Source organism: Acinetobacter sp. ESBL14 (genome assembly GCF_036668815.1).
GTDB lineage: Bacteria > Pseudomonadota > Gammaproteobacteria > Pseudomonadales > Moraxellaceae > Acinetobacter > Acinetobacter gyllenbergii.
In genome coordinates this window covers 461372-576714 of the sequence record NZ_JAZEVS010000002.1, presented here as the reverse complement: position 1 = coordinate 576714, position 115343 = coordinate 461372, and the positions used below count along the sequence as shown (strand labels likewise).

The 115343-nt window shown below is 41.7% G+C and carries 114 protein-coding genes, 4 tRNA genes and 2 pseudogenes (1 of these 120 cut by a window edge); 53 read left to right on the top strand and 67 right to left on the bottom strand.

Annotated features, from left to right (window positions below):
• Window positions 1-242: 242 nt before the first annotated feature.
• The 3 genes from V6E90_RS10925 to pta all read left to right on the top strand — a co-directional run bounded on the left by V6E90_RS10925 (window position 243) and on the right by pta (window position 5145).
• Entirely contained in the window at window positions 243-1508 is a 1266-nt protein-coding gene (locus V6E90_RS10925) for a glutamate-5-semialdehyde dehydrogenase (protein WP_023271328.1), read from the top strand.
• A gap of 296 nt (window positions 1509-1804) precedes the next feature.
• On the top strand, window positions 1805-2980 hold the full coding sequence (locus tag V6E90_RS10920; protein WP_332605315.1) for an acetate/propionate family kinase: 1176 nt from the start codon (window positions 1805-1807) through the stop codon (window positions 2978-2980).
• Window positions 2981-3009: 29 nt separating this feature from the next.
• Window positions 3010-5145: a phosphate acetyltransferase gene (gene pta, locus V6E90_RS10915; protein ID WP_065343326.1), complete on the top strand. Its 2136-nt coding sequence runs from the start codon at window positions 3010-3012 to the stop codon at window positions 5143-5145.
• Window positions 5146-5195: 50 nt separating this feature from the next.
• Here pta and V6E90_RS10910 read toward each other — a convergent pair whose 3' ends face one another.
• On the bottom strand, window positions 5196-5807 hold the full coding sequence (locus V6E90_RS10910) for a class I SAM-dependent methyltransferase (RefSeq protein WP_332605314.1): 612 nt from the start codon (window positions 5805-5807) through the stop codon (window positions 5196-5198).
• Between the two features lie 50 nt (window positions 5808-5857).
• Window positions 5858-6772, bottom strand: coding sequence for a DMT family transporter (locus tag V6E90_RS10905; RefSeq protein ID WP_033134117.1), 915 nt, complete (start codon window positions 6770-6772; stop codon window positions 5858-5860).
• Window positions 6773-6955: 183 nt separating this feature from the next.
• Between V6E90_RS10905 and V6E90_RS10900 the strand changes: the two genes are divergently transcribed.
• The 6 genes from V6E90_RS10900 (at window position 6956) to V6E90_RS10875 (ending at window position 12153) form a co-directional block, all read left to right on the top strand.
• Window positions 6956-7816 carry an AraC family transcriptional regulator gene (locus V6E90_RS10900; protein ID WP_065343323.1) on the top strand — a complete coding sequence of 287 codons (861 nt, stop codon included), beginning with the start codon at window positions 6956-6958 and terminating at the stop codon, window positions 7814-7816.
• Between the two features lie 148 nt (window positions 7817-7964).
• The gene (locus V6E90_RS10895; protein WP_016541508.1) at window positions 7965-9491 is read left to right on the top strand and encodes a fumarate hydratase; all 1527 of its coding nucleotides are present in this window, start codon (window positions 7965-7967) and stop codon (window positions 9489-9491) included.
• 81 nt (window positions 9492-9572) lie between these two features.
• Window positions 9573-10130, top strand: coding sequence for a hypothetical protein (locus tag V6E90_RS10890; RefSeq protein ID WP_332605312.1), 558 nt, complete (start codon window positions 9573-9575; stop codon window positions 10128-10130).
• Window positions 10130-10648, top strand: a complete 519-nt coding sequence (locus tag V6E90_RS10885) for a hypothetical protein (protein ID WP_332605311.1) — start codon at window positions 10130-10132, stop codon at window positions 10646-10648. Before V6E90_RS10890 ends, V6E90_RS10885 begins: the two co-directional genes overlap by 1 nt.
• A gap of 312 nt (window positions 10649-10960) precedes the next feature.
• Complete coding sequence (locus V6E90_RS10880; RefSeq protein ID WP_332605310.1) at window positions 10961-11431, top strand: DUF2059 domain-containing protein; 471 nt, start codon at window positions 10961-10963, stop codon at window positions 11429-11431.
• Window positions 11432-11610: 179 nt separating this feature from the next.
• Entirely contained in the window at window positions 11611-12153 is a 543-nt protein-coding gene (locus V6E90_RS10875; RefSeq protein WP_016541512.1) for a DUF2059 domain-containing protein, read from the top strand.
• Window positions 12154-12171: 18 nt separating this feature from the next.
• Here V6E90_RS10875 and V6E90_RS10870 read toward each other — a convergent pair whose 3' ends face one another.
• The 4 genes from V6E90_RS10870 to tig form a co-directional block, all read right to left on the bottom strand.
• On the bottom strand, window positions 12172-12885 hold the full coding sequence (locus V6E90_RS10870; protein ID WP_016541513.1) for a DUF2846 domain-containing protein: 714 nt from the start codon (window positions 12883-12885) through the stop codon (window positions 12172-12174).
• Between the two features lie 153 nt (window positions 12886-13038).
• Complete coding sequence (gene clpX, locus V6E90_RS10865; RefSeq protein WP_016541515.1) at window positions 13039-14349, bottom strand: ATP-dependent Clp protease ATP-binding subunit ClpX; 1311 nt, start codon at window positions 14347-14349, stop codon at window positions 13039-13041.
• A 41-nt stretch (window positions 14350-14390) separates the two neighbouring features.
• A complete protein-coding gene (gene clpP, locus V6E90_RS10860) occupies window positions 14391-14996 on the bottom strand; it encodes an ATP-dependent Clp endopeptidase proteolytic subunit ClpP (protein WP_004877521.1) in 606 nt (201 codons plus the stop codon).
• 271 nt (window positions 14997-15267) lie between these two features.
• Complete coding sequence (tig, locus tag V6E90_RS10855; protein ID WP_004657817.1) at window positions 15268-16599, bottom strand: trigger factor; 1332 nt, start codon at window positions 16597-16599, stop codon at window positions 15268-15270.
• A 248-nt stretch (window positions 16600-16847) separates the two neighbouring features.
• On the opposite strand from tig, the gene V6E90_RS10850 reads away from it, so the two are divergent.
• The 10 genes from V6E90_RS10850 to V6E90_RS10805 all read left to right on the top strand — a co-directional run bounded on the left by V6E90_RS10850 (window position 16848) and on the right by V6E90_RS10805 (window position 31621).
• On the top strand, window positions 16848-19052 hold the full coding sequence (locus V6E90_RS10850) for a TonB-dependent receptor domain-containing protein (protein WP_332605309.1): 2205 nt from the start codon (window positions 16848-16850) through the stop codon (window positions 19050-19052).
• A gap of 447 nt (window positions 19053-19499) precedes the next feature.
• Window positions 19500-21764, top strand: coding sequence for a catecholate siderophore receptor Fiu (locus V6E90_RS10845; RefSeq protein ID WP_332605308.1), 2265 nt, complete (start codon window positions 19500-19502; stop codon window positions 21762-21764).
• A gap of 97 nt (window positions 21765-21861) precedes the next feature.
• Window positions 21862-22545: a Fe2+-dependent dioxygenase gene (locus V6E90_RS10840; protein WP_332605306.1), complete on the top strand. Its 684-nt coding sequence runs from the start codon at window positions 21862-21864 to the stop codon at window positions 22543-22545.
• Window positions 22545-23636: an alpha-hydroxy acid oxidase gene (locus V6E90_RS10835; protein ID WP_332605305.1), complete on the top strand. Its 1092-nt coding sequence runs from the start codon at window positions 22545-22547 to the stop codon at window positions 23634-23636. Before V6E90_RS10840 ends, V6E90_RS10835 begins: the two co-directional genes overlap by 1 nt.
• Window positions 23637-23963: 327 nt before the next feature.
• Entirely contained in the window at window positions 23964-26213 is a 2250-nt protein-coding gene (locus V6E90_RS10830; protein ID WP_332605304.1) for a TonB-dependent receptor, read from the top strand.
• Between the two features lie 104 nt (window positions 26214-26317).
• Window positions 26318-27001, top strand: coding sequence for a Fe2+-dependent dioxygenase (locus V6E90_RS10825; protein ID WP_332605303.1), 684 nt, complete (start codon window positions 26318-26320; stop codon window positions 26999-27001).
• Between the two features lie 458 nt (window positions 27002-27459).
• A complete protein-coding gene (gene leuA, locus V6E90_RS10820; protein WP_332605302.1) occupies window positions 27460-29157 on the top strand; it encodes a 2-isopropylmalate synthase in 1698 nt (565 codons plus the stop codon).
• Between the two features lie 126 nt (window positions 29158-29283).
• The gene (gene metX, locus V6E90_RS10815; RefSeq protein ID WP_065343313.1) at window positions 29284-30444 is read left to right on the top strand and encodes a homoserine O-succinyltransferase MetX; all 1161 of its coding nucleotides are present in this window, start codon (window positions 29284-29286) and stop codon (window positions 30442-30444) included.
• On the top strand, window positions 30444-31037 hold the full coding sequence (metW, locus tag V6E90_RS10810; RefSeq protein ID WP_016651551.1) for a methionine biosynthesis protein MetW: 594 nt from the start codon (window positions 30444-30446) through the stop codon (window positions 31035-31037). Before metX ends, metW begins: the two co-directional genes overlap by 1 nt.
• Window positions 31034-31621, top strand: a complete 588-nt coding sequence (locus V6E90_RS10805; RefSeq protein WP_004657807.1) for a tetratricopeptide repeat protein — start codon at window positions 31034-31036, stop codon at window positions 31619-31621. The genes metW and V6E90_RS10805 overlap by 4 nt, the downstream gene beginning before the upstream one ends.
• A gap of 639 nt (window positions 31622-32260) precedes the next feature.
• Here the strand turns inward: V6E90_RS10805 and V6E90_RS10800 are convergent.
• The 4 genes and pseudogenes from V6E90_RS10800 to V6E90_RS10785 form a co-directional block, all read right to left on the bottom strand.
• A complete protein-coding gene (locus V6E90_RS10800; RefSeq protein ID WP_332605301.1) occupies window positions 32261-32470 on the bottom strand; it encodes a hypothetical protein in 210 nt (69 codons plus the stop codon).
• Between the two features lie 241 nt (window positions 32471-32711).
• Window positions 32712-33140, bottom strand: coding sequence for a hypothetical protein (locus tag V6E90_RS10795; RefSeq protein WP_065343311.1), 429 nt, complete (start codon window positions 33138-33140; stop codon window positions 32712-32714).
• Window positions 33141-34293: 1153 nt separating this feature from the next.
• Window positions 34294-34567: pseudogene (locus tag V6E90_RS10790) on the bottom strand (PAAR domain-containing protein); the annotation flags it as partial.
• A gap of 3 nt (window positions 34568-34570) precedes the next feature.
• Entirely contained in the window at window positions 34571-35014 is a 444-nt protein-coding gene (locus V6E90_RS10785; RefSeq protein ID WP_065343310.1) for a PAAR domain-containing protein, read from the bottom strand.
• A gap of 134 nt (window positions 35015-35148) precedes the next feature.
• Here V6E90_RS10785 and rdgB point away from each other — a divergent pair, with 134 nt between their 5' ends.
• The gene (gene rdgB, locus V6E90_RS10780) at window positions 35149-35772 is read left to right on the top strand and encodes an RdgB/HAM1 family non-canonical purine NTP pyrophosphatase (RefSeq protein WP_278493576.1); all 624 of its coding nucleotides are present in this window, start codon (window positions 35149-35151) and stop codon (window positions 35770-35772) included.
• A gap of 17 nt (window positions 35773-35789) precedes the next feature.
• Here the strand turns inward: rdgB and V6E90_RS10775 are convergent, their stop codons facing one another.
• Window positions 35790-36677 carry an AEC family transporter gene (locus V6E90_RS10775; RefSeq protein WP_332605300.1) on the bottom strand — a complete coding sequence of 296 codons (888 nt, stop codon included), beginning with the start codon at window positions 36675-36677 and terminating at the stop codon, window positions 35790-35792.
• A gap of 152 nt (window positions 36678-36829) precedes the next feature.
• Between V6E90_RS10775 and tatA the strand changes: the two genes are divergently transcribed.
• The 4 genes from tatA (at window position 36830) to V6E90_RS10755 (ending at window position 40428) form a co-directional block, all read left to right on the top strand.
• Window positions 36830-37045 carry a Sec-independent protein translocase subunit TatA gene (gene tatA / locus V6E90_RS10770; RefSeq protein WP_004678519.1) on the top strand — a complete coding sequence of 72 codons (216 nt, stop codon included), beginning with the start codon at window positions 36830-36832 and terminating at the stop codon, window positions 37043-37045.
• 12 nt (window positions 37046-37057) lie between these two features.
• Window positions 37058-37498 carry a Sec-independent protein translocase protein TatB gene (gene tatB, locus V6E90_RS10765; protein ID WP_065343307.1) on the top strand — a complete coding sequence of 147 codons (441 nt, stop codon included), beginning with the start codon at window positions 37058-37060 and terminating at the stop codon, window positions 37496-37498.
• A complete protein-coding gene (gene tatC / locus V6E90_RS10760; RefSeq protein ID WP_023271292.1) occupies window positions 37495-38259 on the top strand; it encodes a twin-arginine translocase subunit TatC in 765 nt (254 codons plus the stop codon). The genes tatB and tatC overlap by 4 nt, the downstream gene beginning before the upstream one ends.
• Window positions 38260-38442: 183 nt before the next feature.
• Complete coding sequence (locus V6E90_RS10755; protein ID WP_332605298.1) at window positions 38443-40428, top strand: PhoX family protein; 1986 nt, start codon at window positions 38443-38445, stop codon at window positions 40426-40428.
• A 231-nt stretch (window positions 40429-40659) separates the two neighbouring features.
• On the opposite strand, the gene V6E90_RS10750 is transcribed toward V6E90_RS10755, so the two are convergent.
• The 4 genes from V6E90_RS10750 to V6E90_RS10735 all read right to left on the bottom strand — a co-directional run bounded on the left by V6E90_RS10750 (window position 40660) and on the right by V6E90_RS10735 (window position 45582).
• Window positions 40660-41310 (bottom strand): hypothetical protein, encoded by a 651-nt coding sequence (locus V6E90_RS10750; protein ID WP_332605297.1) that lies wholly within the window; start codon window positions 41308-41310, stop codon window positions 40660-40662.
• Window positions 41311-41508: 198 nt separating this feature from the next.
• Window positions 41509-43044, bottom strand: coding sequence for an alkaline phosphatase (locus V6E90_RS10745; RefSeq protein WP_332605296.1), 1536 nt, complete (start codon window positions 43042-43044; stop codon window positions 41509-41511).
• A 20-nt stretch (window positions 43045-43064) separates the two neighbouring features.
• On the bottom strand, window positions 43065-44657 hold the full coding sequence (locus tag V6E90_RS10740) for an alkaline phosphatase (RefSeq protein WP_065343303.1): 1593 nt from the start codon (window positions 44655-44657) through the stop codon (window positions 43065-43067).
• Window positions 44658-44799: 142 nt separating this feature from the next.
• Window positions 44800-45582, bottom strand: coding sequence for an NRDE family protein (locus V6E90_RS10735; protein WP_332605327.1), 783 nt, complete (start codon window positions 45580-45582; stop codon window positions 44800-44802).
• Window positions 45583-45692: 110 nt separating this feature from the next.
• On the opposite strand from V6E90_RS10735, the gene lgt reads away from it, so the two are divergent.
• Window positions 45693-46505 (top strand): prolipoprotein diacylglyceryl transferase, encoded by an 813-nt coding sequence (gene lgt, locus V6E90_RS10730; protein ID WP_016541531.1) that lies wholly within the window; start codon window positions 45693-45695, stop codon window positions 46503-46505.
• A 105-nt stretch (window positions 46506-46610) separates the two neighbouring features.
• Window positions 46611-46985, top strand: coding sequence for a hypothetical protein (locus tag V6E90_RS10725; protein WP_016541532.1), 375 nt, complete (start codon window positions 46611-46613; stop codon window positions 46983-46985).
• Here the strand turns inward: V6E90_RS10725 and wrbA are convergent.
• The gene (gene wrbA, locus V6E90_RS10720; RefSeq protein WP_332605295.1) at window positions 46982-47581 is read right to left on the bottom strand and encodes an NAD(P)H:quinone oxidoreductase; all 600 of its coding nucleotides are present in this window, start codon (window positions 47579-47581) and stop codon (window positions 46982-46984) included. The genes V6E90_RS10725 and wrbA overlap by 4 nt on opposite strands.
• A 113-nt stretch (window positions 47582-47694) precedes the next feature.
• Here wrbA and V6E90_RS10715 point away from each other — a divergent pair, with 113 nt between their 5' ends.
• Complete coding sequence (locus V6E90_RS10715) at window positions 47695-48945, top strand: YihY family inner membrane protein (protein ID WP_016541534.1); 1251 nt, start codon at window positions 47695-47697, stop codon at window positions 48943-48945.
• 28 nt (window positions 48946-48973) lie between these two features.
• Here V6E90_RS10715 and V6E90_RS10710 read toward each other — a convergent pair whose 3' ends face one another.
• On the bottom strand, window positions 48974-49879 hold the full coding sequence (locus V6E90_RS10710; protein ID WP_332605294.1) for a DMT family transporter: 906 nt from the start codon (window positions 49877-49879) through the stop codon (window positions 48974-48976).
• A gap of 107 nt (window positions 49880-49986) precedes the next feature.
• On the opposite strand from V6E90_RS10710, the gene V6E90_RS10705 reads away from it, so the two are divergent.
• On the top strand, window positions 49987-50787 hold the full coding sequence (locus V6E90_RS10705; RefSeq protein ID WP_016541536.1) for an AraC family transcriptional regulator: 801 nt from the start codon (window positions 49987-49989) through the stop codon (window positions 50785-50787).
• A 107-nt stretch (window positions 50788-50894) separates the two neighbouring features.
• On the opposite strand, the gene V6E90_RS10700 is transcribed toward V6E90_RS10705, so the two are convergent.
• Window positions 50895-51536 carry a fumarylacetoacetate hydrolase family protein gene (locus V6E90_RS10700; RefSeq protein ID WP_016541537.1) on the bottom strand — a complete coding sequence of 214 codons (642 nt, stop codon included), beginning with the start codon at window positions 51534-51536 and terminating at the stop codon, window positions 50895-50897.
• Window positions 51537-51569: 33 nt separating this feature from the next.
• A complete protein-coding gene (locus V6E90_RS10695; RefSeq protein ID WP_023271287.1) occupies window positions 51570-52067 on the bottom strand; it encodes a YcxB family protein in 498 nt (165 codons plus the stop codon).
• A gap of 168 nt (window positions 52068-52235) precedes the next feature.
• Between V6E90_RS10695 and V6E90_RS10690 the strand changes: the two genes are divergently transcribed.
• Both V6E90_RS10690 and V6E90_RS10685 read left to right on the top strand, forming a co-directional pair.
• A complete protein-coding gene (locus V6E90_RS10690; protein ID WP_316249698.1) occupies window positions 52236-53018 on the top strand; it encodes a hypothetical protein in 783 nt (260 codons plus the stop codon).
• Window positions 53019-53174: 156 nt separating this feature from the next.
• Window positions 53175-54473, top strand: a complete 1299-nt coding sequence (locus tag V6E90_RS10685; RefSeq protein ID WP_332605293.1) for an SRPBCC family protein — start codon at window positions 53175-53177, stop codon at window positions 54471-54473.
• Window positions 54474-54515: 42 nt separating this feature from the next.
• Here the strand turns inward: V6E90_RS10685 and V6E90_RS10680 are convergent.
• Window positions 54516-54592, bottom strand: a tRNA-Arg gene (locus tag V6E90_RS10680).
• A gap of 692 nt (window positions 54593-55284) precedes the next feature.
• On the opposite strand from V6E90_RS10680, the gene V6E90_RS10675 reads away from it, so the two are divergent.
• From V6E90_RS10675 to V6E90_RS10645, 7 genes are all read left to right on the top strand, one after another.
• A complete protein-coding gene (locus V6E90_RS10675) occupies window positions 55285-57825 on the top strand; it encodes a hypothetical protein (RefSeq protein ID WP_332605292.1) in 2541 nt (846 codons plus the stop codon).
• A gap of 364 nt (window positions 57826-58189) precedes the next feature.
• The gene (locus V6E90_RS10670; protein WP_278493561.1) at window positions 58190-59299 is read left to right on the top strand and encodes a porin; all 1110 of its coding nucleotides are present in this window, start codon (window positions 58190-58192) and stop codon (window positions 59297-59299) included.
• A 398-nt stretch (window positions 59300-59697) separates the two neighbouring features.
• Window positions 59698-60693: a tripartite tricarboxylate transporter substrate binding protein gene (locus V6E90_RS10665; RefSeq protein ID WP_332605291.1), complete on the top strand. Its 996-nt coding sequence runs from the start codon at window positions 59698-59700 to the stop codon at window positions 60691-60693.
• Between the two features lie 95 nt (window positions 60694-60788).
• Window positions 60789-61232 (top strand): tripartite tricarboxylate transporter TctB family protein, encoded by a 444-nt coding sequence (locus V6E90_RS10660; protein WP_332605290.1) that lies wholly within the window; start codon window positions 60789-60791, stop codon window positions 61230-61232.
• Window positions 61233-61246: 14 nt separating this feature from the next.
• Entirely contained in the window at window positions 61247-62746 is a 1500-nt protein-coding gene (locus V6E90_RS10655; RefSeq protein WP_278493554.1) for a tripartite tricarboxylate transporter permease, read from the top strand.
• An 82-nt stretch (window positions 62747-62828) separates the two neighbouring features.
• Entirely contained in the window at window positions 62829-63863 is a 1035-nt protein-coding gene (locus V6E90_RS10650; protein WP_332605326.1) for an AbrB family transcriptional regulator, read from the top strand.
• A gap of 35 nt (window positions 63864-63898) precedes the next feature.
• Window positions 63899-64564: a hypothetical protein gene (locus V6E90_RS10645; protein WP_332605289.1), complete on the top strand. Its 666-nt coding sequence runs from the start codon at window positions 63899-63901 to the stop codon at window positions 64562-64564.
• A 47-nt stretch (window positions 64565-64611) separates the two neighbouring features.
• Here V6E90_RS10645 and V6E90_RS10640 read toward each other — a convergent pair.
• The 3 genes from V6E90_RS10640 to V6E90_RS10630 all read right to left on the bottom strand — a co-directional run bounded on the left by V6E90_RS10640 (window position 64612) and on the right by V6E90_RS10630 (window position 64911).
• A tRNA-Arg gene (locus V6E90_RS10640) sits at window positions 64612-64688 on the bottom strand.
• Window positions 64689-64733: 45 nt separating this feature from the next.
• Window positions 64734-64810, bottom strand: a tRNA-Arg gene (locus V6E90_RS10635).
• 11 nt (window positions 64811-64821) lie between these two features.
• A tRNA-Ser gene (locus V6E90_RS10630) sits at window positions 64822-64911 on the bottom strand.
• Between the two features lie 260 nt (window positions 64912-65171).
• Between V6E90_RS10630 and rnr the strand changes: the two genes are divergently transcribed.
• The 5 genes from rnr (at window position 65172) to V6E90_RS10605 (ending at window position 71352) form a co-directional block, all read left to right on the top strand.
• A complete protein-coding gene (rnr, locus tag V6E90_RS10625) occupies window positions 65172-67607 on the top strand; it encodes a ribonuclease R (RefSeq protein ID WP_065343291.1) in 2436 nt (811 codons plus the stop codon).
• A 45-nt stretch (window positions 67608-67652) separates the two neighbouring features.
• Window positions 67653-68510 (top strand): VanW family protein, encoded by an 858-nt coding sequence (locus V6E90_RS10620; protein WP_065343290.1) that lies wholly within the window; start codon window positions 67653-67655, stop codon window positions 68508-68510.
• 91 nt (window positions 68511-68601) lie between these two features.
• The gene (locus V6E90_RS10615; protein ID WP_332605288.1) at window positions 68602-70641 is read left to right on the top strand and encodes a M3 family metallopeptidase; all 2040 of its coding nucleotides are present in this window, start codon (window positions 68602-68604) and stop codon (window positions 70639-70641) included.
• A gap of 38 nt (window positions 70642-70679) precedes the next feature.
• On the top strand, window positions 70680-70886 hold the full coding sequence (locus V6E90_RS10610) for a YheV family putative metal-binding protein (protein WP_016542854.1): 207 nt from the start codon (window positions 70680-70682) through the stop codon (window positions 70884-70886).
• 10 nt (window positions 70887-70896) lie between these two features.
• Window positions 70897-71352 carry a hypothetical protein gene (locus tag V6E90_RS10605; protein WP_332605287.1) on the top strand — a complete coding sequence of 152 codons (456 nt, stop codon included), beginning with the start codon at window positions 70897-70899 and terminating at the stop codon, window positions 71350-71352.
• Window positions 71353-71398: 46 nt separating this feature from the next.
• Here V6E90_RS10605 and V6E90_RS10600 read toward each other — a convergent pair whose 3' ends face one another.
• Window positions 71399-72313 carry a DMT family transporter gene (locus tag V6E90_RS10600; RefSeq protein ID WP_332605286.1) on the bottom strand — a complete coding sequence of 305 codons (915 nt, stop codon included), beginning with the start codon at window positions 72311-72313 and terminating at the stop codon, window positions 71399-71401.
• Between the two features lie 117 nt (window positions 72314-72430).
• On the opposite strand from V6E90_RS10600, the gene V6E90_RS10595 reads away from it, so the two are divergent.
• The 3 genes from V6E90_RS10595 to V6E90_RS10585 all read left to right on the top strand — a co-directional run bounded on the left by V6E90_RS10595 (window position 72431) and on the right by V6E90_RS10585 (window position 75003).
• Window positions 72431-73210: an AraC family transcriptional regulator gene (locus V6E90_RS10595; protein WP_016542851.1), complete on the top strand. Its 780-nt coding sequence runs from the start codon at window positions 72431-72433 to the stop codon at window positions 73208-73210.
• A gap of 91 nt (window positions 73211-73301) precedes the next feature.
• Complete coding sequence (locus V6E90_RS10590) at window positions 73302-74189, top strand: DMT family transporter (RefSeq protein WP_332605285.1); 888 nt, start codon at window positions 73302-73304, stop codon at window positions 74187-74189.
• Window positions 74190-74247: 58 nt separating this feature from the next.
• Window positions 74248-75003 (top strand): YegJ family protein, encoded by a 756-nt coding sequence (locus tag V6E90_RS10585; RefSeq protein ID WP_016660142.1) that lies wholly within the window; start codon window positions 74248-74250, stop codon window positions 75001-75003.
• 80 nt (window positions 75004-75083) lie between these two features.
• On the opposite strand, the gene V6E90_RS10580 is transcribed toward V6E90_RS10585, so the two are convergent.
• The 7 genes from V6E90_RS10580 to V6E90_RS10550 all read right to left on the bottom strand — a co-directional run bounded on the left by V6E90_RS10580 (window position 75084) and on the right by V6E90_RS10550 (window position 83321).
• Window positions 75084-77288 carry a TRAP transporter large permease subunit gene (locus tag V6E90_RS10580; protein ID WP_016542848.1) on the bottom strand — a complete coding sequence of 735 codons (2205 nt, stop codon included), beginning with the start codon at window positions 77286-77288 and terminating at the stop codon, window positions 75084-75086.
• 490 nt (window positions 77289-77778) lie between these two features.
• Entirely contained in the window at window positions 77779-79989 is a 2211-nt protein-coding gene (locus V6E90_RS10575; protein ID WP_332605284.1) for a TRAP transporter large permease subunit, read from the bottom strand.
• Between the two features lie 148 nt (window positions 79990-80137).
• Entirely contained in the window at window positions 80138-80716 is a 579-nt protein-coding gene (rrtA, locus tag V6E90_RS10570) for a rhombosortase (RefSeq protein ID WP_016542846.1), read from the bottom strand.
• Window positions 80717-80792: 76 nt separating this feature from the next.
• A complete protein-coding gene (locus V6E90_RS10565) occupies window positions 80793-81908 on the bottom strand; it encodes a hypothetical protein (RefSeq protein ID WP_332605283.1) in 1116 nt (371 codons plus the stop codon).
• 359 nt (window positions 81909-82267) lie between these two features.
• Complete coding sequence (locus tag V6E90_RS10560; protein ID WP_016660141.1) at window positions 82268-82474, bottom strand: hypothetical protein; 207 nt, start codon at window positions 82472-82474, stop codon at window positions 82268-82270.
• A gap of 207 nt (window positions 82475-82681) precedes the next feature.
• Window positions 82682-83071 (bottom strand): hypothetical protein, encoded by a 390-nt coding sequence (locus V6E90_RS10555; protein WP_332605282.1) that lies wholly within the window; start codon window positions 83069-83071, stop codon window positions 82682-82684.
• Window positions 83064-83321, bottom strand: a complete 258-nt coding sequence (locus V6E90_RS10550) for an FAD assembly factor SdhE (protein WP_278494143.1) — start codon at window positions 83319-83321, stop codon at window positions 83064-83066. Before V6E90_RS10550 ends, V6E90_RS10555 begins: the two co-directional genes overlap by 8 nt.
• A 187-nt stretch (window positions 83322-83508) precedes the next feature.
• Here V6E90_RS10550 and V6E90_RS10545 point away from each other — a divergent pair, with 187 nt between their 5' ends.
• Window positions 83509-84681: an acyl-CoA dehydrogenase family protein gene (locus V6E90_RS10545; protein ID WP_332605281.1), complete on the top strand. Its 1173-nt coding sequence runs from the start codon at window positions 83509-83511 to the stop codon at window positions 84679-84681.
• A gap of 52 nt (window positions 84682-84733) precedes the next feature.
• Here the strand turns inward: V6E90_RS10545 and V6E90_RS10540 are convergent, their stop codons facing one another.
• The 32 genes and pseudogenes from V6E90_RS10540 to V6E90_RS10385 form a co-directional block, all read right to left on the bottom strand.
• Complete coding sequence (locus V6E90_RS10540) at window positions 84734-85228, bottom strand: DUF2059 domain-containing protein (RefSeq protein WP_332605280.1); 495 nt, start codon at window positions 85226-85228, stop codon at window positions 84734-84736.
• A 124-nt stretch (window positions 85229-85352) separates the two neighbouring features.
• Window positions 85353-86843 (bottom strand): flavin-containing monooxygenase, encoded by a 1491-nt coding sequence (locus V6E90_RS10535; RefSeq protein ID WP_016542841.1) that lies wholly within the window; start codon window positions 86841-86843, stop codon window positions 85353-85355.
• A 254-nt stretch (window positions 86844-87097) separates the two neighbouring features.
• Entirely contained in the window at window positions 87098-87595 is a 498-nt protein-coding gene (locus V6E90_RS10530) for a GNAT family N-acetyltransferase (protein WP_016542840.1), read from the bottom strand.
• Window positions 87596-87788: 193 nt separating this feature from the next.
• Entirely contained in the window at window positions 87789-88154 is a 366-nt protein-coding gene (gene rplQ, locus V6E90_RS10525) for a 50S ribosomal protein L17 (protein ID WP_004641032.1), read from the bottom strand.
• Between the two features lie 18 nt (window positions 88155-88172).
• On the bottom strand, window positions 88173-89180 hold the full coding sequence (locus tag V6E90_RS10520) for a DNA-directed RNA polymerase subunit alpha (RefSeq protein WP_004657700.1): 1008 nt from the start codon (window positions 89178-89180) through the stop codon (window positions 88173-88175).
• Window positions 89181-89198: 18 nt separating this feature from the next.
• A complete protein-coding gene (rpsD, locus tag V6E90_RS10515; RefSeq protein ID WP_004657698.1) occupies window positions 89199-89825 on the bottom strand; it encodes a 30S ribosomal protein S4 in 627 nt (208 codons plus the stop codon).
• A 12-nt stretch (window positions 89826-89837) separates the two neighbouring features.
• Complete coding sequence (gene rpsK, locus V6E90_RS10510) at window positions 89838-90224, bottom strand: 30S ribosomal protein S11 (protein ID WP_004281491.1); 387 nt, start codon at window positions 90222-90224, stop codon at window positions 89838-89840.
• A gap of 19 nt (window positions 90225-90243) precedes the next feature.
• Window positions 90244-90600, bottom strand: a complete 357-nt coding sequence (gene rpsM / locus V6E90_RS10505) for a 30S ribosomal protein S13 (RefSeq protein WP_004657696.1) — start codon at window positions 90598-90600, stop codon at window positions 90244-90246.
• A gap of 107 nt (window positions 90601-90707) precedes the next feature.
• A complete protein-coding gene (gene rpmJ, locus V6E90_RS10500; RefSeq protein ID WP_000867907.1) occupies window positions 90708-90824 on the bottom strand; it encodes a 50S ribosomal protein L36 in 117 nt (38 codons plus the stop codon).
• 21 nt (window positions 90825-90845) lie between these two features.
• Window positions 90846-92165 (bottom strand): preprotein translocase subunit SecY, encoded by a 1320-nt coding sequence (secY, locus tag V6E90_RS10495; protein ID WP_171061115.1) that lies wholly within the window; start codon window positions 92163-92165, stop codon window positions 90846-90848.
• Between the two features lie 45 nt (window positions 92166-92210).
• Window positions 92211-92651 (bottom strand): 50S ribosomal protein L15, encoded by a 441-nt coding sequence (gene rplO, locus V6E90_RS10490; protein ID WP_016542839.1) that lies wholly within the window; start codon window positions 92649-92651, stop codon window positions 92211-92213.
• A gap of 3 nt (window positions 92652-92654) precedes the next feature.
• Window positions 92655-92831: a 50S ribosomal protein L30 gene (gene rpmD, locus V6E90_RS10485; RefSeq protein WP_003653652.1), complete on the bottom strand. Its 177-nt coding sequence runs from the start codon at window positions 92829-92831 to the stop codon at window positions 92655-92657.
• Window positions 92832-92837: 6 nt separating this feature from the next.
• Window positions 92838-93335: a 30S ribosomal protein S5 gene (gene rpsE, locus V6E90_RS10480; protein WP_004657688.1), complete on the bottom strand. Its 498-nt coding sequence runs from the start codon at window positions 93333-93335 to the stop codon at window positions 92838-92840.
• Between the two features lie 2 nt (window positions 93336-93337).
• On the bottom strand, window positions 93338-93688 hold the full coding sequence (rplR, locus tag V6E90_RS10475) for a 50S ribosomal protein L18 (protein WP_004641044.1): 351 nt from the start codon (window positions 93686-93688) through the stop codon (window positions 93338-93340).
• Between the two features lie 14 nt (window positions 93689-93702).
• On the bottom strand, window positions 93703-94236 hold the full coding sequence (gene rplF, locus V6E90_RS10470) for a 50S ribosomal protein L6 (RefSeq protein ID WP_016542838.1): 534 nt from the start codon (window positions 94234-94236) through the stop codon (window positions 93703-93705).
• A gap of 13 nt (window positions 94237-94249) precedes the next feature.
• A complete protein-coding gene (gene rpsH, locus V6E90_RS10465; protein ID WP_004775883.1) occupies window positions 94250-94645 on the bottom strand; it encodes a 30S ribosomal protein S8 in 396 nt (131 codons plus the stop codon).
• A gap of 11 nt (window positions 94646-94656) precedes the next feature.
• Window positions 94657-94962: a 30S ribosomal protein S14 gene (gene rpsN, locus V6E90_RS10460; RefSeq protein ID WP_004641050.1), complete on the bottom strand. Its 306-nt coding sequence runs from the start codon at window positions 94960-94962 to the stop codon at window positions 94657-94659.
• Between the two features lie 9 nt (window positions 94963-94971).
• Window positions 94972-95508: a 50S ribosomal protein L5 gene (gene rplE, locus V6E90_RS10455; protein ID WP_004641052.1), complete on the bottom strand. Its 537-nt coding sequence runs from the start codon at window positions 95506-95508 to the stop codon at window positions 94972-94974.
• Window positions 95509-95523: 15 nt separating this feature from the next.
• Entirely contained in the window at window positions 95524-95841 is a 318-nt protein-coding gene (gene rplX, locus V6E90_RS10450) for a 50S ribosomal protein L24 (RefSeq protein ID WP_004804115.1), read from the bottom strand.
• 9 nt (window positions 95842-95850) lie between these two features.
• Window positions 95851-96219 carry a 50S ribosomal protein L14 gene (rplN, locus tag V6E90_RS10445; RefSeq protein WP_004657680.1) on the bottom strand — a complete coding sequence of 123 codons (369 nt, stop codon included), beginning with the start codon at window positions 96217-96219 and terminating at the stop codon, window positions 95851-95853.
• A 92-nt stretch (window positions 96220-96311) separates the two neighbouring features.
• Window positions 96312-96569, bottom strand: coding sequence for a 30S ribosomal protein S17 (gene rpsQ / locus V6E90_RS10440; protein ID WP_004657679.1), 258 nt, complete (start codon window positions 96567-96569; stop codon window positions 96312-96314).
• Entirely contained in the window at window positions 96566-96763 is a 198-nt protein-coding gene (gene rpmC / locus V6E90_RS10435) for a 50S ribosomal protein L29 (RefSeq protein WP_000849927.1), read from the bottom strand. The genes rpsQ and rpmC overlap by 4 nt, the downstream gene beginning before the upstream one ends.
• Window positions 96763-97176 (bottom strand): 50S ribosomal protein L16, encoded by a 414-nt coding sequence (rplP, locus tag V6E90_RS10430; RefSeq protein WP_004657678.1) that lies wholly within the window; start codon window positions 97174-97176, stop codon window positions 96763-96765. Before rplP ends, rpmC begins: the two co-directional genes overlap by 1 nt.
• Window positions 97116-97932, bottom strand: a pseudogene (rpsC, locus tag V6E90_RS10425) (30S ribosomal protein S3). Before rpsC ends, rplP begins: the two are co-directional and overlap by 61 nt.
• Before the next feature lies 1 nt (window position 97933).
• The gene (rplV, locus tag V6E90_RS10420) at window positions 97934-98263 is read right to left on the bottom strand and encodes a 50S ribosomal protein L22 (RefSeq protein WP_004657676.1); all 330 of its coding nucleotides are present in this window, start codon (window positions 98261-98263) and stop codon (window positions 97934-97936) included.
• 11 nt (window positions 98264-98274) lie between these two features.
• The gene (rpsS, locus tag V6E90_RS10415; RefSeq protein WP_004641066.1) at window positions 98275-98550 is read right to left on the bottom strand and encodes a 30S ribosomal protein S19; all 276 of its coding nucleotides are present in this window, start codon (window positions 98548-98550) and stop codon (window positions 98275-98277) included.
• 13 nt (window positions 98551-98563) lie between these two features.
• Window positions 98564-99388 (bottom strand): 50S ribosomal protein L2, encoded by an 825-nt coding sequence (rplB, locus tag V6E90_RS10410; RefSeq protein WP_004657675.1) that lies wholly within the window; start codon window positions 99386-99388, stop codon window positions 98564-98566.
• 11 nt (window positions 99389-99399) lie between these two features.
• Window positions 99400-99720, bottom strand: a complete 321-nt coding sequence (gene rplW / locus V6E90_RS10405; protein ID WP_004641070.1) for a 50S ribosomal protein L23 — start codon at window positions 99718-99720, stop codon at window positions 99400-99402.
• Window positions 99717-100319, bottom strand: a complete 603-nt coding sequence (gene rplD / locus V6E90_RS10400; RefSeq protein WP_004804113.1) for a 50S ribosomal protein L4 — start codon at window positions 100317-100319, stop codon at window positions 99717-99719. Before rplD ends, rplW begins: the two co-directional genes overlap by 4 nt.
• An 11-nt stretch (window positions 100320-100330) precedes the next feature.
• On the bottom strand, window positions 100331-100969 hold the full coding sequence (gene rplC, locus V6E90_RS10395) for a 50S ribosomal protein L3 (protein ID WP_004657674.1): 639 nt from the start codon (window positions 100967-100969) through the stop codon (window positions 100331-100333).
• A gap of 63 nt (window positions 100970-101032) precedes the next feature.
• The gene (gene rpsJ, locus V6E90_RS10390; RefSeq protein WP_000070912.1) at window positions 101033-101344 is read right to left on the bottom strand and encodes a 30S ribosomal protein S10; all 312 of its coding nucleotides are present in this window, start codon (window positions 101342-101344) and stop codon (window positions 101033-101035) included.
• 228 nt (window positions 101345-101572) lie between these two features.
• Window positions 101573-102301, bottom strand: coding sequence for a type 1 glutamine amidotransferase (locus V6E90_RS10385; protein WP_016542834.1), 729 nt, complete (start codon window positions 102299-102301; stop codon window positions 101573-101575).
• 167 nt (window positions 102302-102468) lie between these two features.
• Here V6E90_RS10385 and V6E90_RS10380 point away from each other — a divergent pair, with 167 nt between their 5' ends.
• From V6E90_RS10380 to V6E90_RS10355, 6 genes are all read left to right on the top strand, one after another.
• A complete protein-coding gene (locus tag V6E90_RS10380) occupies window positions 102469-103662 on the top strand; it encodes a PLP-dependent transferase (protein ID WP_332605278.1) in 1194 nt (397 codons plus the stop codon).
• A gap of 19 nt (window positions 103663-103681) precedes the next feature.
• Window positions 103682-105229: a helicase HerA-like domain-containing protein gene (locus tag V6E90_RS10375; protein WP_023271268.1), complete on the top strand. Its 1548-nt coding sequence runs from the start codon at window positions 103682-103684 to the stop codon at window positions 105227-105229.
• A 144-nt stretch (window positions 105230-105373) separates the two neighbouring features.
• Window positions 105374-106585, top strand: coding sequence for an NO-inducible flavohemoprotein (gene hmpA, locus V6E90_RS10370; RefSeq protein WP_023271267.1), 1212 nt, complete (start codon window positions 105374-105376; stop codon window positions 106583-106585).
• A gap of 79 nt (window positions 106586-106664) precedes the next feature.
• Entirely contained in the window at window positions 106665-107117 is a 453-nt protein-coding gene (locus tag V6E90_RS10365; RefSeq protein WP_016542830.1) for an RrF2 family transcriptional regulator, read from the top strand.
• Between the two features lie 84 nt (window positions 107118-107201).
• Entirely contained in the window at window positions 107202-107978 is a 777-nt protein-coding gene (gene yihA / locus V6E90_RS10360) for a ribosome biogenesis GTP-binding protein YihA/YsxC (protein WP_016542829.1), read from the top strand.
• Window positions 107979-108107: 129 nt separating this feature from the next.
• Entirely contained in the window at window positions 108108-109052 is a 945-nt protein-coding gene (locus tag V6E90_RS10355; RefSeq protein WP_332605277.1) for a metal-dependent hydrolase, read from the top strand.
• Between the two features lie 53 nt (window positions 109053-109105).
• Here V6E90_RS10355 and V6E90_RS10350 read toward each other — a convergent pair whose 3' ends face one another.
• Entirely contained in the window at window positions 109106-110347 is a 1242-nt protein-coding gene (locus V6E90_RS10350) for a dicarboxylate/amino acid:cation symporter (RefSeq protein WP_332605276.1), read from the bottom strand.
• Between the two features lie 127 nt (window positions 110348-110474).
• Window positions 110475-111347 (bottom strand): acyl-CoA thioesterase, encoded by an 873-nt coding sequence (locus V6E90_RS10345; RefSeq protein ID WP_332605275.1) that lies wholly within the window; start codon window positions 111345-111347, stop codon window positions 110475-110477.
• A gap of 277 nt (window positions 111348-111624) precedes the next feature.
• Between V6E90_RS10345 and plsB the strand changes: the two genes are divergently transcribed.
• Window positions 111625-114171 (top strand): glycerol-3-phosphate 1-O-acyltransferase PlsB, encoded by a 2547-nt coding sequence (gene plsB / locus V6E90_RS10340; RefSeq protein ID WP_065343278.1) that lies wholly within the window; start codon window positions 111625-111627, stop codon window positions 114169-114171.
• 40 nt (window positions 114172-114211) lie between these two features.
• On the opposite strand, the gene V6E90_RS10335 is transcribed toward plsB, so the two are convergent.
• Both V6E90_RS10335 and V6E90_RS10330 read right to left on the bottom strand, forming a co-directional pair.
• Window positions 114212-115189, bottom strand: coding sequence for a putative solute-binding protein (locus V6E90_RS10335; protein ID WP_332605274.1), 978 nt, complete (start codon window positions 115187-115189; stop codon window positions 114212-114214).
• A gap of 125 nt (window positions 115190-115314) precedes the next feature.
• A protein-coding gene (locus V6E90_RS10330) for an NAD-dependent epimerase/dehydratase family protein (RefSeq protein WP_332605273.1) crosses the window boundary here: on the bottom strand, window positions 115315-115343 show its final stretch. The gene runs 790 nt beyond the window's last position; 29 of the gene's 819 nt are visible here — the last part of the coding sequence; the start codon falls outside the window, past its right edge — the gene reads right to left on this strand; its stop codon occupies window positions 115315-115317.

Here is a 115343-nt window from a genome sequence, read left to right as displayed (position 1 = left end):
TCATTCTATACATATGCACGTTTTATACGCAATCATTTCCTTAACCACTTATCTTGTTTAGAACATTAATCTTTTGCAAAATATGTAATCTCAGCTTTAGATTCAATATCTTCGTCATACTAAAATAAAAACTTTTGTGCCAATTAACGCTTCATAATTTTTTGAATTGTCAGTTCAGCCTATTCATTGTTCAGCCGTTGACTGTTACTATCTTTATAAATACATGCAAATCTCAAACTGCTATGCAAGATTCTATTCAAAATTATATGCAACAGGTCGGTGCTCAAGCACGTCAAGCCTCTCGTATATTAACGAGCGCGTCGACGCATTTGAAAAACCATGCCCTCTCTGCAATCTATACGGCTTTGGAAAATAATCAAGCCCAAATTTTAGCAGCCAATCAAATTGATATGGACAATGGTCGTCAACGTCAATTGGACAATGCTTTGCTCGATCGTTTAGAGCTTACCCCCGCACGTTTTAAAGGCATGTTACAAGGCTTAAAAGATGTGATCGCCTTGATTGATCCCATCGGAGAAATTACTGATTTAGCCTATCGCCCTTCAGGCATTCAGCTTGGAAAAATGCGTGTACCTTTGGGTGTAATCGGAATGATCTATGAATCAAGACCGAATGTGACACTTGAAGCAGCTTCATTGGCTTTAAAATCTGGCAATGCCATTATTTTACGTGGTGGCTCAGAAGCACTTGAATCGAATAAGGCGATTGCAACGGCGATTCAACATGGCTTACAAATCTCGGGTCTACCCGAACATGCCGTACAAGTGATCGATACCCCTGACCGTGCCGCAGTCGGTCATCTGATCACCATGACTGAATTTGTCGATGTAATTGTGCCACGCGGTGGTAAAAGTCTAATTGAACGCATCAGTAATGAAGCACGTATTCCTGTGATTAAGCACTTAGATGGCAACTGCCATGTTTTTGTTGAAGCACAAGCAGACCTGCAAAAAGCCTTACCAATTGCCCTCAATGCCAAAACGCATCGTTATGGCGTATGCAATGCCATGGAAACCTTATTGGTCGATGAAGCGATTGCGGAAGAGTTCTTACCGCGTATTGCTGAACTCTATGCTGAAAAGCAAGTTGAGCTGCGTGGTTGTGCTGAAACACAGCGTATTTTAGGCGTATCTGTAAAAACAGCGACAGAGGAAGATTGGTATACCGAATATCTCGGTCCCATTCTTGCAGTCAAAGTGGTCACAGGGATGGATGAGGCGATTGAGCATATCAATAAATATGGTTCACACCATACCGATGCGATTATTACCGAAAACTTTAGTCTAGCCCGTGAGTTCTTAGCGCGTGTGGATTCAAGCTCAGTTATGATTAATGCTTCAACCCGCTTCGCTGATGGCTTTGAATATGGTTTAGGTGCAGAAATTGGCATTTCAACCGATAAAATTCATGCCCGTGGTCCAGTTGGCCTTGAAGGTTTAACCTCGCAAAAATGGATTGTATTTGGCGACGGTCAAATCCGCCAATAATCAAACCGAGCATATGAACACAGAAACACGATAAAGGCCATTCATTTGATCTTTATCGTGTTTTTTATATATTTACATACAAAAATAATGATAAAACCAACAGATCAATCAAAAGAATCAAGCATTTCCAATCTATACTGAATAGGTTGAATTATAAACGGGTTGTATAGGCTAAAGTCTATCTTCGCCAAGACGACATCCCATGTTAAAACATTGCGCTTGATTCCACTGCCTCATGCGTTGCAGCAAAATCAAGATGTTCATCATAAAATTTAAAATCTGTTAGGTGTTCAAACGTGGCTATATCTGTATTAGTAATTAACTGTGGTTCATCATCAATCAAATACGCACTCATTTCTGAACGTCGTGAAGATCGTATTTACGGTTTGGCAGAAAACCTGGGCGCAGCAGATGCCCGCATTAAAGGCGTCACCCTTGGGGGCGAACCATTAGAACTCTCGATTCCTTATGCAGATCATGCCAAAGCCCTTGAAACCTTGCTGGCACGTTTAGCCAATTACAATCCACAAGCGATTGGACACCGCGTCGTACACGGCGGCGACATCACCAAAGCAGAATTGCTTACACCTGAACTGGTTGAGCGTATTGAAGCAGCAACACCTCTTGCACCACTGCACAATCCTGCACATTTGATTGGGATTGAGGCCACCATGCGCCTGTTCCCTCAATTGCCTCAAGTGGCTGTCTTTGATACTGCCTTCCACCAAACCATGCCTGAACGTGCTTATCGCTATGCTCTACCCCAATATCTGTATACCGAGCATCAAGTACGTCGCTATGGTTTCCACGGCACCAGCCATGCTTATGTGACTGAACGCGCCAGTGAACTGGCAGGCCATAAAAATGAGGGCGGCTGGTTGAGTGCCCATTTAGGTAATGGGAGTTCGACTTGTGCCGTCTGGAATGGTCATAGCGTCGATACCTCAATGGGGATGACGCCACTTGAAGGCGTGGTGATGGGCACACGTAGCGGCGATGTCGATCCAAGTTTACATTTGTTCCTTGCCAGTAATTTGGGTTGGGATATCCAGAAAATTGACAGCATGCTGAATAAAGAAAGTGGCTTATTGGGATTATCAGGTTTATCCAACGATATGCGTACCTTGGTTGAAGCCTCTGAAAATGGTCATGAAGGTGCAACCCTAGCCATTGAAGTGTTCTGCTATCGCTTAGCCAAATCTTTATCGGCTTTGAGTTGCGGTCTACCACGTTTAGATGGTTTAGTCTTTACAGGTGGTATTGGCGAAAACTCGGCTTATGTCCGTGAAAAAACTTTAGGCTATTTAGCTCACTTTGGCTTGCAGTTTAGCAAAGAGAAAAATAATGCTTTAGCTCGTGGCACAGAAGGTCGTATCGACAATGGTGCAGGTCCACAAATTTGGGTGATTCCAACTGATGAAGAAGGTCGTATTGCCAAAGAAACACGCCAAGTACTTGAACATACGATTTAATCAAAATATTAGACAATTTTAAGGTCACTATGAATACGATTTTACTCATCCCCACAGGTGAAGGTGTCGGCTTAACTTCAGCCTGCTTAGGTATGATCTACGCTTTAGATTGCAAAGGGATCAATGCGGGTTTTTTAAAACCCTATTCTCAAATAGCAGACACCACGGTTGACCGTACCACGACACTCTATCGCCATTTATTTCAGCATAAATCTGCTGAGCCAATCACCTATGAGCGACTAACACAACTGATTGCCTTGGGTGAAACCGATGAATTACTTGAGGAGGCGGTTGCACTACACCGTCAAATTTCAGCTGATCATGATGTGATTATCGTTGAAGGTTTAGTACCGAATGGACAAGATCATTTTGTCAGTGAAATCAATGCTGCACTTGCACAAGCACTGGATGCACAAGTGGTTTTGGTCAGCACCGCAGATTTAGCTGATCCACGTAAAACAGCAGAAAGAGTCGATGCGCATTTACGTCAATTCGGTGGTGCAGCTTCGGCACGCACCACAGGCGTGTTGTTTATGCGAACCAAAGGCTTGCCTGAGGGTACGGCTGAAATTCCGGTCACACTTGATCCGAGTCTGCGCCTTGATCAACACATCAATGCATTTGCACTGGAATTACAACGCTATAACCGTTTCATGGGAACAGATGAACTCCCGATTATCGGACTTGTTCCATTCAGCAATACCCTCAGCGTGCCACGTAGTTTAGATATCGCTCCAATCATCAATGGCACATGGTTGCATCAAGGTGAAGCGAAACAACGGCGTATTTTGCATACCAGTTTAATTGCCTCGAATATCGAGTCTGAACTGCATAAATTCGTTGCCGGTGAATTGATTATTAGCGCCTCACAACGCACCGATGCAATCTTGGCAGCCAGTCTTGCCAGCAGCAATGGTACACCACTCGCGGGTTTAGTATTGACTGAGCAAGCTGCACCTGCAAGCAATGTCGTGGAATTTTGCCAAAGTGCGATTAAGCAAGGGCTCCCGATCTTACACACGCCTTTAGATACCTTAGAAACAGCACAACTGCTGCATCGCTTTGGTAATGAAATTCCCATTGATGATACTGAGCGTGCCGAGCAAGTCACGCGTTTCGTATCCAGTCATTTAGATAGCAATTGGCTCGATCAACATACCCAAAACAACCTACATCCACGCTTATCGCCTTCAGCGTTCCGTTACGAGTTGGTACAAAAATCCATTTCCGCGAAAAAACGTATCGTCCTGCCAGAGGGTGATGAGCCACGTACCGTACAAGCGGCTGTGATTTGTCAAACCCGCGGCATTGCACAGTGTATTTTATTGGCAAAGCCTGAATCGGTTGCCGAAGTGGCGAAAGCACGCGGTATTCAGTTGCCTGAAGATTTGCAGATCATTGATCCAGATAGCATCCGTGATCAATATATCGAACCGATGGTGGAACTGCGTAAAGGTAAACTCGATGCCTTACAAGCCAAAGCACAGTTGCAAGATACCGTAGTACTCGGCACCATGATGTTGGCACTCGATCAAGTCGATGGTTTGGTATCTGGGGCAATTCATACCACTGCCAATACCGTGCGTCCAGCATTCCAGCTGATTAAGACCGCTCCGAATTACTCACTGGTCTCATCCATTTTCTTTATGTTGTTGCCTGATGAAGTCTATGTCTATGGTGACTGTGCCATCAATCCAGATCCAAATGCAGAACAACTTGCGGAGATTGCGATTCAATCGGCAGATTCAGCTAAGGCCTTTGGTCTAGATCCACGCATTGCCATGATCAGCTATTCTACTGGCACATCTGGCACAGGCGCTGATGTTGAGAAAGTGGCTGAGGCAACTAAAATTGCACAGCAACGCCGTCCTGACCTCTTGATTGATGGTCCATTGCAATACGACGCCGCTTCGGTTGAAAGTGTTGGCCGCCAAAAAGCGCCTGATTCTCAAGTGGCAGGACGTGCCAATGTATTTATTTTCCCTGATCTGAACACAGGTAACACCACCTATAAAGCAGTACAACGTGCTGCCAATGTGGTGAGTGTCGGCCCGATGCTACAAGGTTTAAATAAACCTGTGAATGACTTGTCTCGTGGTGCTTTGGTCGATGATATTGTGTTTACCATTGCCCTGACTGCGATTCAGGCGAAGCAACAAGATTAATCCACTATTCGATTGAAATTGAAAAAGCCCTTTAGATTGAAAGGGCTTTTTCATGAGTGGTATTGAGCCAACCAGATGGTATGTCCCGTACATTCAACATCTTCAGCAATCATTTTAATCAGTTTAAACCCATTGTGTTGCAGCAAAGTCTGATATTCCTCCGCTGAGAGGCTGGCATGATACAGTGGCTCTCCACCGAGTTCACCAATTGCCTCGCCCTGTGCAGGCCCACTGCTAAACATTAAAGCAGTACCTGATTGTGCATATTCGGCAAAACGTTTAAACATGTTGCGTTGATCATCTTGGGTGAAGTGGAAGAAACTATCCCACGCAACAATCCCTTGAAACTTTTGTTCAGTAAAGTACTCCCGAAAATCTTGCTGCACCCAGACCTGTTCAGGGAAAGACTGCCGTGCCATTTCAATCATGTATTCCGAAGCATCAACACCTGTTACCTGATGTCCTTGAGCAATAAAATAGGCAGCAATAGGTTGAGCTGAACCACAGCCCAAATCCAAAATATGCGCCGAGTTTGGCAGCAGACTGAGAAAACGATCGAGCCAGACTTTCTCAGCAAGAGTGGTTCCCCGTCGTTCAATCCATTCACGAGCATGCGTCTGATAGAGTTCAATAATATGCTGTGCTAGATGTTCCTGTACCATGTCATTGCCTATTATGAGTCATTCTTTTTTTAAAGCGATTGAGCAAAATCTTAACAAGATTCTGGCTTATTTAATGTCTGAATTTTCTTGGTTTGCGGTCCTTTTACAAAGAAAATTGCATTCCCGCATAGAATTAAAATGACTCCGATCACCGCATTCATGTGCCAGTGATAATCCTCCCATACCGTCGAAATCACCAATGCGACCAAAGGAAATAATAAGGTGCTATAGGCCGCTTTACCTGCACCAATCCGTCCGACCAAATAGAAATAGGCGGTAAAACCTATCACCGAACCAAAGATCGCGAGATACAGTAAAGCACTGATTGCACTGAATTGCATGCTTGGAAAAAACTCATCCTGTCTAAACCATGAGATCAAGGCCATCAGCAGTGAGCCATACAACATCCCGTAGGCATTGGTGGTAAATATATCCAAGCCATGTTTTTGATGGCGTGTACTGATCATATTGCCCAAAGAGAAACCATAAGTCCCTAAAATACATAGGCCAATACCGATCAATGTATTGCTGTTTAAAGTGGTGCCCACCACGTCATGCCAGAACAAAGCAATAATCCCGAGCACCCCCAATAATGCCGCAGGATAAAAGCGCGTTGATACTTGCTGGGCAAAGAAGAGCTTAGCGTTGATGGTATTGAAAATCACCGCCATGGAGAAGATTACCGCTTCCAAACCACTACTGATATATTGCACCGCATAATAAAAACAGACAAAGTTAAAGCCAAAAATACAGCAGGCCTGTAACATACAAAATAGATGATCTTTGCCTGCTAGTTTCTGCAACTTTCGGCTCAAAGCGACGAAAACAAATAACACCATTGCGGAAATAAAAAAACGCCAGAACACCGCAACACTGGCTGATATCCCACTTTGTTGTTGCAGACTAATCGCAATCCATGTGGTGCCCCAGATCACCACAACCAAAGCATATAACAGCGCATTCATATCATTAGAACCAAACTCAATTACCTCAACAACTATTTTGCTGCTTTTGCGGTCATGATTACTTGCACCATCTTGCGATGATTGTCATGGATTTGCGTTTTTCTAGAAATTTTTTGACCAGATGACAAAACTGGCTGAAAGTTCTACACTAAACTGGATCATATTTGGCACTGCGTATAGAAGATGAAATATCAGATTCTAGATCAATTACAGCAATATAAAGCGCAATTACTCGACTCTGTAGAACTGGGTTCGGGCATGCAGTTGGCCATGTGGCACAATAACCAAGACCGAGTCAGCGTCTGTAGCAACCACCATACCTTGAGCATGTATATTCAGGGCGGCTATGAAAGCTATCAAAAAACCCAACAGGGCTGGCACAATGGCGGCGGCCCTGACCGTATGTGCCTGATGCCACAAGATTTCGAGTCGACTTGGGATCTCCGTGATCCACTCACCTTCGTACATCTGTATTACACCGAACAACACTTACAACGTGTGGCCGAACAAGTCTGGGATCGCGAACCCAGCCAAATCATTTTAAATCCACAAATTTTTGTGGCTGACCCACAAATTTCCATGATCTATCGGCACTTTTTACTCAATGGTGCATGGCAAGAACGTGAAAACCATTTGCAAATGAGTACGGCGACGACGCTATTACTCAATCATTTAATTAAAAATTATAGTCATGCGCAATGGCAAGCCCCCGAAGTCAAAGGTGGGCTCTCTCCCTATATTCTTAAACAGCTATTAGAATGGATTGATCAACATCTCCATTTGAGTCTGACCTTATCTGATCTGGCTCAGCAAGCGCAACTCAGCGAATATCATTTTGCGCATATGTTTAAACAATCGATGCAGATGCCACCGCATCAATATGTGATGCAACGCCGTCTTGAACGTGCTCATCAAGCACTTGAACAGACCACAACGAATCTGACAGAGATCGCAGTACAATATGGATTTAGCTCAAGCAGCCATTTTAGCCATCGCTTTAAGAAACAGTTTGGCTATAGCCCATCTCAACTGAGAAAAAACTAAAATCCACAGCGCATCTTTTGTTGCTGCGATTTAGATCAAAGCTTCGCTTTAGACCTTTAGCCAAATCTAAGCTAAAACTCCCACATTCATTCCTTTTTGTCATATAATTTAGCCCGCCAGCTAATCGCCCGCTCAAGAGAAATTTGATATGACAACGATCATCAAACAAGATGACTTGATTACATCAATCAAGGATGCCCTGCAGTTTATTTCTTACTATCACCCACAAGACTTCATCCAAGCGATGAGCCGTGCTTACGATCGTGAAGAAAACAAAGCTGCAAAAGATGCTATTGCCCAAATCCTGATCAACTCACGTATGTGTGCTGAAGGTCACCGACCAATCTGTCAGGATACAGGGATCGTTAACGTTTTCCTTGAAGTCGGCTTAGATGTTAAATTTGATTTAAGCATGAGCTTAGATGATGCAGTCAACGAAGGTGTACGCCAAGGTTATCTAGAGAACTCAAACGTCCTTCGTGCATCGGTTTTAGCAGATCCAGCTTTTGGTCGTAAAAATACCAAAGATAACACCCCTGCCGTGATTCACTACAAACTCGTTCCTGGTAATAAAGTTGATATTACCGTTGCAGCAAAGGGTGGTGGTTCAGAAAATAAATCTAAACTTGCGATGTTAAACCCATCTGATTCAATCGTGGATTGGGTACTTAAAACTGTTCCAACTATGGGTGCAGGTTGGTGTCCACCAGGTATGCTCGGTATTGGTATCGGTGGTACTGCTGAAAAAGCCATGATGCTTGCAAAAGAAGCACTTATGGAAGAAATCAACATGGACGAATTACTTCGTCGTGGCCCACAAAGCAAAATGGAAGAACTCCGTATCGAGATCTTCGAGAAAGTGAATGCATTGGGTATTGGTGCACAGGGTCTTGGTGGTTTAACCACAGTCCTTGATATTAAAATCAAGGATTATCCATGTCACGCAGCAGGTAAGCCAGTCGGTATGATTCCGAACTGTGCCGCGACTCGTCACGCCCACTTCCAATTAGATGGTACTGGCGTTGCACATATTCAAGCACCAAAACTTGAAGACTACCCTGCCGTAACATGGGATTCTTCTCAATCGAAGCGTGTCAACCTAGATACCATTACTCAAGAAGAAATGAATGCTTGGAAGCCAGGCGATACCTTATTATTGAACGGTACTATTTATACAGGTCGTGATGCTGCACATAAGCGCATGGTTGACATGTTAAACAATGGCGAAGAACTTCCAGTCGACTTAAAAGGTAAATTCATTTATTACGTGGGTCCAGTCGATCCAGTGGGCGATGAAGTTGTTGGTCCTGCTGGCCCAACCACTGCAACCCGTATGGATAAGTTCACTCGTCAAGTGTTAGAAGCAACTGGCTTATTCGGTATGATTGGTAAAGCAGACCGTGGTCCTGCTGCAATTGAAGCGATCAAAGACAATCAAGCAACTTACTTGATGGCTGTGGGTGGTGCTGCTTACCTTGTATCTAAAGCAGTCCGTGAAGCGGAAGTCGTAGCCTTTGCTGATTTAGGTATGGAAGCTATCTACAAATTCGTGGTTGAAGACATGCCTGTTTCTGTTGCGGTTGATGTGAATGGAACATCAATCCATGCAACAGCACCAAAAATCTGGCAAGCGAAAATCGGTAAGATTCCAGTGGTTGACGCTGCTGTATCATAAAGATCAAAAAAAGGAGCATCAGATCGATGCTCCTTTTAAATTTAATCATGACATATTTAAATAATACTTAAATGGGCGCTCATGCATTCTCAATATACGTGGATTTTCTTGCTTGGATTTTTGTTTTTCGGTTTAACTAACACTTGGGCCAAACCTGCCCAGCCAGAAACTATACGCAAATACCTTGAAGTCACACATTCAAAAGAAACATTTGAACAGTTATACCAAATTCGAAAAGCGTATTATCTCAATCTTGCCACTCAGCGCGTCCTCTACCATATTCAGGCACCTATACTGGATCCAAGTTTACTTACGCCAGAACAATATCAAGTTGCTGAAAAAATAGCAGAACTCTATCTTAAAAATGATCCTCTCTTTCGCTCACCAGAACAGCCTGATCAGGTTACATTTAAACAACTTCAGCAGTATGTTTCCAATGAAAGTCTGCTCTACTTTATTGAGCATTATCAAACAAAAACAGGACAAGCATTGGTCGAGAAGAACATTCTAAAAGAATTATATTTTGCAAATCATCTCTCTCAGCTTTTAACAGATTATTTAGATGAACAACAATTCATGCTTCAAATTTTTCGAAATATTCTGACCTATAAAAATCCACAAGCGATAAGAGAATTATAATGTTGTTCAATATAAACCCTAAGTTTTTAATTCTTAATATTTTATTATTGAGTATTAGCGCTTCAAGCTTTGCATTGCCTGCAACTCAGGCAACAGCAACTGATGTTTTAAAAGCAAGTCAATTTGATCAAACCATTCAGCACTATCAAACGAAACGTTTAGCGCAACGCTATAGCCAGAGTCTTCTGCAAAACATTCCCGCTAGCGATTTAGTTGAGGATAAAATCTATTATCAAAATAAAATAGAACAACAATTACTCACTCTCATGCACAGTCAAGATTTTAAGAAGTACTATATACAACGACTCATCCAACCTTACTTACAATTTTATCAGGAAGAAGAACTGGTTCATTTACTCAACATTTACGAGCATCCATTAGCACTAGACTTTTTCAAACAAAATCTAAAATCCATTCAAGATCAGCAAGACCAAAGCTATAGCAATGCACAGATCAAAAAAGATCAACAGTTGGAACAACAAATCATCGAACTATTAGAGCCTTTGACACCGAAATAAGACCATAGCATCTCATTCAATCCAAAAATTCAGCTCTCCCCTGAAGGCAAGATCATCTATGAAAAGCATATTGGTGACCTATTCTTTTGTAGATCTATAAAACGCGAATCACGGAGCCTTTATTCTTTTCCATTCCAACATGCTAGAATCCAATATCAAGTATTTTTTACTCAGAACACTCTTATTCTTAGATTAAAGATCACTCAATATCTTATGAAAAAATTCAATCAAACACTCAGTTGCATCCTCTTATCTGTCTGCAGTTTTTCTATTTTTGCTCAACCTGCCACCAGCACTTCCGTAGAAAGAGCAATGGAACTCAGTGATATAAAAGCAACATTGGCTCAATCTCAAAAAGAAATGCGCCCCGTTTACGACAAGCAAGCGGAAGAGATGCTCAAAAAAATCTTCAACACATTAACATTGAATGCTGAAGAAAAAAAAGCCGCGCATCAAATTGCGGATGTCACTGAATCGTTTAGCAATAAACTCATCTCTGATCCAAAGTTTCTGCAAATGCTGAAAAATACCTATATGCAAACTTTTACAGAAGAAGAAGTTTTAGCAAATATTCAATTCCTTGAAACGCCTATCGGACAATCAATCAATAAGAAAAATAGCTTGCTGATGAGTAAAATTATGCAGAATAGTATGGAGATGTCGAGTCAAATGATGCAGGACCCAAAAATCCAAAAAGAAGTTAATCAGAAAATCGAAAAAATTCTTATGCCTCTGTTTGAACGGAAAGAAAAAGTAAATAAAGATAATATACACGCTGACTAAAGTGACGGCTTCATTTATGCTCAATTAAATATCCCGCTTATTAAGCTTCTCGTCAACAATTTCACGGCATCATAATATTCATACAATTCACCTAGCCGAATCATCGTATTCGGCTATTTTTTTGCCTATAGCTTCTGCTAAATTATAAAAAATGATGAGAAGAATAAGGTGATAGACAGATGAATAAATCAATGTTTAGCTTGGTCATTGGACTGTGCCTTCTCGGTAGTATGCAAAGTACTTTTGCTGCCCCAGCTCATAGTAAATCAGTCAAGGAACTGATTAAACTCAGTGACCTTGAACATGTGTTAAATACGTCACTTGATGAAATGCAACCGACACTTGACCTCGAAGCTGAAAATATTCTATTGCGGGTACTCGGAAAAGAAAAATTAACCACCACTCAAGAGCACCTCGCCGTTTTAGAACTGAGTCAACTACTCAAAGAAACCAGCTCCAAGGTATTTGCTCGTCCTGAAACGCTACAGGCAATTGAGAAAATTTATGCCGACGCGCTTAGTGAAGAAGAGGTGCAGGCTTATTTAAAGTTTTTAAAAACACCTGAAGGCCAATCCATCAACCAAAAGACCATGCAGATCAGCACCAATGTTTTTCAGTATATGAATAATCTCAGTCAAAAAACCTTAAATGACCCCGAGCAAAGTTCGAAACTGCAACAGCAGTTCCTCACTATTATTCAACCGTTGATGCAGGAAGAATAAGCCAATAGCTCTTCTCTTCTACCAAGTTAAAGGATTCCAGAGTTTAAATGGCTTAACCAAATGTACTTCTGATTTTTCATCATACTTGGCTGGTTTTAACTCTTGTGGTTTGGAACGAACTTTGCCTGAGGCATCCTGAGCCACAAAGTTATAGCTCGATGATTTTAATCGGGTAAAGGCAATTTCTTGATGTGCCACCTTATCCGGTGTAATCATAAATGGGCCCGTGTGCTCACTACGTGAAATCTTATTTTCTTCATCATATTTAATGAAGTAGGTTTGTGCAGCATCGACCGTAAAATCTAAATATTTAGGCTTCTGGAAATGCAATCCTGCCAAAGGCCGACTCACACTCAGGCGATAGGTGCCCGCAGGAAGCTCCAGCCAATAATAGTGATTATGCAATAAACTCGGAATACGGTGCCCATTGATAAATAAATTGGCTGCTGCAATCTCTTGACGATTCCAACGCGTATCTGGACGATATAAATAGACCACCGCAGCTTGTTCATTTTGCGGTTTAATTGGTGCGTAATATTGGCCTAACTTTTGATTGACCCAGCCACCTACACTAAAGCCACCAACATGATATTGATCCAATAAACCTGGTTCTTTTGCTGTATCAACTGGGGGGAGTGTTGCAGTCAGTGCGGTTGGATTTTCAACTGTCTTATGACTTTGACAGCCAGCCAACACCCCTGCACAACATAATGACAATATTAAATAACGCATGACATCCCTCAAGGCGTTTTCTTGGATTTATTTTTAACCGCGCAAAACTATGCACATTTTTTCAATTTTTTAAGATTAACACCTCAACGCCTAATTGCAAATAAAAAAAGCATGAAAAGCCAAGCCTTTCATGCTTTTTTAGATGAATGAGAATTAAGCTGATTTAGAATCAATCACCTTCAAATCCTTCTTTTCAGTCAGCTCTGGCGTACCGACTTGTGGCAAACGCTCTGCTTTAAATGTTGGTTTAGCCGTGCCATTAATGACAGCCTCATCCACAATCACGGTTCCCACATCAGTACGACTTGGTAAGTCATACATGGTTTCCAGTAACACATTTTCTAGAATAGAACGCAGACCACGCGCACCAGTATTACGCTCAAGCGCTTTCTTCGCCACGGCACGTAATGCAGACTCATCAAAGACCAGATCTACATTTTCCATGGTGAACAGGTACTGATACTGGCGTGTTAATGCATTTTTAGGTTCTGTCAGAATCTGCATCAACGCTTCTTCATCCAGCTCTTCTAAAGTTGCAATCACAGGCAAACGACCGATAAATTCAGGAATCAAACCGAATTTAACCAAGTCGGTTGCTTCAACCTGACGGAACAATTCAGAGACTTTTTTACTGTCATCTTTATTCTTCACATCTGCAGTGAAACCAATCCCGCCTTTCTCTTGGCGTTGCTGTACGATTTTTTCCAAACCAGAGAATGCACCACCACAAATGAACAGGATATTGGCTGTATCAATTTGGATGAATTCTTGCTGTGGATGCTTACGACCACCTTGAGGTGGAATAGACGCAACCGTACCTTCAATCATTTTCAATAATGCTTGTTGTACGCCTTCGCCTGACACATCACGGGTAATCGATGGATTTTCAGATTTACGAGTAATCTTATCAATCTCATCAATGTAGATAATGCCTTTTTGTGCTTTCTCTACATCGTAATCCGCTTTTTGCAATAATTTTTGCACGATGTTTTCAACATCTTCACCCACATAACCCGCTTCGGTTAAGGTAGTTGCATCTGCCATCGCAAAAGGCACATCGAGCAAACGAGCCAGTGTTTGCGCCAATAATGTTTTACCTGAACCTGTAGGTCCGATCAGCAAAATATTACTTTTCGCAATTTCAATCTCTTGATGCCCATGAGTCGACTGACCCACTTTCAAACGTTTATAATGGTTATATACTGCAACCGATAAGGTTTTCTTCGCAACATCTTGCCCAATCACATATTGGTCTAAGGCAGCACGTATTTCATGTGGTTTCGGCAAGGCTTTGGTTGCCCAATCCCCTGCTTCAACTTGTTGACTGGTTTGAACCAAGTCCAAGCAGACATCTACACACTCATTACAAATATATGCGTCCTCACCTGCAATCAGCTTTCCAACTTCAGATTGCGTTTTACCACAAAATGAACAATGTTTTTGTCCTTGAGGATGTTCGGACATATTTACTCCACAACTTAAATCTTAAACTTAGGTCCTAAAAATTACGGACGTTTGCTTAGTACCTGGTCAACTAAACCATATTCTTTGGCTGCTTGTGCAGTCATGAAATTGTCACGATCTGTGTCGCGCGCAACCGTTTCATAATCTTGACCACTGTGCTCAGCCATCAAACGATTTAAACGTTCTTTGATAAACAAAATTTCACGTGCGTGAATTTCGATATCAGACGCCTGACCACGAAAACCACCTAGTGGTTGGTGAATCATCACACGTGCATTTTCAAGGCAATAACGCTTGCCTTTTGCACCTGCATTCAATAGAAACGCGCCCATTGATGCCGCTTGCCCCATACAGTAGGTCACAACATCGGGTTTAATAAACTGCATGGTGTCATAAATCGCCATACCCGCAGTCACTGAACCACCCGGTGAATTAATATAGAGATGAATATCTTTTTCTGGATTTTCTGCTTCTAAGAATAACATCTGCGCAACGATTAAGTTCGCCATGTTATCTTCAACTTCACCCGTTAAGAAAATAACACGCTCACGTAATAGACGTGAATAAATATCAAATGAACGCTCACCACGAGATGATTGCTCAACGACAACAGGAACTAAAGCATTTTCAATTGTTGGAACATACATACGTTTACTTATTCCTAAATTATTGTGACTCGATCTATGCCAACAATATGAGGGATAATCAATGAAATTGCAAAAGTTTCAATCTGAAATATTCGATTTTTTAGACTAAAATCTGGCAATTTCGAATTAAATTAACACTTTCATAACAGAGGCTTTGCAGCACTTTCCACGATGTTTTGGCTGATCACAAAATGCATCAATAAAAGTGGAGCAAAGCCTAAAAGAAAAAGGCGCATTAAGCGCCTTTTTCTTTCATCAACTTTTTAAAAGATTAGCCACGACGAGCTTGTTGTTCTTTTAATAAGTCTTCATAGCTGATCGCTACATCACTTACTTTAGCCGCAGCTAAGATGTGATCAACCACTTGGTCTTCTAACACAACTGCTTCAATTTGAGCACGTTGCTGCTTATCATTTTTGAAGTATTCAACCACTTCTGTTGGATCTTCATAAGAAGAAGCCATGTCATCGATGTAAGCATCAACACGTGCTTGGTCAACTTCAAGTTTAGCATCAGCCAATACTTTGCTTACCAATACGCCAAGCTTCACTGATTTTTCAGCTTGTTCTTTGAACAATTCATCTGGAAGCATGCTGCTGTCAAATGCGCCTGCACCTTGAGCACCAAACTGTTGAGTGAACTGTTGGATCATTTGTTGACGTTGACGGTCAATTTCTTGAGCAACCATTGAAGCTGGAACTTCGATTTCGTTTGCAGCAACAAGTGCATCAAATGCAGCTTGTTTAACTTGGTTACGAAGACCGTTACGAACTTCACGTTCCATATTTTTACGAACGTCAGCTTTTAACTTGTCTAAGCCTTCTTCTTCAGTCAAACCAAAGATTTTTAAGAATTCAGCATCGATTTCTGGAAGTTTTGCTTTTTCAACTTGCTTCACAGTGATTTTGAATTGAGCCGCTTTACCCGCTAAGTTTTCAGCTTGGTAATCTTCAGGGAAAGTCACATCAATCACTTTCTCTTCGCCAGCTTTCATACCAACGATACCATCTTCAAAACCTGGGATCATACGACCTGAACCAAGTACAAGTTTAAAGTCTTCAGCAGCGCCGCCTTCAAACTTCTCACCATCAACAGTCCCTTCGAAGTCGAAAGTCACTTGCATGTCTTTCTTCGCCATACCTTTGGTCACTGCCCAAGTTTGACGTTGTTTTTGCAAGTTCTCGATCATGACATCAACGTCTTTGTCGTTGATTTCTGATGATTTACGCTCAACTTCCAAGTCAGCAAAAGCTTTCACTTCAACTTCTGGATAAACTTCTACAGTTGCTTCAAAAACTAAAGCATCATCTTTGTTTTCAACTTTCTCAATGTTCGGCATACCGACCGCATTGATTTTTTCTTGTTGAATTGCTTCAAATACGCTGTCGCGAATGATGTCATTCACAACTTCTTGATAAATGCCCGCACCATATTCACGGCGAACAACATTCAAAGGCACTTTACCTGGACGGAAGCCGTTGATCTTCACAGTTTTGGCAGTGCGTTGTAAGCGAGCTTCAAACTGCTCGTTAACACGGCTCGTCGGTACAGAAACATTTAAACGACGGGCAACGCCCGAAACCGCTTCAGTCGTTACTTGCATGGCTTCCTCGATATTAGTTAGTAATAACAATTTTTAAAGTGCCACATTATATGACAACTTTCTGGATATACAAAATCGGATGCTAAAAAAGCAAATTTATTTCTCATTTTAGCCAAAAACACAGTTTTCTTAAATGAATCTTAAAACAAACGTTATTTTTTGTTGTTAGTGATAAGTATTATCACTATACTTTGCATTCTTTTTGAACAGTTGTTCTATTTTTCTCGTCCAGCTTTGGAACTCTAGTTATGAGTAAATTTAATTTGCACCCTCTTTCATTCGCATTACTCGGGGCGATGACCACATCTGTTTTTGCAGAAACAACGACAGCATCTGAAAATACCAATACCCATCAACTTGCAACGATTGTTGTATCAGCCGCGGGTTTTGAACAAGATATTAAAAATGCACCCGCTTCGATTAGCGTGGTCACAAAAGAAGATATTGAAAAGAAAAATGCAACCAGCATTGCTGATCTACTCGCAGATGTTCCAGGCATTGATATCCGTGACGGTATTGGAAAAACATCGGGTTTAAATATAAAAATGCGTGGTTTAGGCAGTGAATACAGCCTAATTTTGATTGATGGCCGTCGCCAAACCACCTCTTCAGATGTCACCCCAAATGGTTTTGGTGAATCTGCAAATGGTTTCTTACCTCCACTCGCGTCAATCGAAAGAATTGAAGTGATTCGTGGACCAATGGCAACGCGCTATGGTTCAGAAGCGATGGGGGGTGTAATTAACATTATTACCAAGAAAATTAGTAATGAATGGAATGGCAATGTCACCGTCAGTGGCAATGTCATGGAACATGGCGGTGAAGCGGATTCATGGAAAACCAGTGTCGTGGTCAATGGTCCGATTATTCAAGACAAGCTAGGCGTGCAGCTACGTGGTTCTTACTTAGATCGTCAAAAATCTGAACGAATTCCCGGTACCTCTGGTCGTGATCCACGCCCAAGCGAAGCAGATATCTACGATGTCGGTGGAAAACTATCCTTTAAATTAAATGAGCAAAATAATTTTTGGGTTGATGGTTTCCACTCCAGCCAAACCTATAAAAATGATGATAATCGTTTAGGTACAGAAGACTGGACTACAATACCGCGAGGTGCTTCAAGACTTGCTGCTACAGGCTATAAAGATAAATTAGAATTTAAACGTGACCAAATAGCCATTGGTCATGACGGTGATTATAATTTTGGTCAGTGGTCATCTTATATTAGTAAAACGAAAACAGAGACTATCGGACGTACTGTTCCATTTAGAACCTTTCCAAATAATGCCTCAGAAGGTGCTGATCGTAAACTAGAGAATACCGATTTCGTCGCTGACTCACATGTTGTGATGCCAATTGCAAATCATAAACTCACTGTTGGTGCTGAATATAAAGAAGCTAAAATTGCAGATGATATTGCAGGCATTGGCGCGACATTCAAGAAAGACTCTTTCTCTATCTATGCAGAAGATGAATGGCGTATTCTCGACAACCTCGGTTTTACCCTTGGAGGTCGTTATGAAGATCACTCGGGTTTTGGTGGTCAATTTAGTCCACGCGCCTACTTAGTTTGGAATGCAAATGACGAACTTACATTTAAAGGTGGCGTGAGCACAGGTTATAAAGCCCCTTCAGCAAAAGATCTTCACAATGGCATTATCAGTATTAGTGGGCAAGGTACATCTTTTAACATTGGCTCACCGAACCTAAAACCTGAAGAGTCAACCAACTATGAACTTGGCTTCAATTATAACAATGGTAATCTCGATCTGACCACCACAGCATTCTTTAATAAAATTAAGAATCTGATTACTGACGGGCCTGAATTACTAAACTGTTTTTATGGAGAAACCCCAAACCGTCCTGGTTGTGTAAGTTATGGATCACATATCACCCAACAAGATACTTTTGCACAAAAAATTAATGCAGACGAAGCCGAAACCAAAGGTGTTGAACTCAGCTTAAAATACAGCATTATTCCTGAATGGGATATCAAAGCGGCATATACCTATATGGAAACCGAAATTACCAAAGGTAAGAATAAAGGTTCATATCTAAGTAATGTCCCTAAAAATGCATTTAATATGACCTCAACTTGGCATATCAATGATGCCTTTGATCTATGGTTACAACATGAGTATAAATCTGAGCGTAAACGCTACGACAGCGTACAAACTACAGGTGATGCCGCTATTATTTACAATGCAACCAACAACAAGTTAAAGGGTTATAACTTATTCAACCTAGGCGCAAGCTATAGTGTGAATGATCAATTACGCTTTAATGGAGCAGTGAATAATTTGCTCGACAAAGACTTCACCAGCAATGGTTCATATACTGATTCAAACGGAAATCCAGCCTCTTATTATGACTATATGATGATTGGCTCAGGAATGTCGGGCACTTATCTTGCAGGTCGTAACTTCTGGTTATCAGTGTCGTATGACTTCTAATTGAATATTGATTAAGCTTCAAAAAAAACCTGCATATGCAGGTTTTTTTATACGCTCCCAAAATAACAATGAACTCAAAAGTTCCTTTAAAAACTTTTCCAAGAACATAATTTTGATATACCTTCTCTATACAGCACAATTTTTTATAAAAACTTATGTAAAATCAAATATATCAATATTTTAAATATAACCATCACTACATTATCATTTCGTCCAATTATTAATCAAAAATACCAATCTCATTAAATATCAATATATTTCAATAAATTAAATATATACAGCTCTTTATACAACATTAAAAGCTATTGATAACGATAATAATTATCAATAGACTTCACACAAATTGTTACATAGCTTAACAATTCATTCGCTTTTACTTCTTTTTTGTAAAAGTTTTATAAGGTTGAAAGTTCTGTCATTCACACTTCAATTTCAGGGGTTCTCTCAATGGCAAAAATCAAAAGTCGTAAACATCTTCGTGCTACACCTTTAGTTGCACTTGCAGCAAGTCTTCCTTTAGCAGCGCATGCCGCACCTAAAGAAGAAAGTGTGGCAAAACTTCCAACAATTGAAGTGAATGCAGAAAATACCTATAAAGTAGATGCAGTAAGCTCTCCAAAATATACGCAACCCCTACTCGATACACCTCAAACTGTACAAGTCATCAAAAAGGAACTGTTACAGGAACAAGGCGCTGCATCATTAATGGAGGCACTACGCAATACCCCAGGTATCACCCTACAAATGGGTGAGAATGGTAATACCAGCGCAGGCGACACTTTCCAGATGCGTGGTTTTTCAACGCAAACATCAACCTATGTCGATGGTATCCGCGATTTGGGTGCGGTTAGCCGTGATGTATTTAACTTAGAACAAATTGAAGTTGTAAAAGGCCCTTCTGGCTCTGAAGCAGGTCGTGGTGCAGCATCAGGTTATATCAACTTAGTCACCAAGTTACCGAAAGCTGAAAGCAGCCGAGAAGTTTCTGCACGTTACAATACCGCTGAAAATGCACGCTTAACTGCAGACATCAATCAAGCCATTAACGAAAGCACGGCTGTTCGTTTAAATGTCATGGGGCAAGACGGCGGCGTTGAAGGTCGTGACGTTGTTGAGAACAATGGTTGGGCAATTGCTCCCTCGATTGCTTTCGGTTTGAACACAGACACTCGCTTCTATCTCTATTCTCAGCATGTTCGCCAAAATAATATTCCTGATGGTGGTATTCCTACAGTCGGAATGAAAGGCTTCTACAATGCTGATGCCGATTTAAATAAGGCAAAAGAAGTTGATCGTTCGAATTACTATGGCAGTGTCAATGACTATGAAGATATTGACGCTGATATGGTGACTGCAAAAGTTGAAAGTGATTTTGGCGATAAAATTAAATTAACCAATACCTCTCGTTACGGTAAGTCACAAATGAATCGTGCATTAACAGGTATTAATGCCTTAAATAAGAATGGATCAAACAATCCAGATGCATGGACGATTTCTCGCTCACATCAAGGGGTTGATCAGGAAAATAAAATTCTTGCCAATACCTCATCACTCAACCTAAATTTTAAAACTGGTGTTATAGAGCATGATTTGGTTGCTGGCTTAGAATTCTTACAAGAACAGCAAATTTCACGCACCTTATCAACTCAGGCACCAGGACAAATTCCTGCTCCATCAACAAAACCGGCAAACCTATACAATCCAAATCATTATGATGTTATGCCTAAACTTGTTTATACAGGTGCATATACGGATGGTGAAACCAATACAGCCGCAGCTTATTTATTTGACACGATTAAATTATTAAACAACCGCTTGCAATTTAATGGTGGCGTCCGTGTAGATTACTATCATACAGACTATGAAGCACTAACAGTTGCAACCAACTCATCGACTGGCGTTGTAACAAAAACACCAACAGATTTAAAAGCACATGACACTCTAGTGAGCTGGAAATTGGGCAGCTTATTTAAACCAACAGAAAACAGTAGCGTTTATGCCTCTTATGCTAAATCGCTTACACCTCCTGGCAGTGCTAATTTTGGTTTATCTGCAGCTACTTCAGGTAGTCAAGCTGCCAATAATTCACGTTCAAAACCACAAGAAACTCACCACTATGAAGTAGGTGCAAAATGGGATGTGTTAAAAAATAAATTAGCATTAACTGGTGCAGTCTATCGCACAGAAAACGAAAACCAGTTTACGCAAGACCCAATTACCAAAGAATCAATTCAAGAAGGTAAAACACAAGTTAATGGTGTTGAGCTAGGAGTCGTGGGTCAAATTACCGATGCATGGAACATTTCTGCAGGCGTTGCCCACATGAAAGTAAAGCAAAAGGAGCAAATTAGCTTCAATGATGCTGGAGAAAAAACCGTAACCGACTCTGTGCGCTGGTCACCTGAATGGACTGCTTCATTATGGACCACTTATGACATTGCTGGCTTTAAAGTAGGTCTTGGTGCACGTTATGTAGATGAACAAAAACGTGTCATTACCGACAGCACTGCGCCAGCCAATATGCCAAAAGTCCCCTCTTATGTGGTCTTTGATGCCATGGCAGGTTATAGCTTTAACAAGAATGCATCGCTTAATCTCAATGTCTACAACTTAGCAGATAAGGACTACATCAGCGCATTGAACAATGGTGGTAGCCGTTTTGTGCTCGGTCAACCTCGTTCAGCAGCGTTAACGTTCAACTATAAGTTCTAAATAATTCAATCAAATTTGCAGATTGAATAGATGAACTCAGCCTGTCAGAAAAGCTATACTTTTTCGACAGGCTGTACTTTTTTGAAAGGTTTTAAATATGATGTTGCACATCCCTGAACTGCTCAGTAAACAACAAGTGTTCGAACTACGCCAAAAAATGCAACCAACCTCAGCATGGGTTAATGGCGCTCAAAGCGCAGGGCCGCAAGCGCAGCAAACTAAAAATAATTTACAAATTGACGTACAAAGTGATGTGTATCAACCCCTAAGTCAGTCTGTTCTAAATGCTTTACAACACAATTTACTGTTACGTTCAGCGGCCCTGCCCCAGCACATTTTATCTCCGATGTTTAATTGCTATCAAAATCAGGGCAATTATGGCAACCACGTCGATAGTGCTGTTCAGGCGTCTTCACAAACAGGACAAATGATTCGCACCGATGTTTCCATTACGGTTTTTTTATCTGACCCCGATGAATACCAAGGGGGTGAACTGATTGTTGAAGATACCTATGGCAGCCACGAAGTGAAACTGGATGCCGGTGATGCGATTTTATATCCTTCCACAAGTCTGCATCGCGTTGAACCGGTTACTCAAGGCAGTCGAATTGCCGCTTTCACTTGGATTCAAAGCATGGTCAAAGATGACTGGCAACGTACCATGCTGTTTAATCTTGATATGACCATTCTAAAACTAAGACAACAGCTTGGCGACACCGAGGAAGTGGTTGCTTTGACCAGTCACTATCACAACTTATTAAGACAATGGGGAGTCTTCTGATGTCAGCTCTTCCCCCATTGACCACAATCCCAGCGCATTTACAAACCGTAGCGGATTATGAACAACAAGCTTCGCAACATTTGGCAGAAGCAACTTGGCATTATTTACAAGGCGGTGCCATGCACGAACTGAGCGTGCAAGAGAATCAGCTTCAATTTCAAGATGTTCATCTTGTTCCACGTCATTTAAATGATTTTTCACAGGGCAATACTCAGCTCAACTTATTTGGCATGGATTACCCTCATCCAATTTTTCTTGCCCCCATTGGGCATCAGGCACTTTTCCACCCTCAAGCTGAACACGCCACAGCACTCGCAGCCGAATTGATGCAGAGTAATTTTGTCCTGAGTACGCTAACTAATACCAATATGAGGGATCTGAATAAAGAAAATCCTTACAAATGGTTTCAACTGTATTGGCAAGGTGATCGAGAACAATCTTTAGCATTAATTCAGCTTGCAGAACAACACAATTACAAAGCAATCGTTCTTACAATCGACGCACCCCATACAGGCATCCGTGATCGAGAGCGTAAAACCTTCTTTCAACTTCCCAATGAGATGCCACATCCACATGCACTGACCAATGTAGAAATTGGTAATTTGGCTGCTGACGGACATCCTATTTTTCAAGGTCTGATGAAAAAGGCACCCAAATGGGAAGATATTGAGTGGTTGATTAAAAATACCAAACTGCCCGTAATCCTCAAAGGTGTATTGCACCCTGCCGATGCCAAGAAAGCGGTCAAATACGGTATTTCAGGTTTAATTATCTCTAATCATGGAGGTCGAGTACTCGATACCACGATTTCGCCATTAATTGCGCTGCAAAAAATCAGAGCCGTTGTTCCTGCCAATTATCCTCTACTTTTAGATGGTGGAATTCGTCGTGGTACAGATGTGTTTAAAGCAATCGCGCTTGGGGCATCCGCGGTACTGATTGGCCGTCCTTATATCTATGGCTTAGCGACTGCTGGGGCATTGGGTGTGGCGCATGTGCTTAAAATCATCAAGGAAGAATTCGAAATCACTATGGCGTTGATGGGAACACCCTGTTTAAACGACATCAATCAAGACTATATTTATCAATGATCAAATTTTTAATTATTTTGACTTTAACAAATTGATATTCAGAAACTTTCAACATTTCGAAGACAAATCATATAAATAAAACTTCAGTAAAATGATAAAAACCATAACATCAAAATTTATAGTTAATATTTAAAACACAATCGTTTTTATAGATTAAGTAAAAAAATCAACAAATTAACAACAATATTAAACAATAAGGGTCAGAAATTTATTAAACTTTCCATTGTAATAATTAGAAACAATTGAAAAAACCAATTCTAAACAAATGAATATAGAAATAAGAATGATTATTCTTTGCATAAATTTTTACACTCTTAGGCGTGCCCCATGTCTTTTATTAAATCACGGAAGAAGCTCGTTTCTTCTGCAATTGCATCATCACTTTCAGTCATTGCAGTACCAGCGATTGCTCAGGATCAGGCAGTTCAACTTCCAACCATTCATGCGCATGCTGCTCAAGAAGAGTCTTTAAAAGTAGATCAATCTGCAAATGCAAAATTTGTTGCCCCACTTAAAGACACACCAAAGTCAGTTTCTATTCTGTCGCAAAAACTACTTAAAGAAACTAACTCAAATACATTGCTTGAAGCACTTCGTTATGAGCCAGGTATTACTCTAGGCGCTGGTGAAGGTGGTACGCCTTATACGGATATGCCGATTATTCGTGGTTACAACAGCCAAAACTCTATTTATGTAGATGGGGTGCGCAATGCCACTTCTCAAAGCCGTGATATGTTTGCGGTTGAACAAGTTGAAGTGATTAAAGGCTCTTCATCTGCACTAGGTGGTGGCGGTAGCATAGGTGGTAGTATCAATTTAGTGACTAAAGTTGCACATGAAGGTGACGTTTACCAAGGTAGTATTCAAGGTGGTACCGATAACTATCGTCATATTCAGCTTGATGCCAACAAAGATTTTGGTAACGGAACAGCAGGCCGTGTTGTGGTAATGGGTCATGAAAATGAAAAACCAGGTCAACACAATGGTGCCGAATATGCTCGCGTTGGTATTGCACCGAGTATTAGCTTAGGCTTAGGTAGCCCAAACCGCGCAACACTTAGCTATTATTTCTTAAAAAGTAATGATGAGCCAGATGCAGGAATTCCGTTTAACAACTCAAATGTTCCAGCCAATGCGCCAGCTGGCACTGAAAAAGGTGATGGTCGACCTGTTCATGTGAAGCAAGGTACTTACTATGGCTGGAAAGCACGTGATTTTGATAAACGCGAAAATCATATCGGTACATTAAAATTAGAACATGACTTTAATGAGAATTTAACGCTGACTAACGTCGCGACCTACACTAAATCGAAAGCTGATTATGTCAACTCTATGCCTGATGACTCTAAAGGCAACATCTACAATGGTGAAGTATGGCGTCGCTCAAATGGCCACACTAGAGATACGGATGCCTTTGGTGATCAACTTTCTTTAAAAGGGAAATTTAATACCGGAATAATCAAGCACAGCTTTAATGTAGGAGCAGAATATGCTCACCAAGAAACCGATAAAGCATCGTATCTATTAACGGACTCAGTAAATGGCGTAAACGTTAATAATGGTTCGGCAATTGATGGAGCGTGTTCTTTAGGTGTTGGCGCTTCTTCAAACTACTGGTGTACGGATTTAAATAACCCGAATCCAAATGACCCATGGTTAGGCAAGATTGATATTAATCCAACTTCAATTAATACCGTAACCAGTAAAACAACTTCTATCTATGCGTTAGATAGTATTGAATTGCATCCTCAATGGTTACTCGACCTTGGTGTTCGTTGGGATAAATTTGATACAGAACAAGTTACAAAAGCAACAGGCGTAAAAATTAAAAGCGATACAGATTATTTCTCTTATCAAGCTGGTGTCGTTTATAAACCAACAGAACAAGGTAGCATTTATGCAAGCTACGCAACCTCTGCAAGTCCTGTAGGTATTAGCCAAGGTGATGGTGAAAATGATCTTGGCGCTGCTTATCTAGACTTGAAACCAGAAAAAGCCCGTACGATTGAATTAGGGACGAAGTGGGATCTATTTAACCAACGTGCTAACGTGACTGCCGCAATTTTCCGTACTGAAAAAACTGATTCTCGTGTAACAGATTCAGATGGTACAACTCGTAATATTGGTAACAGTAAAGTTGATGGTTTTGAGCTTGGCTTAAATGGCAAAATTACTGAAAAATGGGATATTGCTGCAGGTTATAGCTACTTAGACAGTGAACTTACCAAGGGTAACCAAAATTCAGCAGGTCTATTAGCTGAAGGCAAGTCACTACCATTTGTTGCGAAAAATAGTGCGACTTTATGGTCGACGTACAAAGTCATCCCTAAACTTACTTTAGGTGCTGGCGTTCAATACCAAGATAAAGTATTCGCAAATACGACTGCACCAAAATTCTTACCGACCTATACCATCTATAATGCAATGGCAAAATATGACGTAGATAAGAATGTAAATGTACAGCTGAACGTGAATAACATTGGTGATAAACGTTACTTTACAGGTGCACATGCCGCTCATTATGCCAATGAAGGTAATGGTCGTAATGCTGTCTTAGCCATTAACTTTAAATACTAAGTCAAAACCATAATAACTTTATGGTATTCAGCTTAGTTCATATAAAATAGCCTCGTCATGAGGCTATTTTTACAACTGCAATAAATATTCAAAAGGTGTTCACCGTGATCCATCATATCCCAAATGTATTAAGCAAAGAACAAGTTGCAGAGTTTCGCCAATTGATAGCAGATGCAAATTGGGTGGGTGGAAAAATCACTGCGGGGACCCTCTCCGCTTCAGTCAAGAAGAATCAGCAGCTCTCAGAACAAGATCCGCTGACTCATGCGCTCAGTGATATTGTGATTAAAGCGATTTGGCAAAATTCACTTTTTCAAGCCGCGGCATTACCACATAAAATCATCCCACCACTGTTTAACCGTTATGATGAATCTGAAAGCTTTGGCTTCCATGTCGATAACTCGATTCGCCTGATTCGTGGCACATCTGAGCAAATCCGCACCGATTTATCATGCACCTTATTTTTAAGCGAACCAGAAGAATATGAAGGTGGTGAACTGGTCATTGAAGACACTTATGGCTACCATGAGATTAAACTTCCTGCTGGCGATGTCGTACTTTACCCATCAACCAGTTTGCATGAAGTCAGCAGCATTAGTACTGGAAGCCGTTTCGCGTCATTCTTTTGGGTACAAAGCCTGATTCGAGATGACAGTAAACGCCATTTGCTATTCACTTTAGATGAAAGTATCCGTGCATTACGTACAGCTCATGGCGATGCTTATCCTGAAGTGATGAAACTCACCAATATTTACCATAACCTGATTCGCATGTGGTCTGAGCTCTAAATCGCACACTTTTCACATTAAAGAGATAAAATTAATTTTTTTATCTCCAATTAATGAAATTGTGGTAATTTTTTCTTACCAAATATAAAATAGCTCAAAAATTAGGGAAATATTTTCCATTCATTCAAATTAAAATGTTTTATAGACCTTTGCAGTCGCCTGTATTTTCGCCTAGACTGAGTATCGTTAGATGATTAATATAACTGCAAAATTAAATACCCCATATGAATGGTAGATGATGAAAACAAATCGCGGCTTTACCCACCCGTCTCATACAAAACATCTCGCTGCTCTTCTCCTGATGCTGCGCCTCGCGCGCGTATAAATTTTTTCGCCTACATTTTTAGGCGCTCGATCCCCGAATTCGCTTTAAATTAATTCTTATAGACACCATATATATCTGTAGCACGTTGCTTTTAATTTGACTCAGCAACCATGCTACGACAAGGAGTTATCTCATGATGTTGGCTGACCCAAGCAAAAAATACCGCCGTATGTACCAGCGAGTGGATTTACCAGATCGCCAATGGCCGAACAATGAAATCAATCAAGCGCCGATTTGGATGAGTACCGACCTTCGTGACGGTAACCAAGCGATTTTTGAACCGATGGATATGGATCAAAAATTAAAAATGTTCCACATGTTGGTGAAAATCGGCTTCAAACATATTGAAATTGGTTTCCCTTCTGCCTCTCAAATTGACTTCGATTTTACCCGTAAGTTGATCGAAGAGGATTTGATTCCTGAAGATGTTTATATCGAGGTTTTGGTTCAAGCACGCGATCACTTGATTGAACGTACTTTTGAAGCATTAATCGGTGCAGAACGTGCCATTGTGCATATCTATAATTCAAACTCACCGACTTTCCGCCAGAAAGTCTTGAATGTGGATGCCAATGGCTCAAAACAACTTGCCATGAATGCGGCAAGCAAAGTCAAAGAATATGCAGCGCAATACCCTGCAACAGACTGGATTTTCCAGTACAGCCCAGAATGTTTCTCTGCAACTGAATTAGCAGTGGCCAAAGAGGTCTGTGATGCGGTCACTGAAATCTGGGAAGCGTCACCGACCAATAAAGTCATCTTGAACTTGCCTGCAACTGTGGAAGTATCTACGCCGAATGTCTATGCCGATCAAATCGAATGGATGCACCGTAACTTGGCGCGTCGTGATGGCGTGATTATCTCTGTGCATTGTCACAATGACCGTGGTTGTGGTATCGCTGCCTCTGAATTGGCGATTATGGCGGGTGCTGACCGTGTTGAAGGTTGTGTATTTGGTAATGGTGAACGTACGGGTAATGTGGATGTTGCCGCGATTGCATTGAACATGTATACCCAAGGCGTTGCACCAAACTTAGACTTCTCAAATATCAATGAAATCATTGCAACAGTTGAAGAGTGTACAGGTTTACCGGTGCATCCTCGTCATCCATATGCAGGTGATTTAGTCTTTACTGCATTCTCTGGTTCACACCAAGATGCGATTAAAAAAGGCTTCGAATTCCAGAAAAACGAAGAGGTCTGGGATATGCCATATTTACCAATCGATCCGAAAGACTTAGGCCGTGACTACGATGCAGTAATTCGTGTCAACAGCCAATCAGGTAAAGGTGGTATCGCCTACTTATTGGAATCAAACTACAACGTTGCCTTGCCACGTCGTGTTCAAATCGAATTCAGTCAGATCGTACAACAACATACCGATGAAAATGGTACAGAAATCAGTGCACATGAAATCTGGAGCTTATTTGAAAATACCTATGTGCATGTGAAGAATAGCCATTATCAAACCAAGCATTATCAATTGTCAGATATCAATGGTACACAAATCATTGAATTAGATATTGAAATTGACGGTGAAATTCAACGTCTCCGTGGTGAAGGAAATGGCCCAATTTCAGCCATGTTGAATGCCTTACAGTTACCAATTGATGTGGTGAACTATGAAGAGCGCAGTATCAGTTCAGGTGCCAATGCCAAAGCACTTGCTTTGATTGAGCTTCAAGTGAAGGGCACAGGTAAGAGCGCATTTGGTGCCGGTGTACATGACAACATCGTGACCTCATCCATTGAAGCCATTATTGCATGTACCAATCGTTTAATTGAACAAGGGGTATTAACCACCGATCAAGTGGCTGCTGCAGCCGTTTAGATAGGTGAAATATCACATAATCGTCAGTAAAGCTGAGTTGTAATATCAGAAAAAATGACTTTTGAAAGGATACCTGAATTGGTATCCTTTTATTATTAATGATTTATTATAGGGCGAATCATTCCAGTGTCTTTTCCATCGGATTCAGTGGGCGTAGTCACACCACAAAAGTTTCAGTTTGAACAACCCTTAGAACTTGAATGTGGCCGAGTATTGCCGCGTTTTGATTTAATGGTTGAAACCTATGGAACACTCAATGCAGATCAATCCAATGCTATTCTGATTTGCCATGCGCTGTCAGGACATCACCATGCGGCAGGCTATCATCATGAAGATGATAAGAAAGCTGGCTGGTGGGACAGCTGTATTGGCCCAGGAAAAGCCATTGATACCAATCACTTCTTTGTTGTTTCCTTAAATAATATCGGTGGATGCAGTGGTTCAACTGGCCCTACTTCACCGAATCCTGAAAATGAAAATCGTCCCTATGGTCCAGACTTTCCACTCGTTACCGTTCGTGACTGGGTGAAAACCCAAGCCATGTTGTCTGATCGTTTAGGCGTTAAAGTTTGGTATTCTGTCATTGGTGGCTCTCTAGGTGGCATGCAAGCCTTACAATGGTCTTTGGATTATCCAGACCGATTACAAAAATGCGCCATCATCGCCAGTGCACCAAAATTATCAGCCCAAAATATTGCCTTTAACGAAGTCGCGCGCCAATCAATTCTTTCTGATCCTGATTTCCATCATGGTCGTTATCTGGAAAATGACAGTTATCCAAAACGCGGCTTGATTTTGGCGCGTATGGTCGGTCATATCACCTACTTGTCTGAAGAAGCGATGAAACAGAAATTTGGTCGCGATTTAAAATCGGGCAAATTTATGTATGGTTTTGATGTGGAATTCCAAGTGGAAAGCTATTTACGTTACCAAGGCGAACAATTTAGCCGCAATTTCGATGCAAATACTTACTTGATTATGACCAAGGCCTTGGATTATTTTGACCCTTCGCGTGAATATGAACATTCTTTGACGAAGGCCATGAGTCAACCGAAGTGCCAATTTTTGGTGATTTCATTTACCACAGACTGGCGTTTTAGCCCAAGTCGTTCTCAGGAACTGGTGGATGCTTTGATTGATAATCATAAGCCTGTCAGCTACTTAGATATTGATGCTGAACAAGGCCATGACTCGTTCTTATTCCCTATTCCACTGTATGTAAAAACGCTACGCGCATTTTTAGGTGGAGAACAACAGTTGCAATCGACATCGCAGGAGCAGCACTAATGCGTATAGATCAACGACTCGCCGAAAAATGGATTAACCCTAACTCTAGCGTGTTAGACTTAGGTTGTGGTGATGGTGAATTGCTGGCTCATATGAGCAAACAGCACAATATTCGTGCCTATGGGCTAGAAATTGATCAAGAAAAGATTGCAATTGCCATCAGTCGGGGGTTAAATATTATCCAACAGGACTTAAACCTAGGTTTAAGCCGTTTTGCCGACCAGTCTTTTGACTCTGTGGTCATGGCACAAGCTTTGCAAGCTGTAGATGCACCCGATGTATTACTTCGTGATATGGTGCGTGTCGGCAAACAGGCCATTATTACTTTTCCAAACTTTGCGCATTGGAAGACACGTTCTTTTCTTGCCTTGAAAGGGAAAATGCCTGTTTCGGAAGCTTTACCGTATATGTGGTATAACACCCCGAATATTCATTTATGTACTTTCCGTGACTTTGAAGCCTTATGTGCTGAGAATCGGATTAAAATTATTAATCGACTTGCCGTTAATGGTGACCAACAAGGTAGTATGCTCAGTAAGCATATGCCGAACCTATTTGGTGAAGTCGCAATTTATCGAGTGAGCGCTCTATGAAAAAGACATTAATCAGCACATTTTTATTTGGTCTGATCAGTATACAAGCGCACGCTGACTATGTTGCTCAACCACAATCGGTTGCAACGCAGGCAGCGCGATATTCAGTGATGGGTATCAATGAATTGCAAAGCGCAGCAAAATCTGGTCAAGCTGGGGCACAGTTTTACTTAGCAACCCGTTACCAGTTTGGTAAAGAAGTGGCTAAAGATGAAAAGCAAGCTTTCACTTTATTCAAGGCAGCAGCAGATCAAGGTTTATCTGCGGCGCAATTGAATGTTGGCCGCATGTATGCAGATGGCATCGGTGTAAAGAAAGACGAAGCTTTAGCGCGTAAATATTTCGAGAAAGCAGCAAGCAATGGTGACAACCGTGCTAGCTTCAATCTTGCCATGATGGAAGAGCAGAAGAAAAACTTTGTTGGCGCTTATCAGTGGTATGAGCTTTCAACCCGCGATGGTATGTTGGATACTAAAGTGATCAGTCTTTCTGAAGGTAAGAAAACCGCATTGGCTGCAAACTTGACTCAAGATCAGATTCGTACTGCACGTGACCGTGCTGATAAATGGATTCAAGCGCAATAATCTTGTTTAGATCTATGGAGTGATTTTAAAAACCGACTTGTGAAAGTCGGTTTTTTATTTGCTTAGATCTAATTTCCAGTTTCCTGTTAAACGCTTCGATCAAAGTCCTTTTACTTTTCTGGTTCCAAATAGATGATACCGACATCTATCTTTTCCAAAATTCTCGCCCCAGGATTCTCTTTAATAGCGTCAAGAGGTTTCCCGTTTGAATAATCATATGTTTTTGTTAGATACCCTTTAAAATTAATATAAATTTGTGGGGCGCTAGCGGACATTTTTTTAAATTCGGCCTAAAAAAATAATAAGACTCAGCCTTAGGGGTAATCTTAAATCGACCATGCTCATCTGTCTTAATACTTGTATCATCGTTAAGGCTATACCCGATATATCCTCCTCTACTAGAAATAGGATTTTTTGTTTTAATATCAAAAACTTGCTCATATACCTCTGGTTTTAAATAATAGTTTTCGGTGTACAAGCAATTAGCCCTGTAATGCAAAATACAAAAAAAATTATCTTCATAGTCGTATACACAAAAATTAATTGTTTAGATGTGAAGATAAAATTCCAAATAGCATTCATCATAGATACCCACACCAACTATACCCATATTAAAATCAACAACTCAACTAATTTAATTTATAATTTATCAGATTTATAAAACTCCATACACTTTTGGAAAAAAGTATTACTTTTTCCTGAGCTAGACTCAATATAAATTGGTAAATTTTCTTTATAAAAATATTTTGTATTTGATTTAACAAAGTCTGAAAGAGCAAGTTGTTGTTCAGGTGTCCCCACATTAAATGAAGAATAGCCCCTTAAATTTTCTTTTTGATAGGCTTTCATTTTCTAATAATTATCATCCAGACAAACTTTCAAAGCAAAATCATTTGGTTTTAATTGAACTGAGTTCGCTTCTACTTTAAAAAAGAACTCAAAAATACAACCAACAGAAAACTTATCACTTTCATTTACATTAACTCCCAAAATTATATTTTTTGTCGTTTGAACTACCTTTACCTTACAAAATCGCCTTTTGTATAATATACATAAAAATCATAATTCGATATAACAATAAAATTAAAGTCTATTTCTCAGGATCCAAATATACTTTACCTACTTCAACTTTATTATAAGAATCAAAACCTATTTTTTCTTTTGGAACTTGCCTCCAAAAGAATTTTGAATAATCCAGTATTTCCCCTTCATAACCGTCTATATATATATATATCTGCAAAGGAACATCCTTGTAAGAGCTTATATCCGGCTTAAAAATATAATATTCTTTTTTAAGTGGGTATATTACAAACTTACCTGATGATTTTAATGATTGTTTTGGAGTTTTTCCAGTAGGTAATGAAAAGCTTATATAACCTTTTTTGTTACCTAAAGGCTCTTTAGAATTAATATCATAGATATACCCCGTAACTTCCGGAGTCAGATAAATTGTTTTCTTTGAACAAGAAACGCTTGAAAAAATCACTATTAATAAAATAACAATTATACTTTTTCTCATTTTCTAGCAATTCCTGATATGAATAAAAGCCCTATAACATCATTTTCATTTGCTATCATTCGAGTATCCCAATAAGGTGTCCGACTAAGAGATGTCTCAGCATATTTCATTAGGTCAATTTCTCCAGATTGAGGATAAGTAGTTCCAGATTTTGGATTTTGGTTATAACCTGACGAACCATGATGTGTAATAGATTCTTTGAACCCAGCATAAGTTTCTACTATCGCGTGCCCAATCTCATGGGCAATTGTTTCTTTAAACTTTTTATCTGAATATTCATGCTTATAAAAATACCAATCATTCTCTAGTTTTAAATATCCTGTTGCGTATGCTGTTTTTCTTGACAAAGCCCAATTAGAACTTCTAAACATAAAGTCATTAGGATTAACATTTGTAATATATGTTAACTTCATCTCAGGCATAGCCTTAGAATCAGATAAAGAAGGTTTCAGGAAAACCTCATATTTTTTACTGTTAATAGAAATAAATTTCCCTGTAGGATGACTACTATTACGGCTCCAATAATACTTAATACCATCCAAAGATAGTTGTTGCAATTGTAAAAAAGACCGCGTTCTTAAAGAGTATGGTTTAATTTTATTCAACTTAGTTGTAATTTCTGGTACTGACCGCTCATTAAACAGTCCACTTGCTCCACCATCAGTTAAATTTACCCTTAAGTTAATTAAAATGTGATTACTTTTCTTATTAATAACTACATCCATCCAGTCTTTACTAATATATTTAAATTGAAATATTTTCTCATCAGAACATTGACAAGAACCACAAGAGTAACCTTTCAGCTTAAATTTAACTCCTAAAGATTTTAAAAAGAACTTACTATCATATAAATTATTTAAGAAACCATCCCAGTCAATATTTACCTTTTGGCCAGCCGTGAATATTTTTTCTATTTTTTTTACTTCTACAAATGTTCCCTCATGTTCAACCTCTAAACTAATAGCATCATAAGTCCCCTTTTTAATATTTACAAAAAAAGTAAAATCTTTAAATTTAGAAACACCCAATGGAATAAAGGGAGAGCTTCTCATATCAGTAAGCTCAATCTCAAAATTTTTTATATTGTCAACAAAACTATCCGTAGTATTTTGCTTATTATTCACAAAAGATGATGTTGCTGTACTTATAGTACTTCCAGAGCCACTGCTCCCAACAACATGTGTTTGTTGAGGCATGATGGTTGCACCACACGTTAGCTTATCACCGACATAAGCGACAGGTTTACCATCAAAAATGACATGATCATGGCTTTTTATCACTGTAGACCAGCATCTACATTTAGGACAAAGATGCCCATCTCCCGCCCTTACAAATAAATTTCCCTGCTGAGAACTCATCATTTGAGTTGCTGGAATCATGCCACCATGATCTGTAAATGCATTATGAATCGCAAAACCCTTTGCCATAATTTAGTCCTTTATAGATTTATCAGAACTTAGAAAGTTATCAATTTTTGGTTGATCTTTAAAAATACGAATCGCAACGGATGTATTTGGACTATCAATAATCTCATCACCATTTTCTAAATGACTCCCTACCAAAGCAACTGGCACGCCATCAAGCACACATGCTTGCCCTGCACCTGCAATAATTTTGGACGTTGTGCCATCTATATAAATGACATCATCACCCACACGGGCAATCGACATCCCTGCAATTTTGTAATAATGATAAGAAGCTCTAACCAAGCCACCATTTTTTGTTTTAGCTCCATTTACAGCAAGATAGTAAAGCGTCTGAGGCTTATTCTCCCAATACAATTGTTCAGCTTTTAACGTCTGTTCAATATCCTCCTGAGACATATGCTGCAATTGCTCTATAGCCAATTCATGTAAAAAGGTTGGACTCATCATTTCCCCTCTATTCTTGTTCTTTCAAGCCTAAGCATAACAAATTCTCTCGAATAGACATACCTGTATGTATCAAGTATCTATTTTCATAAAATTTGCCTAAAATCCTCTTTAATTTTTATTGATCTGAAACTGATATGTCTACCCAATCATGGCTCAACCAAGGCAGCCTTGTCCTTGCAAGTAATAACAAAGGCAAAGTAGTCGAATTTGAACATCTCTTTCAACAACTGAATCTACCTGTCGAGATTATTCCTCAAGGCAAACTCGATATTGAAGATGCAATTGAAGACGGTCTCAGCTTTGTTGAAAATGCCATTATCAAAGCCCGCCATGCCTCTAAACTTTCAGGTAAACCTGCGCTAGCAGATGACTCTGGACTATGTGTCCCGATCTTAGGTGGTGCGCCTGGCATCTACTCGGCACGCTATGCGGGTGAACACGGTCATGATGCTGCCAATAACCAAAAATTGTTGGCTGATCTTGCACCTTTGCGTAAAGAGGGTGAAGCGATTGAAGGGATGTTTGTTTGTGTCTTGGCATTGGTCACCCATGCAGAAGACCCACTTCCACAAATTTTCCAAGGTATCTGGAAAGGTGAGATTTTAGCGGCAGCACGTGGTGAAAACGGTTTTGGTTATGATCCGCTGTTTTGGCTGCCAGAACTCAATGTTTCGAGTGCTGAACTGAGCAAAGCTGATAAAAATAAGATCAGCCATCGCGGTCAAGCCATGCAACTGTTTAAAGCCAGTTTGGTTTAAAACCCTAAAGTGCCCTCCTAGATGAGGGCACTTTTTATATGCAGCAATAGACCATAGATCACAATTACCAGACAGCTCACGATGGTTCCCGCAGCAATATAGCGAGCTGAAATGCCCGTACCTTGGTAATGGGTTTCCAAAGCAACAATATTAGCGGCGGGTGGTAAACAAAATAGGAAAAACAAAACTGGGAGCAATGATTCAATCTGCGGAATCGCAATAAAATAATAAGTTGATGTACAGATCACCACACCACACAAGAGCTTGAACATTAAGGTACGAGTACTCAGCCACAAATCAGCCCTATGCACCCGAGTATGTCTCAGCCACATACCTAAAATACACATGCCCGCAAAGCTCATTCCAAATTTAGCAATATCATACAGTCCCTCTAGAACAAAATTCCCTTGTAAACGATGAATACCGAATAGCCATAGAATCAGTGCTGCAAACAAGGCCAAGACCGGTGGCGACTTGAGAACTTTTTGCAATGTCGTTAAATAATTCATTGGTGCTTCAGAAACAGCAGACACTGCCCAGATATTGCCAAACAGCGACCCCCCAATATACAGCGCGATCATGGCACCACTGACCTGCTCACCAAATAAGGCGATGGCAAATGGAAAACCCAGCCAGCCAATATTGCTATAACTTACACAGAGCGCTTGTAAGCGATCCTTTGAGAAGTGGAAAAAACCATAAAATAGAAGAATCGATGTAATAAAACTAAATCCCATCAGTGCAAAGCTACCAGCCTGATAAAACACCATGTTGTAGATGATCACCACAGGAATAAATAACCGCGCTAATAAGGAAGCTAAGATTTTCTTCGCCTGTTCCGCGACTTTGAATTGAGCAAGCAACAACCCGAAGATAAAGGCACTGATGGGGAGAATAAAGGTCATGTCGATCTGTTTTTATCATGTCTTGATATGTTGCTTATGCTAGCACTATTTACCGTTGGGTAAATGTATTGTCTTAAAACTGCAATATAAGTGTCACATCTTTGTCATGGCAAGCTGTTGAGATATATCCAAAGTTTTATAGGAATAGAATGATGGCTGGTTTATCAATTTGGCACGTACTGATTTTTGCAATTGTAGTGATTCTACTGTTCGGTACGTCGAAGCTAAAAAACCTCGGTAAAGATGTTGGCGGTGCAGTCAAAGATTTCAAAAAATCAATGAAAGAAGAAGAAGCTGCAACACCTTTAAATGAACCTCGCACCATCGATGCTCAAGTAAAAAATACTGAAAGCTCAGTAAAAAGCTAAGCGAGCACGACTATGCTGAATTTGGGAATGACCGAAATCTTTTGCTTTGCTGTGATTGCATTGCTGGTGCTCGGTCCTGATAAATTGCCAGAAGCTGCGCGGTTCGTAGCGAAATGGTATGGAAAAATTAAAAAGTTTATCAACAATATTCAGAACGAAATTGATCGAGAGTTACGCCTTTCTGAGTTCCGCGAAGAAATGCAAAAAGAAATTGATAAGATCACTGAACTTGAACGCAGGATGCAACAACAACTGGACGCGCTTAAAAATACACAAACGCCTTCTGAAGCTGAGGAAGTAAAAACTGAGACGAAAGCCCCGATCAGCTATACCCTTTTTTCTCAGCCAGCGATCATCCCTTTCAGTCTTGAATATCAAAAGCAGTTACCTTTCAAATTTGAGCCGAGTTTATCGACTCAACAGTTTGATTCAGAATTAAAGATTGCCGTATGAGCCAATTACCCTCAACTTCAGTCAGCACTGAAGAAACCCTACAACAAATGCCTGTCATGCAGCATTTGATTGTGCTGAGACAATATCTATTTAAAATTGTTGGGGTCACGATTTTTCTTTTCTTCTGCTTATTGCCCTTTAGAAATACCACTTATCAATGGTTGTCTGAGCCCTTGAGACAACAGTTGCCTGCAACCTCCACCATGATTGCCACCGATGTCACGGCAACATTTATGGCACCGTTTAAGCTAAATCTATTCGTCGCCTTTATGTTGGCCATGCCTTATATCATTTATCAGATCTGGTCCTTCATCAAACCGGCACTGTATGAAAAAGAACGTCATTTGGCCATTCCCCTATTATTAGGCAGTATCGTACTGTTCTATTTAGGTGTGGCATTTGCTTATTTCATTACCTTGCCTGCAATTTTGCATTTCTTTATCAGCGTTTCCCCAGAAACAGTTGCACCAATGACAGACATCAACAGTTATTTAAGCTTCTGTCTAAAATTATTCTTGGTGTTTGGTTTTACCTTTGAAATCCCAATCATTACCTTAGTACTAATTTTAATTGGTGTAGTCAGTACCCAAAGTCTGGTTGAAAAACGTCGCTTCATTGTTGTTGGCTGTTTTTTTGTGGCGATGTTTGTCACACCACCCGATGCCTTGTCGATGATTATGCTGGCCGTGCCGATGTGGATGTTATTCGAACTGGGTTTGTTCCTCGGGAAAATACTGGAAAAAAGAAAAGCATCAGCTTAATTCAAATATGTGAAAAATCCTCGAAAACATTTCGGGGATTATTTTTTATAATTTAATATTTATTAATTATTTATAAAATAAAAATTGTCTTCAAACTGCCTTAAAACTGTCAGAAAACTGTCATCTCCGCTTCATAGAATCGATCAGGATTTATTTACCATATATTACAGATACGGATTTACTATGACAGCCAATACTAATCAGCCAAGTCGTCGTGATATTTTAAAATGGTTCGCGGGTGTTCCGTTTTTACCACTAGGGGCAATGGGCACAGCAGCAGCTTTAACAGGTTGCAATGATGACAACGATAATAACGTTGTTACACCACCAGCTAAACTGGTTAAATTTAAAAATGCCAAATTTACGCCAATGGCGGCTCCAACCACCACTGCAGAAATGGCAACAACTTCTGTTAAATCAAGTTTAACAGTGACTTGGGAAGACAATACCAGCACTGAATATAAATTAGGTTATCAAGAATTTTTCCGCACTGGTATGGAAGTTGATAATATCAATGGCGGCAAAATTATCGCAGGTAGCTATTACGACATTAACAACAAAGCGATCAAAGATACATCGGTTCCAGGTCAAGAACGTCAATTCTTCTCTGACTGTCCAGATGGCTCTTCAATGATCCATCTCAAAGATGCAAAAGTTGACGGTGTCAACAACCCTGTGTTCCATGTGGTTCAGTTCGAATACACCACGCAAAACTTGGCCAAACAAAGTATGTATGGTCAGTTACCGTCTCCGATTGCAGTATTAACCTTAGACCAAGATCAAAAAACTGGACATCTTGCATTGAAAAAATACTTCAATGTGGATATGTCTCAAGTCCATGGTCTATGGATTACCTGTGGTGCTAGCCTTTCACCTTGGAATACACACCTTTCAAGTGAAGAATATGAGCCCGATGCCTTTGATCAAATTGGTAGCACCTTAGCCACATTAAGAGCCTACAGTAAAAATCTGTATGGCAATGAAAATACGGCCAATGCCTATAACTATGGTCATTTACCAGAAATCATTCTGGATGGTAAAGGTCGTGGTACTGCAGTTAAGCACTACTGCTTAGGCCGTATTTCACATGAGCTAATTCAAGTCATGCCAGACAACCGTACCGTGATCATGGGTGATGACTATACCAACGGCGGTTTCTTTATGTTTATTGCAGATAAAGAAAAAGATTTATCTGCTGGGACGCTCTACGTTGCCAAGTACACTGCTGAGCTGAATGAAACCTCTACAGCACCGATCAAATGGATCAAACTGGGTCATACCGACAGTAAAACTATTGAAGACTTGGTCAATGTCCGCGGCATTAAAGCTGACAATATTATGGAGAGCTTAACCACTGCACCTGCAGACTTAAGCGGTTATACGCAGATTGTATTGGATAAGAAAACTCTCTGGATCAAGTTAAAAGAAGCCAATAACGGTTTCAGTAAAGCAGAAATCGAATTAGCGGCTGCTTTCCTTGAAACACATCGTTATGCTGCGCTGAAAGGCGGTAGTATGGCATTCACCAAAATGGAAGGAACCACCGTTAACATTAAGGATAAGGTGGCTTATTCTGCACTTGCCAATATTCAAGACTCAATGATTGAAGGAAAATCGAGCTGGGTTGCTGCGCACAATGTTAAATTCAAGAGCACATTAAAGGCAGGTGGGGTACTTGCGCATGACCTGAAAGGCAGCCAAGTTGACCACCTAAATAATGTGATTAATAGTGAATGGACACCTTATCAAAGCCATATGATTCTCATGGGCAAAGATATTCCAGTGGATAGCCTGGGTAATACCGCTGATCCAAATAACATTGCCAGCCCAGACAACTTAAAATTCTCTGAAACATTACGTACTTTGTTCATTGGTGAAGATAGTGGTAACCATACCAATAACTTCCTTTGGGCTTATAACGTTGAGACTAAATCTTTAGATCGAATTCTTTCAACACCAGCAGGTGCAGAGTCAACAGGTCTACATGCGGTTGACTCAGTCAATGGCTGGACCTATATCATGAGCAACTTCCAACATGCAGGTGATAGCTCAAGTCTTCCTGCTGATTTAAAAGCAAAAGTTTTGGCTAACTACAATGGTGGTTATAGTGCAAGTGTTGGCTATATCACCGCTGATCCAGTTGCGCCATCAATTGAGAAAAAAGCTTAATTTAAGCAATCCACTCAAAAAAAAATGCCGACATCATGTCGGCATTTGTTTATCTCAATCCATCACAATCCAATCATTCAGCTCGTACTCGTGCTTATATGAAATGAATCGAACAGTAAGCTCATTTCATTTAAAGATTGAAATGATAGCGGTCACCGAACAGATCAATTTCTATGATAAAAAAGCCCCTTTAAATAAGGAGCTCAATTCAGTTAATTCAGCTTTATGCGGTTAATCACCAAAGTCTGAATAATCTTTGCTGCTGAATTTACTATAGCTTTTCCACGGTTCTACAATATTCACCTGTTGGATATTGGCTTTTAAAATGTCGTAGCGCAAACCATCTAAACTGCGTACTTCCACCCGTTTGGCAATATTATTGCGATTGTCCCATTCGATGCTCATTTTATTTTTCTTATTCTGACTTTCATACCAAGTACTATTGCTGTCTTTTTTCTTAACGGTCATTCCCTTTAAGCTTTTAGGGTCAATCAATGAATACACACAGCTCCAACAGCTACTCAGCCCTAACATATCGACATCGGCATCTTGTAAATGCACAACGGTTTTATCTTCCATCAGCACCAAATTGAGTTTGGGCTGTTTTTTCTGATCAATAAAATAATGCTGGGCCGCTTCTGCTAAATTCAAATGTTTATGCCCGCCCTTTTCATGTCCATGTTGGTGATGTTTAGGTAGTACACGTTCAATCCAAATATTCTGAGTATTACGATACATACGCTCCTGAAACACACTGGTACGGGTCACACCATCATTGCCAATACTTTGGGTCTCACGGGTAATGCTGGCACTTAATAACGGCGCTGCATGCAATGACGTCATTCCCACGCTCAGTAATATTGCACTCATCACTAGACGCATGTTATTTCCTACATAAAAAAACCTCAGTCATAGTGACTGAGGTTGTTTGCAATATGATGAAAATCTTCAATAAAGTGTTGAGGGTCTGTTAACATTTCAACCATGCCCTGCGTTATTGGCTAAAACAACAGAAACAAGGCATGAAACGCAGACAATGGCTATCCTCTGTCGCCAGTATCTGTGAAATGTTAGCAGCCCCTATTTAAAACCAAACGCTTCTTTTAATTTGCTGAATACCCATGCATTTTCACGTGTACCTTTAAATACTTGTGAACCCGCACCTTCAGCAAATAACAGTACATCACCACCACCATGTGTTTCAGAACCAGGATTGCCCAACTTTATCCCAACCTCTTGTAAATAATCATCGGCAGTTGCGTCATTGTCGGTAATGTCGATGCGTGAGGTTGGACGTGGCCCACCACCATTACCAAATACCAAAGTGGTTGAGGTTTTACCATTCACATCCAGATTCGGCGCATGCTTTTTACCATCCGCCAGCACCCGTGTGCGAGTATCTGTCGCTTTGGCTTCTTGATAGCTATAGCTCAAACCCAAAATACCTGGGTTAGTAGTTGTAGTTTTTCCCGTACGCGCGGTATAGCCATTAAAGGTCATGGTATGGTCATGGTCGGCCGTAACAACGATTAAAGTATTCTTTAACTCAGGGTCGGTTTTCTTGATTTTATCCAATGCCGTCTTAATCGCATTATCAAAAGCAATGGTGTCTTGCAATGCACGTTTGGCATTGGTGCCATGTAAAGCATGGTCAATACGTCCGCCTTCCACCATCAAGAAAAAGCCTTTGCCCGCAGTATCTTGTGCTTGTAGCAGGTCAATTGATTTCGCAGTCATTTCAGCCAAACTTGGTTGGTTTGGTGCTGTTCGTGCTCGGTCTAAATCGTATTCCAAATGTGAGGTTGCTGAATAAAGACCGATGTATTTTTTATTCAATGGTGCTGCATCCATCTCTGCTTTGGTCGCACCAACAGTGTAGTTTTTGGCTTTTAATTCATTCAGTAGGTTACGCCCATCAATACGCCCCTTCTTATTATCCGCCGCATTATAAGGGGTGAAATGATTGCGCCCGCCACCCATCAATACATCAACGCCATCTAACAGTTTAGTGTTATAACCTGCACCGCCAGGGATGACCTGACGTGCAATCTCAAACTGTGCATTACGATTACACACATGAGCAAATGTTGCAGCTGGCGTTGCATGGGTCAATTCCGTGGTGGTAATTGCGCCGACTTTTTTGCCATTGGCTTTGGCAAGTTCTAAAATCGTTTCCGCAGGGCTGCCCGCAGCCACACTTGAACCTGGGGTTGGACAATTATTGATGGCATTAGATACTTTGGTACCATCTGGTGCTGTACCCGCACTTGGTTCAACCGCGATCGTCCCAGGCGTCATTCCAATCACTTCATTACGGGTTTTCTTGCCCGTCATATAAGCAGCCATTGAAGGAGCACTGTCGGTGGTTTGACCATCTTCTGAATATGTCTTAATTCTTGCCGTACGGCGCAAGGTGTCCATGGTTAATTTGCCAGATTCACCGTAGCCATAAATACGGCTTGCCGTGACTGTGGTTGGCCCCATACCATCACCCAAGAAGAAAATGATATTCTTGGCTTCGCCCGCAGCTTGTGCACCAGTGCTTGCAGCAACTAATGCAACCGTTAAAACAGATGCTTTCATACCGAACTGACCTAATTTAAATTGTTTTAACATCATCGTTCTCCAGTCTGTTGTTATTTATCTAGGCCAATGGCTTTGCGAACTAGGTTAAAGACTTCGATATTTTCGAGGCTGCCATGGAAGTTGTCTGACCCTACACCAATTGCACCAAGGAACACATCAGTACCGCCATGCGTTTCACTATCAGCAAAACCAGTTTGCACCACAGCTTCTTGCTGGAAGTCATCTGCAGCGGTACCCGTACACCACCCTTCTTTATCAATATCCGTACCACGACTATCGGTAAATTTACCCGCTGGGCCCGTGACTGGATTACAGCTATCGTTATCAACTAAGCCACCACGTGCTTCGATACGATCATTGTCTAAACGCTTTTTACCTGTACCAAAGCCGATAATTGGATATGGGTTGCCATTCACATCGGTTGAGAAACCTGCCTTGTTATAGTTTTTGACTAAACCGAGGACACTGGTCTCACCACCTTTTACATATTTACCGGTACGTTTTGCATAGCCATTCAAGACCATGGTGTGGTCATGGTCAGCCGTGACCACGATCAAAGTATTCTTGAGCTCAGGATCGGTTTGTTTGACTTTATCAATCGCAGCTTTAATTGCATTATCAAATGCAACGGTGTCTTGTAAGGCGCGCTTGGCATTGGTGTCATGCAGTGCATGGTCAATACGTCCACCCTCAACCATCAAGAAGAAACTTTTATTTTTCGCTTGGAGGACATCAATCGCCTTGGTGGTCATATCGGCAAGGCTTGGCTCATCAATTTTCTTATTGGTACGATCCAAGTCATAGTTCATATGGCTGGCATTAAATAAGCCCAATAATTTTTTGGTTTTGCTTGGATCAATTTTGGTTAAATCACTTCCGCTTGAAACAAAGCTATAGCCTTGATCTTGCATTTCTTTGACCAGATCACGACCATCAGCCCGTTTACCGCCCGATACCGTCGTTGGTTTAAACTGGCGTAAGCCACCACCCAAGACCACATCTACACCATCGTTTAATTTAGTATTATACGCGCCCCATCCTGTACCTTTACCTGCAGGAACAAGCTGTGCCGCAATATCGTTCTCGGCATCACGATGGCACACATGCGCATAGGTCGTGGCAGGTGTTGCATGGGTAATACGGGTTGTGGTAACTAGCCCAGTGCCCATGCCTTGCGCTTTAGCAAGTTCAAGCAATGTTTCTGCTGGTTTCTTGCCTTTATTGGATGCAACATCGTCACAGGTACTGGTGCCGTCTGCTTTCGGTGGAGATGCGATGGTACCTGTCTGCATGGAAATGACTTCATTGTTCATTTTCACGCCCGTCATATAGGCAGCCATAGACGGTGCACTGTCTGTCACTTGACCATCTTCTGAAAAGGTACGAACAAATGCAGTTTCTGGCAGCGTATCAATGGTCAAATCGCCATCTTCCCCAACAGAATAAATACGCGATGCGGTTAAGGTGGTAATCCCCATACCATCGCCCAAGAAGAAAATTACATTTTTTGCAGTGGGTGTTTTTGGTACTTCTGTTTTTTCATTGTTATCACTATCGTTACAAGCAGTCAGTCCCGCTGACAAAACTGCCATTAAACTGACCGCCAATAGCTTTTTGGAAAAGCCCGTCTTTGATAAGAACATAGAATATCCCCAGATGTATTGTTTGGACGTAACTTGATTGGCTACACCATAACAATGCTGGGTGACCCTTTTATGTCATCGTGATGACAGTATTATTTCATCTTGTTGTTTTATATACATAATTATGTTATAACATATCAACCTAACGCTTCAGATCAACGTGCAAATCAACCACTTGTCCCTGCTGTTCACCCTGTTGAGATTTTTCTAGCCATTGCCATTTGGTATCAGTTAATCTTAAAAAATTAGAGCATCGTGTTCCATAAACTGGGCTTTGAATAAAGGTGGATGACAATAAGGCTTCCATCTCAGGATTAATTCCCGTATCAGGTAACAGATTAGCAATGACTTTACGCTCATCTTCCAAAATATCCCAAGCGGCAGCATCAATTACTGATTCAGTCATTTGTACTTGCTGCAACATCGGTAACAACTCTTGGGTAAAGCGCTGACGCAAATGTTTGGTTTTCTCCCAATCTTCCGACATCAGACCATTGGACACCACATAGACCCCATTGGCGAGCACTTGGGGAGCTTCGCCACGGTTACTCATATATACTGCTTGTGTTTGATCTCCGATAAATAAATTAAAGCCTGCATAATCCTGTTGCAGTTGTTCCAGTTGCTGGGCAAAACGAATCGGGGCTAAGTCACTTTCCAAGAAAGATTGAATCAAGTGCCCGCGAGAAGTCGTATAATTTTTTTGATCGCGACCATTGCGAAAATTGGTGACAATCGCCCAACGGCCTGATGCCGTTACTCCCATCCACGTCCCGCCAGACTGTAAGTCCTGTCCTGCCACAATGCTGCTGTTTTGCCATGCATGCAAGACAGCAGTGGGTCGATGATAAAACTCATCCCGATTTGAAATTAAACACAGCGGCATTTTATCCAGCACCTGCCATGCAAAAGCGACAATACACATAAGTCCTTTTTCTCCCACGTTTTGGGACATTGATCTTTCACATTGAATGTACAACATTTTTCACATCATTCCGCTACAATCTGCTCAAAATATAAAATTGAGGAGCAGCGATGCTGACCTATCCAAATATTGATCCAGTTGCGCTGAGCTTAGGACCAGTCAAAGTGCACTGGTACGGGCTGATGTATCTTCTGGCTTTTCTATGTGCATGGGGTTTAGCATCGTATCGCGCTAAACAACGTGATGGCTGGACAGGCGACATGGTGTCAGATCTGGTCTTCTACGGCGCATTGGGTGTGGTACTCGGTGGCCGCGTCGGCTATGTGTTGTTCTATGAATTTGGTAAATTTTTAGAAAATCCATTATGGCTGTTCCAAGTCTGGACCGGCGGCATGAGCTTCCATGGCGGCTTCCTCGGTGTCATCATTGCGATGCTATTTTGGTGTAAAAAATACCAAAAAACATGGTTCCAAACCTTGGACTTTATTGCACCCTGCGTACCAACAGGCTTAATGTTTGGCCGCTTTGGTAACTTTATTGGGGGGGAACTATATGGCCGCCCAGTTCAAGATCCAAGCTACCCATTTGGCATGATTTTCCCAACCGATCCATTGGGTCTGGTGCGCCATCCGTCACAAATCTATCAAGCTCTCTGTGAAGGTTTGATTCTATTTATCGTGCTCTGGTGGTTCAGTTCTAAGCCTCGCCCACGTATGGCCGTTTCAGCCTTATTCTTGGTCGGCTATGGAGTTGCACGCTTCTTTATGGAATTCTTCCGCGAACCCGATGCAGACCAAGGCTACATCTTATTTGGCTGGATGACCAAAGGTCAGATTCTTAGCTTCCCAATGATTATTATTGGTCTGTGGATGATCTGGTACGCTTACCGTAAGAACATCTATGACTGGCAGTTAAAGAAATAATAAAAAAGGGAGCGAATGCTCCCTTTTTTAGGCCGATGATTTAAGCTATTTATCAATCATTCAGAAACAGCGTATATTGATACTATCCCGCGTAGGAGAGCATCAATGCAGCAACAACGTCAGTATCTCACCCACTTTAAAGTGCAGGAACTGGTGCTTTGCCTCTCTCCCTTACAGTTCAATCAGCAGTTGGTCAGCCAAATCGAAAAATTACTTGGACTCAGTTTCCTCAACGACAATGAGCCGCATCGGGTGTGTTTCGCCAACCAAAATATCGAATTACAAGATGCGTATAAACAGGTGTTTAGCCCAGTTGATCTACTGGATTATCTCTATGCAAGTTTAATCGCAGACCAACAAAGTGCAGAAAAAATACAGCTAGATCATCCAGCCTTAGCGCCAATTCCCTACCCAACGGACAATCTTACTTTCTGGAAAATGGTCGCAACGGGGCGGCAATATCGACTTTCGCTGAGTTAAAACTTTCCAACCAATGCTTTCACCACTTCACCTAAACGCTTGCCTTGTGCTTCACACAAGATTTTTTCATCTTGACTTAAGCTTTGATCATGACGTGGTCCGCTGACATGACTGGCGCCATATGGCGTTCCACCCGTTTTGGTATTTGATAAAGCAGGGATTGAGTTTGCTAAGCCCATAATCATCATACCGTGATGAAACAATGGCGGTAGCATGCTCAATAAAGTGCTTTCCTGCCCACCATGCATCGAACCAGAAGAAGTAAACACACAAGCAGGCTTATTATGCAAAGCACCATTCAGCCATAGACTAGTGGTTTGATCCCAAAAGTACTTCATCTCACTGGCCATATTGCCAAAACGCGTTGGCGAACCCAAGGCCAAACCCGAACAATGGCTGAGATCTTCTAAAGTGCAATAAATGTCACCATCGGCTGGAATACTCTCTGCCGCTTCGGTCACTACGGTGGTTAAATTCGGTACGGTTCGAATGCGCGCCGTCACACCCGCTGCTTCAATTCCATCGGCAATCAGATGCGCCATTTGCTTGGTTGAACCATATTTACTGTAATAAAGAACAAGAACGTAAGGTTGCATCACTTTCAAGAATTTTGTTAAAAAGGACACTATACGACATTTTTTACTTTTTGAGCTGTAGTAAATCCTGTGATTCCACTGGATTTTTATTAAAAATAACTAGGATAGAACCCATGATCTTAAATCGTTATCTAAAAAAACTGCCCTTTTTAGAGAAAACATGGTTTCAATTTATTGTGTTTGTGTTACGACGTTTTGAAGCGGATCGCTGTCGGGAACAAGCAGGAGGTTTGACCTATACCACCCTGTTTGCAGTGGTACCGATGCTGACTGTTTTTTTAGTGATTATCTCTTCGATTAAAGCTTTAGAACCAGCTCGACAACAGTTACAACAATTGATTTATAGCAATTTTTTGCCGAAAAGCACCATTGCCTTTGATAAAGCCTTAAATGCCTTTACCGAAAAATCCAGTAACCTGACCATCATTGGTGTACTGTTCCTGTTTGTCACCACGGTACTGATGCTGACTTCGATTGAGAATGTATTTAATCGGATTTGGCGAGTAAAAGAGACACGCACAGGTTTAGTCGGATTTATGCGTTATTGGACCATTATTTCCTTAGGACCTATTGTTCTGGGCAGTGCCTTTGTCCTATCTTCGACCGTCGCCTCTATCAATGTACTCAGTAATAACTTTGCGGGTTATCAACTCGATGGCTCTTTTATTCTGTGGCTGATCTCATTTCTATTGACCATTGTCGGCTTCTTTATTTTATATTGGACCATACCCAACCGTATTGTCCCCGTCCTTTCAGCACTGATTGCGGCCTGCTTTAGTGCCACCATCTTTGAAGTGTTAAAACGTTTTTTTGGTTGGGTGATGAGCAATTTCACCAGCTATGAAATCGTCTATGGTGCTTTCGCTGCGGTGCCAATTTTCCTGCTATGGATTTATTTATCTTGGAACATCATCTTATTGGGTGTCGAGATCAGTTACGCTCTGACCGCATTTCATTCGGGTAAAGAACAAAAGCGCCATCCGATTCTGATGTTATTAGATATACTGGAACTGTTTTATAAGAAACAACAAATCGGTCAAAGTGTCAGTGAAAAAGAGCTGTTAAATATTATTGGTCGTGGTGAATTGGGTCGTTTACCTGCCTATATCATTCAATTAGAACAGCAAAATCTGATTATGCGAACCGATAAAGATGAATATGTCTTGGTCCGCAATCTGTCTCAGGTGGATTTTTGGAGCTTCTTCACCGCCCTACCTTATCCACTGCCATTACGTCCCGATGTAGAGCACATCCATCAAGATGATGAATGGATGGAACGGCTTGGTCCTTCCTTGGTTGAGAGTAATGATTATTTAGCCGCCAAACTGTCGATTCCACTATCCACACTGTTTGAACAGAAGTAAGCAAAAAGGTCTCTTAGGAGGCCTTTTTTTATTTCCTTAACCAACCTTGCAAACTCACCACCACAATGCCGAGCAAAACCAAAGTAGAACCAATGATGAAATTTAGCTCAATTTTTTCGCCTAATAACCAGACACCGAAAGCCATTCCAAACAGTGGTGTGAGGAAGGAAAATACTCCCAAACGAGAAGCCAAATAGTTCCGTAACAACCAAAACCATGCCAAAAAACTGGCAAAAGAAACCACCAAGGTATGGAAGGCCAGACTGCCTATCACCAATGGGCTAAAGTGAATCGTCGCTTGCCCCAAAACAAGCGCCACGCCAAACAACAATACAAAACTACCTGCCAATTGATAAAACAGCGTTTGAGTCACCGCCGCTTGTGCCAGTGACGATAAACGGACGGTAATGGTGGTCGCCGCCCAAGCAATCCCTCCAGCCAAAGCCAGTAAGTCACCCCACAACATCTGTTGATCCGCAATCGATGCACTTGAATTTGCACGTAAAAAAGTCACCACGATCCCTAAAAATGCAATCCCAATACCTGCCCATTGCAACAGACTGAGACGCTCCGAAGGAAGCTTCCAATGTAAGCCCAAGGCGACAAAAATCGGTGCGGTATACAGCAGCACCACGGCATGCGAAGCAGAGGTCAGCTGTAAGGCCTGTGCCAATAAAAAGAATTCCAAAGAAAATAGCAAGGCAACCAGGGCACCCGCTTTTAAATTCTGGCGATTGAAGAGTTGACTGCTTTTATCCAGATACAACAAGGGCAATAACAACACTGCAGCCAGTCCTGAACGCAACGCGATCTGCATTAAGGGAGAAATGTCAGGCGCTGCCATTTTTAAAATGACTTGTTGCAGTCCCCAAATCATACACAATACGATCATCAGACCCGATGCAGTTGCATCTAATGCTTTACGCTCATCCATTTCGCGTTCCTGATTTTATGGCTTGAGCATCAATATAAGGCTGTCGTATTTTCATGATATAGTGAAAATACGACAATAGATGCGTGTTTTCAGGCAATTCTCATGTTATGAAAAAATCAGCTCAAAGGATTCAAGATTTTCAGGCCATCCCGACCTACAATGATATTCCTGCCCCCTTATGGCTACAGATTCGAGATGCACCTGCGGAGACTTTTTATCCAAATCATGCTCATGCGTGGGGTGAATTTATCTATGCCTTCGATGGCGTTTTAGAAGTTAATATTGAGCAAATTCATTATTTAACTCCGCCACCTTATGGGATCTGGTTACCACCGAATTTACAGCATAGTGGCATCAATCGTAACGAGGTCACCCATTGCACCTTGTACGTGCATGAATCACTCTGCCAAAACATGCCGCAACAGGCAGGTATCTTATTGTCTGCACCCTTAGTTTCTGCACTGCTTGAACATATCCGCAAACATCCCTTTGCTGAACAGGATCCAGAGTATTTACGCTTGCTGCAAGTTTTGCTCGACTCACTGACCCATGCCGAACTTGTCGGGAGTTATTTACCCACAACACAACATCCCGCGCTAGCGAAAATATTGACCCATTTACATGAATTCCCTGCGGATAACAGTACCTTGGAACAGCTTGCACAAATGATCAATATGACTGAACGCACCCTTGCCCGTTATAGCCAAAAAGAATTGGGAATGTCTTTGCACGAATGGCGCCAACGTCTTAAAGTCATGAAAGCGATGTCGATGTTAAATCAGGGTAAGACCATTGAAAATATTGCTTTGGACTTAGGTTATGCCAGTTCATCAGCTTTTATTTATATGTTTAAACGCTGGATGCACTTCACCCCAGACCAGTTTCGTAAGCTGTATCAAGGCAGTTAAGTTTGCGATCAACACCTTAACGAAGATTGGACTCAACAGAAAATCATAATTTTCAGATATAAAAAATGGCGCTACTCTTTAGAACAGCACCATCCTTTTATTTCAACTTAGGCTTTGACGAACGTATCCCAATCATATTCGCCTGACTGGGTAATCAATTTCATAGTCAATTGATCATTGGCACGTAATGCCCCCACGCCTGCGGGGGTGCCTGTCATAATCACATCACCAGCTTCTAGGCTAAAGGATTGATTAATTTCAACCAATAAAGTGCCGATATCAAAAATCATATCTTTGCTAAAACCATGCTGACGGTCTACCCCATTGATATTCAAAATCAGCTCTAGCTCTTGTAAGTCACCAATTTCGTCTGCTTCAATCCAGTCTGCCAAAATACAGGCACCATCAAAGGCTTTGGCACGTTCCCACGGTTCACCCTTAGATTTTAAATCGCTCTGTAAATCACGTAGGGTCAAATCCAGACCTAAAGTGATGGCACCAATGGCTTCTAGGGCTTTGGCAGGATCGGTTTCTTGAGATAATGGATGGGCGATTTGCAAACAAATTTCGCATTCATAATGACACTCACCCAAAGCCTGATTCCAGCTCACACCTTGCGCTAAAGAGCCAATACTGCTCGGTGGCTTAATAAATAGCAGTGCGCGGTCAGGAATGGCATTGCCCAATTCCTTGGCATGTTCCGCATAATTTCGGCCGACACACACAATTTTTGAAGGACGTGTACTCATGAAAACTCCTTGTTCTTTCAACCGTCGATAAATTTACTTTTTAAAACTATGTTCAAACTTTGTTTGATCTGCTGAATCGCTAAATGCACGTTTAGGCACGATCACCACGGTATGACTTTTTAGCTCCAACATGTAGGTCAACTTGCCAACCGCAAATGATTGGACTTCGGCATATTGTGCACTTTGTTTTTTGCCTGCGGCATACAATTCAAAATGATCTTGGTAAAGATCAATGCCCTGCTCACTTTTGCCAAATTGATAGCGTACAAATTGGCGCTTAAACAACATCGGTAATAACCAGTAGCGCATGACCGCTTGCATCACCAGAAAAAAAGCACCCAGTGCAACGTAATAACGTCCAACACCAGAAAAGCCTAAATAAATTCCCCACAAAATAATCGCAATGCTGATCACAGGAGTTAAAAAGCGGCTAAAGGTTTTTTTGCCAAAAGTAACCAAAGCAAAACCATCTTGTGATTCTTCTAAATTCAAATAATAGCGCACCGATACACTTGGACGTTGTTCAGACATTTTTGATTTCTAACATTTGAAAAAAAACTGACCTATTAGAACATAAATGATTTAATGGGAAATCACATTTATCGCGATTTAATACAAAATTTAAATGTGATGTTTTTCTCTTTTGGGCTCGCCCTTTTATATCAATTTAATTTTATCGATGAATTTAACAGTATGAAAATGATGAAGATGCCACAACAGTTTAGATCTTTGCTGCTTCTTTTAGGTCTTTTGATCACACTCAGCGCCTGTAGCCAACAATCCTTTCTCGAAAAGATTGTACCGCCCCAAGAAAAAGCTTTTGCCGAGGATATGTTTAATCAACTCAGCAACAAAAACTATGCCGCTGTTGAGAAATATCTTAGTCCGGAACTGCAAGATGAATCCACCCAGAGTACTTTGATCCAAATGGCGGGCTTATTTCCGGCTGAACCCGTTAAAAATATCAAGTTAATTGCAGCCAATAAAAGCTTATTTAAAGATGTCGTCACTTATGACTTAACCTTTGAATATGAATTTGCAGATCAGTGGCTGATGAATAAAATCGTACTCAGTAAACAGGCAGATCAAATCCGTATTATTGGCATTCATGTTCAACCGATTGAGCATTCTGTCCAAGCCCTGCATGGCTTTACATTTGCAGGAAAAAGTCTACTGCATTATGTCGTGTTTATCCTTGCCATTGTGATTCCATTGTTTTGTATTTATGCCTTTATCTTGTGTGTCAGAACCCCGATGGCAAAGAGAAAATGGGTATGGTTAATTTTTATTTGCTTTGGCTTTATGCAATTTTCACTCAATTGGACCGATGGCAGCTATGCTTTTCAAATGCTGAGCTTCTTGGTCTTAGGTGCGGGTTACTTCCAGCAAACCGTTTACAGTCCAATTATTTTGCAAATTGCACTGCCTCTGGGCGCCATCTTGTTTGTTTATCGCCGTAAAAGCTTAATGGCTGAACAATAAACTTTGCCTAGACCCGCTTCGGACAACGACTTAAGCGGGTTTTACACAATGCGACTATTTTTTATGCATAAAAAATTTTATTAATAAGCAGTATTGATCGCTCATGCGCGTATCAAGTCATTAGATGAAATCACGGATAAAAATCAAAGGAATGTGATGGCTTATTTAAATGGTCTAATCTTGCCCTGTCTTTTATTAGGACTCACACAAAGCTGTTTTGCCAAAATATTGCCTTGGACAGACAATATTCCAAGTGCCTTACAACCTTTTCAAAATAATCCTCAACTGTTGGCCAGTTATACCCAAAACAATATTTTTATTTATGGTCATCCTGCGACCAAAACAGCCGTACCCACACTGAAAAGTAATCCTCAGCCCAGTGTCAGTTTTAACTCAGCCGCAATCATTGTCCCCGTCAATGCCCAACAAGTGTCCAAAACACTGACCGATTTCAGCCACTATGTCGGATTATTCCCAACCCTCAAATCGGCGAAAACATTAGAGCAGTCTGGCAACATTGTTCAAATGAAATATCGAGTCTCGATTCCAACCCCAATTCCCGTACTTAACTTTAATGAAGACGTTACGCTGCAACATCAGATTAAGCCGAATAGTATTGCCAGTTTGGTGATTGATGCGCCAATTCCCTACGGCGTCGGTAAATTTGAATGGTACGCCTTGGACGATCACCGCACCTTAATCACGTTGACCCAATGGGGCGATTTGAATCAACCCAAAGGATTTATTGTTAAGAAAATTCTCAATGCCATTCCTGAAGTAAAACTCGGAATTCCAAGTAGTAGCAATGCGTTTATTTTAGAATCCTTAAGAACCCGTTTTATTCAGTCTAACCTGGCTCCCCTGAATGCAGGCCAAATACCGAATTCGCAGTTGAATGCAGCACAACTGAATAAAGTCACACAATTGATTCAATCTGCTCAGCAACCTGTCAGTATTCTGCATGCGCCGACCAGTATGCTGTATACCCATGGCCGAGAATCCATGCGGTTTACCACCACCTACCAATTTTATAAACAACCGACCCAGCCCTTGCAGAAATGGCTCAGTCCATCGGCCTATCAAGAGCTGTTTCCTCGACAAATTAAAAAAGTGGTGACCACTCCCATCCAAAATCAGGCACAGGATGCGGATATTCAAGTCAATGTCGGTCTGGGTGTTATCAATATTCCCTTTGCCTTTAAATTGCGCTTTAACTATCCGCAACTGGCTGAAAATAATTTTTATGCCAATGGTGGAGATTTGCGTTTTATTAAGGGAAAAATGCAGTTGAGTTCACTGAATCAAGGCACCTTATTGAGCATGACCAGCGCGATGAAAATTGATGAGAAAGCCCCATTCTTGTTAAGAGCCATGCGCAGTCTGCCTTATCATGATGTACTCCCCGCCGTTGGGGGTAATGCTGTGTTTGTACAAAAAATCAAAGCAAAAATATAAGACGTAAAAAAACCGCATTTAAGCGGTTTTCTTTGTTCAAATTGGTGCGCTCAGAGAGATTCGAACTCCCGACCCCTTAGTTCGTAGCCAAGTGCTCTATCCAGCTGAGCTATGAGCGCATATTTGATGGAGCGCATTATACGCACTTCTCCTCAAATGATAAGCCTTTTTTCACAAGATTGCACTCAACTGGCTATAGATTCGGCATTTCGCTGTTATTTGCACAAAATACACCCATAACCACCTTAAAACGCTCCTTCACGCTCTCATTTCATCAAAATCACTTCACCTCTCCCTTTATAATATTCCTCGGATTGGTAAGTTTTTTTAAATAACCCACCAATAACAGCCGAAATACGATAACTTTTGATGGGTGTTAATTTTAAAAAATGAATTAAGAAAAAATTTAAAATATTGATCTTTATTAATTAAATATCATTAAAAATTCTTGGAAATATTTTTTTGCAAAGCAGTAACAAATCTTAAAACTTTCTTATTTCGATACCCGTTTTAAGCTCAAATATGGCTTTAATTGTCTGATAAAACAGGCTAAATAAACTAAAAGCAAAATCACCCTTGTTTTTCAAATAAAATACAATTGTAAATTTAATTAAAACAAATAAGTCATAAATATATTAAAATTCAATATCTTAAACTCATATTTAACAATCTTTTTTTAAACGGTTACAGATTGACAAAACAATTGTCACATATAACACTAAATACGATTAATGTGACTTTAATCACAAAAAAATCATAGCCATTTAATAATTACTCAAAACAACACAACTTTAAAAATATAGGTATCGTTATGCTTTTCAAAACTCTTTTATCACCCATTAAAAGTATTACTTCTAGTTTAGTTGATAGTAATACCTCAACATCACACGTTGGCGGTTCAATCCTAGCACCCCTCTCCTTATCCACAATTACAAATACTGTGACCCATACGGTCAGCAATATCACAAGCGGATCAGCCAGTAATCCCGTCAGTGCAGTGACAGGGATTTTAGGAAACGTAACAGGCAGTGCCAGCCCACTTTCAACAGTTACAAATATCATTGGTGGTGTTACTGGCGGGACAAGTGGAAATCCACTTGGAGCTGTAACTGGTATTATCGGAGGAATTACAGGTGGTACTGATGGCGGCCCTCTTGGGTCAGTAACAGGCATCATCGGTGGAATTACAGGAGGGACCAATGGTGGTCCTCTGGGTGCTGTTACTGGAATTATTGACGGCATCACAGGTGGAGCTGAAGGCGGCCCTCTTGGTGCCGTTACTGGAATTATTGGCGGCATCACAGGTGGAGCTGAAGGCGGTCCGCTTGGTGCCGTAACAGGTATCATTGGTGGTATTACAGGTGGAGATCTTGGCAATAATCCAGTCACAGGTGTGATTCAGGGCGGCATCGATGTCCTTCAAGGATTGGAGAGTTTAAAAACCGATATCATCAATACAGGCATTGATACTGTTGCAAGTACGATTATCGGTGCAGTTCACCAGTCTGAACATCCTATTGGGGACTTAGCCAATCTCGGTACCCTCACTTTTGAAACCTCTCGCGATACCGTTAACGGTACACTTGAAGCAATTTCTGACTTAGCAGGTGCTGATATCGGTGGTGCCGCAGGTTCGCTGACCGGTGTTGTCGGCACACTGATTAATAATGGTTCAACCGCTTCTGGTCTGGTTCAGCATATTGCTGGCGATCTGACTGATGTGGGTGGCATTATCGGTGGTATCACTGGTGGTATTGGTGGCGGCGAAGGCGGTCCTCTGGGTGCAATTACTGGCATCATCGGTGGCATCACTGGCGGTATCGGCGGTGGTGAAGGTGGCCCGCTTGGTGCGATCACTGGCATCATCGGTGGAATCACTGGCGGTATCGGCGGTGGCGAAGGCGGTCCGCTTGGTGCAATCACTGGCATCATTGGTGGGATTACGGGCGGCGATCTGGGCAATAACCCTGTTACAGGAGTCATCCAAACGGGTATCGATGTGCTTCAAGGTGTTGAAAGCCTGAAAACCGATATTATCAACACAGGTATTACTACGGTAGGTGGTGCAATTAGCAGCGTGCTTCCGGGTGTTCATCCTGTTACAGACCTTACCAACCTTGGTACCCTCACTTTTGAAACCTCTCGCGATACCGTTAACGGTACACTTGAGGCAATTTCTGACTTAGCAGGTGCCGACATTGGTGGTGCCGCAGGTTCACTGACTGGTGTTGTCGGCACACTGATTAATAATGGTTCAACCGCTTCTGGTCTGGTTCAGCATATTGCTGGCGATCTGACTGATGTGGGTGGCATTATCGGTGGTGTAACTGGTGGTATCGGCGGTGGTGAAGGCGGTCCGCTTGGTGCGATCACGGGTATCATTGGTGGAATCACTGGCGGTATTGGCGGTGGCGGTCCTCTGGGTGCAATCACAGATATCATTGGTGGGATTACTCTGAGCAATAACCCTGTTACAAGTGTGATTCAAACAGGAATTGATGTGCTTCAAGGTGTTGAAAGCCTGAAAACCGATATTATCAACACAGGTATTACTACGGTAGGTGGTGCAATTAGCAGCGTACTTCCAAACGTGCATCCAATCACTGATTTGACTAATCTTGGTACCCTCACCTTTGAAACTTCTCGTGATACCGTTAACGGCACACTTGAAGCAATTTCTGACCTAGCAGGTGCTGATATCGGTGGCGCTGCAGGTTCTCTGACTGGTGTTGTCGGCACACTGATTAATAATGGTTCAACCGCTTCAGATCTGGTTCAGCATATTGCAGGCGATCTGGCTGATGTCGGTAGCACCCTTGGTGCTATTACTGGTGAAGGCAGTCTTTTAGGTACAATCGTTGGCGGTATTACAGGTGGAATTGGTGGCGGCGAAGGTGGCCCTCTTGGTGCGATCACAGGTATTATCGGTGGTATCACAGGTGGTATCGGTGGCGGCGAAGGTGGCCTAAGTGTGATTACAGATATTCTTGGAACCATTAGCAATGGTGTGAACAGTGGAGATGTTCTTGCTGGAATCGCACAACCTATACAAACCGTTATCAGCAATGGCAATATCGCGGTGGATACCTTACAAGATCATGTCAGCAGTTTATTCAACGATGCTTCACTAGATAGTATCAATAACCTAATCAGTGTCAGTGTTGGCAATGGAGATTACAGTCTTCATGGCAGCGTAGATGGAATTTTAGATGCGCTCACAGGCACAGTCACTTCTGGTATTGCAGTCGGTGAACCAAATCCAAATGGCGGCTCTTTAACAGATCTCGTGTCTCTGCAAGCTCCTCTCAACAACCTGACAGATCAACTCTTCAGTTCCGTGAATCATTTCTAAATAGATCGATTCAAAAAGCCGCTGATATCAGCGGCTTTTTATTTTTAAAACATTTATGAATTCTATTTTTCAGTTAAATTTAGTACTTATATTTTTTCAACCCAACACATTATGTTTATAATTACGGCACAAAATGTTTATTAATTTAAAAATAAAAATTACTTAAAGCCATAGATTTAAATATTTATAAAATTATAAAAATACTAATCAAAACAACATAAGACAATTAAATACCAAAAACCACAAAAACTAAATAAAATCCCCCAAGAGCCTTTTAAATTAGGCTCGATTACCCCCTTAAACCTCAAGTAAAAAGAGACAGGGATGAATTACGCATAATTTTTAATTTGTTAGGATGACATCAATGAAAATTAATTTTTTTATCGCCAGTATACTTTGCATGGCAACCAGTTCAGCATTTTCATCACCTAAATTCTATGGTGAGATTGATACCAGTATCGATTATATTCCCGAAAAAAATGCGAATTCTGCTGACCGTGATACCTGGAAAATGAATAGCAATAGTTCATTTCTTGGGATTAAAGGTGAGGAAAAATTAACCAGCCGCTTAAGTGCACTCTATTTAATCGAATGGGCATTTAATGCCGATGGAGATGGAACGGACTGGTCTCATCGAGATCGATATATTGGCTTAAAAGATGAAAAATTTGGTACGTTGAAAGTGGGTAAAAATAATTCTCCTTTAAAAAAAATGTCGAGTGCTGTAGATAGTTTTAATAATTATATGCGCAACACTGCCGATGTGAGAGGTATTATGCCTGGTGAAAATCGGATCAATAATTCCGTGGTTTATGATTCACCCAAAATCACAGTCAGTGATGAAGCCAATCTTGCGTTCAGTGTTTTACTTGCGACAGGAGAGGCCCAAGGCATTGCCAGTAGTCAAGGAGGCGTTACTGTAGACGGCAATGGTTTAGGTGATGCATGGTCAACCTCCCTAACCTATACCAGTCCAATGTTTTTAGCTGGAATTGCCTACGACAAAGCAATTCCAAGCAACTTCCTAGGTCGTGGTTTCTTGAATGCTGCTGATCCTCATATTGATATTAATCGTGTATTTGCTGCTGCAAATACGATTCGTCTAACAAGCCTAATTAAACCCATCGAAGGAATGGCATTAAAAGCATTGATACAAACATCAGAGGTTGAAGAAGCCAGTGGTAATCAAGCAGGCGCAGCTAATATTGATCAATCAGTAGGTTGGCTCCTAGGTGCTGAGTATCGGTTGTCAAACGATTCGAAATGGAATGTAAAAGCCCAATATAGCCAGAATTCAACCCGTTTTAAAAATGACGATGCAAACTATGATGCTAAACAAATTATGACAGGAGTTGATTATCTATTTAACAAACAAGTCAAGGCATATGGATACACAGCTTATGCAACCTTCAAACAGGCAAATTTAGAAGATAAGCAACCTGTAATTGGGACTGGTTTAGAGTTTAAATTTTAGAACAAAAATATAATCCTTCCAACAAGCCTAAAGCCCATAAACTTTAGGCTTTTTTACATCCACAAAAAAATTATTTATCAAATAACGAGTACTAAAAACCTAAAATATCAAACACAGCGTCCTATATTGATAAATAAAAAATTAACATTTTTTAATTTAATCAATAAAAACAGTATTTATTTCAAAAATAAATTATTAGAAAAATTATATTAAAAAAAAGAATCTCTACAACCCAGACGATAATGCTAACCTTTTTACACACCTTTTAAACCACTTAAAATAGAGAAGAGTGGAATTTTAAATCTTCTTGTATTACCCCCAATAATCAAGCAATGACGCTTAGATAAAATATGTGCAGTTTGCATATTAAAACAATGATGAATGGAGACATATTAAACATGTTAAGAAGAGTTACCTTTACCAGCACTTTAATCATTTTAGGCTTAAGTCTTACAGCATGTACAAAGAATAAGACGGTCACTGGAGAACCCAAACGCCCTGAATGTATTGCACCTGCGAAACCTGGTGGTGGCTTTGATCTCACCTGCAAACTCACTCAAAATGCGTTTAAGGAAACTGAGCTCTTAAGCTCTCCTATGCGTGTCACTTATATGCCGGGTGGTGTTGGGGCTGTTGCATACAATAAAATTGTTGCCAATGATCCTGGCAATAACAATGCCATCGTCGCTTTTTCAACTGGCTCACTTCTGAATCTAGCCCAAGGAAAATTTGGACAATACAACGAAAAAGATGTTCGCTGGTTAGCTGTAGTCGGAACTGATTATGGGGTCGTTGCCGTTAATGCAGAATCGCCTTATCAGAATTTGAATGACTTGGTCACAGCCCTACAGAAAGATCCAAAATCTGTCAGTTTTGGTGCTGGCGGTAGTGTCGGTGGTCAAGACTGGATGCAGACAGCGATGCTTGCCAAAGCAGCAGGCGTTAACCCTAAAGAGATGACCTATATTGCATTAGAAGGCGGTGGTGAAGCGGTAACCTCTGTTCTAGGTAATCATATCCAAGTGGTTAGTGCTGGCATTGCAGAAGTAATTCCACATGTCAAATCTGGAAAATTGCGTGCGCTTGCCGTGTTCGCACCAGAACGCTTACCCAATGCACTGGCTGATATCCCGACCGCAAAAGAACAGGGCTATGACATCCAATGGCCAGTGGTACGGGGGTACTATGTCGGCCCTAAAGTCAGTGATGAAGCCTATCAATGGTGGAAAACCGCTTTTGAAAAAATGATGGCCGACCCTAAATTTGCCAAATCCAGAGAGCAATTCGATTTACTCCCGCTCTCCATGACAGGTGAAGAACTCGATCAGTTTGTTATGCAGCAAACCAATCAATTACGTGTCTTATCTAAAGAATTCGATCTCATCACCCAATAATCCGAAAACAATAAAAGTATTTTGATCACGCATCTTCCGTGGCAACAAGATCGGATCGAAATACGCCTAAATCTGAATGCAAAAAGGAATATTTTATGTCCGTGGAAAGGATTTTTGCAGGGACTTTAGGCCTCGTCAGCCTTGGTCTTCTATATTTGGCTTGGAGCTATGTCGCCCCAATCGCTTATGACCCACTAGGTCCGAGACCCTATCCTGTCCTGCTGTTAATACTTTTAATTTTAGCTTGTCTTTATCTAACCTTTAGGCCTCAAAAACTAACTGAGCAAATTGATCTCGGCTATACCGCCGCTGTGCTGAAGAAAATCGGTGTCATGATGTTATTGATGCTGATGTATGCCCTGACTTTTGAATGGTTAGGCTTTCCAATTGCAACTGCATTGATGTTCTTCACTGTCGGCATGCTGTTTGGAGGAAGTCCAAAGGCCTCCGCCATCTCAGGCCTTATTTTTGGCTGCCTATTCTACGGTTTATTTGATTACATCTTGGATGTGCCATTACCACTCGGATTTTTGAGTTAATCAAGGAAGAATAAATGGATGTTTTTGAATATTTAATCTATGGTTTCCAAGTCGCACTGACACCACAAAACCTATTGATCGCGCTGATCGGCGCATTTATCGGGACCATTGTGGGTTTATTGCCAGGACTGGGGCCAATTAACGGCGTAGCCTTGCTTCTCCCTTTTGCTTATGCCCTTGGCTTACCACCCGAAAGTGCACTGATTCTTCTTGCAGCGGTCTATTTAGGTTGTGAGTTTGGTGGACGAATTTCTGCAATTCTGATTAATGTGCCTGGAGATGCCGCGGCCATCATGTCGACCATTGATGGCTATCCTCTCGCCAAACAAGGTAAAGCAGGGATTGCACTTTCGCTTTCAGCCATGAGTTCATTCATTGGTAGCATGATTGCCATTTTCGGTATTATTTTATTTGCTCCTCTTTTAGCCAAATGGGCCATCGTGTTTGGTCCAGCAGAATATTTCGTACTAATGGTTTTTGCCTTGACGTGCTTAAGTGGCCTTGTCAGTGATCAGCCGATTAAAACAGCTATTTCCGCCTTAATCGGCTTACTTTTGGCCACGGTTGGTGTAGATGCTGTTACTGGCGTGTACCGTTTTACTTTTGATTCCGTTAGTCTCAGTGATGGCATTCAATTTACCACGATCGTGATCGGCTTTTTCAGTATCAGTGAAATCCTGATCATGCTCGAAAAAACCAGTATTGGGCAGAAAGCCTTAGGTCAAGGCAAGCGTAGTCTATTTAATCTCAAAGAGTTTAGTTTCACCATCGGCTCAACCATTCGCAGTTCATTCTTAGGCTTCATTGTTGGCATTTTACCTGGTGCTGGCGCAACCATTGCCAGTGCCATGGCATATACCAGCGAACGTAAACTTGCAGGCAAAGACAGTAAATTTGGTGATGGTGACTTACGTGGTATTGCCGCCCCTGAAGCTGCAAACAACGCATCTGCCTGTGGTTCATTTATTCCAATGCTGACCTTGGGAGTACCTGGTTCTGGCACAACCGCGGTAATGCTAGGGGCCTTAACCTTATACAACATCACGCCTGGGCCACAACTATTTACCGAACAGCCAACGATTGTGTGGGGCTTGATTGCATCGCTCTTCATTGCCAGTGTGTTATTGCTATTGATGAATATTTCACTGGTTCGATACTTTGCCAAGCTGCTCAGTGTCCCCAATTTTATTTTACTTCCTGCAATCGCAGCAGTGAGTTTTGTAGGTGTCTATGCGATTCATAGCACCATGTTCGATCTGATTCTGATGGTTGCACTCGGTGTGTTTGGCTATATTTTACGTAAGCTCAACTTCCCGCTTTCAGCACTTATTCTCGGGTTTGTGCTTGGCGAACTCATGGAATCGAGTTTGCGTCGAGCGCTGTCTATTTCCCAAGGCGAACTCTCTATCCTATTTGACGGTTACATCACTAAAACACTCTGGATTCTCGCGGGGATCATGATTGTTTTACCACTCATCCGCTGGTTACGCAGTCGTCAGCAAGTGAATTCATAGTCATGCATTCAGCCAATAGCGATCATAGATGACTATTGGCTTCTACCCGCGTTCTATTCATCCTTTATCGGCGACTGTGTTCATGATCTACCTCAAATATATTTCGAGTCTAGCGATTGCCTTCATCGGTGCACATCTTGCCGAATGGTTACATCTCCCCCTGCCTTGGCTACTCGGACCTTTATTTATTACGGCTATACTCAAGATTAATCATGCCCCTATTGAATGTCATCACAGCGCACGCAATATTGGCCTGTCCATTTTAGGGCTAACCCTCGGCCTCTACTTTACCCCACAAATGATCCAGCTCATTGCAAGCCAATGGCATATCTTATTGTTGGGTCTTCTCTTTGCCCTCTGTTTAGGTGGTGTAGGTTCTGTCATCTTATATCGTTGGGGCAAGGTAGACTTTAAAACAGCCTGGTTTGCTTCGGCTATTGGTGGCGCAAATGAGATGTCGAATTTAGCCGAACACTATCAGGCGCGTGTTGATAAAGTCGCATCTGCTCATACCTTACGTGTATTAATGGTGGTGGTCAGCATTCCCTTTTTTTATCAATTTATGGGATGGCACGGTATTGATCAGAGCACCATGAGTCGCCATAGTGATGTTGATGGTTACGGTCTTGTACTGTTAGCCTTTTTAGCTTACGTAGCCAGTCGTATTTTTCAATACTACAAACTCCCCAATCCTTGGACTTTTGGCGCATTATTGGTTGCAATTTTACTGACAATGCAAGATATTCACCTCTCGGCAATACCGACACCAATCTTGCATTTAGGCCAAGTGTTACTGGGTTGGTCATTAGGAAATAAATTTAAGCCTGACTTTTTCAAGACTGCACCTCATTATTTAACTGTTGTGGCTTTAAGTAATCTAGGTGCGCTGTTACTGACCGCCTTGCTCGCCTATGGTATCAGTTTCTGGACCGATATTCCTTTGCCCACACTCGGTTTAGGCCTTTCCCCAGGAGGCGTAGCCGAAATGGCATTAACCGCCAATGTATTACAGCTTGGTGTGCCAATAGTAACCGCATTTCATGTAGTCCGCATGGTTGGCGTACTCGGGACGGTCGGCTATCTTTATCGATTATTTGAGCACAAAACAGAAAGGTAAAATCTAGCTAAAATAGCTCAAACAAAAGGAAAAAAATGCAAAGAACTATTTTCGAAAGTAATACCGAAGAAGACAGCATTACAGACCACTTTAAATATGCCTACCTCTGTTTTCTTTTTTCTTTCATCATTTTATTGATTTTTGGCTCGGCGCATCAAACGGCCTTACACCAAGCTGATCTTGCAAGAAACCACGCATGGAAAATCTCAAGCCAACACATCAACTCGACCAACGAAGCCTATATCCGTCGTGAGCGAGTCGGAGCATCACTCATCCTTCCAACGAGCAACAATCACACTTTAGTCATGCAGTGTGATGTCAAATTAATGAAGTTATGCCAACAAGAACTTAAACAGCCCACACAAGCAATTCAAACTATCTATTATTATCAAACGATACCAATCGAAAACAACCCACCCGAATATCAACTCAAAGCCATTGACTATCTGGATCTAAAAGGAAATTTAATTCATTTAAATTACAATGAAATAGCACCCAATAATCCGATTGCAATGCAAAAGCACAACTGGAAACTGTGGATCATCACATTCATTGGCGCTTGGCTATGTTTGTTGATTGTTTTTATGATTTCTACTTTATTAAAGATATTTTCAAAAAAAATAAAAGTTACGCTGATTGCTTTACTTGGTCTGTATTATATTTCAAGCCTTTATGAAAGCTTGATGATTTATATCTCCTAAAATTCAGGCACAAAAAAACCGCAATTAAGCGGTTTCTTCTATTAAGTTGGTGCGCTCAGAGAGATTCGAACTCCCGACCCCTTAGTTCGTAGCCAAGTGCTCTATCCAGCTGAGCTATGAGCGCATTACTTATGTGCCTATTCAGGCGTGTGTTACATTAATCTTTACTTGGTGCGCTCAGAGAGATTCGAACTCCCGACCCCTTAGTTCGTAGCCAAGTGCTCTATCCAGCTGAGCTATGAGCGCTTTAAGTAAAGTGGCGGTGAGAGAGGGATTCGAACCCTCGATACAGTTACCCGTATGCATCCTTAGCAGGGATGTGGTTTCAGCCACTCACCCATCTCACCGTAACACGAGCGCAATAATACAAACTAAAACCGTATTACACAAGGGATGTTCCTGTTTTTTTCTTCTTTTTCAGTTCAATCAAATACTTTTTAATCAATTTTCGCATTTTTTCAGCATTTTTTAGCGCTACGCTTGTTAATATAGGCTTATCTCCTTTATTTAGATCGGCACAATAAACAGAATCTTGCAATCTTTGACGTGCAGTTAGAGTTTGAATGACTTATGCTAAACCGATCTGCCAGATGTGAAATGAAACGATATGACTAAAAATTGGGCCGATCCCGAAGCAAAAGCAGAAGCGCAACGTTACGATAATCCTATTCCTAGCCGAACTCTTATTCTAACTACACTAGAACAATTACAAACTGCACAATCTCATGCAGAACTGGTCGATCACTTTAATATCCCCGATCAAAAAAGTATTGATGCCTTGAACCATCGCTTAAGCGCCATGGTTCGCGACGGACAATTGATGAAAGATGGTTTTAAATACCAGCCTGCAACCGATTTACCGAGCCATGAAGCAACGGTCTATATCAATAGTAAGGGCCTAGGCACGGCTAATATCTCAGGTCAGGATGATATCTTGTTACCTGAACGTGAATTACGTCTGGTGTTTAATGGCGATCGCGTTAAAGTCCGTCAAACCTCTGTAGACCGTAAAGGTAAAGCTTGGGGCTTTATTACCGAGGTGGTACAACGTCGCGTCAAACAGATTATTGGTAAAGTAGCGGAACATGAAGGTGAATACTTTATTCAGCCGAGCAATCCGAATCAGCATCAACCAATTACCCTTGAAAAAGAATTGATTCAACACGCCAATGCCAAAGTCGGTGATATGCTGCGTGTTGCGATTGATGACTACCCGACCCGCGAAGAGCTGGCGACAGGTCACATCATTCAATCGATGGCAGACAAAGCCGATACCGAGATTATTATTCCGCAGACCATCTTAGAGTTTGGTCTACCTTATGAATTCCCTGAAGCCGTCATTAAAGAAGCTGAAAGCTTTAAAGAACCTTCAGCAAAAGACCTGAAAGGACGTGTCGATTTACGTGATTTGCCATTGGTCACTATTGATGGTGAAGATGCACGAGACTTTGACGATGCCGTCTTTGCAGAAAAACGCGCAGGTGGTGGTTACCGTGTTGTGGTGGCAATTGCAGACGTGAGCCATTATGTCCGTTTAGATTCGCCTTTAAATGAAGAAGCTGAAGAACGTGGTACATCGGTTTATTTCCCACACTTCGTTTTGCCAATGCTGCCAGAAGCGTTATCGAATGGGTTGTGTTCTCTGAACCCACATGTTGACCGTTTATGTATGGTCTGCGATTTAAAACTGTCACGTGCAGGTAAAGTCACAGGTTATGAGTTCTACCCTGCGGTGATGCATTCAAAGGCACGTTTGACTTATACCCAAGTCGGTCAATATTTTGAAGGCGCAACAGATGCGATTCCTGAAGATAAGAGCATTCATAAATCACTGAATACCTTATTCCAACTGTATCAAACGCTGAAAGAATTGCGCGCCAAACGTCATGCCATGGAATTTGAAACCATTGAAACCTACATGACCTTTGATGAGTTGGGCGGCATCAAAGAAATCTTGCCACGTACTCGTAATGATGCGCATAAACTGATTGAAGAATGCATGTTGTTGGCCAACGTTGCCGCAGCTGAATACGCATTAGAACACGATATTCCGATGTTGTATCGTGTGCATGAGGCACCTGAATTCTCGCGTATTCAAAAAGTGCGTGATTTTGTCAAATTGCTTGGTTTGCCATTCCCAGAACAACCCACTCAGGCCGATTATCAGGCGGTGATTGAAGCAACCAAAGATCGTTTAGATGCACCAAGTATCCATGCAGTGCTGTTACGTTCGATGATGCAAGCTTATTATGGTGCAAACAATGCAGGACATTACGGTCTTGCTTACGAAGCTTATACGCATTTCACTTCACCAATTCGCCGCTACCCAGACTTATTGTTACACCGTGCCATTAAAGCCTATCTAGATAAGAAAGTTTACCCATTGTCTGGTGCCGCTTTAGATGATGCAGGCGAGCATTTCTCTCAAACTGAACGTCGTGCCGACGAAGCTTCACGCAGCGTGACCACTTGGTTGAAATGCCATTATATGCAACAGCATTTAGGCGATGAGTTTGTGGGTGTAATTAGTGCCGTAACAGAGTTTGGTCTATTCGTAACGCTCAAAGACCTGTACGTGGATGGTATGATTCATGTCAGCCAGCTCGGTGAAGACTTCTTCCTGTATGATCAAGCCAGCCAAAGTTTGATTGGTCAGAATCGTGGACAGTCATTTAGTCTCGGCGATGAAGTCAAAATTCAAGTGGCAGGCGTAAATCTGGAAGAACGTAAGATTGACTTCCAACTGGTACAACAGCTGACACATTTGGGGCGTGTAATTCGTCAGAAAGCACCACGTACTGCGAATCCTTCTAGTTCGAAGCGTGCTTCAACAACTGAAGAAGTATTTGGCAAACAGCCTTCTACTCAATCTAAAGTCAGTGAAGATGGTGAGAAGCCTGTACGCAAGAAAAAGGATAAGAACAAACCAAGTTCTTATAGCAAAAAGCCAGCTAAAAAAGCATCTGCTAAGCCTGATACGAAAGAAAAGGCCAAAAAGAAAGTGAAAAAGAAAAAGTCGAATGCGAAAGCAAAACAGGACTAATTCAGGTGAGGGCAAGTTCAGTCATGGACTTGCCCTGCTTTAACAATGCAATTCATTCGCCTTTTGTTTAAAAAACCAGTCAGCCAATATCACCCTGCCCTTTATTTCATCATGATTTGGATACGGCGAGGTCTTCGTTATGTGCAATGGAAAATGGATGGTCGCCAATATGCCCAAAGCTTTGACTCGAACCCATTAACATTTAGAGTGAAGAAACACCAATCTGTCCTGATTCGTAAACTTGGTGACAGCGAACAGCTTTGGCAGAAAAATAAAGTGATTAATTTAAAAATCGCAAGTAAAAAAATTTCTACTATTTTGATTAAACCCCAAGAAACCTTTTCTTTCTGTCAGCTCGTTGGTTTACCAACTATCCAACAAGGTTATGTTGAGGGTATGGAGCTTAGTTTTGGACAAGCTCGTGGCGGGATTGGTGGTGGAATCTGTCAAATTGCGAATTTAATTCATTGGCTGGTACTCCATAGTCCATTGCAGGTCATACAGCGTTCACAACATTCTTTTGATCCATTTCCAGATCAGGGGCGAGTTCTACCTTTTGGAAGTGGTGCTGCTATTTTTTATAACTATGTTGATTATCAGTTTTATAATCCAACAGAATATACGTTTCAGATCAATCTCTGGTTTTCCCAAAAATGCCTTGAGGGTGACTTACGTTGCTCAGATGATCTAGGTTATATTTATCATGTCTTTGAACAAAAACATCGTTTTATTAAGATAGGAGCAAACTACTATCGGCAAAATGAAATCTGGCGACATAAAAAAGAAAAATACAAAAGTGGTGAAATCCTTGAAACAGAATGCATGACTAAAAATTTTGCCAAGGTCATGTATGAACCAACCCACATTGATGCAATGTTTACCTCACTTGAGGAAATAGATTAATCCTATAAGATTTGCACAATCAGCCTTGATTTCTCCCCCGCTAAGCCCTACATCTATAACTATGTTTAAAGATGAATATGGCAAAAATACAATGACACTCCAACAAGCGACGCTTCCCGTTCCTCAATTTGATCAAATTCAACTTGCCGATTTAAAACAACAGATTGAACAGACCATTCAAAACGGTCAAAACTTCTTAAATCAACTCAATGAAGTTCCGCAAAGCCCTGAAGCCCAACTGGCAACCTTGGCAGAAGTCGACCAACTTGAAAATAACATGAGTGAATCGTGGGGCATTTTGTCGCATCTCAATGCCGTGATGAACAATGCGGAAACCCGTGAAGTGTATCAAGCGCTGTTACCGAGTTTAAGTGAATACTATACCCAGCTTGGCCAACATACGCCGCTGTACCAAACCTATCAACAGATTCATGACAGTGCCGTATTTCAAACGTTGAACGAAGCACAACAAAGTGCGATTAAACTGACGTTACGTGACTTTAAACTGTCAGGTGTTGCGCTTCAGGGTGAAGCCAAAAAGCGTTATGCCGAAATCTCAGCACGTTTATCACAACTGTCTTCGGACTTCTCTAACCATGTACTCGATGCAACACAAGCCTACTTTAAACCTTTAACCGAAGCGCAACTCAAAGGCCTGCCACAAAGCAGTGTTGAACTGTTAAAACAATACGGACAACAGCGTGAGCTTGAGCAAGCCGTTGCCACACTCGACTTCCCTGCCTATTTTGCGATTATGACCTATGCTGAAGATCGTGAGTTGAGAGAAGAGCTGTATAAGGCCTATGTCACTCGTGCCTCAGAACAATCTGATAAAACTGAATTTGACAATACCCCAGTGATGGAGGAAATCCTGAGCTTACGTCAAGAAATGGCGCAACTGCTTGGTTTCAACAACTTCGCTGAATATTCCCTTGCCAGCAAAATGGCACCTGATGTTGAAACCGTAGATAAATTCTTGGTTGATCTGGCAGAGCATGCGCGTACCCCAGCACTGGCTGAAATTGCAGAATTGAAAGCGATTGCACAACAAGAGGGTATTGATGAACTCAAACCTTGGGATGCAACCTACTATTCTGAAAAGTTAAAACAGCAACAGTTCAATCTTTCTCAAGAAGCGCTTAAACCATACTTCCCTGCACCAAAAGTGGTACAAGGTTTATTCCAAATCGTACAACGCCTTTACGGGATCCAAATTATCGAACGCCAAGCCCCTGTGTGGCAGAATGATGTGCGCTATTTCGAAATTGAAGATCAAGGCCAAGTGGTTGGTGGTTTTTACTTTGATTTATATGCCCGTAACGGCAAACGTGGTGGTGCATGGATGAGTGGTTTCCGTTCTCGTGTACAAACGGCCACAGGTCTACAAAAGCCAATTTGCTATATGGTGTGTAACTTTACCCCACCGATTGGTGATCAACCTGCGCTACTCACTCATGATGAAGTGATTACTTTATTCCATGAATTTGGTCACGGCCTACATCATATGCTGACTGAAGTAGATAACATCTCGGTTGCAGGTACGCACGGCGTGGCATGGGATGCGGTGGAATTACCAAGTCAATTTATGGAATTCTGGGCCTGGGACAATGAAAGTTTAGATGTACTCAGCGAGCACACTGAAACTAAACAGACCTTACCGCAAGAATTGCTATCTGCATTATTGAATGCACGTTTCTTCCAATCAGGCATGCAAACCTTGCGTCAGATTGAATTTGCGTTATTTGACCTGAGTATTCACCGTCAAGCACCGGCCTTAAACAGCCAGCAAATCCAAGCCACACTGGACGATATTCGCGATAAATTTGCCGTGGTTCCTGCTGTACCCTATAACCGTTTCCAACACAGCTTCAGCCACATTTTTGCAGGTGGTTATGCTGCTGGTTACTACTCTTATAAATGGGCAGAAGTTTTAGCCAGTGATGCTTTTGATCGTTTCGAAAGCGAAGGTATTTTTAATACCGAGACTGGAAAAGAGTTTAGAAAGTTTATTCTAGCAGTTGGCGGAAAAGATACAGCGCTTGATGCGTTTCGCAATTTCCGAAAAAGAGAACCAAAAATAGATGCATTATTACGTCATCAAGGTTGGACGAACACCGATAAAACCGCTTAAACTACGTCATTATTGTTCACAGGGTGTAATTAACTGACATGAAAAGACAGTTCATCGCGGGCGCAAAATGCCCGAAATGCGGGGCCTTAGATCGTGTCGTTAAAATCATCACTGTGGATGACGAGTGGATTGAATGTATCGAATGTGCTTATAGTGAAAAACGCCCAACCCACGTGGAACCGGCGCAACCTGCTGAGCCAGATGAAATTGGGGTGATACAATTCAAACCTCGTCATTTTGACTAGAAGGTTAAAAATGATGTCCACATACCAAACAGAAAATTCCAAATTATTATGGATGATAATTGGTGGAATAAGTGTTGTCGTGGTGCTGTTCCTTGCTGTGCAATGGTTTTTAGCTCAAAAAGATCAGCAAGCCACAATCTCTGTACCTGCTCAGCCTGTTGCTGAAAAAATCGTTGCTCCAGCATCCACTGAAGCAACGACTCCAGTAGATGAAGTGACGACGGCGAGCAGTGATGTCGCTGCTCCGATTCAGTTGGTTGAAGAGTCGATTGTGAAAGCACCGCTGCCTGCAAATGATAGCCTGGCGAAAGAAGAGATAGCCAAACTGGATGATATTCATCAACAACTGCAAGACCAGCAACATGATTTGAAACAGCAGAATAGCGATGTAGATACTTTACTCAAGCTAAAAGAAGATCAAATCAAACTTTTAGAAGCCCAGATTGCGGCTCAAAATCATTCTTAAACCAAAAAAGCTTTAACCTCGGTTAAAGCTTTTTTTAGCTGTATTTTTAATCTAAAATTTGTTTAGAGGCTGATTTAAGTTGAAGCGGCTTCTGAATGGTTTGTGCAATCAAAATTCCGATTAAAGTTAATCCGCCACCAATGTAGTGAAACATCTGCAAATGCTCGCCCAGCAAAGCCACTGCAATCAGCGCCGTAAATAAAGGTAATAGATTCATAAAAATACTATTACGATTCGGCCCTAAATGTCTCACCCCTTCTATCCATAAATAAGACAACAATACCGAAGAAAAAATACTGGCGTAAACAATCAGTGGAATGGTCTGTTGGTTCAGTTGCATCTGCGAAGCGGGCAAAAATATAAAAAATGGCAATACATAAACAATGGCGAAACTGGATTGTACAAAATTCGATTGCCAAGCAGGGATCGGCATTTTCCAACGTTTCAACAACACACCATATAAGGCATAGCCTGCTGCCGCAATGAGCATCAAACCATCACCCAAATGTACGCCTTGCTTCCAGATATCGGTAATTGAACCATGGCTCAGCAAATACAAGATGCCATAAAAAGATAAAGCACCTCCGAACAACATGCCATAGCTCAGCCGATCTTTCAGCATCACGCTACTTAAGATCATGGTCAGTAAAGGAATCAAGGCCGTGACAATCGCCATATTGGTGGCTGTGGTGGTGGATGCTGCCTGATAAGACAAGAACTGGAATAGAGACACGGACAGAAAACCACCCAATGCCAACTGTTTCCAATACTGCTTGATGGAGTGTCGATTGTTCCAGACCGGAATCAGCACAAAGGTACTCATCACAGCGAGCGCCAACACCAGACGATAGAACGTAATGGCTACAGGCGAAATGGCATGGCTGGCCATTTTAGACACCACCACATTGCCCGCCCAGAACAAAATGGCAAATAAGGGATAAAAATAAGCTTTCTGAAACATACGCTAGACCTATACATTGCGAGATAGATCATGCTAAAAAATAATCAATTCGTTGTTTCTCGACAATAAGACGATTACTATCGAAAAAAAGACAATCTATACAGGATATGTTTCAAGATGGGAAAAAACTTTGAACATGGATTCTTAGATTATCCAGTCTATGCTTTTTCAGAAAACTATCCGCATGGACATATTGAAGATTGGCATAGCCACGATCGAATCCAGTTGATTCATACCCTATCAGGCGTGATTCGAGTACAAACCCATGAAGGGATCTGGATTACCCCACCTGGACGTGGCGTATGGATTCCTGCGCATAAACCGCATGCCTTACTCAGCAGTGGAGATGTCAAAGCCCGAGGAATTTTTATAGAAACCTCAGCACACACCTATCTCAATTCAGAATGCCGTGTTGTTGCCATTCCTGCTTTGCTACGAGAGCTGATGAGTAGTGCAATGCAGATCAAAACAGCCATCCAGTCTGAAAGTCGTGATGAAAGACTGCTGCAACTCATTCTGGATGAAGTGCGCTTATTACCTGCTTTGGCTTTTAATTTACCCGACCCTCAAAGCCCCAAGCTTTTGCAACTGTGCCAAAGGATTAAAGACAACTTGGCCTTGGACTGGGGACTCGAAGATACGGCGCAGCAACTGCATATCAGCAGTAAAACACTGGCACGACATTTTCAAAAAGAAACTGGACTGCATTTCTCGCACTGGGTTCGTCAAGCCAAACTGATGCAAGCCATGATTGATTTATCCCTGAACAAACCCGTTTTAAATGTGGCCTTAGACTTGGGCTATGACAGTCCAAGTGCCTTTAGTGCCATGTTTAAGCGTGAAACCAGCATGACCCCAAGTGATTATCTTAAACAATTCTCTGACGCATTGAGTTGAGCGTCCTAAGCATAGATTGAGTGAAGAATCTCATTCCTTTCATCCTTACAGCAGCATAAAATAAGCGTAATCTTCCAATACCCGAATCGCTATGGATGCTCAACCCACCAATCGCAACCTGATGCTGGCGATTGGTTGCCTTACCCTTTCTGCGCTGCTTTTCTCCGTGATGGGCATTTGTATTCGTTATGCTTCACATACAGTTGATAACTACACCATTGTATTTTTCCGCAATGTAGTTGGGTTGATCCTGTTTTTGCCTTTTATCTTCAAGCAAGGAACCCGTTTTGTAAAAACAGAAAAACTGTGGATGCATACGTGGCGCAGTATTGTTGGATTGGCGGCCATGTATGGCTTTTTCTACGCGATTGCACATTTAAAACTCTCCAATGCGATGGTCTTTACCTATTCTTCCCCGATTTTTATTCCATTGATTGCTTGGCTATTTCTCAAAGAAAAAATCACCACGGCAATGCTCTGTGCTGCGGGCTTGGGTTTTATTGGGGTGTTCTGTGTCGCCAAGCCTGATCAAGGCTTGTTAAACTGGATTTCTATTGTCGGGATCAGTTCTAGCCTGTTGGCCTCGATGGCCTTTGTCACCGTGCGTGCCCTCACCCAAACTGAACCGCCTGAACGGATCGTGTTTTATTTCTGCTTGATTGGCTCTTTGTTGTCAGTGATTCCGATGTTTTGGGTATGGCGACCTTATCATTTACAGGAATTACTGTTTTTGATTGGTGCGGGCGTACTGGCTAATGTCAGCCAAATTTTTATGTCGCATGCCTACCGTCTTGCCCCTGCTGGACAGATTGCACCCGTCAATTATATTGCGATTATCTTCGCAGGCCTTTGGGGCTTTTTACTGTGGAATGAAGTGCCTGATTTATATAGCGTGATTGGTTTTGGCATTATTCTCTCAGCGATTTTGTTATGTAGCCCTCTGACACAAAAAGATAAGAAATGGCATTTCAAAGGTTAAGAATATGTCATTCTTTTTGATAAACTCACAACAATCACAATGCAGAAAATTCAAATTGATGAAGATAACAAATACTATTTTTGCAAATGAATCCCCTGAAATGATCTTAGCCTTCGAAAAAGCCCAAGAGACCTTTAAATACTTTTGGCGGGAGTTATATTGGGAATATCGCAGAATCGTCCCTGCTTTTGATCTTGCTTATGTTAAATGTGCCTTTACACAAGAACAGATTGATGCGCCCGACTCAGCTCTAGTTGAGTATATGTGGATCGACCAAATTGATTTTGATGGAACGACTATTTCGGGTCAGTTGATGAATCAACCAAACCATATCAACAATGTGCAGGCAGGTGAAAATGTAGAATGCCCCTTTGAAGCTATCGTGGATTGGATGTTTCTAACTCAAGATCAAGTCTATGGCGGCTTTACGATTCAAGAATATCGTAAGCAATTAAATGACGCTGAGCGAAAAGAATATGATGATGCTTGGGGAATAAATTTTGGTGATCCCAATAAAATCTTATATGTCTATGATCAAGAGGCTCACCCAGAGAACTTAATTGAGCATCCCATGTGCGGAAAAATGTTGGAGAGTTTTTTAAACTTTATTCAAAGCAACCCAACCATGCTTCATGAAAAAGATGAAAGTGGTAATCAGCTATTCCACCGTGAAGCGATTGCAGGTAATTGCTTATTCATTCAAGCATTACTCGAACTCAAGCTAGATCAATCCACCCAAAATAATCAATCTATGACTGCCTTAGACCTAGCGCATAAAATGGGGTGGGAAAATATTGCACATGTATTAAAGTAGTTTTCATCTCCTTATAACAGTTCCTGTTCTATATACAGAAACTAAAAAAGCACCCGAAGGTGCTTTTTTAGTTTCAACTATTAGTGCTTATACCAACCAAACATCTGGAAGATATATGGTGCATACGTCACCAACACCAACGATGAGAACAATACAATAATCGGTAAAATCCAACGTTCATAACGGAAGTAGAAACTGGTGTATTTCTCTTTCGCCTCCTTATCGGCGGCCGAAACCTCCTCATCCCCGACGGAGAGTCGCGTCAGCAAGTGGTTCAAGGCAACCGGCGGTGTGACATAACCGAACTCGAATGCCACCAATACGATCATCCAGAAGTGGATCGGATGGATACCATTCTCGTAGGCGACAGGCGCAACCGTTGCAGCAACCAGAATCACCGCTCCAAATGGATCGGTTGTCATCCCAATAATCGCAAGTAACAACGCAATGAAGGCAAGTGAAATATAGATATTGCCCAAGTGTGTCGGTAATAACTCAACCACTTCAGCACGTTCGATTAAACCACCCACGCTTGCAGACAAGGCCATCAACAGGATTAATGCACCGATGTGCCCCACTGTTTCTGAGGTTGCAAAACGAAGTGCTCCACCAAATCCAAAACTCTTGCTACCATGAGGATCATGGCTCTTCAAGAACTCAGATTTTTTCTCATGTTCACGAACCAAAGCTTCATGCTTCGCATCCACTACTGGCGCAGGTGCAAGTTTTGATGCAAATAACTTGTCGAACAAGATCATTGCAATCAACACCAACGGTAAAATCATTGGCGCCGTAAATTCGTTGATTGACGTATCTAAAGCAAGCTTATAGAACATCACCACAGCAAAACCAATGATCACATAAGGAATCACAGGTACGCAGGCACGTAACATACCCGGTACAGCGATTTTAGGTGAGTTCACACGGAATTTTTCTTCAGCAAGAATCAGAGAAACACCCAAGAAGATGAACGCTGTTAACCAGAAGACATAGATACCGTGATCAAATAATTCTGTCGATGTCACATGACGGCTGTCCAGCATCGAGATCAGGATGACGAGTAAACATGGACGAATCACCACACCTAAAGAACCTGACATTGCCGATACAGCTAAGGCGTATTGACGACGTGCACCCGAGTTCCAGACTTCTTTATAGATGATCGCACCCGCTGCAATAACGAAAATCCCCGAAGCACCGGTATATGCTGTTGGAATCGCCGCCGCAATCAAGATTAACCAAGTTAAAGTTTCTGGCGCTAAGTTCCACGGACGTAAGATATTTAAGAATAAATCCATCACACGTGTTTGGGTCAGCAACATACCCGCCCAAATGAACAATGCCAGATTTAAGAAAATACCTGAGAACTCAACCAAGATTCCTAAATAGATCCCTTGCCCCATTGGATAATCCATGAAGAAGGTAAATACAATCCCTGTCACCAAAGACATGAAGGCATACAACGGCACACTGAGCAAGGCTAAACCAAAGTTACCTTTCGGCTGTGCTGTTTTTGGAATAAAGATGAACTGGAAAATACTGATAATGGTCAGAGACACAAACAGTGTAATCCACAGCCAATATAAGACTGCTGTTTTACCTGCAACCTCAACCCCAGAATTCAAGACTGAATGATACTGACTGATGACGGAGTAGCTGAGTAAAGCATTACCCGCAACCATTAACGCCGAATAAACACGGAAGTCGATTTTGGTTTTTGGTGCACGCAAACCAATGTGGTGGTAACGTAAAGACGCTGTAATTGAAGCGAACAGTACCATCACCAACAAAATAACAGTTTGGTTTTCAGAACCGAGTTTAAAGATACCAAAGAAGGTGGTTTCAACTTTACGATAGGTACGAATACTTGGATGCGCTTCCAAATGCTTCATTGCTTTATCGTAGAATTGGTATTTTTCTTCACACTGTTGTTGTGCTGCCAATAAAGACGCACGTACATCAGCTTCAGAAGCTGCACCAAACATGCTTGCAAATTCATCGGCAGCATTGGCTTTCATCTGCTCTTGAACTTGTGCATCAATGTTTGGATGTCGATCACAAGATGGTTTTTCAGGTTCAGCACGTAAAAACGAGTATTGCATCCCTGTTGTTTGATCACCGTATAAACGCTCCCCCATACGAAGCATCTGACCGTGAATCATTTCGCCTGTACCAATAAGCAAAGTCATTAGCAACAAAGCAAGAATAATGAAGGTTGATATCCAGTCATTCCAGATATAGCCTAACCGGGCTAATCCAGTCTTATTCTCTTGATCATTTTGCATGTCTATTCCAATTTATTGTTATCAACATCCATCCAAAGATGTTGAATCATGCGATGTCCATGGTTGATAGATAAATGAATTTACCCTTTGAATCACCAATCCCTTTTTAAACCGCTTAAATTTGCAGCAAACTTTTAGAAAAAAGAATGACTGCAATCACTTTTTTGTTGGTTGTTTTTATCAATTTGTATGTACTCTCGACTGCCCTCTATTTTCATCCTTATTTTAATGAACAATTTAGCGCACTAAATTGTCTTTTTTACCGCTCCTTCGATCATAAGATAAATTAGCGCTAAAGCAGGCTACTCCATCTTTTCCGTCTATTTATAGCATAACTATTTCGATCTCAAAATGTTATTTTAATCACATAATAGCCTTATCTGGCCTAAATTCATCTCTCGTTGTTCTTTCACCCTAAATTTATCTGCATAACTCCAACTACAAAAAATAAGCACCCAAAGGTGCTTATCTTGATCTTTAAAGTGCGTGGCTAGCTATACCAGCCAAACAATTTAAAGGTATAAGGAACATAGGCAATGATCAAAATTGCAGGCACCATCACCAGTAATGGTAAAATCCAGCGCTCATAGCGATAGAAGAAAGACAGATGACGCACTTCGGCATCCGCTTCAGCCACTTCAGCATCACCAATCGACTGTCGAGCCAATAAATGGTTCAGTGCAACTGGTGGTGTGACATAACCCAGCTCAAAGCCAATTAATGCAATCATCCAGAAATGTACTGGATCAATGCCATATTGATACGCTACAGGTGCAACGGTTGCAGTAATGAGAATCACCGCCCCAAATGGGTCCATAATCATCCCCACAAAAATCATCAACAGCACGATCAGCGTAATCACCATATAGGTGCTGTTAATATCTTGCGGGAACGTTTCCATGATATGGATCTGTTCAAGGAAACCACCGACACTCACTGAAAGTGCCATGAGGATCACCAAAGCCCCAATATGCCCCACCGTTTCACTGGTCGATGCATGTAATGCTTTACCAAAAGAAACACGGCGCACAGGATTACGTGGATCATCTGCGGGGTTGATTGGCGCAGCGGATTGGGAACCATCTGCCGGAATAGTGTAATTATTCAAGGTACTATCCCAATGTCCAACAGGTGCTAAAGGTGCAGGTTCTTTACGTAATTTATCAAACAACACCATCAGTAATAAAATCACTGGCATCATTACAGGTGCGGTAAATTCATTGAGATCTGTGGCCAAAGCATGCTTATAGAACAACCAGATCAGAATAAAGATCACGATATAAGGCGATACAGGTACAAATGCACGTAACGACTTTGGCAACGCAATTTTGAACGGTGCAATTCTAAATTTCTGTTCAGCAAAAAACAGCGCAATCACCAAGAATAAAGTTGAAGTTAACAAGAAGGTGTACATGCCATATTTATACAGCAGGTCAGTGGTCACTTCTTTATTTAAGGATGCCACAACCACAATCAATAGACATGGACGCAGTACCACCCCAAGCGAACCCGAAAGCGCCGTTGCAGCCAAAGCAAATTGACGGCGCCCCCCTGCATTCCAAACCTCTTTATAAATAATTGCACCCGCTGCAATAACGAAAATACCTGAAGCGCCAGTGTAGGCTGTCGGTAAAGCGGCAGCAATTAAGATCAACCAAGTTAATGTTTCAGGCGCTAAATTCCACGGACGTAAGATATTCAGGAATAAATCGACAATACGCGTCTGTTTTAATAGCATCCCCGCCCAAATAAACAGGGCCAGATTTAAGAAAATACTCGAAAACTCGACCAACTGACCTAAATAAATCCCTTGTCCCATTGGATAGGCCATAAAGAAGGTAAAGGCAACTCCAGTAATAATCGCCATATAGGCATAGAGTGGCACACTGAGGAAGGCTAAACCGACGCTACCGCCCTCTCGTGTCGGTGTTGGAGACTTGATCAACTGATACAGACTGATCAAGGTCAGTACCGCAAATAAAATCATCCACAACCAATAAATAATTGTCATTTCTGGATTAATCGGGACGCCAGAATTCATGACAGATCGATATTGACTCATTACCGATGAGGTCAATAAACCATTCCCGATCAACATCGCAATACTATAGATACGGAAATCAATTTTTGTTGCTGGACTGCGTAAACCAATATGATGGGTCTTTAAGGTGGCACTGATTGCCGCAAACACCACCATAATCACCAAGAATAAAGCACGGTTCTCTGTACCAAATTTAAAGATACCAAAGAAACTGGTTTCTATCTGACGATAGGTCCGCACACTCGGATGAGCCTCGATATGCGTCATGGCCTTATCATAAAATTGGTATTTTTCTTCACATTGTTGCTGTGCTGCCATCAAGGAAGCGCGTACATCCGATTCTGAAGCTACGCCAAACATACTGGCAAATTCATCAGCAGCATTAATCCGCATCTGTTCCTGAACTTGCGCATCAATATTTGGGTTCCGGTCACAGGTGGGTTTTTCTGGTTCAGCACGCAGGAAAGAGTACTGCATTCCAATTGCAGGATCACCGTATAGGCGCTCCCCCATACGTAATAATTGACCATGGATCATTTCTCCAGTGCCAATAATCAATGTCATGAGTAATAAGAAAAGGATAACAAAGGTTGATATCCACTCGGTCCAAATATAACTCAGTAGACCTAATCCAGATTTTTTCTGTTGATCATGTTGCATATCTATTCCAGTTTATTGTGATCAACATCCCTCCGAAGATGCTGAATTTTCAATGTACATGGTTGATAGAGAATACATTTATTCTCACTATAACCAATCCCTCGTTGTACCCACTGAAATATTATTATTAAGCTGGTTTATCCAATGATCATGACGTTCTAATTTTTATGTTTTTTATCAATAAATAACTCAAACCACAGAGTAGACCACCAATAGCGCCAATCAAATGCGCCTCGGTCAATACTGGACTTCCAATTAACTGGGCTGTTCCCGTTTGCCCAAAGGTATTTTCCCAAATCAATTTTCCAGCAATTAATGCCAACACCAAGATTGCAAATTTTCGCTCGTTTTTATATTGCAAATACACCACACCAACCGCAGTATAAAGGCCGTGCAAAACGCCAGACAGACCTGCATAGGCATCAATATAAGGTAAATAAAAATAAAAAGTTAAACTAATGAATGGTGGCAGAATTAATAGTAATGCACCTAAATGCCAGTTACGTACATGCGGAAAAATAAAAGGTAAACAGGCAAAGGCCATCATATTCAGTAAAAAATGAATCCATCCCACATGCACCCAATGTGCAGTCCAGATACGCCAAAACTCTGTGAATAACGTTGGTCGCCAATAAATAAAATGATCCGCAAATACCTGTAGACAAGCCGATATGGAAATACATATCGCGATCAAAATGATTTTCCTTATCCATATTTGATCTTTCATCTAGCGCTTACCTCTTTAAAAAACGAACCTTTTACAAGTTTAGTTGTTTCACAGGTAAAAGGTCGTTTAATTCAGGTTACTCAGCAGGTGTTTCTTGTGCTGGCGTAGCTTGGTCTTGTGCTGGGGCAGCTTGATCCTGCGCTGGAGCGTCACCACCACCATCAAACAATGAGTCTAACTCTGCCGAGCTTTCTTGTTTGTCATCCCAGAATGTGGTTAAGCCTTCATCGCTAGCTCTGACACCCGTGTTCTCAGTCCAATAACGGTCTGCGATACCACGAACCATTAAGCCGGCCATTTTATCAATCAATCTGAACTGTGGATTTGCAGGTTTATCTTCACCTGTTGCTGCAGCATATGAACGGAACGCGTCACGTAGTTTGGCATCATCACCACTGGCTTGCGCAGCAACCGCATAGAGTGCATGTGCTAAACGAACACCTTTCTTCTCACCAATGGCCATAGACTGCTTCATGGTGGCATAGGGTTCAGGTTTACCGTCACCTGCGCCTGGTAATAAGGTCCAGATCACAGCGCGGGTCGCCATTGGCGCACCCCAGAATTTTTCATTATCCAAACACGCCATACCACGCTCAACGATACCTGCGATATCCTTCGGCACATTGATCGCACCACCTGAATTAATATCGTTGGTCATGGCTTGCAAACCACTGACCATGCCGAGTAGATAAACAGTTTGGTCTAGATCATTCCGCATGGTTGGGCATGAGTCGCCTAACTTATATTTGTATTTAGTTTCCCAACGATTGGCAAAAAGTTGATAGCCTGCATATTGACGCTCAGCCGCAATCCCCGCCCAACGCTTTTGTTCAATACGCGCATCTTGTGCTTCTGAAACTTGACCGGCTTTAGAGGCACGTAAATAACGTAATTCAGCTTCCAAGGCTTGGTTCTCGGCACATACACCTGCTGCGGTATAAAGTAAGACCGCCATACGAGTCGGATCAGCACCCATATCTTTGGTGGACATCACTGCAGGGGTTAAGGCATTTCCTGAGTTACACACCATTTCAGCATCATCCATCGACAAAATCGGTGGAACAATATGCTTTTCACCAAAACCAAGTGCCACATTGGCACCTGTTTTAATCACATATGAACATCCTGATAGCATTGATGTCGTCAATACGGCAACCGCCACACCTTGTCCAATTTTCTGGAGTTTAGACATACTTCCTGTCCCTCTAATAATTTGTTTTTTCCTTTTAGCTGTACATTATCAGATGCAAAACCTGAATTAAAGAGTAATTGCTCTAATTTTAACCTGGACATTTTGACACAAATCACACAGGAATGAATTGACACTTGGGCGGGGTAACAGAAATTTCAGGCAAAAAAAAGTAGCATTGCGACGGTTCAGCACATGCTACTTATTAACTGGTAAAATCGTGAAACTCTTTATATTTTAGTTTTGTTGAAAATAATCCTTGAGTAATGTTCCAGCTCTTCCTACTACGATCGCCATAACGATTGCAATTACTAGAAACATCCACATTGAAATCTCCATAGAGACCTCCTACACTTGTGTATCTACTTTTGATAGATACTAGATTGGCGTTCATCATCGATATTCACGGGAGAGTGATATATTGATGACACTTTCAATCTCTTTCTCTTGATCACTGCAACTTGTGATTGACGTGATTCAAGAAATTCCCTGAGTAAAGTTCCTGCTCTTCCTACTACAATCGCAAAAATGATTGCGATCACCAGAAACGACCATGTTGGAATTTCCATTTAGGACCTCCACCACCCTTTACGTTGGTGTTTGTACTTTAACGAAAATAAATCTGACTTGATCGCCAGATTGTCTGACAATCATAATTTTCACGATTTTTTAGAGTATTTAATCTAACAATTTAAAAAAAATGACAACAAAAAAACAACAAGCTATTGAAATTTATATTTTTATTAATTTTATACAGTTGTAGAATTGTCAAACAATCAGCCTAGTTTTGCCTGAACTTTTAGCTTTTTCCATTGTGAATGTGACAATTGATCCCACCAGATAATACAGGGTTTATGCTTTTTATGAGAAAAATACAGCGCGATATAAAGCTGGTGATCCAATATTTTGACAATCTGCCTACGCTGAATTTTCAATGTCGGATCTGAAAATTCGAATGAACAGTCTTGATGATCTAAGTATTGAAAACGTCTAATTTGGGGTTGCTGCAAAAATAATAACCACGCGATGCTCATCATCACGACACTCAGTAACCACCACCAAAATGTGAGTAAAGGATAAACTAAGCCAACAATAAAGAGAAATAACAAGAGTTGCAGTACAAACGCAAAACGACTGTATTGCAACTCAAAAACAAGATTAGCCATGGACATAATGTTTGAGTTTGAGAATAAAGTCTTTTAACTCAATACGCGGTGGTTCACCTACTTCCATAAACCAATCCAATAAATCTGGGTCTTCTTGATCAACGAGCTCAGCAAATAAAGCTTTTTCCGCAGCATCGGCAGTCAAATAGTAGTTTTTAACGTACGGGTCAAAATACACATCAATTTCTTTTAAACCACGGCGTGCACGATACACGACCTTACGCTCTTCCAGTGTCATTTCATCAGACATTATGGGCTCCGCAATGCAACAATTTTTCCATAGTGTACCTGATCTCCCCAATGAAGTTCTTAGAGATTTTTCTCAAGTGACCAAATACATCAATCAAATTGAGCATTGATCACATTGTTCACTATTTTCGATTTCTTGTATGGTGATCAAGATGATTTAAATCCAACACACTAGGGAAAAATAACAAATGCAATCAGGTGCTATTCGTCCAGTTCCAAACATGCTCCCACGCAAGCTATTTACTTCAGATCATGAAGCCTTCCGCGAAACTGTGCGCAAATTCTATGAAAAGGAAGTGGTTCCCAATATTGAAAAATATGAGAAACAACAGCATGTTGATCGTGATTTATGGAATAAAGCAGGTGCACTTGGCTTGCTTTGTACCACCATGCCAGAGCAATATGGAGGATCAGGGGTGGATCGTCTTTATAGTATGATCCTGATTGAAGAACAAGCTTATGCCATGGACTCCAGTACGGGTTTCTCACTGCATTCAGACATCGTTGCCAATTACATCAATAACTTTGGTAATGAAGTACAGAAACAACATTGGCTACCAAAAATGGCCACAGGCGAAGCGGTTACGGCCATTGCCATGACTGAACCTGGCACAGGCTCAGACTTACAAGCTGTTCGGACGACTGCGGTACTAGATGGCGATGAATATGTCATCAATGGTTCAAAAATCTTTATTACCAATGGTTATCTCTGCGATATGGCGATTGTGGTCTGCAAGACAGGCAACAATGAAAAAGGTTCAGCCAATTTATCCTTATTGATTGTTGAAGCGGATCGTGCTGGTTTTAGCAAAGGTAAACCTTTGAATAAAATCGGGATGAAAGGCCAAGATACCTGCGAATTGTTCTTTGACAATGTGCGTGTACCCAAAGAAAACCTATTAGGTATGGAAGGCATGGGCTTTATCATGTTGATGAAAGAGCTCGCTTGGGAACGTATGCTGGTCGCGATTATCTGTCAAGCAGGTGCTGAAGCAGCCTTTGCCCATACCGTGCAATACACCAAAGACCGTAAAGCATTCGGCAAAGCCATTAGTACTTTCCAAAATACTCGCTTTAAACTGGCGGAATTGCGTACTGAAATTGATTTTTGTCGCACCTATCTGGATCGTTGTATGGAACTCCAACTCGATGAAAGCTTAGGCGTGGATGCCGCAGCTGCTGCGAAATACAAGATCTCAGATATGTTCTCAAAAGTGGTTGATGATTGCCTACAATTGCATGGTGGCTATGGTTATATGCTGGAATATCCAATTGCCCGTGCCTATATCGACAACCGTGCCAATCGTATCTATGCGGGTACCAATGAAATCATGAAAGAACTGATTTCACGTACGCTCTAATCTCTCCAACCATAAAAAAAAAGATCGTGCTAAATGCACGATTTTTTTATTTCTACTCTTTTTTTTCAACCGCAGGAACAGGCTGTGGATTCATTCTTGCCATCAGTTGTTTCACCGTTGGATGATCAAGATGTTGCTGCATGGTGGTATTCAACGCTGTACGGGCATTTTGGGTGGTGAAATGTGCGACTTCGCTGCCGACATCACTGGCTTTCTTTGCCCACGCCTGACCTTCAGCAGATTGATAGAAATTCAATGCCGCTTGTAATTCTTTTTCACTAAAGCTCTCAGCATAACGTTGCACAATAAATTGCTTACGCTGTTCACTATTCAAATTCTTGCTTAAATCGGTATAAAAGCTTTCAGGCAGATCTTTGGGCAAACGCATACGCATTTGTTCTAAAATCATCTTATCTGTGTTTTGCAAACCTTGTTCAGTACCATCAACTGACACCAGCTTTTGTGCAATGATTTGTTTTTGTTTTAGCTCATCGGCACATGCTAATGTACTGAGCAACAAGGTTCCTAAGATGAATATTTGTTTCACCGGATCATCCTTAATCTACGTTTTATAATCTGCCCAATATACGCGATATTGATCAGATTAAAACCCAGCACCAATAAAAAAACCCTATGTATCAACATAGGGTTTTCATCATTTTAGTAGATCATTACGATACTAATTTTGGCTTACGATCTGCTTGTTCACCACGTTTATGGAATTGTAAAACCTCATCACTGAATGATGCATCTTTCAATTCCTTACGGTCAGCAAGATAGTTATTGGTAATTTTCCACGGTGCTTTTTTACCTTGCTTCGGCATCACATTCGCTGCACGTGCGATATAACCTGAAGACATTTTACCCATAATGGTATCGTGTTCACGCAATGCTGGATCGGCATGTGCAATCACTTCATCATAGCCATTTTTGTCCATGTGATTGAGTAAACGACAGATATAATCCGCTGCAATATCAACCTTTAAGGTCCAAGACGCGTTGATATAGCCAATGATCATCGCCATATTCGGTACATCACTGACCATCACCCCTTGATAGAGCATATGCTGAGAAGTATCCATTGGCTTACCATCGATCGTGCCTTTCACCCCACCCAAGATTTGAATTTCCAAGCCTGTCGCTGAAATCACGATATCTGCTTCAAGGTGTTTTCCTGATTTCAGCTGAATACCATTGGCAGTGAACTTTTCAATTTGATCTGTTTCTACATTGGCATGGCCTTCACGTAATGCCTTGAATAAATCACCATCTGGCACCACACATAAACGTTGATCCCAAGGATTATAGCTTGGCGTAAAGTGTTTCATATCCACTTTACCTTTCAACTGCAACTCAATACCTTTCAACAATAAGCGACGCACTGTTTTCGGATATTTCTGTGCCAATGCATAGATACCACGTTGCATACCAATATTACGTGCGCGGGTAAATTTATAGGCCGTTTCTTCAGACATAAATTTACGGGTTTTTTCATAAATAAAGTCAATTGAAGGAATTGTCGCAATATACGAAGGTGAACGCTGTAACATGGTGACATGTCCTGCTCCACCTTTCACCATAGAAGGTACGAGGGTAATTGCAGTTGCACCACTACCAATAATCACCACTTTCTTGCCTGTGTAATCTAAATTCTCAGGCCAATGTTGTGGATGGATCAATTGACCTTTAAAGTCTTCTTGCTTTGGAAATTTCGGTGCATAACCTTGGTCATAGTTATAGTAACCCGTACAACCCATCACAAAGTTTGCTGACCAAGTTTGCTTCTTCTTGTTACTGTCTTCAATTTCAACAGCCCATTTTTTCTTTGCAGAATCGTAGTTTGCAGAAAGGACACGATGACCAAAATGAATTTTATCTTTTAACTGATTTTCGCTGATCACATCACTTAAATAGCCCTTGATCTCAGCACCACTCGCCAATACTTTGTCTTTTGCCCATGGTTTAAAATTAAAACCAAAAGTTGACATATCTGAATCAGAACGAATACCAGGGTAACGGAATAAATCCCAAGTCCCACCAAAGCTATCACGACGTTCTAAGATTTCGAATTTACGTTGCGGACAGTTCTTAGAGAGATGCACAGCTAACCCAATCCCAGAGATACCTGCACCAATAATTAATACATCAACTTGCTTTTCCATTTTTTTTATACCCTGTATAAACCATGACTTTATTAAAGCACAAATTTGACAATACGCAATGTCAAGTTTGGTCATTCATCGGTTTTTTCATATCACTTCGGGACATTTTAAAGAAATTGATGGGTAAAAAATCCTGAGTTTTTTGATCAGATCTCTTTAAACAAAGAGATGAATGAAAGGGCGAAATTTGTCGCGATGGACAAGTTAGCAATTTGAAAGAATAGATCCAACAACTGGTCAGCTGCAAATAAATGCTAGGGCAAGAAAAGCTTCATTAACAGCTCATCCGTATATTCTGTGTTATTTTTTAATGCTTTTGACTCTACCCCATAAGTTTGAAAACCTCGTTTTTGGTAGAAATCAATAGCTGGCTGATTATCATCAGCAACAACGAGTAAAATTTGTTCGACATAGTCTTTGCTATATTCAATGACCGCATCCAGCAATTTACTTGCTATCCCTTGCCTTTGAAATTCAGGTTCAATAAATACACTGGATAAATGAGCTTTATGACAAAGCTTTACTCCAATCTCTCGTGTCAAAGTCGCTAAACCGATAATGCTATTGTTGTGATAAACACCAAAGATGGTTGAATTTGATAGGCAGCTTTCAAAAAACGTCAGTGGTTTTAGCACTTCTACAGCATAAGAAGAACCAAACATTGCTGGGGCTTTTGCTAATGCTGAAAGTCTGATTACTCTAAAATCATTCAGCTCATTGACACTTAGAATTTTAATCTCAACATCAAACATATTGGTCTATTTTAATTTTTTATAGTAACACGGCTTAATTTAGCACATTAGCCTGATCCACAAACGACAATTGATCAGCGAATCATGCTTTAAAAGTCTTCTATTTCAAATGCTGATTAAACCAGACAATAAAAAAGACCGGTTATTACACCGGTCTTTTTTGGAACAACTGACTGTTCTACACGTAGAAGTATTATTTTACTTCACGGTCAACGAGTTCAACGTAAGCCATCGGTGCAGCATCACCTGCACGGAAGCCCGCTTTAAGAACACGAAGATAACCGCCGTTACGTTCTTTGTAACGAGGGCCAAGAACGGTAAATAATTTACCAACAGTTGCTGCAGAACGAGTACGAGCAAACGCTAAACGACGGTTTGCTACTGTATCGTTTTTAGCTAAAGTGATTAAAGGCTCAGCAACGCGGCGAAGTTCTTTCGCTTTAGGTAAAGTTGTTTTAATTAACTCGTGCTCTACTAAAGCATTTGTTAAATTTTGGAACAACGCCTTACGATGGCTGCTTGTACGGCCTAATTTCACACCACTATTACGATGACGCATGGTGATAGTCCTACTTAATTAACGGCTACGATAGGCAAAACGGTCATCCATACGGAGACTAGCTGGTGGCCAGTTCTCTAAACGCATGCCGAGTTGTAAACCTTTCGATGCCAAAACATCTTTGATCTCTGTTAACGATTTTTTACCTAAGTTAGGAGTTTTTAACAACTCAACTTCAGTACGTTGAACAAGATCACCAATGTAGTAAATATTTTCTGCCTTCAAACAGTTAGCAGAACGAACAGTAAGCTCGAGATCATCTACTGGACGAAGCAAGATCGGGTCAACTTCTTCGCGAGGTTCTTGAGCAACTGGAGTTTGATCTTTCTGAAGATCAACAAAAATTGCAATTTGTTGTTGCAAGATTGTTGCCGCTTTGCGGATTGCTTCTTCTGGATCAACAGTTCCGTTAGTCTCAAGATCGATCACTAACTTATCAAGATCGGTACGTTGTTCAACACGAGCATTTTCTACTGTGTATGAAACACGCTTGATTGGGCTATAAGAAGCATCTAACTGTAAACGACCTACTGGACGTGTTTCACCTTCAGGGAAACGTGAGTCAGATGTTTCATAACCACGACCTTGAGCAACTTTCAGGCGCATTTTCAATGAACCTGTAGAACTCAAAGTACCGATTAAATGATCAGGGTTAACCACTTCAACATTATGAGGTAAACGAAGGTCAGCTGCAGTTACGTCACCCGCCCCTTGTTTCTCTAATGTCAAATATGCTTCATTTTGATCGAACAGCTTAATAGACAATCCTTTTAGGTTCAGCAAGAGCTCGACGATGTCCTGCTGCAAGCCTTCTAAAGTACTGTACTCGTGCTCGACACCTTCTATTTCTACTTCAACCACAGCAGCGCCAGGTAAAGAAGACAATAGAATGCGACGTAAAGCATTACCTAGAGTATGACCAAAGCCACGCTCTAAAGGTTCCAGAATCACTTTTGCCGAGGTCCCGCTCACCGCTTCGACCTTGATCGCTTGCGGAGTTAGAAACTCGTTTGCAGTACGCGTCATTTATTGCTACCTCAAGGATTATTTAGAATACAATTCTACAATCAAGCTTTCGTTGATTTCAGCAGGTAAATCAGAACGATCTGGCGCAGCTTTAAACGTACCTTCTAACTTAGAATGGTCAATTTCCATCCAAGCAGGGATACCACGTTGAGCAGCTAATTCAATTGCGTTTTTAATACGTAATTGTTGTTTAGCGCCTTCGTGTACTGCAATTACATCACCAGCTTTAACTTGGATAGATGCAATGTTAACACGACGACCGTTCAAAGTGATGCTACGGTGAGATACTAACTGACGAGCTTCTGCACGTGTAGAACCAAAACCCATGCGATAAACAACGTTATCAAGACGGCTTTCAAGCAATTTCAACAAGTTTTCACCTGTTGCGCCTTTCACACGAGCAGCTTCTTTGTAGTAGTTACTAAATTGACGCTCTAACACACCGTACATACGACGTACTTTTTGTTTTTCACGTAATTGTAGTGAGTACTCTGATTGTTTGCTACCACGAGCTCCGCCATGTTGGCCAGGAGCTTTAGCATGTTTTTTAGTCTTAACGTCAAACGGTTTAACGCCAGATTTTAATTGCAGGTCTGTCCCTTCGCGGCGAGAGAGTTTGCATTTTGGACCAATATAACGAGCCATGAATGTTTCTCCTTACACGCGACGTTTTTTAGGTGGACGGCAACCGTTGTGCGGAATTGGAGTCACATCGGTAATGCTGTTAATTTTATAACCCACTGCACCTAATGCACGAACCGCAGATTCACGACCAGGACCAGGACCTTTTACAAGGACGTCCAAGTTTTTCAAACCGTAATCTAAAGCAGCTTTACCAGCAACTTCAGCAGCTACCTGAGCAGCAAACGGTGTTGATTTACGTGATCCACGGAAGCCTTGTCCACCTGAGGTAGCCCAAGCCAATGCATTACCTTGACGATCGGTAATCGTAACAATGGTGTTATTAAAAGAAGCGTGAATGTGTGCGACACCTTCAGAGACGGTACGAGTGACCTTCTTGCGTGCGCGAGTATCTTTAGCCATCTTTTAGCTTCCAGAAATCTTATTTCTTAATCGGTTTGCGCGGACCTTTACGGGTACGTGCGTTAGTTTTGGTGCGTTGTCCGCGAACAGGCAAGCTGCGACGATGACGAAGACCGCGGTAGCAGCCTAAATCCATTAAACGTTTAATGTTCATGGAAATTTCGCGACGTAAATCACCTTCGGTCGGAACCTTAGCAACTTCTGCACGAATCGCATCAAGCTGAGCATCATCTAATTCACGGATTTTAGTAGTTTCAGTGATACCTACAGCAGCCAAGATGTTCTTAGCAGTGTGGCGACCTACACCAAAAATATACGTGAGAGAGATAACAGCATGCTTGTTATCCGGAATGTTTACACCGGCAATACGAGCCATTCAATTTTCTCCAAAAAGGCAGTCAAGATAATCAACCGCCCCACAAAAATCTTGAGGGGCGGATAATAACCTAATTAGCCTACTGAAATCAACAGGTCTTAATTAAATTAACCTTGACGCTGCTTATGACGAGGTTCTGCGCTACAAATTACGCGAATAACCCCATTACGACGGATAACTTTACAGCTACCACAAATTTTCTTTACAGAAGCTTGTACTTTCATGATGAAACCTTCTAAGTGCGCTTATCCCTTAGGATGAGCAGTCGTTTTTCTCATTAACGTTTGATTATCATATTGATGCGAAGTAAGGTGCGCTTGGAGTTGCGCCATAAAGTCCATTACTACTACCACTACAATCAGTAAAGATGTTCCACCCAAATGGAATGGAATACCAAACGAACTTTGTAGCACCATAGGCATTAAACATACCACGGTAATGTAGATTGCACCGATGAAGGTCAAACGGTTAAGGATGTGATCTAAATAACGAGCCGTTTGCTCACCTGGACGGATACCAGGTACATATGCCCCGCTACGTTTTAAATTCTCTGAGACTTCTTTCGGGCTAAATACAAGCGCCGTATAGAAATAACAGAAGAAGATAATTAACGCGCCAAAGAGCATTAGATACAACGGCTGTCCAGGCGATAACACCAATGCCAGATCTTGTAGGCTGCGCTTCACAATCCCTGCATTTGGATCAGCACTTCCTAACCATTGTCCCAAGCTCGCTGGAAATAATAACAATGAGCTTGCAAAAATCGCTGGAATAACACCTGCCATGTTAATTTTTAACGGCAAATGTGTTTGCTGTGCAGTAAATACACGACGACCTTGCTGTTTTTGTGCGTAGTTCACTGGAATACGACGTTGTGCTTTTTCAATAAACACGATCGCAGCTAAAACGGCTAATGAGAGTAAACCGAATACAGCTAAACCAATTAAACTACCCTGACCATTCTGTACAGACGTAAACGACTGAATCACAAGATTTGGCAAACCTGCCACGATCCCTGCGAAAATGATCATCGAGATACCATTACCAACACCACGTTCGGTAATTTGCTCGCCCAACCACATCAAGAACATTGTTCCTGCAACTAACGAAGTTACTGCTGGAACGTAGAATGCCAAGCCTGAAGTTAAGGTAATACCTTGACTGATCAAGCCAGCACACATCCCTACGCCTTGCACGAGTGCAAGAAATAAGGTGCCGTAACGCGTATATTGATTGATCTTACGTTTGCCTTGCTCGCCTTCTTTTTTCAAAGCTTCTAGCGAAGGAACGACGGTCGACATTAACTGCACGATAATCGATGCAGAAATGTACGGCATAATCCCTAACGCTAGAATCGACATGCGTTCTAACGCACCACCAGAGAACATGTTAAATAAACCTAAGAAGGTACCTTCATTAGCTTTAAAAAACTGTGCTAGCGCTACGTTATCAATCCCCGGCAACGGAATATGCGCTCCTAGTCGAAAGACCAATAACGCGCCAATCAAGAACATTAATCGACGAATAATTTCACGGTATTTCACATGAAACGGTTGGCCTTTCATCATGTTGACATGACCTGAAGAACTAGGAGTCATAGACACTCGAGATTACTCCTCGACTTTACCGCCAGCAGCTTCAACAGCAGCTTTAGCGCCTTTAGTCAACACAACACCTTTAACAGTGAATGCGCGAGTGATTTCACCAGAAAGAACGATGCGAGCACGAATTTGGTCACGACGAACAACATTCGCAGCTTTTAAAGTTTCAAGGCTAACAACATCACCTTCAACTTTATTGAGCTCAGACAAACGTACTTCAGCAGTTTTCAAAGCGATTTGGCTAGTGAAACCGAATTTAGGCAAACGACGATATAACGCAGTTTGACCGCCTTCAAAGCCTGGACGAGTACCACCACTTTTACGTGAGTTTTGACCTTTGACACCACGGCCACCAGTCTTACCAACGCCAGAACCGATACCACGGCCTAAACGACGGTGTTCACGCTTAGCACCTTCTGCAGGTGCAAGTTCATTTAAACGCAGAGTCATGGCTTATTCCTCTACACTAACCATATAGTAAACTTTGTTGACCATACCACGGTTAGAAGGCGTATCTTGCACTTCTACAGTATGACCAATACGACGCAGACCTAAACCTTGAAGGCAAAGTTTATGATTTTTTAAACGATGCGATGAAGATTTAGTCTGGGTAACTTTAATCGTTTTCATGATTGATTACCCTTGAATTTGTTCTACTGAAAGACCACGTTTCGCAGCGACTTTCTCAGGAGAAGTCATATCACGCAAACCTTTGAAAGTTGCGTTTACTACGTTAGCAGCATTTGTAGAACCATAACATTTAGCAAGTACGTTATGTACACCTGCAGCTTCAAGAACAGCACGCATAGCGCCACCAGCAATTACGCCAGTACCTTCTGAAGCAGGTTGCATGTATACACGGCTTGCGCCATGACGAGCATTCACAGGGTGTTGTAAAGTAGTACCAGCAAGGTCTACAGTGATCATGTTACGACGAGCAGCTTCAAGTGCTTTAGAAATAGCAGCTGGAACTTCACGTGCTTTACCACGACCAAAACCTACACGACCATTACCATCGCCCACAACAGTTAATGCTGTGAAAGAGAAGATACGACCACCTTTAACAACCTTGGCTACACGATCAACGGCAACCAGCTTTTCAACGAGACCTTCGTTTTGTTCAACTTTCGCCATGATTAGAACTCCAAGCCGCCTTCACGAGCAGCATCAGCCAAGGCTTTGATACGACCATGATATTTAAAACCAGAACGGTCAAATGCAACTTTGGTAACACCAGCTGCTTTAGCACGTTCTGCGATCAAAGCACCAACTTTCGTAGCCGCTTCCACGTTACCAGTAGTACCACTACGCAAAGATGCATCTAAAGTTGAAGCTTGCGCTAAAACTTTGCCACCATCTGCTGAAATAACTTGCGCATAGATGTGACGCGGCGTGCGGTTTACACACAAACGAGTCGCACCCAATGCACGAATGTGCAAGCGTGTGCTTTTCGCACGACGCAAACGGGTTTGTTTCTTTTCGTTCATAAGAACCTCGCGCCTTATTTCTTCTTAGCTTCTTTACGAAGAATAACTTCATCCGAATAACGAACACCTTTACCTTTATATGGTTCAGGAGCACGGTATGCACGGATTTCCGCTGCCACTTGACCTAACAACTGCTTGTTTGCTGATTTCAAAATGATTTCAGTAGCAGTTGGAGTTTCCGCTGTTACACCTTCAGGTAAAGCGTAGTCAATCGGGTGTGAGTAACCAAGGTTAAGGTTTACAGAAGTACCCTTAACCGCAGCTTTATAACCAACACCAACAAGCTGTAACTTACGTTCGAAGCCTTCGCTAACACCTTTTACAAGGTTGTTCAATACAGCGCGAGCAGTACCAGCCTGCATCCAAGCGTCTTTCGACTCTTTAGCTGGAGCAAGTTGAAGTTTACCTTCTTCCTGTTTTAGCTCGACCAGCGCATGCAGGTTGAAAGACAATGTACCTTTGCTGCCTTTCACTTCGACCTGCCGGCCGTTCTGAGTAACTGTTACACCGTTAGGTACAGCTACTGGGGCTTTAGCCACACGAGACATGAGGAATCACCTATTAAGAAACAAAAGCAATAACTTCACCACCGATGCCCGCAGCACGTGCAGCGCGATCAGTCATGATGCCTTTGCTTGTAGAAACAATTGCAATACCTAAACCTTGCTTAACGCTAGGAATTTTATCTTTACCGCGATATTGACGTAGACCTGGACGGCTTACGCGCTTAACGGTTTCGATAACAGGCTTGCCTTCGAAATATTTTAAAGTAATTGTCAGAGTAGCTTTTGTCTCTTCTTGAGCAACTGCTACATCTGAAATATAACCTTCTTGTTGAAGTACGTTTGCAATTGCAACTTTCAACTTAGAAGAAGGCATAGAAACAGTTTGTTTCTTCGCCATTTGTGCGTTACGAACACGTGTTAACATGTCGGCAACGGTATCTTGCATACTCATTTAGTCGCTCCTTACCAGCTTGCCTTAACAACGCCTGGTACATCACCCTGCATTACTGTGTCACGTAATTTGTTACGGCTTAAACCGAACTTACGGAAGTAACCATGAGGACGACCAGTTAAACCACAACGGTTACGAAGACGTACTGGAGATGCGTTACGTGGCAATGCCTGTAACTTTAATGTCGCTTCGAAACGTTCTTCGTCACTTGCGTTTACATTTGCAATCGTTGCTTTTAATTCAGCACGTTTTGCAGCGTATTTAGCAACTGTCTTTTCGCGTTTCAATTCGCGATTAATCATACCTTTCTTAGCCATATCGACCTCTTATTTGAACGGGAAGCCGAATGCACGCATAAGCGCACGGCCTTCGTCATCGCTACGAGCAGTTGTCGTAATCGTGATGTCTAAACCACGGATACGATCAATCTTGTCAAAATCGATTTCAGGGAAAACGATTTGCTCTTTTAAACCCATAGAGTAGTTACCACGACCATCAAATGATTTCGCAGAGAAACCACGGAAGTCACGGATACGAGGGATTGCGATCGAGATCAAACGATCCAAGAATTCGTACATTTGGTCGCCGCGTAAAGTAACTTTACAACCAATCGGCCAACCATCACGGATTTTGAAACCAGCGATTGATTTACGAGCAAGTGTCACAACTGGTTTTTGACCAGCAATGAGTTGCATATCAGCAACAGCGCCATCTAATAATTTCTTATCAGTTGCAGCTGCGCCTACACCCATGTTAAGAGTGATTTTTGTGATGCGAGGAATATCCATCACATTCTTAACGCCAAGTTCTTCTTGTAACTTTGCTTTAAGTTCGTCGTTGTAACGTGCTTTAAGTCTGGCCATTGCCTATTCAACCTATTACTTCGCTACCGCCACTGATTCACCATTTGATTTATAAACACGAGTTTTCGCGCCATCAATCACTTGGTAACCAATACGGTCAGCCTTTTGGGTTGTAGCATTAAAAATTGCCACGTTTGAAATATGAAGCGTAGCCTCTTGAGTAACGATACCGCCTTCAGCGCCAGTTACACGGTTTGGCTTTTGATGCTTCTTCACTAAGTTAAGGCCTTCGACCTTAACTCGATCTTCAGAAACAGACAAAACGATACCTTGTTTGCCTTTTTCTTTACCTGCGATCACAATTACTTGATCGCCTTTTTTAATCTTAGCCATGATTGCCTCTTATAGAACTTCAGGAGCCAATGAAATGATTTTCATGAACTGTTCAGTACGAAGTTCACGAGTCACTGGTCCGAAGATACGAGTCGCAATCGGAGCTTTGTTGTTGTTCAAAATAACAGCTGCGTTATCGTCGAAACGAATAACTGAACCGTCTGGACGACGGATGCCGAATTTTGTACGAACAACTACAGCATTCATCACGTCACCTTTTTTAACACGTGCGCGTGGAATTGCTTCTTTTACAGTAACTTTAATAATATCGCCAACTGAAGCATAACGACGGTGTGAACCACCAAGTACTTTAATACATTGTACGCGGCGTGCACCACTGTTGTCTGCTACGTCGAGCATACTTTCGGTTTGAATCATTGCCCTACTCCAAAACCGAGCATCACCGGTCACAATTTCGAAAGGCTCAAAGAGTACTCGAAATTGTCCGATGATGCAACAAGAACGTCTAATTACTCAGCAGCAGCTTCAACTACTTCCACTAAAGTCCAAGCTTTAGTTTTAGAAATTGGGCGGCTTTCTTTGATGGTTACCAAGTCGCCTAATTTAGCAACATTGTTCTCATCATGAGCGTGTAATTTAGTTGAACGGCGGATTGATTTGCCATACAACGGGTGTTGAACGCGGCGTTCAATAAGCACAACAATAGACTTGTCCATTTTGTCGCTTACGACTTTGCCGGTTAACGTGCGGACTGTTTTTTCACTCATTGTCCGTTCCCCTGTTTTTCGGTAAGGAGTGTCTTAATACGAGCAATTGTCTTACGAGCAATTTGCACTTCATGCGATTTGCCTAATTGACCAGTTGCTTTCGCCATACGAAGACGGAATTGGTTAAGCTGTTGCTCATCAAGCAAAGCTTTCAACTCTTCTACCGACTTTTCACGTAGATCTTTAGTTTTCATTACATCACCGTCCGAGTCACGATAGTGGTTTTAAACGGGAGTTTAGCAGCAGCTAAAGCAAAAGCTTCACGCGCTAACTCATCGCTAACACCTTCAATTTCGTACAGGATCTTACCTGGCTGGATCTGACAAACCCAGTATTCCACGCTACCCTTACCTTTACCCATACGAACTTCTAATGGTTTTTCGGTAATTGGTTTGTCTGGGAATACGCGGATGAAGATTTTACCACCACGTTTGATACGACGGCTAATGGTACGACGTGCAGCTTCAATCTGACGCGCAGTCATACGACCACGTTCAGTTGCTTTAATTGCAATCGAACCAAATGATACTGTACTACCACGATGCGCTAGACCAGTGTTACGGCCTTTGTGCACTTTACGGAATTTGGTACGTTTAGGTTGCAACATGGATTATTCTCCCTTGTCAGCAGCACGGTCACCGCGACGACCACGACGCTCTTGACCTTCACCACGACCACGACCGCGTTTAGCTGGACGCTCTTCAGCAGGAGCAGGGTTCATGACTTGTTTCATGCCACCTAAGATCTCGCCACGGAAAATCCAAACTTTAACACCGATCGTACCGTATGTTGTTTCTGCACGCATAGTAGCATAGTCGATGTCAGCACGAAGTGTATGCAAAGGTACACGACCTTCACGATACCACTCAGTACGAGCGATCTCTGCACCACCTAAACGGCCAGAAACTTCAACTTTGATACCTTTAGCGCCAGCACGCATTGTGTTTTGAACCGCACGCTTCATAGCACGACGGAACATAACACGCTTTTCTAATTGAGAAGCAATTGCTTCAGCAACTAAACGTGCGTCCAAGTCAGGGCGATCAATTTCATTGATGCTAACTTGAGCTGGAACACCCATAATGTTGGTGAGTTCGCGCTGTAATTTCTCAATATCTTCGCCTTTTTTACCGATAACGATACCAGGACGAGCAGTGCTAATAGTTACTTTAGCAGCGCCTGTAGGACGTTCGATAAGAATATTGCTGATCATCGCGTTTTTAAGTTTTTTGATTAAAAACTCACGAACTTGAAGATCTTTAAGCAAGTATTCAGCGTATTGTTTCGGACTCGCATACCAGTTAGCGTTATGGCGTTTCACAACACCTAGGCGGATACCGATTGGATGAACCTTCTGACCCATATCAAACCCCTACCTTAACGGTGATGTGACAAGTACGCTTAGTAATACGATCTGCACGGCCTTTAGCACGTGGCATGATACGTTTAAGGCTCATGCCTTCATCAACGTAAATCGTAGTTACTTTAAGGTCATCAACATCTAAGCTGTTGTTGTGTTCAGCATTCGCGATTGCAGATTCAAGTGCTTTTTTAACAAGCACAGCTGCTTTCTTGTTGCTGAAGTTTAAAATGTCTATCGCACGTGCAACCGACTTACCACGGATCAAATCAGCAACTAAACGTGCTTTTTGTGCCGAGATAGCGGCACCGCGTAATTTAGCAGTTACTTCCATCATAGCACCTATTAACGTTTAGACTTCTTATCAACACCGTGACCACGATAGGTACGAGTTGGCGCGAATTCACCCAATTTATGACCAACCATGTGTTCAGTAACAATTACTGGAACGTGGTTACGGCCATTGTGAACAGAAATTGTTAAACCAACAAAGTCTGGAAGGATCATTGAACGACGTGACCATGTTTTGATCGGCTTACGGTTGTTAGCAGCAATCGCAGCTTCAACCTTAGCGAACAAATGCGCGTCGACGAATGGACCTTTTTTTAATGAACGAGGCATTATTCAGATTCCCTTACTTGACGCGACGGTCGCGAATAATCATCTTAGTCGTACGCTTATTGGTACGTGTCTTGTACCCTTTAGCTTTTTGACCCCATGGGCTTACAGGTTGAATACCTTTGCTACGCCCTTCACCACCACCATGCGGGTGATCTACTGGGTTCATCGCCATACCACGAACGGTAGGACGAACACCACGCCAGCGCGCAGCACCAGCTTTACCCAATGAACGAAGGTTGCTTTCTTGGTTAGAAACTTCACCAATTACAGCGCGACATTCAACATGGACTTTACGCATTTCACCAGAACGTAAACGAACGATAGCGTAAGAACCATCACGACCCAATAACTGAACTGAAGTACCAGCAGAACGTGCTAATTGAGCACCTTTACCGATTTTAAGTTCAAGGTTATGAAGGGTAGAACCGATTGGCATGTTGCGAAGTGGCAAGCAGTTACCTGGACGAATTGGAGCATCGTTACCAGATTGAACTTTATCACCAGCGCGTAAGCCTTTAGGTGCAATGATGTAACGACGTTCACCGTCAGCATATTTCAATAAAGCAATATGAGCTGTACGGTTAGGATCGTATTCGATGCGCTCTACAGTCGCTGGAATACCATCTTTGTTACGTTTAAAGTCAACAATACGGTAGTTTTGCTTATGACCACCACCCACGTGACGTGTAGTGATGTGACCATTGTTATTACGACCACCAGTACGTTTTTTAGCTTCTACCAACGGTGCATAAGGCGCGCCTTTGTGAAGATGGTCATGAACCACTTTCTCTACAAAGCGACGTCCTGGAGACGTTGGCTTACATTTTTGAATTGGCATAATTCTCGTCCTTATTCCGCTGCGTTTTCAGCGGTATCGCCCAAGTCAGCCATTTCTACATCTTGGCCAGCTTTCAGGGTGACGTATGCTTTTTTCACATCAGAACGACGTCCTAATGTTTTACCAAAGCGTTTTGTTTTACCTTTAGTGATCGTTGTATTGATTTTTACAACTTCAACACCAAAGAGTTGCTCAACTGCTTTTTTGATTTCAAGTTTGTTTGCATTTAATGCAACTTTGAACACTTGAACACCAGCAGTATCACCTAAAACTTGTGCTTTTTCTGAGAATACTGGTCCTAATAGGACTTGATAGATACGTTCGTTGTTCATCCGAGTTCTACCTCAATTTTCTTAGCAGCAGCTACAGACATTACAACTTTATCAAATGCGATCAAGCTAACAGGATCAATAGCAGTAGCATCAACCACATCAACGTGTGGAAGGTTGCGAGCTGCGAGATACAAGTTCTCATCTACAGCATCTGTAATGATCAATGCGCGAGTTGCATTCAAGTCTGTAAGTTTTGCAAGCAAGTCTTTAGTTTTTGGAGCTGCAACAGCAAACTCTTCAACTAATACAAGACGATCTTGGCGAACAAGTTCAGCTAAGATACATTGCATTGCACCGCGATACATCTTACGGTTTACTTTTTGAGACCAATCTTGTGGGCGAGCAGCAAAAGTTTTACCACCACCAACCCAGATCGGGCTACGAATAGAACCCGCACGAGCGCGACCAGTACCTTTTTGACGGAATGGCTTTTTACCACCGCCAGAAACATCTGCACGTGATTTGTGAGCACGAGTACCTTGACGACCACCAGCTAAGTAAGCTGTAACAACTTGGTGTACAAGAGCTTCGTTAAATTCACGTCCGAAAGCAACTTCAGACAATTCAACAGCAGAGCCGGAAACAGTTTTTAAATTCACAGTATTTCCCCTCAGGCCTTGATGGTAGGACGTACGATAACGTCACCGCCAGTTGAACCAGGAATAGCACCCTTAACAACTAAAACAGAACGTTCAGCGTCAATAGATACGATTTCAAGACCTTGAACTGTTACGCGTTCGTCACCTAAGTGACCAGCCATTTTCTTGCCTTTGAACACGCGACCAGGAGTCTGGTTTTGACCTGTAGAACCTAATACACGGTGAGATACAGAGTTACCATGAGTAGCATCTTGCGTACGGAAATTCCAACGCTTAACACCACCTTGGAAGCCTTTACCTTTTGATTGACCAGTTACGTCAACAATTTGACCAACTGTGAACAAATCAACACCGATAGAAGCACCAACTTCACGGCCTTCAAGCTCAGCTTCAGTAACACGGAACTCTTTAACTAAACGACCAGCAGCAACACCCGCTTTCGCGAAGTGACCTTTCTGAGCGTTAGTTACGCGCGATTCGCGACGTTCACCAGTAGTTACTTGAATTGCTTGATAACCATCAGTTTCAAGTGTTTTGATTTGCGTAATGCGGTTTGGATCGACTTCGATAACTGTAACAGGTACAGATACACCAGCATCTGTAAAGACGCGAGTCATACCACATTTGCGACCGACTAAACCAATAGCCATGTGCATAAACCTCTAATAAAGCGGCCTAATTAACTTATAAATTAAGCTAATTAACCGAAAGCCTTAACCCAAAGCGATCTGAACATCTACACCAGCAGCAAGATCTAACTTCATCAATGCATCAACAGTTTTATCTGTTGGTTGAACGATGTCGATCAAACGTTTATAAGTGCGGATTTCATACTGGTCACGAGCGTCTTTGTTGACGTGTGGTGAAGTAAGAACGTTGAAGCGTTCGATGCGAGTAGGCATCGGGATTGGACCACACACTTGTGCGCCAGTACGCTTAGCGGTTTCTACGATCTCTTGAGCAGATTGATCAATCAGACGATGATCAAAAGACTTCAAACGGATACGAATTCTCTGGTTAGACATACCAGTAAACTCCAAGCCAAATATATAAAGAATCACCCATGACGCACCTCACCTTTTGGTAAGTGTCAAGGGCAGTGAAAATCACTATGGTCGTGATCGATGCCACGACTGTAATGCGTTGACTACTTTCTTCGTAGTGAACGCCCTCCATTTGAGGGTCGCCCATTATAACGATTGTTTAAGTCTTATGCAATTCTTCTTTTCTTTTTTTAATAAAATTCCTGTTTACTAAGCGCTCACCACATAATCAATTGCCTGATTGAGCAAACGATTTCCTTGTTCAAATTTACTCTTTAAGGTTCTTTTTAATTCGGACATCGGCTGGACGTACTCTCCCTTGAATACTGCCATATCCTCTTCATTTTCAATCAGCAGGGCTAGTGCATGCGGTGTCATTTCAGGATGAAATTGAAATCCTAAAACATTACGTCCAATTTGATACATCTGATTCCGACATACCTTATTCTCAGCCAAACGAATCCCACCTTTCGGGATTTCAAAGGTCTCACTATGCCATTGTAAAATATTTAACTGCTCTGGGATCTGAAAATACTCTTCGGGTACATGCGAAGCACGCCCAACATCCATCCACCCCAACTCCTGATACTGATTGCGACTCACAGCAGCCCCCAAGGCATTGGCAATCAACTGTCCACCTAAACATAGACCAATCGCAGGTTTTCCAGCAGCCAGATAACGGCGTAACCATCTTTTTTCCAGCCTTAACCAAGGATAATTTGCCTCATCATTGACACTCATAGTACCCCCCATAATGATCAGTAGATCAACCTCATCTACACGTGGTAGGGCTTCTAATTCCAAGGGCAAATCAACAGGCAAGGCAAAAAACTCCGTTGCGGTAATTTTTGCTTTGTGTGCTTTCAAATAATCATAGCAACTGCCAAAACCTTCACCAGCAATATGCTGAAAATAATGTACTCTTAAATGCGACTTCATGCGCTAAAACCTATTATCGTTAGAATGATACTTAGTCTTAGCAAAAATAAAGCCAGTTTTGACCAATGACTTTAATCTGTACCGATTCTGTACAAAAACAGCAAAGCGCTAGCAGCTTTCGCGCTTTTCTCTTAACCTAACTTATTATATTGATTTGATTTTGCCCTATGACAACACACAATAAAGCACAGACCAATCTGATTCATGCACCACGACAAGCCCCTCAATATATTGAAACCATCCAACCTCCCTTATTTCGTGCATCGACGATTATTTTTAAAAGCACAGCGCACCTTTTTGATCGCCATTGGAGCGATGCTTACGATTATAGCTATGGCACGCATGGTACGCCGACCACCTTTACCTTAGGCGATAATATTGCCCAAATTGAAGGCGGCCGTTATTGCCTGCTTGCACCAAGCGGCTTATCTGCGATTAATCTCGTGAATAGTGCACTTTTAAGCTCTGGTGATGAGGTCTGGGTCGCCGATAATATTTATGGTCCCAATCTGGAACACTTAAACAATCTACAAGATCGCTATGGCATTACCGTTAAAATTTATAATCCAATTGATGCCAACAGCTTTCAGCCCACTGAAAAAGCCAAACTGATCTGGCTCGAAGCAGCAGGCTCGGTCACGCTAGAATTCCCTGATCTCAAGAATTTGGTTAAAAAAGCCCAGCAAGCCAACGTACTCACTGCACTGGATAACACCTGGGGTGCTGGCTTGGCGTTTAATGCCTTTGATTTTTCAGATGAACATTTGGCCGTCGACATCACGGTACATGCACTCACCAAATACCCAAGCGGTGGTGGTGATATCCTCATGGGGTCAGTGGTGACCCGCGAGCAAGCCTTACATCACAAATTGTTCCGTATGCATGCGATTCAAGGCATTGCAATTTCAGGTGATGATGCGGCGCAGATTCAACGTAGTTTGGCGCATATGTCTTTACGTTATGAGCAACAAGCACAAAGCGCCCTGACCTTACTCGACTGGCTCAAACAACAACCTCAATTTAACCAAGTTCTGCATCCAAGCGATCCTGATGCAGCAGGTCATTCATTTTGGTCAGAAATTTGTAGCACAGGAAAAAGTGCAGGCTTAGTCAGCGTTATTTTCAAACCTGAATATGATCTCAATGCGGTTCGCAAATTCTGCGATAGTCTTAACCTGTTTAAACTGGGCTTTAGTTGGGGTGGTCCCGTCAGCTTGGTCATGCTGTATGACCTCAAACAAATGCGTGCACTGGAAAATACACATTTACAACAAGGTTTATTGGTTCGCTTCTGTATAGGACTAGAACATCCAGAAGATTTAATTCAAGATATCCAAAACGGATTAAAACAGCTCGATTGAGATTAAAAACAGGTGAAGAATGAGTACGCCAATCGTTATTGCTAAAAAAACCACAGATACAACACAAGAGATTGTTTTACATTCTAAATTTGCCAACCGACACGGCTTGATTGCCGGTGCAACTGGAACAGGTAAAACCGTCACCCTCAAAGTGATGGCCGAGAGTTTTTCCCGTATTGGTGTACCTGTGTTTCTTGCCGATGCCAAAGGTGATGTTTCCAGTTTGGCCAAAGCTGGTAGCAGTAATCCAAAATTTGATGAGCGCCTAAAAAGCTTACAACTGGATGCGGTTCCTTTTGCCGCATCCCCTGTTATTTTCTGGGATTTATTTGGGCAACAAGGCCACCCGATTCGTACCACCATTTCGGAAATTGGCCCATTATTATTAGCACAAATGCTGAATCTGAATGACACCCAAGAAGGTGTGCTATCAGCCGTGTTTCGTGTTGCCGATGATCAAGGTCTGCTCCTGATTGACTTTAAAGACCTAAAAGCAATGCTGACTTATGTCAGTGAAAATGCTGCCAGTCTCAAGGCTGAATACGGCAATCTTTCTCCTGCCAGTCTGGGTGCAATACAACGTAACTTGCTGGCATTAGGTGATCAAGGTGGCGAACAGTTTTTTGGCGAACCAAGCCTGAATATTCTCGATTTCATCCAAACTGACAGCAATGGTCATGGCTATATCAATATCCTAGCCGCTGATAAGTTAATGAACACACCAAAGCTTTATGCAACCTTCCTGCTCTGGATGATGTCTGAACTATTTGAACAGTTGCCTGAAGTCGGCGATATGGACAAGCCAAAATTGGTATTCTTCTTCGATGAAGCCCATTTACTGTTTGATAATGCTAGTCCCGCTTTGCAACAAAAAATTGAGCAAGTGGTACGCTTGATCCGTTCTAAAGGCGTGGGGATTTATTTCATTACCCAAAACCCTCTGGATTTACCCGAAAGCGTATTAGGGCAATTGGGGAACCGTGTGCAACATGCCTTACGTGCATTTACTCCTAAAGATCAAAAGGCAGTCAAAACCGCAGCAGATACTTTCCGTGCCAATCCTGAGTTTAAAGTCGATCAAGCGATTACCGAACTTGCCGTCGGTGAAGCATTGATTAGTTGCCTAGATGAACAAGGAACACCTCAAATCGTGGAACGTGGTTGGGTAATGCCCCCTTACTCTTCCTTTACCCCAATCACCCCTGAAGAGCGCCAAGTCATTATTGGGCAAAGTATTGTCGCAGGCGTCTATGACCAAGCGGTGGATCGGGACAGTGCCTATGAAATGCTGCAGAAAAAAGTACTGCAACAGTCTCAGCAAAAACAAGCCGATGAGTTAGCCAAACAACAAACAAAAGAGCAAGATGCATTGGCCAAGCAACAAGCCAAAGAGCAAGAACGCTTCGCCCGTGAGCAGCAAAAAGCCGCAGAAAAATCCCAACGTGATCGCGAAAAACTCACCCAAGATATCGTCGGAACCTTTGCCAAAAGCGCAGCACGTAGCTTAGGTGGCAGCACAGGACAGAAAATTGTCCGCGGCTTATTGGGTTCACTCTTCGGGAAATAATAAAAGTATAACGAATTGTAAATTAAGGGATAATCAATTATCCCTTAATTTTTTTATGGCTTTTATTTAAATATGCATTGCAAATATACCTTATAAGATGTATTTTAAATACATCTTATAAACAATCGCCAAGAGAGATCACTTATGACTCCGCAGCAAATTGACCTAGTAAAAGCCACTGTTCCTGTTCTACGTGAAAATGGCGTTGCACTGACTGGATACTTTTATAACCGTATGTTGGGCAATCATCCCGATTTAAAAGAAACCTTTAATATGGGACATCAACGCAGTGGTGCACAGGCGCAGGCCTTAGCAGGTGCTGTGTTGGCTTATGCAGAAAACATTGAAGATCCATCGGTACTTCTACCTGTAGTCGAAATGATTGCACATAAACACGTGAGCTTGAATATTCAATCTCCTGATTACGGCATTGTTGGTGAAAACCTCTTACACTCAATTAGTGAAGTACTCAGCATCTCGATGGAAGACCCTTTGATCGCAGCATGGGCTGCGGCTTATGGTCAATTGGCTGATTTATTCATTAGCACCGAAAAAGCGATTTATGATCAACATCAACAAACACAAGGCAGTTGGTTAGGCTGGCGTAATTTTAAAATTGCCAAAAAAGTCGTGGAAAGCGATGAAATCACCTCTTTCTATTTAGCACCTATTGATGGTGGCGCCTTGCCGCACTATGAAGCAGGTCAGTACATCTCAGTCCGCGTGTTTGTCCCTGAACTCAACTTAAGACAACCGCGTCAGTACACCCTATCAACCAGTCCGCAAGCTGACTATTTACGTATCTCAGTGAAACGTGAAGATGAAAAAGGTGAACTTGCAGGTGGCTGGGTGTCTAGCACCTTACATGGTTTAGCTGAAGGCTCAGAAATTGAAGTATCTGCACCAACAGGTAATTTCTATCTCATCGATAGCAGCAAGCGCAATGTCTTTATCAGTGGTGGTGTCGGTCTCACCCCAATGATTGCAATGTTGAACCAATTGGTGACTTTAGATATGCCGCAACCCGTGAATTTCATTCATGCTTGTCGTAGCAGCCAAGTGCATGCCATGAAGAAACATATTGAAGAAGTAAAAATCAAATACCCACGTTTGAGTACCTTCACAGCCTATGAATTCCCACATACAGAAGATGTCTTAGGTCAAGATTATGATGCTGCTGGTCGTCTTGATTTAAGCACGATGGATGCAGCCTTATTGCCAAGTAATGCTGACTATTATTTATGTGGTCCAATGCCGTTTATGGCAGCACAACATCAGGCGCTGGTTGCTCGAGGTATTCCTGCTGCCAATATTCACAGCGAAGCCTTTGGTACAGGTGGTGTGAAACTCAGCTAATTCACGCTACGTTTTGCACAGGGCTAGTCTATGTTAGACTGGCCCTTTCTATTTTAAGCAATCAATTGAGTGAAATCCCATGCAACTCAATAAATTTACTGATTATGCACTCAGGATTCTGATGTATGTTGCTCGCCCGAGTGATGTACCGTACACGATTGCAGATATCGCCGAAGACTTGCATGTGTCGCAAAATCACTTGGTTAAAGTGGTGCACTTCATGGGTAAACAACACTGGATTGTTACCATTCGTGGTAAAGGCGGTGGTTTGCGCTTAAATCCAGAAGCCAAGAATTTGAAACTCGGCGAAATTGTTCGAACCTTACAAGGTAATCATCAAATTGTTGAGTGCAATACTCCTCCTTGCGTCCTGCGAGCCAACTGCGGACTGAAAGGTATTTTGGATCAAGCACTTGAATGTTTTTATCAAAGCCTAGATCAATATACACTCGGCGAAGTGGTTCAACAGGGTATTATTCCCTCTTCCACACGCTCAAGCATCGACTTTTTAGAGCTTATTCAGAAAGCTTAAAGATCATGTACAGATGAGGATTCGCACGAACGCCTCACATCCTTTATAATGGTCGTTGCTATTCCTATTCAAAAGTAAGCTTCTATGCGTCGTAGTGAAAAATCGAAAGACACCAAAGCCAAACTCGCACCGAAACAAAAAATCAGTTATGAAAAAAAGGCTGACCCTGCAATCACTGAATATGCAGTACAGTCTTTGACATGGTTACGCCAAGCTGAATTTTTGATGAGTGCGCCGAAACTGGCTTTATGCGTAGAAGATACCGGTTATGAAATCGCATTTGCAGGCCGTTCCAATGCAGGTAAGTCAAGTGCAATCAATACATTAACTAATCAAAAGCAATTGGCACGTGCCTCTAAAAAACCTGGTCGTACTCAAATGATCAACTTTTTTAGCTTGGGCAATCCAGATCAACGCTTGGTCGATTTACCAGGTTATGGTTATGCAGCGGTTCCTGAAGCCATGAAAATCGTCTGGCAGAAAGAACTGGAAAACTATTTAATTCATCGTAAGAGTTTACAAGGCTTAGTGCTGTTAATGGATATTCGTCATCCTTTACAACACTTTGATTTGATGATGTTGGAATGGGCACATTCACGCCATTTGTTTGTGCATATCCTGCTCACCAAAGCGGATAAGCTCAATCGTGGCCCAGCCAACAAAGTGTTGCTCGAAGTCAAACAGCAATTGAAGAAGATGAAACTGGATTTCTCCATCCAATTATTCTCTTCACTCAATCGTATTGGCCTAGAGGAACTTGCCAGTGTAATGGCTGGCCGCCTGAACTTCACTCTGGATCAACCCGTTGAATTTGACCTGAGTCAGATCCCAGAAGCCTCAGAAACCGACATCCAAGAATAAAAAGTGCATTTTATGCAACTTGATGCATAAAATAATTTTTAATTGTCCCGAATTGCTAAACACAAACACTAGGTAGTTTTCATATACTGCTTAGTGTTGGTTCATTGCACTATCGATTAGGACTAAACGATGAAATTACTATCATTTGTGAAGAACAAAGTTCTTGGTTCTTCGATTGACTATAAAATCCTCCCACGCAAAGTAAAGTTTGACTGGGAAAATACGCCAGTGGATTGGATTCCAAACCAACCTTTCGCCAGCTATTTTATTAATGAAATTAACAATATTTTACCTGCTGGTGAGTTTTGGTTTTGCCGTTTATATAACAAAGTCCTTCCAAAAATTACCGATGAAAAATTAAAGCAAGACGTTCAAGCCTTTATTCGCCAAGAAGCAATGCATGCCGTTGCACATACCTCTGCCAATAAAGAATATTTGACGCAGCGTAATATTGATATCCAGCGTAATCTCGACATCATGGATTTCTTATTTACCAAGGTCTTGGCAGACAAGCCCTTCGATAAGGAAATTCCGAAAGTACTCGAACATCAGTGGGATTTATTCCGTCTAGGTGTGATTGCAACTGTTGAACACATGACCTGTGTACTCGGCAAATATGCTCTGTACAACAAGCGTTGGGAAGAACTCGGTGCAGATCCAGAAATGATTGATCTGATTAAATGGCATGGCTCTGAAGAAATTGAACACCGTACCGTTGCATTTGATCTCTATCGTCATTTGGGCGGTGGTTATATCGCACGTTACTACATGAGTGTTGCTGTGATTATTGGTGTACTTGGCCTTTGGGTCGATGGCGCAGCACATATCATGAGTCAAGATCCTCGTTTTGCCGACAAGAAACCAAGTCTGTTTAAACCATGGATCTGGATCGAATGGTCGAAGATCGCATTAAAAGACGCGAAAATCTTGCCGGGCCCTGCATGGTTGGTTGCACAACAAATTGATTACCTGATGCCGTGGTATGACCCGGTCAAAGAAGGCAACACCCAAGACGCTGTGAATTATCTGAACAATTCACCTGCTGCAAAACGCGCTTTACAGCAAGCAGCTTAACTCTTAAATATAAAAAAAGCAGGAATGATTTCCTGCTTTTTTATTTCATCCAATCAACTGGACTCTGCTTCAGCTTTCTTGGCATAACGATCAACCACCACACTGATCATCATATCGCCTTGTACATTGACCACGGTGCGTACTGTATCGAGCACACGATCAATCGGCAATAAAATTGCAATTGCTTCGGCGGGTAAACCCACTGACTGTAGTACCATGATCATGGTGACCATCCCTGCACTTGGAATCCCTGGTGCACCTAAGGATGCAATCATGGCAGTTAAGCAGACAATCAGCTGTTGAGTCAGACTCAAATCTAAACCCATCAAATTGGCAATAAATAAAGCTGCTGCCGCTTCATAGAGTGCCGTACCATCCATATTCAGCTGCGTACCCAATGGAATAACAAAGCCAGCCGTTTGTGGTCGCACCCCCAAATTTTCCTGTGCACATTTCATACTCAATGGCATAGTGGCAGAACTGGAACTGGTGGCAAATGCCGTAACCAAAGCGGTTCTCGCCCCTCTAAAAAAGGTGATTGGATTCATCCGCCCAAAAATCCACAACAAGGCAGGCAATACCACCACACCATGGAAAATGGTCGTCCCTGTCACCACCGCAGCAAACTCAACCAAACGGCTGAGTACAGATAGATCTTCGGTCGCAATCAACTTTGCCAAGAGTGCAAAAATCCCGATCGGCGCAAGTTTCATTACCCAGCCCACTAACATCATCATAATGTCAAAGAATTGCTGACTGATGTTACGCACCAAGGCGAAACGCTCGCCGCCTTTGACCAAAGCCACACCCAGAAATAAGGCAAATACCACCACGGCCAACACATTGCCTTCACTAAAAGCCTTGAATGGATTGATCAATGTATTCTGAATAAAGGTCGTAAAGAAACTTGATGGGGTTAAGGTATCTGGGGTTTGATGGCTATCCATTGCGGCTTGGAATAATTGAATATCCACCCCTTTACCAACTTCAAACAGATGCGCACAGCTAATTCCTAGAATTAAAGCCAAGGTCGTGGTGGTCAAGCAACTTAATGCGGTAATTTTCCAGACCCGACCAAATTGTCCGCCTGCCTGCAAATTAGAAACACCAACCACAATCGAGCTAAAAATCAGTGGGATCAGCAACATTTTCAGCAAACCAATGAAAATGCTACTTAAAATACCCAAGCCATAAAGACTATAGTCAACAAAGATCGTCTGTGGGTAGGCCAGCAATAAAAAACCAAAGGCCACACCGAGTATAGCTGCAATTAAAATTTGTGTATTTAGATTCATTGTGAAGGGATAAAATTTTAACTTAGCCGTACTATGGCATGCTCATGTGGAAGAATCGAGCAATTTTTTGTCACATCCTTATGATAAAAAAAGCCATCAGAATGATGGCTTTAGGGTTGATTCATTTTTACTGGGTTTCGATTTCTCTGAGCCGAATCAAACCTTCTTGCACCGTACTACACACCAACTGTCCATTTTGCCACATACGACCAAAGTTCAGCCCACGTGAACTGGCACTAATGGTCGCTTCCATATCGTAAAGCATCCACTCATCTGCACGCAGTGGGCGATGAAAATAAATGGTATGGTCAATACTGGCACATTGTAAATTCGGTGAAATCCAAGACAGGCCATGTGGACGCAATGCCGTGGTCATCAAGGTAAAGTCTGAATAGAATGCCACAATTGCCTGATGCAGCGAGATTTCATCCAAATCGGCTGGAATTACATCATGGGTCCGAATGTAATGCGCATAAAACGGCGCTTCTGGCTGCGGCTGAAACGGATTAATTAACTGAGTCGGCCTGATTTCCACATGACGTTCACGCATAAAACTGGCACGCACATTTTCAGGCACAAAATTAATCAGGCTTTCTTTTAATTCATTCTCAGATTTTAATGTGTCTGGCTCAGGGTATTCAGGTTCTTTATGTTGATAATTCAGCCCTTCTTCCGGATTGGCAAAAGAGACTATCGCCGAGAAAATAGTACGACCATGTTGGATCGCCCGAACTTGACGACTGGCAAAACTTTTACCATCTCTTAAAGGATCAACTTCATAAATGATCGGTGCATTCACATCACCGCCATACAAGAAATAAGCATGTAAAGAATGTGCAGGACGATCTGTGGTATATGACGCTGCTCTTAATGCTTGTCCAAGCACTTGCCCACCGAACACTCGCTTGCCTACCAAATTGCGGCTATTGCCTCGGAAAATATGCTCTTCTAACTTTTCCAGAGTCAGCAGTTCTACCAATTCTTGAGTTAACGCATTCATGTAATAGCCTTCCAACATCAATGAGGAGAGATCAACCAATCCATTCAGGGTTGATAATTTTGATTGTGCCACAAATTCAAATGACAATGGTCAGGATAAAATGATTCATCCGTCACGTTAATTGTATTTATACCCGCTAAAAATACGATTTTTAACGATAAAATCTACCAAATACGCTATATTTTGTCAGAAAATAACATATCGTTTCATGTAAGAATATCGCAGAATGTCGGGTTCATCATGACTCGATGTCAGGATTATTATTTAGGAGTTTGTAATGTCCAAGACTGGATTTGGTCAAATGTATCGCCAACTTTCGAGTAAGTTACTTGACCTTGTGGTAACGCCACATGTTCTTGGTGAAGTTCCTACAGAATCCACCACAGCAGAGCCAAATACAACTGAATCAAATAAGTTGGTCTGCTACGTATTACAAAATTATTCACGTAGTAATGCATTGGTGGTGGATGGTGAAACCCGTCGTCTAAATTTAAAACCAGCCCTAGATCCTTTGAGTTTTGGTACATATCAAGAAAAAAACTCGGTTCTGTTTTTACACCACAACGAAAATAATATTTTTAATACCCAGACTTTCCCGCCGCGCCTTTTACAATTGGTAGAAGCGCTTGAACAACAACCTGATGTTGATATTCAACTGGTTCCAGTAACAGTACTCTGGGGTCGCTCACCAGATAAAGAAGATTCTTGGTTCAAATTATTATTCTCAGATACTTGGGCAACACCAGGTACCGTCAAACAATTGATGAATATCGGCTTACATGGTCGTCAGTCTTTTTTAGAATTTCATGAGCCACAATCTTTACGTGAGTTGGTAGATTATGCCAAGAGCAATCACCCCAATGTGTCGCCAGCCACCTATATTGCCAGCTCTTTAGATACCTATTTAGACCAGCAACGTGAAGTCGTGCTTGGTCCTGACCTATCAGACCGCCGTAATGTGATGCAATCGGTGGTCAAGTCAGCTGAGGTACAAGATGCCATTCGTCGTGAAAGTATTCAGCATAAAATCAGTATGCTTGAAGCTGAACGCCGCGCCATTGGTTATGTCAATGAAATCGTCTCGGACTACTCAGCTTCAGCAGTCCGTTTTGCCGACATGGCCTTAACCCGATTATGGACGCAACTCTATGACGGCGTAGAAGTACATAATTTCAGTACCGTACGTGAGTTGGCTAAAGATTACGAGATTGTCTACACCCCTTGCCACCGTAGCCATATCGACTACTTATTATTGTCTTATGTGATTTATAAGCGTGGTTTGATGATTCCTTATATCGCTGCGGGTGATAACCTTAATCTACCATTTGTAGGTCAATTATTACGAGGTGGTGGCGCCTTCTTTATTCGCCGTTCTTTCCGTGGCAATGCACTTTACACCTCTGTATTTAAAGAATATTTACATAGCATCCTATCGCGCAACACCCCGATTGAATACTTTATTGAAGGGGGCCGCTCTCGTACAGGTCGTTTATTGCCGCCCAAAACGGGGATGTTGGCCATGACCATTCAGGGTCATCTACGCGCCCCAGCCAAACCGATCGTGTTTGTTCCAACCTATATTGGTTATGAACGTCTGATGGAAGGCTCAACCTATGTCGGTGAAATGCAAGGCAAACCGAAAGAAGCCGAGTCGATTTTTGGGATTGTAAAAACCTTACGGAAGATTGAACGTATTTTCGGCAAAGTACACGTGAACTTTGGTGAACCTGTGTTCCTAAATGATATTTTGAAGCAACAAGGTGCTGAAAATATTCAAACCGAGACCGCAAGTACCACTGAGATTTCTAACGTTGTGGCAAGTTCAGCCAATCTGATTCTAGAAAACATCAACCGCGCTGTGGTGATTAACCCAGTGTCCTTGCTTTCCTTGATTTTATTGGCGACCCCAAAACACACCTTAGATGAAGAAATTTGCGCCAAGCAACTGGATATCTATCGCGATTTGGCGACTCAACAACCCTATGATGAACGCACTCAAGTTACGTCATTGTCGGGTAAAGAAATCATTGCTTATGGTCTCAAGCTTAAGTTAATCAAACGTGTACAGCATGTGTTAGGCGATATTATTGCGATTGAAGATAATCAAGCAGTACTGCTGACCTACTTCCGTAACAATATTTTGCATGCCTTTGTATTACCTTCATTGGTGGCTTCGCTAGTTGAGCACAATGGTAAAATTCATAAGGCTGATTTAAGTAACGTGATTCGTACCTTATATCCGTTCTTAAAAGCTGAATTATTCATGAAATGGGAAGCTGCCGAATTGCAAAAGCAAATTGATAGTTATATCAATGCTTTGGTTCAGATTGGTATTATTTTCCAAGATCATGAAGACAACCTGTTCAGCCCAACGCCAAACAGTGAAGAACACCAAAAACTTGTGACCTTGGCGATGCCAGTGAAACAGAGTTTAGAGCGTTACTACATGACCCTTGCACTGATTACTCAACGTGGTTCAGGCAATATTTCAACTAAGCAAGTGGAAGAGTTGAGTCATTTATTGGGGCAACGCCTATCCGTCCTGTATGAATTCAACTCACCTGAGTTCTTCGATAAAGCCTTATTCCAAAGTTTTATTAAAGTCCTGACGCAACAGAATTATATTCGTAACAATGAGCAAGGTTTCATTGAATACGATGATAATTTCAGTGAGATGGCCGCAGGTGCACAGTTGGTCTTAGATGAGACGACGCTACAAATGTTGCAGCACATCACTACATTTAGCGATGAAGAACTGGCTGAAGCATTAGAGGCTATGGCATCTCAACAAGCCAAACGTCGCTTAAAACGCAAGAAAGCTTAAATACAAAAAAAGGCAACTTCGGTTGCCTTTTTTTAATGCGCTAACGACACTCTAAATACTTCGGATCATCCAAGCATCGCAGTCGTTTAATGAGCGATACAAAATACGCATCATAATAACCAGAGTCGACATAACGATTTCGAATCTTTACCACCATCGCGTCGTAGCCCTGTTTTTCATAACCTGAAATATCCGCCCAGTAATAAGCTGGTAAATGGTTTTCCCATTGAATGGCTTGTGCAGCAAGCACATTGCTGTTGCGTACAAACCAAGAGCGTATTTGATGACCGAAGCCTGTTGGGTAAGCTTGTGGCCGAATCACGATATTCATCGCAAAATACGCCATAGGGAAGTTGACGACCTGTGTGTCTGCACCAAATTCCTTTTTCAAGTTATACGGCAATATCCCATAAGCAGGTGCAGCCAAAATATCAATTTTTTTCTGCTTAAAAGATTCCACTGCATTGGAAAAATCAACATAGACGGGTTTAGCACCGACACTTTGCACCAAAGCCTGTTGTGGTGGATTATTTTCTAAAATTCCAATGCTTTTATTCTTTAACTGAGACACTTTATTAATCTGTTGGGTATTCATGATCATATAGGCTGTCCCAATCGGGATCATGCCCAACACTTCATAATCTCCACTCAGCATACGTTTTTCGACATTTGAATTATTCAGCAGTTGTAAAAATGTCCGAGCCACACGATTATTCGGAATCAGTCCAATCCCCCCACTTGTGCCCATAAAACGGTTATAGCGATAGGTATTAAAATTGGATGCCACCAAGCCTGAACATTTACGCTGATCAAAAGCTTGTATCGCCTTCTTTTCATTTTTAAAGGTTTGAAAGCTTAACTGAACTTGATTTTGTTGTGCGTACAGACGAATGTCCTGTAAACGACGACTGATATCGCCCTGTGTACTTAAAGGATCAAATACGCACCAAGACTGTTCCACAGCCCAACTTGCGGTTGTCATTAATCCGAATAAGATCATGCAAATTATTTTTCTCATGTATCACCTTTACGCCTCGCCGCAAACCATGTGCTTAATTTAGGCGGTTCCTTTCAGGAATCTATTGGTATTTATAATTCAAAATACATACCAACTCTTTAAACTTTCTTTACAGTCTAATCGAATTATTTTTCATTACTATGTACCCTTAAAG

Bases quoted from the DNA above. Each gene is read 5' to 3' on its own strand.
- V6E90_RS10345 (WP_332605275.1), bottom strand. From the start codon at position 111,347: ATGAATGCGTTAACTCAAGAATTGGTAGAACTGCTGACTCTGGAAAAG.
- V6E90_RS10530 (WP_016542840.1), bottom strand. From the start codon at position 87,595: ATGTTTGATGTTGAGATTAAAATTCTAAGTGTCAATGAGCTGAATGAT.
- V6E90_RS10805 (WP_004657807.1), top strand. From the start codon at position 31,034: ATGAAAAAGACATTAATCAGCACATTTTTATTTGGTCTGATCAGTATA.
- V6E90_RS10710 (WP_332605294.1), bottom strand. From the start codon at position 49,879: ATGGATGAGCGTAAAGCATTAGATGCAACTGCATCGGGTCTGATGATC.
- V6E90_RS10900 (WP_065343323.1), top strand. From the start codon at position 6,956: ATGAAATATCAGATTCTAGATCAATTACAGCAATATAAAGCGCAATTA.
- V6E90_RS10595 (WP_016542851.1), top strand. From the start codon at position 72,431: ATGGGAAAAAACTTTGAACATGGATTCTTAGATTATCCAGTCTATGCT.
- V6E90_RS10670 (WP_278493561.1), top strand. From the start codon at position 58,190: ATGAAAATTAATTTTTTTATCGCCAGTATACTTTGCATGGCAACCAGT.
- V6E90_RS10885 (WP_332605311.1), top strand. From the start codon at position 10,130: ATGTTGTTCAATATAAACCCTAAGTTTTTAATTCTTAATATTTTATTA.
- V6E90_RS10365 (WP_016542830.1), top strand. From the start codon at position 106,665: ATGCAACTCAATAAATTTACTGATTATGCACTCAGGATTCTGATGTAT.
- V6E90_RS10695 (WP_023271287.1), bottom strand. From the start codon at position 52,067: ATGTCTGAACAACGTCCAAGTGTATCGGTGCGCTATTATTTGAATTTA.
- rpsD (WP_004657698.1), bottom strand. From the start codon at position 89,825: ATGGCTCGTTATATTGGTCCAAAATGCAAACTCTCTCGCCGCGAAGGG.
- rnr (WP_065343291.1), top strand. From the start codon at position 65,172: ATGACTAAAAATTGGGCCGATCCCGAAGCAAAAGCAGAAGCGCAACGT.
- rpsH (WP_004775883.1), bottom strand. From the start codon at position 94,645: ATGAGTATGCAAGATACCGTTGCCGACATGTTAACACGTGTTCGTAAC.
- V6E90_RS10735 (WP_332605327.1), bottom strand. From the start codon at position 45,582: ATGTGTATTGTCGCTTTTGCATGGCAGGTGCTGGATAAAATGCCGCTG.
- rpsM (WP_004657696.1), bottom strand. From the start codon at position 90,600: ATGGCTCGTATTGCCGGTGTAAACATTCCGGATAACAAGCATGCTGTT.
- V6E90_RS10845 (WP_332605308.1), top strand. From the start codon at position 19,500: ATGGCAAAAATCAAAAGTCGTAAACATCTTCGTGCTACACCTTTAGTT.
- V6E90_RS10785 (WP_065343310.1), bottom strand. From the start codon at position 35,014: ATGATGAGTCCAACCTTTTTACATGAATTGGCTATAGAGCAATTGCAG.
- V6E90_RS10690 (WP_316249698.1), top strand. From the start codon at position 52,236: ATGATGAAGATGCCACAACAGTTTAGATCTTTGCTGCTTCTTTTAGGT.
- rplN (WP_004657680.1), bottom strand. From the start codon at position 96,219: ATGATTCAAACCGAAAGTATGCTCGACGTAGCAGACAACAGTGGTGCA.
- V6E90_RS10910 (WP_332605314.1), bottom strand. From the start codon at position 5,807: ATGGTACAGGAACATCTAGCACAGCATATTATTGAACTCTATCAGACG.
- V6E90_RS10565 (WP_332605283.1), bottom strand. From the start codon at position 81,908: ATGTCTAAACTCCAGAAAATTGGACAAGGTGTGGCGGTTGCCGTATTG.
- V6E90_RS10385 (WP_016542834.1), bottom strand. From the start codon at position 102,301: ATGAAGTCGCATTTAAGAGTACATTATTTTCAGCATATTGCTGGTGAA.
- V6E90_RS10665 (WP_332605291.1), top strand. From the start codon at position 59,698: ATGTTAAGAAGAGTTACCTTTACCAGCACTTTAATCATTTTAGGCTTA.
- rplP (WP_004657678.1), bottom strand. From the start codon at position 97,176: ATGTTGCAACCTAAACGTACCAAATTCCGTAAAGTGCACAAAGGCCGT.
- V6E90_RS10655 (WP_278493554.1), top strand. From the start codon at position 61,247: ATGGATGTTTTTGAATATTTAATCTATGGTTTCCAAGTCGCACTGACA.
- clpX (WP_016541515.1), bottom strand. From the start codon at position 14,349: ATGTCCGAACATCCTCAAGGACAAAAACATTGTTCATTTTGTGGTAAA.
- V6E90_RS10850 (WP_332605309.1), top strand. From the start codon at position 16,848: ATGAGTAAATTTAATTTGCACCCTCTTTCATTCGCATTACTCGGGGCG.
- V6E90_RS10775 (WP_332605300.1), bottom strand. From the start codon at position 36,677: ATGACCTTTATTCTCCCCATCAGTGCCTTTATCTTCGGGTTGTTGCTT.
- V6E90_RS10830 (WP_332605304.1), top strand. From the start codon at position 23,964: ATGTCTTTTATTAAATCACGGAAGAAGCTCGTTTCTTCTGCAATTGCA.
- V6E90_RS10535 (WP_016542841.1), bottom strand. From the start codon at position 86,843: ATGGAAAAGCAAGTTGATGTATTAATTATTGGTGCAGGTATCTCTGGG.
- rpsJ (WP_000070912.1), bottom strand. From the start codon at position 101,344: ATGTCTAACCAGAGAATTCGTATCCGTTTGAAGTCTTTTGATCATCGT.
- V6E90_RS10895 (WP_016541508.1), top strand. From the start codon at position 7,965: ATGACAACGATCATCAAACAAGATGACTTGATTACATCAATCAAGGAT.
- rplR (WP_004641044.1), bottom strand. From the start codon at position 93,688: ATGAACGAAAAGAAACAAACCCGTTTGCGTCGTGCGAAAAGCACACGC.
- V6E90_RS10580 (WP_016542848.1), bottom strand. From the start codon at position 77,288: ATGCAAAATGATCAAGAGAATAAGACTGGATTAGCCCGGTTAGGCTAT.
- V6E90_RS10335 (WP_332605274.1), bottom strand. From the start codon at position 115,189: ATGAGAAAAATAATTTGCATGATCTTATTCGGATTAATGACAACCGCA.
- V6E90_RS10870 (WP_016541513.1), bottom strand. From the start codon at position 12,885: ATGCGTTATTTAATATTGTCATTATGTTGTGCAGGGGTGTTGGCTGGC.
- V6E90_RS10650 (WP_332605326.1), top strand. From the start codon at position 62,829: ATGATCTACCTCAAATATATTTCGAGTCTAGCGATTGCCTTCATCGGT.
- rpsS (WP_004641066.1), bottom strand. From the start codon at position 98,550: ATGCCTCGTTCATTAAAAAAAGGTCCATTCGTCGACGCGCATTTGTTC.
- wrbA (WP_332605295.1), bottom strand. From the start codon at position 47,581: ATGCAACCTTACGTTCTTGTTCTTTATTACAGTAAATATGGTTCAACC.
- V6E90_RS10380 (WP_332605278.1), top strand. From the start codon at position 102,469: ATGACAACACACAATAAAGCACAGACCAATCTGATTCATGCACCACGA.
- metW (WP_016651551.1), top strand. From the start codon at position 30,444: ATGCGTATAGATCAACGACTCGCCGAAAAATGGATTAACCCTAACTCT.
- rplC (WP_004657674.1), bottom strand. From the start codon at position 100,969: ATGGCTATTGGTTTAGTCGGTCGCAAATGTGGTATGACTCGCGTCTTT.
- clpP (WP_004877521.1), bottom strand. From the start codon at position 14,996: ATGTATGTTCCAACAATTGAAAATGCTTTAGTTCCTGTTGTCGTTGAG.
- tig (WP_004657817.1), bottom strand. From the start codon at position 16,599: ATGCAAGTAACGACTGAAGCGGTTTCGGGCGTTGCCCGTCGTTTAAAT.
- rpsE (WP_004657688.1), bottom strand. From the start codon at position 93,335: ATGGCGAAAGTTGAACAAAACGAAGGTCTCGTTGAAAAGCTGGTTGCC.
- V6E90_RS10550 (WP_278494143.1), bottom strand. From the start codon at position 83,321: ATGTCTGATGAAATGACACTGGAAGAGCGTAAGGTCGTGTATCGTGCA.
- plsB (WP_065343278.1), top strand. From the start codon at position 111,625: ATGTCCAAGACTGGATTTGGTCAAATGTATCGCCAACTTTCGAGTAAG.
- V6E90_RS10700 (WP_016541537.1), bottom strand. From the start codon at position 51,536: ATGAGTACACGTCCTTCAAAAATTGTGTGTGTCGGCCGAAATTATGCG.
- rpsK (WP_004281491.1), bottom strand. From the start codon at position 90,224: ATGGCTAAAGATACTCGCGCACGCAAGAAGGTCACTCGTACCGTCTCT.
- V6E90_RS10835 (WP_332605305.1), top strand. From the start codon at position 22,545: ATGTCAGCTCTTCCCCCATTGACCACAATCCCAGCGCATTTACAAACC.
- V6E90_RS10610 (WP_016542854.1), top strand. From the start codon at position 70,680: ATGAAAAGACAGTTCATCGCGGGCGCAAAATGCCCGAAATGCGGGGCC.
- V6E90_RS10750 (WP_332605297.1), bottom strand. From the start codon at position 41,310: ATGCGTCTAGTGATGAGTGCAATATTACTGAGCGTGGGAATGACGTCA.
- V6E90_RS10875 (WP_016541512.1), top strand. From the start codon at position 11,611: ATGAATAAATCAATGTTTAGCTTGGTCATTGGACTGTGCCTTCTCGGT.
- rplF (WP_016542838.1), bottom strand. From the start codon at position 94,236: ATGTCTCGTGTGGCTAAAGCCCCAGTAGCTGTACCTAACGGTGTAACA.
- V6E90_RS10755 (WP_332605298.1), top strand. From the start codon at position 38,443: ATGACAGCCAATACTAATCAGCCAAGTCGTCGTGATATTTTAAAATGG.
- V6E90_RS10725 (WP_016541532.1), top strand. From the start codon at position 46,611: ATGCAGCAACAACGTCAGTATCTCACCCACTTTAAAGTGCAGGAACTG.
- rplO (WP_016542839.1), bottom strand. From the start codon at position 92,651: ATGACTCTGCGTTTAAATGAACTTGCACCTGCAGAAGGTGCTAAGCGT.
- rpsN (WP_004641050.1), bottom strand. From the start codon at position 94,962: ATGGCTAAGAAAGGTATGATTAATCGCGAATTGAAACGCGAAAAGACA.
- rplX (WP_004804115.1), bottom strand. From the start codon at position 95,841: ATGGCTAAGATTAAAAAAGGCGATCAAGTAATTGTGATCGCAGGTAAA.
- V6E90_RS10645 (WP_332605289.1), top strand. From the start codon at position 63,899: ATGCAAAGAACTATTTTCGAAAGTAATACCGAAGAAGACAGCATTACA.
- V6E90_RS10675 (WP_332605292.1), top strand. From the start codon at position 55,285: ATGCTTTTCAAAACTCTTTTATCACCCATTAAAAGTATTACTTCTAGT.
- rplQ (WP_004641032.1), bottom strand. From the start codon at position 88,154: ATGCGTCATCGTAATAGTGGTGTGAAATTAGGCCGTACAAGCAGCCAT.
- V6E90_RS10795 (WP_065343311.1), bottom strand. From the start codon at position 33,140: ATGAGAAAAAGTATAATTGTTATTTTATTAATAGTGATTTTTTCAAGC.
- V6E90_RS10905 (WP_033134117.1), bottom strand. From the start codon at position 6,772: ATGAATGCGCTGTTATATGCTTTGGTTGTGGTGATCTGGGGCACCACA.
- V6E90_RS10880 (WP_332605310.1), top strand. From the start codon at position 10,961: ATGGAACTCAGTGATATAAAAGCAACATTGGCTCAATCTCAAAAAGAA.
- rpmC (WP_000849927.1), bottom strand. From the start codon at position 96,763: ATGAAAACTAAAGATCTACGTGAAAAGTCGGTAGAAGAGTTGAAAGCT.
- rplW (WP_004641070.1), bottom strand. From the start codon at position 99,720: ATGAACAACGAACGTATCTATCAAGTCCTATTAGGACCAGTATTCTCA.
- leuA (WP_332605302.1), top strand. From the start codon at position 27,460: ATGATGTTGGCTGACCCAAGCAAAAAATACCGCCGTATGTACCAGCGA.
- tatB (WP_065343307.1), top strand. From the start codon at position 37,058: ATGCTGAATTTGGGAATGACCGAAATCTTTTGCTTTGCTGTGATTGCA.
- hmpA (WP_023271267.1), top strand. From the start codon at position 105,374: ATGACTCCGCAGCAAATTGACCTAGTAAAAGCCACTGTTCCTGTTCTA.
- V6E90_RS10375 (WP_023271268.1), top strand. From the start codon at position 103,682: ATGAGTACGCCAATCGTTATTGCTAAAAAAACCACAGATACAACACAA.
- V6E90_RS10745 (WP_332605296.1), bottom strand. From the start codon at position 43,044: ATGTTAAAACAATTTAAATTAGGTCAGTTCGGTATGAAAGCATCTGTT.
- rpmJ (WP_000867907.1), bottom strand. From the start codon at position 90,824: ATGAAAGTACAAGCTTCTGTAAAGAAAATTTGTGGTAGCTGTAAAGTT.
- yihA (WP_016542829.1), top strand. From the start codon at position 107,202: ATGCGTCGTAGTGAAAAATCGAAAGACACCAAAGCCAAACTCGCACCG.
- V6E90_RS10800 (WP_332605301.1), bottom strand. From the start codon at position 32,470: ATGAAAGCCTATCAAAAAGAAAATTTAAGGGGCTATTCTTCATTTAAT.
- V6E90_RS10925 (WP_023271328.1), top strand. From the start codon at position 243: ATGCAAGATTCTATTCAAAATTATATGCAACAGGTCGGTGCTCAAGCA.
- V6E90_RS10575 (WP_332605284.1), bottom strand. From the start codon at position 79,989: ATGCAACATGATCAACAGAAAAAATCTGGATTAGGTCTACTGAGTTAT.
- V6E90_RS10685 (WP_332605293.1), top strand. From the start codon at position 53,175: ATGGCTTATTTAAATGGTCTAATCTTGCCCTGTCTTTTATTAGGACTC.
- tatC (WP_023271292.1), top strand. From the start codon at position 37,495: ATGAGCCAATTACCCTCAACTTCAGTCAGCACTGAAGAAACCCTACAA.
- V6E90_RS10560 (WP_016660141.1), bottom strand. From the start codon at position 82,474: ATGGAAATTCCAACATGGTCGTTTCTGGTGATCGCAATCATTTTTGCG.
- V6E90_RS10545 (WP_332605281.1), top strand. From the start codon at position 83,509: ATGCAATCAGGTGCTATTCGTCCAGTTCCAAACATGCTCCCACGCAAG.
- pta (WP_065343326.1), top strand. From the start codon at position 3,010: ATGAATACGATTTTACTCATCCCCACAGGTGAAGGTGTCGGCTTAACT.
- V6E90_RS10590 (WP_332605285.1), top strand. From the start codon at position 73,302: ATGGATGCTCAACCCACCAATCGCAACCTGATGCTGGCGATTGGTTGC.
- rplE (WP_004641052.1), bottom strand. From the start codon at position 95,508: ATGGCCAGACTTAAAGCACGTTACAACGACGAACTTAAAGCAAAGTTA.
- rrtA (WP_016542846.1), bottom strand. From the start codon at position 80,716: ATGAAAGATCAAATATGGATAAGGAAAATCATTTTGATCGCGATATGT.
- V6E90_RS10555 (WP_332605282.1), bottom strand. From the start codon at position 83,071: ATGGCTAATCTTGTTTTTGAGTTGCAATACAGTCGTTTTGCGTTTGTA.
- secY (WP_171061115.1), bottom strand. From the start codon at position 92,165: ATGAAAGGCCAACCGTTTCATGTGAAATACCGTGAAATTATTCGTCGA.
- V6E90_RS10715 (WP_016541534.1), top strand. From the start codon at position 47,695: ATGATCTTAAATCGTTATCTAAAAAAACTGCCCTTTTTAGAGAAAACA.
- rdgB (WP_278493576.1), top strand. From the start codon at position 35,149: ATGTCTACCCAATCATGGCTCAACCAAGGCAGCCTTGTCCTTGCAAGT.
- V6E90_RS10350 (WP_332605276.1), bottom strand. From the start codon at position 110,347: ATGAATCTAAATACACAAATTTTAATTGCAGCTATACTCGGTGTGGCC.
- V6E90_RS10520 (WP_004657700.1), bottom strand. From the start codon at position 89,180: ATGACGCGTACTGCAAACGAGTTTCTAACTCCGCAAGCGATCAAGGTC.
- V6E90_RS10840 (WP_332605306.1), top strand. From the start codon at position 21,862: ATGATGTTGCACATCCCTGAACTGCTCAGTAAACAACAAGTGTTCGAA.
- V6E90_RS10660 (WP_332605290.1), top strand. From the start codon at position 60,789: ATGTCCGTGGAAAGGATTTTTGCAGGGACTTTAGGCCTCGTCAGCCTT.
- rpmD (WP_003653652.1), bottom strand. From the start codon at position 92,831: ATGAAAACGATTAAAGTTACCCAGACTAAATCTTCATCGCATCGTTTA.
- V6E90_RS10605 (WP_332605287.1), top strand. From the start codon at position 70,897: ATGATGTCCACATACCAAACAGAAAATTCCAAATTATTATGGATGATA.
- V6E90_RS10620 (WP_065343290.1), top strand. From the start codon at position 67,653: ATGCAATTCATTCGCCTTTTGTTTAAAAAACCAGTCAGCCAATATCAC.
- V6E90_RS10705 (WP_016541536.1), top strand. From the start codon at position 49,987: ATGAAAAAATCAGCTCAAAGGATTCAAGATTTTCAGGCCATCCCGACC.
- V6E90_RS10355 (WP_332605277.1), top strand. From the start codon at position 108,108: ATGAAATTACTATCATTTGTGAAGAACAAAGTTCTTGGTTCTTCGATT.
- rpsQ (WP_004657679.1), bottom strand. From the start codon at position 96,569: ATGAGTGAAAAAACAGTCCGCACGTTAACCGGCAAAGTCGTAAGCGAC.
- rplB (WP_004657675.1), bottom strand. From the start codon at position 99,388: ATGCCAATTCAAAAATGTAAGCCAACGTCTCCAGGACGTCGCTTTGTA.
- lgt (WP_016541531.1), top strand. From the start codon at position 45,693: ATGCTGACCTATCCAAATATTGATCCAGTTGCGCTGAGCTTAGGACCA.
- V6E90_RS10740 (WP_065343303.1), bottom strand. From the start codon at position 44,657: ATGTTCTTATCAAAGACGGGCTTTTCCAAAAAGCTATTGGCGGTCAGT.
- V6E90_RS10585 (WP_016660142.1), top strand. From the start codon at position 74,248: ATGAAGATAACAAATACTATTTTTGCAAATGAATCCCCTGAAATGATC.
- V6E90_RS10890 (WP_332605312.1), top strand. From the start codon at position 9,573: ATGCATTCTCAATATACGTGGATTTTCTTGCTTGGATTTTTGTTTTTC.
- tatA (WP_004678519.1), top strand. From the start codon at position 36,830: ATGGCTGGTTTATCAATTTGGCACGTACTGATTTTTGCAATTGTAGTG.
- V6E90_RS10600 (WP_332605286.1), bottom strand. From the start codon at position 72,313: ATGTTTCAGAAAGCTTATTTTTATCCCTTATTTGCCATTTTGTTCTGG.
- V6E90_RS10615 (WP_332605288.1), top strand. From the start codon at position 68,602: ATGACACTCCAACAAGCGACGCTTCCCGTTCCTCAATTTGATCAAATT.
- rplV (WP_004657676.1), bottom strand. From the start codon at position 98,263: ATGGAAGTAACTGCTAAATTACGCGGTGCCGCTATCTCGGCACAAAAA.